91 protein-coding genes and 1 pseudogene (2 of these 92 only partly in view) are annotated in these 115343 nt (G+C 42.0%); 55 read left to right on the top strand and 37 right to left on the bottom strand.

The annotated features are described in order from the left end of the window. The 10 genes from BANH1_RS02200 to BANH1_RS02250 all read right to left on the bottom strand — a co-directional run. Nucleotides 1-962, bottom strand: the 5' end (the start) of a protein-coding gene (locus BANH1_RS02200; protein WP_015397804.1) for a DUF1561 family protein. 994 nt of this gene lie to the left of the window's left edge; only the first 962 of its 1956 coding nucleotides appear in the window; its start codon is at nucleotides 960-962; its stop codon lies off the left edge, out of view. 472 nt (nucleotides 963-1434) lie between these two features. Further along, nucleotides 1435-3399: a DUF1561 family protein gene (locus BANH1_RS02205; protein ID WP_015397805.1), complete on the bottom strand. Its 1965-nt coding sequence runs from the start codon at nucleotides 3397-3399 to the stop codon at nucleotides 1435-1437. A gap of 90 nt (nucleotides 3400-3489) precedes the next feature. Then, nucleotides 3490-5463 carry a DUF1561 family protein gene (locus BANH1_RS02210; RefSeq protein WP_015397806.1) on the bottom strand — a complete coding sequence of 658 codons (1974 nt, stop codon included), beginning with the start codon at nucleotides 5461-5463 and terminating at the stop codon, nucleotides 3490-3492. 504 nt (nucleotides 5464-5967) lie between these two features. Continuing rightward, nucleotides 5968-7929: a DUF1561 family protein gene (locus tag BANH1_RS02220; RefSeq protein ID WP_041582937.1), complete on the bottom strand. Its 1962-nt coding sequence runs from the start codon at nucleotides 7927-7929 to the stop codon at nucleotides 5968-5970. Between the two features lie 656 nt (nucleotides 7930-8585). Continuing rightward, nucleotides 8586-10517, bottom strand: coding sequence for a DUF1561 family protein (locus BANH1_RS02225; protein ID WP_015397808.1), 1932 nt, complete (start codon nucleotides 10515-10517; stop codon nucleotides 8586-8588). Between the two features lie 174 nt (nucleotides 10518-10691). Beyond that, entirely contained in the window at nucleotides 10692-11522 is an 831-nt protein-coding gene (locus BANH1_RS02230; RefSeq protein WP_015397809.1) for a heme ABC transporter ATP-binding protein, read from the bottom strand. After that, nucleotides 11519-12586 carry a FecCD family ABC transporter permease gene (locus BANH1_RS02235; RefSeq protein ID WP_015397810.1) on the bottom strand — a complete coding sequence of 356 codons (1068 nt, stop codon included), beginning with the start codon at nucleotides 12584-12586 and terminating at the stop codon, nucleotides 11519-11521. Before BANH1_RS02235 ends, BANH1_RS02230 begins: the two co-directional genes overlap by 4 nt. 7 nt (nucleotides 12587-12593) lie before the next feature. Continuing rightward, on the bottom strand, nucleotides 12594-13487 hold the full coding sequence (locus BANH1_RS02240) for a heme/hemin ABC transporter substrate-binding protein (protein WP_015397811.1): 894 nt from the start codon (nucleotides 13485-13487) through the stop codon (nucleotides 12594-12596). A 27-nt stretch (nucleotides 13488-13514) separates the two neighbouring features. Further along, nucleotides 13515-14546, bottom strand: coding sequence for a hemin-degrading factor (locus BANH1_RS02245; RefSeq protein ID WP_015397812.1), 1032 nt, complete (start codon nucleotides 14544-14546; stop codon nucleotides 13515-13517). 256 nt (nucleotides 14547-14802) lie between these two features. Further along, on the bottom strand, nucleotides 14803-17040 hold the full coding sequence (locus BANH1_RS02250) for a TonB-dependent hemoglobin/transferrin/lactoferrin family receptor (RefSeq protein ID WP_015397813.1): 2238 nt from the start codon (nucleotides 17038-17040) through the stop codon (nucleotides 14803-14805). 232 nt (nucleotides 17041-17272) lie between these two features. Between BANH1_RS02250 and BANH1_RS02255 the strand changes: the two genes are divergently transcribed. Continuing rightward, on the top strand, nucleotides 17273-18049 hold the full coding sequence (locus tag BANH1_RS02255) for an energy transducer TonB family protein (protein ID WP_015397814.1): 777 nt from the start codon (nucleotides 17273-17275) through the stop codon (nucleotides 18047-18049). A gap of 230 nt (nucleotides 18050-18279) precedes the next feature. Here the strand turns inward: BANH1_RS02255 and BANH1_RS02260 are convergent, their stop codons facing one another. Beyond that, nucleotides 18280-20385 carry a lytic transglycosylase domain-containing protein gene (locus BANH1_RS02260; protein WP_015397815.1) on the bottom strand — a complete coding sequence of 702 codons (2106 nt, stop codon included), beginning with the start codon at nucleotides 20383-20385 and terminating at the stop codon, nucleotides 18280-18282. A 247-nt stretch (nucleotides 20386-20632) separates the two neighbouring features. Between BANH1_RS02260 and dapA the strand changes: the two genes are divergently transcribed. Together dapA and smpB are read left to right on the top strand one after the other, a co-directional pair. Beyond that, nucleotides 20633-21517 carry a 4-hydroxy-tetrahydrodipicolinate synthase gene (gene dapA, locus BANH1_RS02265; RefSeq protein ID WP_015397816.1) on the top strand — a complete coding sequence of 295 codons (885 nt, stop codon included), beginning with the start codon at nucleotides 20633-20635 and terminating at the stop codon, nucleotides 21515-21517. Nucleotides 21518-21535: 18 nt separating this feature from the next. After that, nucleotides 21536-22012 (top strand): SsrA-binding protein SmpB, encoded by a 477-nt coding sequence (gene smpB / locus BANH1_RS02270; RefSeq protein WP_015397817.1) that lies wholly within the window; start codon nucleotides 21536-21538, stop codon nucleotides 22010-22012. A gap of 47 nt (nucleotides 22013-22059) precedes the next feature. On the opposite strand, the gene BANH1_RS02275 is transcribed toward smpB, so the two are convergent. Continuing rightward, entirely contained in the window at nucleotides 22060-22728 is a 669-nt protein-coding gene (locus BANH1_RS02275) for a uracil-DNA glycosylase (protein WP_015397818.1), read from the bottom strand. A 576-nt stretch (nucleotides 22729-23304) separates the two neighbouring features. On the opposite strand from BANH1_RS02275, the gene rpoZ reads away from it, so the two are divergent. From rpoZ to panB, 11 genes are all read left to right on the top strand, one after another. After that, complete coding sequence (gene rpoZ / locus BANH1_RS02280) at nucleotides 23305-23703, top strand: DNA-directed RNA polymerase subunit omega (RefSeq protein ID WP_015397819.1); 399 nt, start codon at nucleotides 23305-23307, stop codon at nucleotides 23701-23703. Nucleotides 23704-23804: 101 nt separating this feature from the next. Beyond that, nucleotides 23805-26033, top strand: a complete 2229-nt coding sequence (locus BANH1_RS02285) for a RelA/SpoT family protein (protein WP_015397820.1) — start codon at nucleotides 23805-23807, stop codon at nucleotides 26031-26033. 16 nt (nucleotides 26034-26049) lie between these two features. Next, nucleotides 26050-26628, top strand: coding sequence for an orotate phosphoribosyltransferase (pyrE, locus tag BANH1_RS02290; protein ID WP_015397821.1), 579 nt, complete (start codon nucleotides 26050-26052; stop codon nucleotides 26626-26628). 98 nt (nucleotides 26629-26726) lie between these two features. After that, a complete protein-coding gene (locus BANH1_RS02295; protein WP_015397822.1) occupies nucleotides 26727-27317 on the top strand; it encodes a DUF2062 domain-containing protein in 591 nt (196 codons plus the stop codon). Beyond that, on the top strand, nucleotides 27314-27724 hold the full coding sequence (gene acpS / locus BANH1_RS02300) for a holo-ACP synthase (protein ID WP_015397823.1): 411 nt from the start codon (nucleotides 27314-27316) through the stop codon (nucleotides 27722-27724). The genes BANH1_RS02295 and acpS overlap by 4 nt, the downstream gene beginning before the upstream one ends. Before the next feature lie 73 nt (nucleotides 27725-27797). Then, a complete protein-coding gene (lepB, locus tag BANH1_RS02305; RefSeq protein ID WP_041582939.1) occupies nucleotides 27798-28577 on the top strand; it encodes a signal peptidase I in 780 nt (259 codons plus the stop codon). 16 nt (nucleotides 28578-28593) lie between these two features. Next, on the top strand, nucleotides 28594-29301 hold the full coding sequence (gene rnc / locus BANH1_RS02310) for a ribonuclease III (RefSeq protein ID WP_015397825.1): 708 nt from the start codon (nucleotides 28594-28596) through the stop codon (nucleotides 29299-29301). Beyond that, nucleotides 29294-30196, top strand: a complete 903-nt coding sequence (gene era / locus BANH1_RS02315) for a GTPase Era (protein WP_015397826.1) — start codon at nucleotides 29294-29296, stop codon at nucleotides 30194-30196. The genes rnc and era overlap by 8 nt, the downstream gene beginning before the upstream one ends. 5 nt (nucleotides 30197-30201) lie before the next feature. Continuing rightward, nucleotides 30202-30948 carry a DNA repair protein RecO gene (recO, locus tag BANH1_RS02320; protein WP_015397827.1) on the top strand — a complete coding sequence of 249 codons (747 nt, stop codon included), beginning with the start codon at nucleotides 30202-30204 and terminating at the stop codon, nucleotides 30946-30948. A 26-nt stretch (nucleotides 30949-30974) separates the two neighbouring features. Beyond that, a complete protein-coding gene (panC, locus tag BANH1_RS02325; protein ID WP_041582940.1) occupies nucleotides 30975-31820 on the top strand; it encodes a pantoate--beta-alanine ligase in 846 nt (281 codons plus the stop codon). A 14-nt stretch (nucleotides 31821-31834) separates the two neighbouring features. Further along, nucleotides 31835-32650 (top strand): 3-methyl-2-oxobutanoate hydroxymethyltransferase, encoded by an 816-nt coding sequence (gene panB, locus BANH1_RS02330; protein WP_015397829.1) that lies wholly within the window; start codon nucleotides 31835-31837, stop codon nucleotides 32648-32650. A 1041-nt stretch (nucleotides 32651-33691) separates the two neighbouring features. Here panB and ygfZ read toward each other — a convergent pair. Then, nucleotides 33692-34564, bottom strand: a complete 873-nt coding sequence (gene ygfZ, locus BANH1_RS02340) for a CAF17-like 4Fe-4S cluster assembly/insertion protein YgfZ (RefSeq protein WP_015397830.1) — start codon at nucleotides 34562-34564, stop codon at nucleotides 33692-33694. A gap of 64 nt (nucleotides 34565-34628) precedes the next feature. Here ygfZ and BANH1_RS02345 point away from each other — a divergent pair, with 64 nt between their 5' ends. After that, nucleotides 34629-35960 carry a dihydroorotase gene (locus tag BANH1_RS02345; protein WP_015397831.1) on the top strand — a complete coding sequence of 444 codons (1332 nt, stop codon included), beginning with the start codon at nucleotides 34629-34631 and terminating at the stop codon, nucleotides 35958-35960. A 21-nt stretch (nucleotides 35961-35981) separates the two neighbouring features. On the opposite strand, the gene BANH1_RS02350 is transcribed toward BANH1_RS02345, so the two are convergent. Beyond that, nucleotides 35982-36239 (bottom strand): hypothetical protein, encoded by a 258-nt coding sequence (locus tag BANH1_RS02350; RefSeq protein WP_015397832.1) that lies wholly within the window; start codon nucleotides 36237-36239, stop codon nucleotides 35982-35984. A 76-nt stretch (nucleotides 36240-36315) separates the two neighbouring features. Further along, nucleotides 36316-36687, bottom strand: coding sequence for a TIGR02301 family protein (locus tag BANH1_RS02355; protein WP_015397833.1), 372 nt, complete (start codon nucleotides 36685-36687; stop codon nucleotides 36316-36318). 557 nt (nucleotides 36688-37244) lie between these two features. Between BANH1_RS02355 and cysS the strand changes: the two genes are divergently transcribed. The 5 genes from cysS (at nucleotide 37245) to pssA (ending at nucleotide 43135) form a co-directional block, all read left to right on the top strand. Continuing rightward, nucleotides 37245-38753 carry a cysteine--tRNA ligase gene (gene cysS / locus BANH1_RS02360; protein WP_015397834.1) on the top strand — a complete coding sequence of 503 codons (1509 nt, stop codon included), beginning with the start codon at nucleotides 37245-37247 and terminating at the stop codon, nucleotides 38751-38753. A 42-nt stretch (nucleotides 38754-38795) separates the two neighbouring features. Next, on the top strand, nucleotides 38796-39467 hold the full coding sequence (locus BANH1_RS02365; protein WP_015397835.1) for a DUF421 domain-containing protein: 672 nt from the start codon (nucleotides 38796-38798) through the stop codon (nucleotides 39465-39467). Nucleotides 39468-39589: 122 nt separating this feature from the next. Further along, on the top strand, nucleotides 39590-41473 hold the full coding sequence (locus BANH1_RS02370; RefSeq protein WP_041583192.1) for an ABCB family ABC transporter ATP-binding protein/permease: 1884 nt from the start codon (nucleotides 39590-39592) through the stop codon (nucleotides 41471-41473). A gap of 115 nt (nucleotides 41474-41588) precedes the next feature. Then, nucleotides 41589-42287 (top strand): phosphatidylserine decarboxylase, encoded by a 699-nt coding sequence (locus BANH1_RS02375; RefSeq protein WP_015397837.1) that lies wholly within the window; start codon nucleotides 41589-41591, stop codon nucleotides 42285-42287. Nucleotides 42288-42295: 8 nt separating this feature from the next. Beyond that, the gene (gene pssA / locus BANH1_RS02380; RefSeq protein WP_015397838.1) at nucleotides 42296-43135 is read left to right on the top strand and encodes a CDP-diacylglycerol--serine O-phosphatidyltransferase; all 840 of its coding nucleotides are present in this window, start codon (nucleotides 42296-42298) and stop codon (nucleotides 43133-43135) included. 78 nt (nucleotides 43136-43213) lie between these two features. On the opposite strand, the gene BANH1_RS02385 is transcribed toward pssA, so the two are convergent. The 9 genes from BANH1_RS02385 to rpsF form a co-directional block, all read right to left on the bottom strand. Beyond that, entirely contained in the window at nucleotides 43214-43963 is a 750-nt protein-coding gene (locus BANH1_RS02385) for an SDR family NAD(P)-dependent oxidoreductase (RefSeq protein WP_041583194.1), read from the bottom strand. 8 nt (nucleotides 43964-43971) lie between these two features. Next, nucleotides 43972-45462 (bottom strand): amidophosphoribosyltransferase, encoded by a 1491-nt coding sequence (gene purF, locus BANH1_RS02390; protein ID WP_015397840.1) that lies wholly within the window; start codon nucleotides 45460-45462, stop codon nucleotides 43972-43974. 79 nt (nucleotides 45463-45541) lie between these two features. Further along, nucleotides 45542-46123, bottom strand: coding sequence for a CvpA family protein (locus BANH1_RS02395; RefSeq protein WP_015397841.1), 582 nt, complete (start codon nucleotides 46121-46123; stop codon nucleotides 45542-45544). Nucleotides 46124-46247: 124 nt separating this feature from the next. Further along, a complete protein-coding gene (gene radA / locus BANH1_RS02400) occupies nucleotides 46248-47642 on the bottom strand; it encodes a DNA repair protein RadA (RefSeq protein ID WP_015397842.1) in 1395 nt (464 codons plus the stop codon). Between the two features lie 6 nt (nucleotides 47643-47648). Next, nucleotides 47649-49151 (bottom strand): replicative DNA helicase, encoded by a 1503-nt coding sequence (locus tag BANH1_RS02405; RefSeq protein ID WP_015397843.1) that lies wholly within the window; start codon nucleotides 49149-49151, stop codon nucleotides 47649-47651. 404 nt (nucleotides 49152-49555) lie between these two features. Further along, entirely contained in the window at nucleotides 49556-50137 is a 582-nt protein-coding gene (rplI, locus tag BANH1_RS02410; protein ID WP_015397844.1) for a 50S ribosomal protein L9, read from the bottom strand. A 26-nt stretch (nucleotides 50138-50163) separates the two neighbouring features. Continuing rightward, a complete protein-coding gene (locus tag BANH1_RS02415; RefSeq protein ID WP_015397845.1) occupies nucleotides 50164-51144 on the bottom strand; it encodes a hypothetical protein in 981 nt (326 codons plus the stop codon). A 141-nt stretch (nucleotides 51145-51285) separates the two neighbouring features. After that, entirely contained in the window at nucleotides 51286-51534 is a 249-nt protein-coding gene (rpsR, locus tag BANH1_RS02420) for a 30S ribosomal protein S18 (protein WP_015397846.1), read from the bottom strand. Then, a complete protein-coding gene (gene rpsF, locus BANH1_RS02425; protein ID WP_015397847.1) occupies nucleotides 51534-51947 on the bottom strand; it encodes a 30S ribosomal protein S6 in 414 nt (137 codons plus the stop codon). Before rpsF ends, rpsR begins: the two co-directional genes overlap by 1 nt. Nucleotides 51948-52300: 353 nt before the next feature. On the opposite strand from rpsF, the gene BANH1_RS02430 reads away from it, so the two are divergent. From BANH1_RS02430 to gmk, 7 genes are all read left to right on the top strand, one after another. Beyond that, nucleotides 52301-52888, top strand: coding sequence for an undecaprenyl-diphosphatase (locus BANH1_RS02430; protein ID WP_015397848.1), 588 nt, complete (start codon nucleotides 52301-52303; stop codon nucleotides 52886-52888). 64 nt (nucleotides 52889-52952) lie between these two features. After that, nucleotides 52953-53897 carry an ACP S-malonyltransferase gene (gene fabD / locus BANH1_RS02435; protein WP_015397849.1) on the top strand — a complete coding sequence of 315 codons (945 nt, stop codon included), beginning with the start codon at nucleotides 52953-52955 and terminating at the stop codon, nucleotides 53895-53897. Nucleotides 53898-53914: 17 nt separating this feature from the next. Next, entirely contained in the window at nucleotides 53915-54652 is a 738-nt protein-coding gene (fabG, locus tag BANH1_RS02440) for a 3-oxoacyl-[acyl-carrier-protein] reductase (RefSeq protein WP_015397850.1), read from the top strand. A 290-nt stretch (nucleotides 54653-54942) separates the two neighbouring features. Then, nucleotides 54943-55179, top strand: a complete 237-nt coding sequence (locus BANH1_RS02445) for an acyl carrier protein (RefSeq protein ID WP_015397851.1) — start codon at nucleotides 54943-54945, stop codon at nucleotides 55177-55179. A gap of 105 nt (nucleotides 55180-55284) precedes the next feature. Next, nucleotides 55285-56547 (top strand): beta-ketoacyl-ACP synthase II, encoded by a 1263-nt coding sequence (gene fabF, locus BANH1_RS02450; protein WP_015397852.1) that lies wholly within the window; start codon nucleotides 55285-55287, stop codon nucleotides 56545-56547. A 105-nt stretch (nucleotides 56548-56652) separates the two neighbouring features. After that, nucleotides 56653-57762, top strand: coding sequence for an endolytic transglycosylase MltG (mltG, locus tag BANH1_RS02455; protein WP_015397853.1), 1110 nt, complete (start codon nucleotides 56653-56655; stop codon nucleotides 57760-57762). 40 nt (nucleotides 57763-57802) lie between these two features. Further along, nucleotides 57803-58474 carry a guanylate kinase gene (gene gmk / locus BANH1_RS02460; RefSeq protein WP_015397854.1) on the top strand — a complete coding sequence of 224 codons (672 nt, stop codon included), beginning with the start codon at nucleotides 57803-57805 and terminating at the stop codon, nucleotides 58472-58474. A gap of 5 nt (nucleotides 58475-58479) precedes the next feature. Here the strand turns inward: gmk and rsmA are convergent, their stop codons facing one another. From rsmA to lptF, 6 genes are all read right to left on the bottom strand, one after another. Then, nucleotides 58480-59313 (bottom strand): 16S rRNA (adenine(1518)-N(6)/adenine(1519)-N(6))-dimethyltransferase RsmA, encoded by an 834-nt coding sequence (gene rsmA, locus BANH1_RS02465; RefSeq protein WP_015397855.1) that lies wholly within the window; start codon nucleotides 59311-59313, stop codon nucleotides 58480-58482. After that, on the bottom strand, nucleotides 59304-60317 hold the full coding sequence (pdxA, locus tag BANH1_RS02470) for a 4-hydroxythreonine-4-phosphate dehydrogenase PdxA (RefSeq protein WP_015397856.1): 1014 nt from the start codon (nucleotides 60315-60317) through the stop codon (nucleotides 59304-59306). Before pdxA ends, rsmA begins: the two co-directional genes overlap by 10 nt. Beyond that, nucleotides 60317-61273 carry a SurA N-terminal domain-containing protein gene (locus tag BANH1_RS02475; RefSeq protein WP_015397857.1) on the bottom strand — a complete coding sequence of 319 codons (957 nt, stop codon included), beginning with the start codon at nucleotides 61271-61273 and terminating at the stop codon, nucleotides 60317-60319. Before BANH1_RS02475 ends, pdxA begins: the two co-directional genes overlap by 1 nt. Before the next feature lie 103 nt (nucleotides 61274-61376). After that, on the bottom strand, nucleotides 61377-63731 hold the full coding sequence (locus BANH1_RS02480; RefSeq protein WP_041583196.1) for an LPS-assembly protein LptD: 2355 nt from the start codon (nucleotides 63729-63731) through the stop codon (nucleotides 61377-61379). Nucleotides 63732-63743: 12 nt separating this feature from the next. Beyond that, the gene (gene lptG, locus BANH1_RS02485; protein WP_015397859.1) at nucleotides 63744-64835 is read right to left on the bottom strand and encodes an LPS export ABC transporter permease LptG; all 1092 of its coding nucleotides are present in this window, start codon (nucleotides 64833-64835) and stop codon (nucleotides 63744-63746) included. Further along, nucleotides 64832-66022 (bottom strand): LPS export ABC transporter permease LptF, encoded by a 1191-nt coding sequence (gene lptF, locus BANH1_RS02490; RefSeq protein WP_015397860.1) that lies wholly within the window; start codon nucleotides 66020-66022, stop codon nucleotides 64832-64834. The genes lptG and lptF overlap by 4 nt, the downstream gene beginning before the upstream one ends. A gap of 394 nt (nucleotides 66023-66416) precedes the next feature. Here lptF and BANH1_RS02495 point away from each other — a divergent pair, with 394 nt between their 5' ends. After that, entirely contained in the window at nucleotides 66417-66863 is a 447-nt protein-coding gene (locus BANH1_RS02495) for a DNA polymerase III subunit chi (RefSeq protein WP_015397861.1), read from the top strand. A 167-nt stretch (nucleotides 66864-67030) separates the two neighbouring features. Then, the gene (locus BANH1_RS02500) at nucleotides 67031-67294 is read left to right on the top strand and encodes a hypothetical protein (protein ID WP_015397862.1); all 264 of its coding nucleotides are present in this window, start codon (nucleotides 67031-67033) and stop codon (nucleotides 67292-67294) included. On the opposite strand, the gene BANH1_RS02505 is transcribed toward BANH1_RS02500, so the two are convergent. Then, entirely contained in the window at nucleotides 67291-68580 is a 1290-nt protein-coding gene (locus BANH1_RS02505) for an MFS transporter (RefSeq protein ID WP_015397863.1), read from the bottom strand. The two genes, BANH1_RS02500 and BANH1_RS02505, sit on opposite strands and share 4 nt — an antisense overlap. 941 nt (nucleotides 68581-69521) lie before the next feature. Here BANH1_RS02505 and bafA point away from each other — a divergent pair. The 4 genes and pseudogenes from bafA (at nucleotide 69522) to BANH1_RS07045 (ending at nucleotide 82253) form a co-directional block, all read left to right on the top strand. Next, nucleotides 69522-72056: a BafA family autotransporter gene (gene bafA, locus BANH1_RS02510; protein WP_015397864.1), complete on the top strand. Its 2535-nt coding sequence runs from the start codon at nucleotides 69522-69524 to the stop codon at nucleotides 72054-72056. Between the two features lie 358 nt (nucleotides 72057-72414). Then, complete coding sequence (locus BANH1_RS02515; RefSeq protein ID WP_015397865.1) at nucleotides 72415-75765, top strand: pertactin-like passenger domain-containing protein; 3351 nt, start codon at nucleotides 72415-72417, stop codon at nucleotides 75763-75765. 215 nt (nucleotides 75766-75980) lie between these two features. Continuing rightward, nucleotides 75981-76906: pseudogene (locus BANH1_RS02520) on the top strand (autotransporter outer membrane beta-barrel domain-containing protein); the annotation flags it as partial. A gap of 364 nt (nucleotides 76907-77270) precedes the next feature. Next, nucleotides 77271-82253, top strand: a complete 4983-nt coding sequence (locus BANH1_RS07045) for an autotransporter outer membrane beta-barrel domain-containing protein (RefSeq protein ID WP_015397866.1) — start codon at nucleotides 77271-77273, stop codon at nucleotides 82251-82253. A 313-nt stretch (nucleotides 82254-82566) separates the two neighbouring features. Here the strand turns inward: BANH1_RS07045 and BANH1_RS02530 are convergent, their stop codons facing one another. Continuing rightward, the gene (locus tag BANH1_RS02530; protein ID WP_015397867.1) at nucleotides 82567-84444 is read right to left on the bottom strand and encodes an ABC-F family ATP-binding cassette domain-containing protein; all 1878 of its coding nucleotides are present in this window, start codon (nucleotides 84442-84444) and stop codon (nucleotides 82567-82569) included. Nucleotides 84445-84684: 240 nt separating this feature from the next. Between BANH1_RS02530 and ndk the strand changes: the two genes are divergently transcribed. Beyond that, nucleotides 84685-85107: a nucleoside-diphosphate kinase gene (gene ndk / locus BANH1_RS02535; RefSeq protein WP_015397868.1), complete on the top strand. Its 423-nt coding sequence runs from the start codon at nucleotides 84685-84687 to the stop codon at nucleotides 85105-85107. A 314-nt stretch (nucleotides 85108-85421) separates the two neighbouring features. On the opposite strand, the gene pgsA is transcribed toward ndk, so the two are convergent. The 3 genes from pgsA to BANH1_RS02550 all read right to left on the bottom strand — a co-directional run bounded on the left by pgsA (nucleotide 85422) and on the right by BANH1_RS02550 (nucleotide 89308). Then, nucleotides 85422-86003 carry a CDP-diacylglycerol--glycerol-3-phosphate 3-phosphatidyltransferase gene (gene pgsA, locus BANH1_RS02540; RefSeq protein WP_015397869.1) on the bottom strand — a complete coding sequence of 194 codons (582 nt, stop codon included), beginning with the start codon at nucleotides 86001-86003 and terminating at the stop codon, nucleotides 85422-85424. A gap of 74 nt (nucleotides 86004-86077) precedes the next feature. Then, on the bottom strand, nucleotides 86078-88060 hold the full coding sequence (uvrC, locus tag BANH1_RS02545; RefSeq protein ID WP_015397870.1) for an excinuclease ABC subunit UvrC: 1983 nt from the start codon (nucleotides 88058-88060) through the stop codon (nucleotides 86078-86080). Between the two features lie 378 nt (nucleotides 88061-88438). Further along, on the bottom strand, nucleotides 88439-89308 hold the full coding sequence (locus tag BANH1_RS02550) for a 23S rRNA (adenine(2030)-N(6))-methyltransferase RlmJ (protein WP_015397871.1): 870 nt from the start codon (nucleotides 89306-89308) through the stop codon (nucleotides 88439-88441). A gap of 918 nt (nucleotides 89309-90226) precedes the next feature. Between BANH1_RS02550 and serS the strand changes: the two genes are divergently transcribed. The 6 genes from serS (at nucleotide 90227) to BANH1_RS02580 (ending at nucleotide 96518) form a co-directional block, all read left to right on the top strand. Continuing rightward, the gene (serS, locus tag BANH1_RS02555; protein WP_015397872.1) at nucleotides 90227-91504 is read left to right on the top strand and encodes a serine--tRNA ligase; all 1278 of its coding nucleotides are present in this window, start codon (nucleotides 90227-90229) and stop codon (nucleotides 91502-91504) included. Nucleotides 91505-91638: 134 nt separating this feature from the next. Then, nucleotides 91639-92298, top strand: a complete 660-nt coding sequence (locus BANH1_RS02560; RefSeq protein ID WP_015397873.1) for a protein-L-isoaspartate(D-aspartate) O-methyltransferase — start codon at nucleotides 91639-91641, stop codon at nucleotides 92296-92298. 196 nt (nucleotides 92299-92494) lie between these two features. Then, nucleotides 92495-93658 (top strand): M23 family metallopeptidase, encoded by a 1164-nt coding sequence (locus BANH1_RS02565; protein WP_015397874.1) that lies wholly within the window; start codon nucleotides 92495-92497, stop codon nucleotides 93656-93658. A gap of 697 nt (nucleotides 93659-94355) precedes the next feature. Continuing rightward, a complete protein-coding gene (yajC, locus tag BANH1_RS02570) occupies nucleotides 94356-94811 on the top strand; it encodes a preprotein translocase subunit YajC (protein ID WP_015397875.1) in 456 nt (151 codons plus the stop codon). 475 nt (nucleotides 94812-95286) lie between these two features. Beyond that, the gene (locus BANH1_RS02575; protein WP_015397876.1) at nucleotides 95287-95673 is read left to right on the top strand and encodes an Mth938-like domain-containing protein; all 387 of its coding nucleotides are present in this window, start codon (nucleotides 95287-95289) and stop codon (nucleotides 95671-95673) included. Beyond that, entirely contained in the window at nucleotides 95670-96518 is an 849-nt protein-coding gene (locus tag BANH1_RS02580) for a phytoene/squalene synthase family protein (protein ID WP_015397877.1), read from the top strand. Before BANH1_RS02575 ends, BANH1_RS02580 begins: the two co-directional genes overlap by 4 nt. A gap of 329 nt (nucleotides 96519-96847) precedes the next feature. Here BANH1_RS02580 and BANH1_RS02585 read toward each other — a convergent pair whose 3' ends face one another. Then, nucleotides 96848-98737, bottom strand: coding sequence for a peptidyl-prolyl cis-trans isomerase (locus BANH1_RS02585; protein WP_015397878.1), 1890 nt, complete (start codon nucleotides 98735-98737; stop codon nucleotides 96848-96850). Between the two features lie 161 nt (nucleotides 98738-98898). Between BANH1_RS02585 and tpiA the strand changes: the two genes are divergently transcribed. From tpiA to BANH1_RS02660, 15 genes are all read left to right on the top strand, one after another. Further along, complete coding sequence (gene tpiA / locus BANH1_RS02590; protein ID WP_015397879.1) at nucleotides 98899-99675, top strand: triose-phosphate isomerase; 777 nt, start codon at nucleotides 98899-98901, stop codon at nucleotides 99673-99675. 64 nt (nucleotides 99676-99739) lie between these two features. Next, on the top strand, nucleotides 99740-100195 hold the full coding sequence (gene secG / locus BANH1_RS02595) for a preprotein translocase subunit SecG (protein ID WP_015397880.1): 456 nt from the start codon (nucleotides 99740-99742) through the stop codon (nucleotides 100193-100195). Nucleotides 100196-100321: 126 nt separating this feature from the next. After that, nucleotides 100322-101953, top strand: a complete 1632-nt coding sequence (locus BANH1_RS02600; protein WP_015397881.1) for a CTP synthase — start codon at nucleotides 100322-100324, stop codon at nucleotides 101951-101953. A gap of 28 nt (nucleotides 101954-101981) precedes the next feature. Next, the gene (kdsA, locus tag BANH1_RS02605) at nucleotides 101982-102830 is read left to right on the top strand and encodes a 3-deoxy-8-phosphooctulonate synthase (RefSeq protein ID WP_015397882.1); all 849 of its coding nucleotides are present in this window, start codon (nucleotides 101982-101984) and stop codon (nucleotides 102828-102830) included. A gap of 70 nt (nucleotides 102831-102900) precedes the next feature. Further along, nucleotides 102901-104172, top strand: coding sequence for a phosphopyruvate hydratase (gene eno, locus BANH1_RS02610; RefSeq protein WP_015397883.1), 1272 nt, complete (start codon nucleotides 102901-102903; stop codon nucleotides 104170-104172). A gap of 95 nt (nucleotides 104173-104267) precedes the next feature. Continuing rightward, a complete protein-coding gene (locus BANH1_RS02615; RefSeq protein ID WP_015397884.1) occupies nucleotides 104268-104669 on the top strand; it encodes a TM2 domain-containing protein in 402 nt (133 codons plus the stop codon). A 328-nt stretch (nucleotides 104670-104997) separates the two neighbouring features. Further along, nucleotides 104998-105399, top strand: coding sequence for a TM2 domain-containing protein (locus BANH1_RS02620; protein WP_015397885.1), 402 nt, complete (start codon nucleotides 104998-105000; stop codon nucleotides 105397-105399). 547 nt (nucleotides 105400-105946) lie between these two features. Next, the gene (locus BANH1_RS02625) at nucleotides 105947-106180 is read left to right on the top strand and encodes a hypothetical protein (RefSeq protein WP_041582947.1); all 234 of its coding nucleotides are present in this window, start codon (nucleotides 105947-105949) and stop codon (nucleotides 106178-106180) included. Nucleotides 106181-106292: 112 nt separating this feature from the next. Further along, on the top strand, nucleotides 106293-106622 hold the full coding sequence (locus tag BANH1_RS02630; RefSeq protein WP_015397886.1) for an FtsB family cell division protein: 330 nt from the start codon (nucleotides 106293-106295) through the stop codon (nucleotides 106620-106622). A 127-nt stretch (nucleotides 106623-106749) separates the two neighbouring features. Beyond that, nucleotides 106750-107790 carry a pyruvate dehydrogenase (acetyl-transferring) E1 component subunit alpha gene (gene pdhA, locus BANH1_RS02635; protein ID WP_015397887.1) on the top strand — a complete coding sequence of 347 codons (1041 nt, stop codon included), beginning with the start codon at nucleotides 106750-106752 and terminating at the stop codon, nucleotides 107788-107790. 16 nt (nucleotides 107791-107806) lie between these two features. Next, entirely contained in the window at nucleotides 107807-109177 is a 1371-nt protein-coding gene (locus BANH1_RS02640) for a pyruvate dehydrogenase complex E1 component subunit beta (protein ID WP_015397888.1), read from the top strand. A 14-nt stretch (nucleotides 109178-109191) separates the two neighbouring features. Next, entirely contained in the window at nucleotides 109192-110523 is a 1332-nt protein-coding gene (locus tag BANH1_RS02645) for a pyruvate dehydrogenase complex dihydrolipoamide acetyltransferase (RefSeq protein WP_015397889.1), read from the top strand. 213 nt (nucleotides 110524-110736) lie between these two features. Continuing rightward, nucleotides 110737-112197: a dihydrolipoyl dehydrogenase gene (gene lpdA, locus BANH1_RS02650; protein WP_015397890.1), complete on the top strand. Its 1461-nt coding sequence runs from the start codon at nucleotides 110737-110739 to the stop codon at nucleotides 112195-112197. Between the two features lie 67 nt (nucleotides 112198-112264). Further along, nucleotides 112265-113218: a lipoyl synthase gene (gene lipA, locus BANH1_RS02655; RefSeq protein WP_015397891.1), complete on the top strand. Its 954-nt coding sequence runs from the start codon at nucleotides 112265-112267 to the stop codon at nucleotides 113216-113218. A gap of 11 nt (nucleotides 113219-113229) precedes the next feature. Further along, nucleotides 113230-113691, top strand: a complete 462-nt coding sequence (locus tag BANH1_RS02660; RefSeq protein ID WP_015397892.1) for a type II toxin-antitoxin system RatA family toxin — start codon at nucleotides 113230-113232, stop codon at nucleotides 113689-113691. Between the two features lie 507 nt (nucleotides 113692-114198). On the opposite strand, the gene BANH1_RS02665 is transcribed toward BANH1_RS02660, so the two are convergent. After that, nucleotides 114199-115343, bottom strand: the 3' portion of a protein-coding gene (locus tag BANH1_RS02665; RefSeq protein ID WP_083878113.1) for a bifunctional 2-C-methyl-D-erythritol 4-phosphate cytidylyltransferase/2-C-methyl-D-erythritol 2,4-cyclodiphosphate synthase. Its footprint extends 49 nt past the window's final position; 1145 of the gene's 1194 nt are visible here — the last part of the coding sequence; the start codon falls outside the window, past its right edge — the gene reads right to left on this strand; it ends in the stop codon at nucleotides 114199-114201.

Raw genomic sequence — 115343 nt, forward strand, 5'->3', positions numbered from 1 at the left:
TTTACTGTATAAGGTCTCCCCCAATTAGAACCGTATTGAGTGACCCTTAAAAAATTATCGTCACGGTTTAAAACTGGTCCCTCACGTCCAGCTAAAAGGGAAACATCCCAATAACCATTATCTTTTGTAGTGGGGACATTATCATTGCAAAATAGCCACTTTACCCAGTTCCAATCTTCGGAAGGAGATTGCTGAGAAGCTATGCAAGAAAGCAAGCCGGAAGAAGGAAAATATCTGGCAATATGGCCGTTTTCGGGGTTATAATAAAGATCGAAAACCTCAGCTTTAGATCCATCGTCCGAAATATAATACATATCGAAGCTAGAGCCACTCTTAAACTTCCAGCTTAGGGAGGTTTTGAGGCTCATATTACCAGGAGTTGCGATAGTATTTACCCATTTATCCATCGTTGAGCTTAAAATATGGTTGTAGTAATCTTCTTCGTTTTTAGAGATATAAGCGTACCACTTATGATCTTTAACGCGAAACTCTCCATCAGCTGTATAGAAGGCGTTATTTTTAATAACCCAGCGCTGATTAGCATCGTTGATGACGCAAGGCCTGAGCTTGATATAATCCCAGTTCGCTGTTGCTTTTTCACCAACGCCTGTAACTGAACCAGGAGCTGTCATACACAACCAGACATCTTTAACCTTCCACGCCACCCTCTGAAAGACGTCATATCGAGCGGATTGAACGCTGGAAGAAGAGCAATTATTGATGTAAACATAACTTTCACCATCCACAAAAGCTGGAGCGTAACAATATTCCCATCCGTTATGAATTTTAACGCGAATAGCTTTATCAATAGGTTCATCGGCGAGCTTCTGAGAAATCTTGGGAATAGGAGCAGCAAAAAGAGAATCGAAAGATAATAGAAAGACACAAAAGAGCGATAAGAACTTCAAGTCACTTTTTTTAAAGCTGTAATTACCTATAAGCAAAGCCTCATCGTACCTCATAATACATCACCTAATGCTCAATGATCTAAATATATTAAGCAAAATTTAAGGAAAAAAGGCAAACTAAAGCAGCCAACTTATTCAAAAAAGTGAAAAAATTACGGCAAAGCTCTCTCAAACTAAGAAGAAATATACCAAAAATTTCATGAATTTGAAGCATGATTTTTAGTCGTTTAATCTAAAGATTTAAAAATTCAACAATGACTCTTGAAAGCCACATTAAGTCATCAAAATTTAAAAAATATCAAAATGTCCCATCGAAAAACCGTTAATTACACAGAAAAGCGTCCTCCGGAAGGAGGTGTCAGTTTTTATCTTAAAAACGGACCGCGTCTTGCGTTACCAAGCTAACCACGAAAATGGTTTACCTAATTTTTCACCCGAAAACGAGGAACCAGTAACTCAGTTTCAGAAATAGCTTGAAAATGAGAGGTAGGCACCAAGTCCCGCATCGTAGGTCTGCGTATTTTCTTTAAAGAGGGCATCTTCCGCTCGCACATTGATTAACCAAAGAACTTCTCGGTAATTGCCCACTTCCTCTCCTGCCTTCTCCTTCTCCAGTACAGTTATTTTGAGAAATTGTAACACTCAGTGGACGGTCTGCCGGTCCAGTTAACCGCAACGTTGCAAAATCATTAACGGTCGAACCTAACCCAAGGTGCCATAAAATAACATTGGGGTGGGCAGCCTCTGTAAGCAGGCGGACAAAATTGGTAAAGCCACCCGTGGTAGCCGGAAAATTTGTAGGAATTATTATAAATCCATTACGAGAACGCAAAATTGGAACTGCGTGTCTGGCTGCTCTACCACCCGCAGGAGTTAGCCTAAGTAAAGCGACCCAAATTGTCCCGGGAGGTTCAGCTGAAAGTCTCCGAACGGAATCTAAAATGGCATCCTGACCTATGGCTATGGGCGACAGTTGCCAATCGTAATTCGGCAAAGCAACTTGTACCGCCGCGGCTACGGACCTTACATTAGCCTCGACTATGCTTCTTCCCGGAACTATAGAAACACCCTGAAGGGTATTAGCAAGCTCTAGAGCTCGGTAGAGAAAAGGGAATCTTCGTTCTAACTCACGCACTGGATCCCTATAAGGGGCAGGATCAAAAAAATAACCTCTTGTACGGGGGGGACCCGGGTAACTTTCCGCGAGCTCTGCGATCATTTGCATAGTATGTAAAATGCAGGCACCGCATAGTCCCGTTACAGTACGAGAACCTGTGGTGGTAGTCCCTATCGCGTAAAGCCGCCTTTGCCACGTCTCATCGAGTTGAAAATCAGGGGGCAAAGTCCGCTTCACTCTTTGTTTAGACGCAGGGATATTTTGCTTTTTTCCGGGAGCTGGGCAATAAGAAAGGGCATCATAAGCATTTGCCGCGACATAACGATTCCATCGCTCAATATCATAATCTAAAACAAATTCAGATGTCGGAGAGTTATCTTTGTCTTTTTTAAGATAACTAGGCTTTGCAGTATAAGGAACTCCCCAATTAGAACCGTACTGAGTAATTCTTAACAAATTACCCTTAGGATCTAGAATTGGCCCCTCACGTCCGACTAAAAAGGAAATATCCCAGTAGCCGCTATCCTTCGTGGCGGAGATATTATCATTACAAAATAGCCACTTTACCCAATCCCATTCCTCCGAAGAAGATTGCTGGGAAGCCATGCAAGAAAGCAATCCGGAGGACGGAAAATATCTGGCGATATGGCCATTTTCGGGGTTATAGTAGAGGTCAAAAACCTCGGCTTTAGACCCATTATCCGAAATATAATACATAGAGAAGCTAGGACCGCTTGCATACTTCCAGCCTAGTGAAGTTTTAAAGCTCATATTACCAGGTATTGCGATGGTTTTTACCCACTTGTCCATTGTGGGCATTATCAAAGTATGGTCGTAGTAATCTTTTGCATTTTTCGAGATATAAGTGTACCACTTGTAATCTTTAACGCGAAACTTTTCATCGGCTGTATAGAAGGCGTTATCTTTAACGACCCAACGTTGATTGGCGTCATTGATAACACAAGGTCTGAGCTTGATATAATCCCAATCTGCTGTTGCGCTTCCACCAATAGCTGTGACAGAGCTCGGAGCTGTCATACACAACCAGACGTCTTTAATCTTCCAAGCTATCCTTTGAAAAACATCATATCGAGCGAATGGAACTCTTTGAGAAGAGCAGTTGTCAAGGTAAACGTAGCCCTCGCCATCTACAAATGCCAAGGCGTAACAATATTCCCCCCCGTTATGAGCTTTAACGCGGATAGCTCTATCAACAGGTTCATCAGCAGGTTTCTGAATAACTTGGGGGACGGGAGCAGAGAGAGAAGGGAGAGAATTGAGAGATAATAAAAAGACAAAAAAGAACGGAAGAAATTTCACGTTACTTTTTTTAAAGCTGTAATTACCTACAAGCACGGCCTCATCGTATCTCATAATACATCACCCTGACGTTCAATGACTCAGAAACAGTTTGTAAATCAGGGGCGGGCGCTAGGTTTTGCATCGTCGGTCTTTGTCTTTTCTTTAAAGAGGACATCTTCCGCTCGCACACTGATTGACTAAAGCGCTTCTCGGCAATCCTCCGCTTCCTCTCCTGCCTTCTCCTTCTCCGGTACAGTTATTTTGGGAAATTGTAACACTCAGCGGACGGTCTGCCGGTCCAGTTAGCCGCAATGTTGTAAAATTATTAACGGGCAAGCCTGATCCAATCTGCCACAAAATAACCTCTGGATGGCTAGCCTCTGCAAGCGTACGGGAAAAATCGGCGAAACCGCCTGTGGTAGCCAGAAAATTTGTTTGGATTATTATAAGTCCATTACGAGAACGCAAAATTGGAAGTACATGCCTTGTTGCTCTACGGCTTGCAGTAGTCTGACCGAGTAAAGCGAGCCAAATTGTCCCGGGAGGTTGAGCTAAAAGTCCCCGGATAGAGGCCAAAATATCATCTCGGCCGATAGCTATGGACGACCGCTCCCAACTAAACATCGGCAGAGCAACTTGCACTACCGCAGTTGCTGCCATTACATTAGTCTCGACCATACTTCTTCCCGGAACTATAGAAACATCGTAAAGGGTATTAGCAAGCTCCAGAGCCCGGTGGAGAAAAGGGAATCTTCGTTCTAACTCGCGCACTGGATCCCTATAAGGGGCAGGATCAAAAAAATAGCCTCTTTGGCGAGGGGGACCAGGAAAATTTTCTTGAAGTTCTGCGACCATTTGCATAGCCTGCAAAAAGCAGGCACCGCATAGCCCCGCTACAGTACGAGCACCAGTTGTAGTGGTCGCTGTTGCATAAAGCCGCCTTTGCCACGTCTCATCGAGTTGAAAATCAGGAGGCAAAGTCCGCTTCACTCTTTGTTTAGACGCAGGAATATTTTGCTCTTTTCCAGGGGCTGGACAATAAGGAAGGGCGTCCTCAGCATTTGCCGCAACATAACGATTCCACCGCTCAATATCATAATCTAAAACAAATTCAGACGTCGGAGAATTTTGAGTATCTTTTCTAAGATAATCAGGTTTTGCAGTATAAGGAACCCCCCAATTAGAACCGTACTGAGTAACTCTTAACAAATTACCCCTAGAATCTAAGATTGGCCCCTCACGTCCGACTAAAAAGGAAATATCCCAGTAGCCGCTATCCTTTGTAGCGGAGATATTATCATTACAAAATAACCACTTGACCCAATTCCATTCCTCCGAAGAAGATTGCTGGGGAGCCATGCAGGAAAGCAATCCGGAGGATGGAAAATATCTGGCGATATGGCCATTTTCGGGGTTATAGTAGAGATCAAAAACCTCAGCTTTAGATCCATTATCCGAAATATAATACATAAAGAAGCTAGGACCGCTTGCATACTTCCAGCCTAGTGAAGTTTTAAAGCTCATATTACCAGGCATTGCGATAGTTTTCACCCACTTGTCCATTGTGGGCATCATCAAAGTATGGTCGTAGTAATCTTTTGCATTTTTCGAGATATAAGTGTACCACTTGTAATCTTTAACACGGAACTTTTCATCGGCTGTGTAGAAGGCGTTATCTTTAACGACCCAACGTTGATTGGCGTCATTGATAACACAAGGTCTGAGCTTGATATAATCCCAATCTGCTGTTGCGCCCCCGCCAATAGCTGTGACAGAACTCGGAGCTGTCATACACAACCAGATGTCTTTAATCTTCCAAGCTATTCTTTGAAAAACATCATACCGAGCGAATGGAACTCTCTGAGAAGAGCAGTTGTCAAGGTAAACGTAGCCCTCGCCATCCACAAATGCCAAGGCGTAACAATATTCCCCCCCGTTATGAGCTTTAATGCGGATAGCTCTATCACCAGGTTCGTCAGCAGGCTTCTGAATAACTTGGGGGACGGGAGCAGAGAAAGAAGGGAGAGAATTGAGAGATAATAAAAAGACAAAAAATAACGAAAGAAATTTCACGCCACTTTCTTTCTGCCAGCTACAGCCGCTTAAATTAAAGAACAGGGCCCCATTGTATCTCATTACACCAATCCTAATACTTAACACTCCAAGTTATTTAGCCTGAATTTAAGAAAAAAAGACACAGCGGCCGCGTTAATTTATTCAAAAAAGTGAAGAAATTATGACAGATATATCTCCAATTAACAGGAAATAGCTTCTCGAAAAGAGGTAACCAATTTTTTGAATTAGACTATACTAAAAAACGTAACTGGTCCGATCAATCTTTTCAAAAGTTCCTTAAATGCGCGGCAAATGAAGTGTCAGCGACCCCCCTTTTTGTACCAAAGCTTTAACTCATTACTTGCTTGCGGTTTTTGAAATTCACCTAAATATTGATTACTCTGTATAGTATTCCTCTGAAAAATCATTGATAACAGATTGCATCTTGCATTATCAAACTCATCATCAAAATGATTTTTCTCATTTTTCTGTTTAGCGCAGAGAGTCCCTAACTCAGTTTCAGAAATAGCTTGACAAATAAGGGTTAAGCGTGATGAGGGGACGGTGTAAGTCTTTGTATTTTCTTCAAAGAGGGCATCTCCCACTTGCACATTGATTAACTGAAGCGCTTGTTGGTAATTGTTTATTTCCTCTTCTATCTTCTCCTTCTCCGGTACAGTTATTTTGAGAAATTGTGACGCTCAGAGGCTGGCTTGCTTCCCCAGCTAGCCGCAATGTTGCAAAAGCGGTAACGACCGGATTTCTCTGCTGGGTGAGCCGAAATAAAATAATATTAGGATTGGGAGCGATAATCTCTTCAAGTGCGTATGCAAAATTAGAGAAGGTTGCTGAAGAAGCTGGAAGATTCGTCGGAATTATTATAAGTCCCCTAGGAGAACGCAAAATTGGAACTGCGTGTCTGGCTGTGCTACCATCCGGAAGAGTAAACACAGATAAACCGACCCAAATTGTTCCAACAGGTGCGTTGAAAAGCTCTTGAATAGAAGCCAAAATAGCAGCTTGATTGTCAGCTATGGATGACGATATCCAATTGAAGGTCGGCAAAGTAATCTGCGCTGCTGCGGCTGCTGCCCTTACACTCATAGTGGTGATGTCCTCTGGAGTTATAGGAATACCATAAAGGACGGTAGCAAGTTCTAGAGCTCGATAAAGCAAAGGGAATCTCTGCTCTAACGAAATCATCGGATCGGTATTCGGAGCAGTATCAAAAAAATAACCTCTTGTACGTGGGGGGCCAGGAAAACTTTCTTGAAGTTCTGCGATCATTTGAAAGGTCTGTAAAAGGCAGACACCGCATACTCCTGCTCCAGTTGGAACACTGGATGTGGAGACCGCTATCGCGTAAAGCCGTTTTTGCCATTCTTCGTCGAGTTGAAAATCGGGAGACAAAGTCCGTTTCACTTTTCGCTTAGAGCCAGGAATATTTTGCTTTTTTCCAGGAGCCGGACAGTAAGGAAGCGCTTCTTCTATGTTTGCCATAACATAGCGATTCCACCGCTCAATATCATAGGACAAAATAAATGCAGATGTCGGAGAGTTATTTTTGTCTTTTTTAAGATAACTAGGCTTTGCTGTATAAGGTGTTCCCCAATTGGAACCGTACTGAGTGACTCTTAAAAAATTACCCTTTCGGTCCAAAAGCGGCCCCTCACGTCCAGCTAAAAGAGAAACGCCCCAGTAGCCGCTATCCTTTGTAGTGGAGATATTATCATTGCAATATTTCCATTTTACCCAGTTCCAATCTTCCGACGAAGATTGCTCAGAAGCCATGCAAGAAAGAAGCCCAGAGGAAGGGAAATATCTAGCGATATGGCCGTTTTCGGGATTATAGTAAAGATCAAAAACTTCAGATTTAGACCCATTATCCGAAATATAATACATAGAGAAGCCAGAACTCCTCTTAAACTTCCAGTTCAGAGAAGTTTTGAGGCTCATATTACCAGGAGTTGCAACAGTTTTCATCCATTGGCTCATCGTCTGGCTTAAGGTATGGTTATAGTGGTCTCCTTGATTTTTCGAGACGTAAGTATACCATTTATAATCTTTAACGCGAAACTTTTCATCAGCTGTATAAAAGGCGCTATCTTTAACGATCCAACGCTGATTAGCATCGTTGATAACACAGGGCCTGAGCGTTATATAACCCCAGTTCGCTGTTGCTTTTTCACCAATACCTGTAACTGAACCAGGAGCTGTCATACACAACCAGACATTTTTAATCTTCCAAGCCACCCTCTGAAAGACATCATATCGAGCGGATTGAACGCTGGAAGAAGAGCAATTATCGATGTAAATATAACTTTCGCCATCCACAAAAGCTGGAGCATAACAATATTCCCCCCCATTATGAACCTTAATGCGGATAGATTTATCGATAGGCTTATCGGCGAGTTTTTGAGAAATTTGAGGAATAGAGGCAGCAAAAAGAGAATTAAACGAGAACAAAAAGACAAAAAAAAACATACCACTTTTTTTCTTTAAACAGCAACTACCTAAATCAAGGAACAGAGCTCTATTGCGTCTCATAGTACACCAGCCGGAATACTCGAGGGCCTAAGTTATTTAGGCCAAAATTTAAGGGAAAATGCGAGGCAGGGGGCCAGTTTATTCAAAAAAGAGAAAAAATTATGACAAAGATATCTAAAATTAAGGAGCGATATGCCAAAAATTTGCGTGAATTCCGGCTTAAGTTTGAGTCATTTAACCCAGACTAAAACTTTAATAAAGGTCCTTGGAGGCCGTACTTTTAAGTTACCGAAAAAATATCACAAGACTCTGTTAAAAATTACCAGTTATGCGGGAAATAGCTTTCTGAAGAGAGGCGATCAGTTTTACATTATAATATTATGCATGCGGGCCTGATTAGTCTCTTCAAAAATATCTTAACTGCATGGCAAATAAAGCACTGAGACGGTTCCTTCTTTATACTGGAAGCTTTATTTGTGGTCTGCTTATGGTTTCTGAAATCCACCTAAATATTGACTACGCTATGCAATAGTGATAATCCCATGAAAAATCGCTAATAACAGACTGCATCTCGCGTTATCAAGCCGACCACCAAAGTGATTTTTCACATTTTTCTATATTTCTATATAAGGTAGAGAGTCCATAACTTAGTTTTAGAAATAACTTAATAAACAAGAATTAAGCGTGAGGGTATGGTGCGGGTTTTTGTATTTTCTTTAAAAAGAACATCTCCCACTTTCGCATTGACTAACCGAAGCGCTCGTTGGTAATTGCCCGCTTCCTCTTCTACCTGCTCCTTCTCCGGTACAGTTATTTTGAGAGACCGTGACGCTCAGAGGTGGGGCTGCCACTTCAGTTAGCCGTAATGTCGCAAAAGCATTAAGCCTAAAATGCCCTGGGTAAACGAGCCGAAACAAAACAAGATTAGGATCGTTAGTCTCTGCAATTTCATGGCTATAATCGAGGAAATTTAGTGTAGTATTTGTCAGAATTATCTTAAGCCCATTAGGGGAACGCAAAATTGGAAGCGCGTGTCCGGTCACGTTGCCATCGGGGCGAGTAAAGGCAATTAAACCGATCCAAATTGTCCCAGGAGGCGCAGCTAAAAGCGCTCGGACAGAATCTAGCATGGCAGATCGATCAGTAGCTATGGTTGATGGTATCCAATCGTAATTCGGCAAAGCAACCTGCGCTGCTGCGTGTGCCGCCCTTACATTAGTCTGGATGTTTCTATCCGCTGGAGTTAAAGGAACGCCGTAAAGGACAGTAGCAAGTTCTAGGGCACGACGAAGCAAAGGATATCTGCGACCTAACGAAGTTGCCGGGTCTGTATTGGGGCCTGTATCAAAGAAATAACCTCCGCTTGTACGCGGAAGACCAGGATAAGTTTCCTGGAGTTCTGCGATCATTTGAAAAGTATGTAAAAGACAGACACCGCATACCCCCGCCCCAGTTGTAACATCAGCTGTAGTAGTCGCTATATCGTAAAGTCGCCTCCGCCATTCTTCAGTAAGCTCAAAATCAGGAGGCAAATTCCGCTTCACTCTTTGTTTAGATCCGGGAACATCCTGCTTTTTTCCGGGAGCCGGGCAGTATGGAAGGGCATCTTCTGCGTTTGCCATAGCATAGCGATTCCACCGTTCAACATCATAAGACAAAACAAATTCAGATTTTGGGGCGTTTTCCGTGTCCTGTTTAAGATAACTAGGTTTTACCGTATAAGGTCGTCCCCAATTGGCACCATACTGAGTAACCCTTAAAAAATTACCCTTTCGGTCCAAAAGCGGCCCCTCACGTCCGGCCAAAAGAGAGACGTTCCAGTAGCCACTATCCTTTTTACTGGGAATATTATCATTGCAATATAACCATTTTACCCAGTTCCAATTCTCCGAAAAAGATTGTTGAGAAGCCATGCAAGAAAGAAGACCAGCAGAAGGGAAATATCGGGCAATATGGCCATTTTCGGGGTTATAATAAAGATCAGAGATTGCAGGTTTAGATCCATCATCCGAAATATAATACATATAGAAGCCGGAAGTGCCTGTAAATTTCCAGCCTAGGGAAGTTTTGAGGCTCATATTACCAGGAGTTGCGATAGTGTCTATCCATTCATCCATCAAGGGGCTTAAGGTATGATCGTAGTAATCTCCTTCATTTTTGGAGATATAAGCGTACCATTTGTGATCTTTAACACGAAATTTCTTATCAGCCGTGTACAAAACTCTGCCTGTAATAATCCAACGCTGATTAGGATCGTTGATGACACAGGGCCTAAGCTTGATATAATCCCAATCTGCCGTTGCTTTTCGCCCAACACCTGTGACTGAATTAGGAGCTGTCATACACAACCAGATATTTCTGACTTTCCAAGCCACCCTCTGAAAAACATCATAGCGAGCAGGTTGAACACTGGAAGAAGAGCAGTCATTAATGTAAATATAACTTTCACCGTCCACAAATGCCGGAGCGTAACAATATTCCCATCCGTTATGAACCTTAACGCGAATAGCTTTATCAATAGGCTTATCGGTTGGCTTTTGGTGAACAGGAGCAGCAAAAGGAGAATTGAGAGAAAACAAAAAGACGTAAAAAAATAAAAATAGCTTAAAAATACTTAAGCTAATAAGCGGGAATTTGTTGCGTCTCATTATATATTAGGCCCTCATATTTAAAATCTATGCTGCGTTGAAACCCGAATTTGAGGCAAAAGGTAAATTAAATTGACCGAGCTCTCTAAAAAAGCGAGCAAATGCGGCTTATAATAAGGATGCATTAATGATAAAACTGCATTAAATAAGAAGAAATACGCCAAAAGTTTGAAGTTATTGCTGGAAGATTAGTGCTCCTGGGGGAGCGGTTTCATGGGCGGAGGCTGTCTGTGGTAAAATAAACGGGACGCCCGCTTTGGGCAATTCGGAGACCGCTAAGGAACAATGGTAAACGTCGCGCAGATTTTGCGTCGTTAAGACGGCGGAGGCGCTGCCTTTGCAATGGATTTTCCCCTGCTTGAATAATATCATTTCATCTGCGTAGTGGGCCGCGAGGTTGAGATCATGTAAAACGGCGAGAACGCCACCGCCACAACGGGTAAAATTTTGCGCGATATTCATGACAATAAGCTGATGTTGGATGTCAAGATTAGCGATAGGCTCATCTAATATTAGCCAACGAGGGATTCCCTTATGAATGGGTTTCAAGATTTGGCAAAGTACGCGGGCAAGATGCACTCTAGCTTGCTCGCCGCCCGATAATTGATGATAATATCGGTTACCATAGTCAGCTAGGCCGACATATTCCAAAGCTTGTTGGGGTAGGGTACGTAACTGGGTTTTTGTAACGTTGAGTCGATTAATAGAAAGACCAAGTTTTACAACTTCGTGAACTAAAAATGGAAACGCCAACGTTATTGATTGCGGCAAAACAGCGCGCATCGTTGCCATTTCGCAAGCTTTTGTCTGCATAATCTCATGATTATTCAATGTTATTTTTCCACTATAAGGAATATCACCGCTCAGCGCTTTGATAAAAGTGCTTTTTCCAGATCCGTTAGGACCTATTATGATAGTAAAGGCACCACTTTTAGCTTTGAGGTTAATATGGTGAAGAATTTGTGTTTTGCCGTATTGGACGCCGACATTTTTTGCTTCAATCATGGAAAATTTACTCCCCGTTGATATACGAGAATCCAAAGGAAAAATGGCGCACCAAAGAGTGCTGTGACAATCCCAATTGGCAATTCTGCGGGGGCGATAATTAAGCGCGCGAGCGTGTCAGCGGAAATCAATATTGTTGCCCCTAAAAGGGCTGAACAGGGAACGAGGTAGCGGTGGTCGGGGCCAATGAGCTGGCGCAAAATATGTGGAACCACAATACCGACAAAACCGATACCGCCACTGACAGCAACTGCTGTACCACACATGAGTGCGACAATTAAAATAGCGATATTTTTAGTCCGCTGAATATGAAAGCCGATATGGCCGGCGGCGGCTTCACCGAGAGAGAGAGCGTTAAGCGCTCGTGATAAAAAGGGGGAAAAAAAAATACCAACCAAAATAAAAGGCAAGCTGAACCAAACTTTCAGCCATGTTGCACCTGCGAGAGAGCCAAGGTTCCAAAAGGTGATATCACGCAATTGTTGGTCATTCGCTATAAAAATCAAAATTCCAACGACGGAACCGCTTAAAGCATTGAGAGCAATCCCTGCAAGGAGCATCGTTGCGACAGAGGTATAACTGTGATGTGTTGCTATTGCGTAGAGAATAATTGTTGACAAAAGTCCGCCAAGAAAGGCTCCTACGATAATTTCGTAAGATTCCAAAAAAGGTATAAATGAAAGAGGAAAAATAATACCGACAACAATCGCCAATACTGCGCCAAGGCTCGCCCCCGCCGATACGCCTACAATCCCAGGATCAGCGAGGGGGTTACGGAAAAGCCCTTGCATGAGAACGCCTGAAACAGCTAAAGCCGCTCCAACTAATATTCCTAAAATAACACGAGGCATCCTTATATCGACCAATATAAGGTAATCGCGTGTTTTACTACTCACCGAGAAATCTTGCGTAAAAAATGCGTGAATGAGGTTGACAATGGAAGCATCCGACGTACCATTTGATAACCCTCCGAAAATGCTGAAGACGAAGAACACTATTAAGCTAAATAAAGCAATTTTTTTTCGGTTTACGTGCTTTTCTTTCATTTTAAATGTACAAGCCATGAAAATGCTATTTCCCATCTTTACCGTAAAGTATATGAATAAGTTCTTTTGACGCTTCTGCGGTACGCGGGCCGAAACTTAAAAAATACACGGCGTCCATTTGTTTTATAGCGTTATTTTGTGCTGCAGGTGTTGCTTGAATTGCTGGTACAGCCAAAATTTTATCCAGAGTAACAGAATTTCCAGTGTGGTTCATGAGTAAAATAACATCGGGGTTTGATTTTAATAAGGCTTCACTATTCAGAAGTTTGTATCCTTTGTAATCAGAGATAACATTTATACCACCTGAGAGTTTTATCATGCCATCGGCAGCTGTATTCGTCCCGGCTGCCATGACGCGTCCGTTTTTTATTGATAGAACGAAAAGGACGCGCTTCAGCTTGGTTACTTTTTCTAAAAGAATGTCATTATCCATAAAGGTGCGGTTCACTTTTTCAATCAACATTGTTGCTTGTGTTTCTCGGTGGAGAACTTTTCCGACGAGGCGGATTTTTTCTGTTACATTTTCACGAGAAAAGTTTTCTGGCACAACCACTATAGGTATTGACGTTTTTTTGAGAATGTCGATCGTCGAGGGAGGACCGCTTCCTTCAATCAATAATATACCTTCTGGAGCGAGCGATAAAACACTTTCTGGCGAAAGAGCACGCATATATCCAAGCTCAGGAAGTTTGAGTGCTTCTTGCGGGTAGATGCTCGTACTATCGCGGGCAATGAGTTGATCCTGTGCTCCTAATGCATAGATAATTTCTGTAAGCGCTCCGCCTATGGAGATAATTCGTGCATTTTCGGGAAAATTGGTTATTGGTTCAGCGATTGCTTGTCCAGAAAAATAAGCAAAAGGCGGCACTACGCAAACAAGGAGCAAGTTTAATAGTCTACGCGAAAGAGATGTGAGCATGTTTGATCTTATCCTTTTAAGCCGCTACTATTTTCGGGTTAGAGGTAAACTATTCAATAAAAAACGCCAATCTTCACGTTCTTTTTGGCCTTTTTTTCGCAGGCCGAAAAATTGGGTAATCATTTCACCATTTTTGTCGAAAACTTCAAGTGAATTGACGTAACCATCCCGGGTAGGTTTGCTAACACGCCATACTTCATCAATTCCAGAGACCAGTAAATGCAAATGAAACTTTGGATCAAGAACATTGAGCCAAGGTCCCATTTCCTTGATTTCTTTTATTTGTCCGCTGAAGATTTGGATACAGCCTTTATTGCCGACGAAACACATAATCGGTATTTCTTGTTGTGCCGCTTTTTTCAGCATGGTTTCAACAGATTCCCTTTTTAATCTGTCGGTAAATTCACTACCGGCGTATTTTACGGCATCATGTCGGCTTATTTCAAATTCAGAGATAATTTCGTAAAGTTGATGCACATCGGTCATTTGTCTCCAACGATCTCGAAATTCTCCGACAGCCAGTTCCGTTTTACCAGATTGAGTAGGGGTTGGAGCGGGCAGAACGTCAAGGATATGCGACTGTGTTTTGCTGAGCAGTTTTTCAACAAGTGCGTTCCATTCTTCCATATTTGTCGTATTCTGAGAATAAACTTTGAGAATCGCGACACCATGCTGATCAAAAAATTGCAGACTTTTTGCGGGTTTTCCGAGGATAGCTGTCTCATATTCAAAACCAAATTTCCATTGCTTTGGAAAAATACGCAAATCGATTTCTCCGAGTGTTAAGGGGACATGTTGGCTTTGCACAACCTTTTCAAAACAGCCAGTTCTTTCATGAACAGCATGTTCGTTACGCGTTAACGCCATAACGGTCCCAATTTTAGGAATATTTTCTAGAAGAACGGCCACATCAACCTGTAATCTTTTTGCTTTTCCGATCGTGCAATAAGCAGCGATAAGCTCTGCCTCAGATATGCTAATTGAAGCAGCAAAATCACGGTTGTGCATCTTTTTGTTTTCTTTATGCTGATTAATAATCATTTTAGCTGCGTAAGACATAAACCTTCCTTATTATGACTGGCTTTTTTAATTTTGCAGGCTTAAGCAGTAAACAGAATCATCGTAGATGATGATTCTGCTCGCCATTAAATACGTCTCTGCTGTCAGTGATAAAACGGCCAAAAACTAACCAATTAGGGACAGCTAAAATTTCTGCACTGATTATTTTATTTAAGGAAAAGCGAAAATTGAAACGCAACAACCCGTCCTTTCGTAGGTATAATTTAAAAGCCAGTTAAAGATTCAACAGAGATACTCAAAATTTCTGCACGAATGATATCTTAAAATTACGGCCCGGTTGGCTGAAATAATCTTTGGGCGGTGGTGCTACTCCACTAGGAGACTCAGAAGGAAGATCAGTCGCATTCCAATATTTTTTGTTCAAAAGATTGTAAATGCCAGCCCTTATAATAGGGCCTTTTTCGCCGAAAGGTTTCCACCACCCCAGCACATCAATCAGGTTGTAGTTGGGGATTTCCCCGTAGCTCGATTTATTTTCTACCTTATTGAATTTGGTTACTGAGGTGAAAATCACATCTGCACCCCAAGCTTCTCGGCTATATCCTAGTCCAATGACCGTTTTTAAAGGTGGGACTGAGCTAAGATATTCGTTTTTATCAAGATCTTTTCCTTGTGCGTAGACGAGGGAAAAATTACTATGGAAGCCGTTACCAAAAGTCCAAAATGCTTTTGCCTCAATACCGGAAATACGTACACTCGTGCGGTTTGCATAATGCCTGCGTGCGTACTTAAATTCTTGTGAAGGTCCCAGGTCTATAATGTCAATAAAGTTTTTATATTGATTATTAAAAGCGCTGACAGAACCACCAAAATTTGCATTTTTATATTTCACACCGATGTCGTACCCATTGCTGGTTTCTGGTTTAAGATTTGCATCGCCTGCCATATAGTAAAAGCTGGGATTGATATAGGTAAGATAGAGTTCCGAGACGCTCGGTGCCCGGAAAGCTTGCGCCCATTGAGCGTAAAGCACTGTTTGGTCATTGACATCCCATTCTATACGTAATTTCGGAGAAAAATGTGTGCCGCTATTTACTGGGGGATGTTCCCCGGTACTCACTATTTTTTTGTAAGAAGGCGTCTTTTTGGGGTCGTGCTTATACCAGTCATAGCGGATTCCAGGCGTTACGCGGAAAGGTTTACCGGGAAAACTAATTTCGTCTTCGAAAGCTAGGCCAAAATTACGGCTATTCGTATCCGGCGCATCCGACTGGTTGGTGTGTAAAAAGGCGCATCCACGCGCATTTTCTTTTAAATGACAGTTATCTTTACCGTATGAATATTGGTGGAATTTAGATTCTAAAACATTTACAGCGAATTTAAATGCGTGATTTACGTTGCCGGTATCCACATGTTTAAGGCCTTCAGCACTAAGGCCGTAATTTATATCACGTACGAGATTATCTCTTTTATAATCCCCTTCTGGCTGCCTAACACGATACCCTTCTAAGATTTGATTATTGCGCCACTTTTGCCAATGAAGTTGCCCGTGAAATCTATCAAAAATAGCATCTCCACCGCCATTATAATCATAGGAAAGCGAAAAACGTTCGCGGTGTTTATTTTTTTCATTATAAACAGAGCCTGGCAAGTATGTTGCGGATGAAGCATTTAGTGAATGAATATCTTTATTATAGGCAAAACGTTCTACTGTAAAACCAAACCGGTGGTCGCTACCGAAATATTGATGAGCTTTAAAAAGAAAATTATCTTGGCTGAAGTCAGCGGGGTTTTCGCGTGTACGCTCATTACCATAACCGTCTATGGTTCCCATATTTTTACGCTGGTGCCCCCCTGCACGGGATCCTTGAAAAAGCAGAAGTGTTTGACCAGCACTCATTGCAAAAACTTGGTCTATATGCCAACTGTCATCGACTGTATGATAACCACCTTTTACGAGGCTATTTTGTCTTTTTCCCTCTGTAAGAAGATCTTCAGGATTAAGAGTGCGTAAAGCGATAACCGCGCCTAATGCACCAGATCCATAAAGACTGGAATCGGATCCTCGAATAACGTCAAGCGTGGAAAGTGCGTTAAAGTCAAACATCAAATTACCGCCTTTAACACCACGCGCTCCGTCATTAAACCACGGAAGAATGACGCCGTCTATCGTCGTTAGAATACGGTTGGCATCCAAACCGCGAATTACGAGACTATCATTATCCGAATTGTAAGTTATAGACGAATTAAGGCGGCTAATATCGTGGACATCATCGACTTGCTTTTGGGCAAAATTTTTAGCAGTTTCGCGATCAGTTAAGATTGCCGCCGCATCTGAAGCACCTGCTGTTTCGCTTCTTTCGATCACGATCGGCTTAAGCTCAGTAATAACATTTTTATCATCGCTTTGTGCAAAAATATCAACGCTGATGCGCTCACTGTTGTTTTGCGCAAAAACGAGTGAAGGTGTACAGATGAGTAATGTACTTAAAGCTACGCAGCTTTTACAGATATTTTTTCTTCTTATTTGCATAATGCGTCATGACCTCTTCTTAAACGCCCCCCCGGTAAAACTTCATACATAAAGGCGCCTAACTTATTGAGCATAAAAGCCGCACAGCTAAGCAGTAATAATCTGATTTCAATACAGAAACACGAGGAGGCATATTAAACATGATAAAAACAGTCAAGAAAAAAGTTGTAATTCGCAAATAGCCTATTTAATAAAATACTAAGTGCTAATATCAGACTCAAAAGAACAGTGGATGAAAACTACGAATTTTGCGCATACTGAGTTACTACCAACTCTTTGGGTGGGAGCGTTTGTTAGTGCTCTTTCTTTGCATATTGCCTTGGGGATAAAATTTTATTTTCAAAGCGTCGACATAAGTGATGATGTGCATCCACCGGCAATTATGCTGACTTTTGCCCACGAAGTCGTACATTCCGCCATTGATGCGGCGTTACCCGATGTCGATATAGATTCAGAGGTACCACCGTTCAGCTTTTTAAAGCCGGAATTTTCAAGGTCTGTGCTAAATGAGGTACAAGGAGAAAAATCCCAATCCATTGAGGAAAAAAGCGATTTCATAGCGCCGACACCTTTAAAGAAATTTTTTTCCTCTAAAACAGAGCGCGGAGCCTTTGTTAAACAACCGTCCCCGACATTAAAAACTACGGCAAAAAATGAAAATACAAAAAGGGGACGCTTATCTGCTACTTTTGCCACTGATAATGGAAACGGTACCGCTGTGTTTGCTGGTTCATCTCCAATGCAATGGTTAGCAAAGGTACAGGCGCAGTTAGAAAGACAAAAGGGTTACCTTGCGAGGCAACGTATCGGTCTTGCAAAAGGGGTGGTGCAGCTAGAATTTAAGGTGCATGAACAGGGGGATATTTTTTCTAGCCGCGTTGCGGTTTCTTCCGGTGATCACGAACTTGATCAGTTGGCTATAACAGCGCTCCAGCGTGTTGGTATTTTTCCTCCTCCCCCTGTTTCAAAGGCAAACAAAATTATTAGAGTATCTCTAATATTCAATTGAATTTCACACAGTTCTCATTATTGTGAGGGAAAAATTTCTTAAAAAAATAGTCTGTTTTTGCAGAGGATATTTAGCTAAAATTGGCCGGTATTTACCCGAAGTAAATTGATTTCGTTTTATGTAGGAGATGGCTTTGAAGAGCGATTAGGGGTCGCTCACTTTATTATAATTTTCACGATATTGCGGTTTGTGATATAGGAGACGGAGAAGAGCCTCTAAGCGGAGGGGTTTTAATGACCAGAAATAAGATCAATTTTGATATCTATTTCTCCGGTGAGTCGTGCTTTGTAAATTTCATAATTTTCCATAACACGCATGACGTAGTTACGTGTCTCTGCGTAGGGGATGCGCTCAATCCAATCAATAACTTTATTGAGGGGTTGGCCTCTAGGGTCGCCATAACGGCTTATCCATTCATCAACGCGACGGGGGCCCGCGTTATAACTGACGATAGCTAATATATAAGATCCGTTAAAACGTTCTAATTGCTCGCTTAAAAAACGAGAGCCTAATGTAGTATTATAACTAATATCACTGGTGAATTTTTTAGGTGACCATGCAATGGAATACTTATTTGCGAGCGCTTGCGCTGTTGTAGGTAGTAATTGTAATATGCCTCTGGCACCAGCTTTTGATACGGCTTTTTGGTTAAATTCGCTCTCTTGGCGCGCAATAGCATAGATGAGTGCTTTTTCCGCTGCAAGGATATTGGCGGACGCTGGAATAGCTCCGATAGGGTGGGAAAGTGCACCAACATTTTTCCCCTGAAAAACAGCGATTTTACCGATTATGAGGCTAGTATTATAATCACCTTTTTTTTCTGCCATAACAGCTAGAAGGGCTAATTCGCCCGGACTCTCTATTTTTTTGCTGAGCTCCCTATAAAGAATCTTAGAAAAATTAACATAGCCGGCGGCTTCAAGCCATTGAATAGCTTGGACAGCTTTTCGTGCGCTAAAATGCTCCCGGTCGATAGTTGTTGGTTTGGGGAAGGAGATCTTAAGTTTTTTTTGGTTAAGTCGCGAAGCTGCTAATTGGCCATAATAAGTTTTGCTGAAGTGAGAGGCATGGTAAAAATAACGCGAAGCTTTTTCATGTTCGCCTAAAATTTCTGCTGTTCTTCCTGCCCAATAATAGCCGCGAGATATTGAAAGAGGGGTCGAGGACAATTGGAGAATGCGCATAAAATGATGCATCGCTAAGTTAGCATTATGAAGGAACTGTAGCGCGTACCATCCCGCGTGGAATTCAGCATCTACCATCGATTCAGGCGTTGAGTCGCCGCGGGCTGCAACGATTTGGTATGCGATTTGAGGTTTATTTAAATCAATCATTTCTCTAGAAAGAGCACGTCGTTCCACCCACCATGCATCAGAGCATATGAGGCACGCTGAATTTTGATGTGCTTTCAGCATAAGCGTTGCTGCAGCATTGTATTGCTTGTTTCGTCTAAGGTAGCGAATTTGAGCAAATTGTAAAAGAGGATCTTTTTTCCATGATCTGTTAACGGCCTGTAATTTTTGTGCAGCTCGGGGATTATTTGTTTCAACTGCAATAAAAGCGTCAAAAAGAGATTGGGCGCGGGCTAATTTTGCAACTCGTTTGGCTGAATTAAAACGGCGTGCATAAAGCATAACCCGCATGCGTTTTAGGTGATCAATGGGTTTTAATACAGCACCCGCTTTTTTAAGGATAAGCTCTTCTTCTTGCGCGCTGAGTTTCGCTTTATACCACAATGGTACAATGATTTTTCGTGCGTGGGCAGTTTGTCCGGTTGCGATGAGTGCTTGAGCAAACGCCGCCGTGCCTTGTGTAGTTAAGGGAAGATGGCGGGCAAATTTTTGAATAATTGCCTGTGCAGAACTTGTTTCGTTAACAAAAGCACGCTCAGCATTGCGCCGTATGATAGATAAGCCAGGCCACTCTTTCAATTCCTTAAGGGCACTAAGTAGCTCAGAACTGGGTATGTCCGGCTGACCTGATGTACCGATTGCCCACATTAAAATTTGGCGCTCAAGGCTATCTTTGGCCATTGTGTTGCGAATAGCTATTACTTTCGTGATATTGTTATTTTTAAGAGCGTCTAGACCGATTTTAAGCTGGTTGGCTGCAGTAGGGCTACTAATAGTTGGAGTTTTATCGAGTATATCACGGGCCGGTTTAAGCGGATTTTTATGTTTTTTTGTCGTTGCAAGGGGGTAAGGGTGAGACAGAGGGACTGGTATTTTTTCGGGTAAAAAAACCGTTTGCGCATATGCACTCGGAAACAAAATTCCTGCGGCCAACATTAACAAAATCAAAATTAGTACAAAAAATTGTATGAAGAATGCACGCATCGAGAAAAGGCCTTGAAATCCTGCTTTTTAGCATTTTTTAGTGAGTTTTAAAGCAGAAGCATGAAAGACGTGTTAACGTATCATTGGTGCTTTTAGGGGATACTCAGAGCTAAAAAGCGTACGCTTGCGTTGCGAGGGGAGGTGTAAAATTTGTGTTGTTTCAATTATCCAGAAAGATTACGCTCTATAATCGGTAATTTGGAAGGCTATCTTAGAATGAAGTTCAACATTACAAAAGGAGTTTATCATGCTCAAGGGAGTGGTGACTGCGCTTATCACGCCATTTGATGAAAATGGCGCCGTCGATGAAAAAACGTTTTGTAATTTCGTCGAATGGCAAGTTAAGGAGGGCGTGGACGGTGTGAGTCCCGTTGGCACAACAGGCGAGTCGCCGACTTTAAGCCATGAAGAGCATAAGCGAGTTGTAGAATTATGTGTCGAGCAGGTTGCTAAACGCGTTCCCGTCGTCGCGGGGGCTGGGTCAAATAGTACAGACGAAGCCATTGATCTCGCACAACATGCCGAAAAAGCGGGCGTCGATGCGGTTTTGGTGGTAACTCCTTATTATAATAAACCTAATCAGCGGGGATTGTATGCTCATTTTGCTGCTATCGCGAAAGCTATTTCTATCCCAATTATAATTTATAACATTCCTGGTCGTTCTGTTATCGAGATGACTGTAGAAACTATGAAAAATCTCCGCCAAGACTTTAAAAATATCATCGGTGTTAAAGATGCAACAAGTAAAATTGGACGGGTGAGCGAGCAAAGGAAAAAATGCGGGGAAGACTTTATACAGCTCTCTGGTGACGATAGTACGGCATTAGGCTTTAATGCCCACGGGGGAGCAGGATGTATTTCAGTTTCATCTAACGTTGCCCCAAAACTTTGTGTAGAGCTTTATGCTGCTTGCCGCCGTGGTGATTATAAAGCAGCGTTAGCGCTGAATGATCGCCTGATGCCTTTAAATCGCGGGGTATTCATCGAGCCGAGTCCGGCAGGTATTAAATACGCTGCTGCAAAATTGGGGCTTTGCCGTGATAGCGTCCGTTTACCGATGCTTCCATTAGAAGATAGTACAAAAAAAATTATTGATGCGGCTCTGCAACATGCTGGTCTCATTAAAAAATAAAATGGTGTTAAAGTGGTCGTGAATAAAAAAAAAGCCGTGTCAGTGCGAAAAGTGATAGCAGACAATCGCAGGGCTCGTTTCAATTTTGAAATTCTTGATAATCTTGAGGCTGGCCTCGTATTATGCGGAACAGAAGTTAAATCTTTGCGTTCTAATCATGCTAATATTGCGGAAAGTTACGCTAGTTTTGAAGATGGAGAGCTGTGGTTGATTAACAGCTATATTCCAGAATATACGCAGGCTAATCGTTTTAATCATGAACCGCGTCGCTTGCGTAAATTATTAATTTCGAAGCGTGAAATGGCGCGTTTTTCGAAAGCAATTTCTCGTGAAGGAATGACTATCGTCCCGCTCAAGCTTTATTTTAATGAACGAGGATGTGTTAAATTGGAGATCGCTTTAGCGCGTGGTAAAAAGCTTCATGATAAGCGCGAAACAGAAAAGAAGCGCGATTGGGGACGTGAAAAAGCAAGAATCTTAAAAAAATGTGGATGATGAGGTTGGTTTGTACACTTTATATTTTTAGTGTGTTCTACAAGATTTCAGCATTGATCCAAATATGTTTTTGCTGCTTGAAAAATCTGATGAAACATAGCGTCTGTTAGACGGCCGGTATTGGTGTTGTAGCGCGAACAGTGATAACTTGAAAAAATGCGTAGTTTGCCGATGTCACTTGTTTCTCCGTGACCGAAAGGGTGTGCTAAAATTTTTGCATTTAAAGCGCGTATAGTTGAATGGTGGGCAATGGTACCGAGGGTTATAACGGCTCTAAGTTGAGGAAGGTTTGTTAGAAGAGGTGAAAAGAAATATCGGCAAGTGCTGATTTCAGCGCCGGTCGGTTTATTTTCTGGAGGAACACAACGTACGGAGTTTACAATTGCGGCGTCGATCAATTCGAGATCATCATCTGGTTTTGCTTCAAAAGTGCCTCGTGCAAAACCAAATTTCTTCAAAGTTGAATAAAGTAATTGGCCGGCATAATCACCTGTGAAAGGGCGCCCAGTTCTGTTTGCTCCGCGTAATCCTGGCGCGAGCCCCACGATAAGCAGGCGTGTTGTTGTCGCACCTTTATAGGGAAAAAATGGCTTTACGGGCGCATTGTGCCAACGAGGCTCTTTTATGCGCCAGTTAGCGATGAAACTGTGCAAGCGAGGACATAAGTTACAATTTTCTGGCGGCTCAGGGCAAAGAGACATCGATTCACTATTCATAACGGCAGGTATCAACTATTTTTCTAAAAACTCTTTTCGGGTTGTCTTTATAATATATCGCGGACTTTATTTACAAACAATTCCGCAATTAATACAATGACTTGTTCCGCAACGTGACTTAACATAAAACATTGCCGGTTATATTATAATAGATAAAAATCTAGCTTGGTAATAAACTGTTAATCATGCAGTACTGAAAAAGCGTAAGGCTCTTAGTTTTACTAACATATTTTCTGGGTACAATATTAAAGGCTACTGGATCGTCGTTATTAAGAAATTATCAAGTCGGCACAAAATCTGCAAGCTTGGGAGGCCTTCATAAGCTATAAACAGCTATTAATATTTAAATGGCCCATTTTTTGTCTTGCATTAACGTTGTTTTATTCAGAGTGAAATCTACGATAAGAAGTCTCACCCACTTTAAATTATACAAAGAGTTCAAAAATTATTTTATAAACAAGCTCCTTGAGCAAAAAAATGCTGAAGCGTGAGTTGTTTTTCTTGTGTTTCGTTTTGATTATTGTATATACTTCGCGCCGGTCGTGGAATTTTTGGACTTTTGGGAAAGATGCATAAATGGCTCGCGTGACAGTAGAAGATTGTATCGATAAAGTAGATAACCGTTTTGAGTTGGTACTTTTAGCTGGGCATCGGGCGCGTCAGATTTCGCAGGGCGCGCAGATTACAGTTGATCGCGATAATGATAAGAATCCCGTCGTCGCTTTGCGTGAGATAGCCGATGAAACATTATCGCCTGCGGATTTAAAAGAGGACCTCATTCATTCATTGCAAAAATACGTGGAAGTGGATGAGCCGGAAGCGGCGACTGAATTTATTTCTCATTCAGGTGGAGCTGAGGGTGTTTTTGACACGCAATTAGAAGGAGAGAGCTGTTCCTTTAATCATATGTCAGAAGAGGATCTTTTGGCGGGTATTGAGGGTTTAGTTATGCCGGAAAAAAGTGACGATTATTAATTTTCAAGTGATATGCGTCACCATCGGGGCCATTTTTTTGTCTTTTATCGGTGGAATACTCGAGAGTGATTGGGTAATAAAATTTTGAAGGACACGCCTGTATGATGCGTCAGTGCGAGCTTGTTGAGCGTGTACGGCGTTATAAGCCCGATGTAAACGAGGCTTTGCTGAATAAAGCTTATGCCTACGCAATGAGAAAGCACGCTCATCAAAAACGTGCGTCGGGTGATTTGTATTTTTCTCACCCTTTGGAAGTTGCCGCTATTTTAACGGATATGCGTTTAGACGAGGCGACGATCGCTGTTGCCCTTTTGCATGATACCATTGAAGATACAAGCGCTACACGGGCCGAAATTGATCAGTTTTTTGGCTCCGAAATTGGCAAATTAGTTGAAGGACTTACAAAGCTCAATAAGCTCGATCTTGTTTCCAAAAAGGCGGTGCAAGCGGAAAATTTGCGCAAACTTCTCATTGCTATTTCTGATGATGTTCGTGTTCTATTAGTCAAACTTGCAGATCGCCTTCATAATATGCGTACTCTCGCTATTATGCGTGATGATAAGCGTTTGCGAATTGCTGAGGAGACAATGGAGATTTATGCGCCGCTCGCTGGTCGCATGGGCATGCAGGATATGCGCGAAGAGCTAGAGGACCTTTCTTTTTTGTATTTAAATCCGGAAGGTTATCGTGTTATTACTGACCGACTCTCTGAATTATCGAAGCGTAACCGTGATTTACTGTCGACAATCGAAAACGAATTGATGAAGCTTTTTTCTGAGTGCGGTATTAAAGCGGATGTTAAAAGTCGCCAGAAAAAATCTTATTCAATTTTTCGCAAAATGGAGAATAAGGCGTTATCTTTTGAGCAATTGTCTGATATTTTTGGATTTCGCGTGATCGTTGAGACTGTGGATGATTGTTATCGCGCTCTCGGCATTATCCACACGACGTGGCCGATGGTTCCTGGCCGCTTTAAGGACTATATTTCAATACCCAAACAAAATGATTATCGTTCAATCCACACAACGATTGTCGGTCCTTCAGGGCAACGTGTGGAGTTACAGATTAGAACCGAAGCTATGGATGAAATTGCCGAATATGGCGTTGCAGCGCATTCTATTTATAAGGACCGTGGTTCTAATTATTCTACTTCAAAGTTATCGAATGAAACCAACGCTTACGCGTGGTTACGTCAGACGATTCAATTTTTATCGGATGGTGATAATCCAGAAGAATTTTTAGAGCATACAAAGCTTGAACTTTTTCAAGATCAAGTTTTTTGTTTTACGCCGAAAGGGCAGCTGATTGCTTTCCCGAAAGGCGCTACGCCTATTGATTTTGCTTACGCAGTTCACACTGATATCGGTGATTCTTGCGTAGGAGTAAAAATTAATGGCCGTATTATGCCTTTAATGACTAAATTAAAAAATGGTGATGAGGTTGAAATTATACGTTCGCAGGCTCAAGTTCCGCCGGCTGCATGGGAAGCTTTTGTAGCAACGGGGAAAGCGCGTTCAGCGATTCGTCGAGCAACACGCGCAGCGGTACATAAGCAGTATTCTGGTTTAGGTTATCGTATCCTTGAGCGTTCATTTGAATGTGCGGGAAAACAATTTTCGAAAGAGATACTTCAACAAGTTTTGCCGCGCTTGGCGCGCAAAGATGTAGAAGATGTATTAGCTGCCGTTGGACGTGGCGAATTAGCTTCTCTCGATGTCCTGAAAGCGGTTTACCCAGATTATCAAGGTCACAGCGTAGTACAAAAAACGCCTTTGAAACATAAAAAAGAAAGCTGGTTTGATATTGCGAATGCCCGAGGCATGATTTTTAAGGTACTCAGAAATGAAAAAAACACTCCTTCGGGGGAAGAGAAGCAATATAAGGCGTTACCTATTCGGGGAACTCATGAAGATATCCCGGTGCGATTTTCTCCTGAGGGTGCTGTGCCAGGGGACCGAATTGTCGGCATTATGCAGCCAGGTGCAGGCATCATTATTTACCCAATTCAGTCTTCGACTTTGATGGCTTATGATGATCAACCAGAACGGTGGATTGATGTACGTTGGGATATTGATCCTGAAATAAGTGAGCGTTTTCTCACGCGAATCGGTATTTTGGCTGCTAATAGTCCTGGTTCTTTGGCCGAAGTAACCCAGGTCATTTTTGTGAATGATGCTAATATCCAGAATTTATCTTTAGTTCGTACAGAGCTAGATTTCACAGAAATTATGATTGATCTAAAAGTTAGGGATTTAAAACACTTAAAGTGTATTCTTTCTCAGTTAAAAAAATTAAGTTCAGTTAGTACTGTACGTAGGGTTCACGGATAAGATAAGAGATTTTACAATGAATACACAAGATGTAATTGATATTTTCAAAGAGGCAAATGCTGTCCTGGAAGGGCATTTTATTTTAACATCAGGCCGCCATAGCGCTATTTATATGCAGAAAGCGAAAGTGTTTATGCGCGCTGATTTAACTGAAAAGCTGTGTTATGGCTTAGCTCAAAAAATTAAGAAGTATGTTCCAGGAAAAATTGATTATTTAGTCGGACCTGCAATTGGTGGTCTTATTCCTTCTTACGAAACTTCGCGCCATCTCGGTGTTCCTTCTATTTGGGTCGAGCGCGAAAATGGTATATTTCAGTTGCGCCGTTTCGAAATTGAAAAAGGCGCGAAAGTTGTAGTTGTTGAAGATATCGTGACGACCGGTCTTTCCATCCGTGAGACGGTTAAGGCGCTGCTTACAGCAGGAGCAGATGTCGTGGCAAGTGCGTGTATCCTTGATCGTTCCGGCGGTAAGGTTGATGTCGGAGTTCCATTAATTGCACTTGCTGAATACGAAATAGCATCTTATGCTAGTGACGCGCTACCCGTTGAACTTTCTGCGCTTCCAGCAGTTAAGCTAGGAAGCCGGGGTATTTAGTTATCTTGATGTTGCTTTATTTTTGTGGCAGGGGCCCGGCGGAGTCGGTTTGAGTAACAAAGGTCGTTTTGTTTGCATGGGGTATGTGTAAGAATAATATGCTTTCTCGTCATAGAAAATCAGTAAATTTTAGCGAGTGCATCCGACTTTTGTTGCGGCCGTTTCGTTCGTTTTTCTATATGCGTGAACGTATTTTGCGTATATCGGCGGCGCCTCATGAAGTGGCGCTAGGGTTTTCCATCGGGATTTTTTTAGCCTTTTCGCCTTTTTTTGGACTACATATTGTTTTCGCAGTATTTTTTTCTTGGATTTTGCGCGGAAATTTCGCTGCGGCGATCATCGGAACCGTTTTTTCCAACCCACTGACATTTCTACCTATTATTATGGCAGATTATAAGATAGGTTACCTTTTTTTATCATTTTTTCGCGATATTAATGAAATTTCTCTTTCTCAAGTTCGTACTATGCTCGGAAGTTTAACGTTCTCAGAAGTGTGGCTGGTTTTTGGGAATACATGGGATTTGATTATGATGCCGGTGATTCTAGGCAGCGTTCTTTTGGGTTTTATTTTTAGTGGCTTGTCCTATATGGGCATTTACAGAACGACGGCCCGTTTCCAACAAAAGCGGTACCAAAAGATGATGAAAAAAATGCATTTGCAGCAAGACGGTTCAGGCGATGCATTATGATTATCGGGATCGGGAACGATGTAATCGATATAAGGCGGATCGAAAAGATTCTGATTCGTCACGGGGACCGCTTTATCCAACGCGTTTTTACAGATATTGAACAGGACAGGTCAAAAAATCTCCGAAAAAGCTCTTGTTCTTACGCTAAAAGATTTGCCGCTAAAGAAGCGTGTGCTAAAGCTTTGGGAACGGGAATCGCCTGCGGTGTTAGTTGGAAAGATATAGGGGTGATTAATTTGTTATCCGGGAAGCCGGTTATGGAGTTGACGAACTGCGCGCAAACGCGGTTACAAAAATTGCTGCCCCCCGGTCACGATGCGGTCATTCATCTTAGCATAACGGATGATTTTCCTTGGGCGCAAGCGTTTGTTATTATAGAAGCGCTTCCGCGTGGGAGGGTCTCGTGAGAGATTGTGCTTTTATTATTTGAGCATTATGATTAGAAAGTGAATTTTGTCCATAACGAGAAGGCAGTATATGATGAGCCAAGAAGAAAAAGCCATAAACAAGAAGAAAAAAGGCGAGATCTTTGAATTTATTTCCGTCCTGATTCAGGCTCTATTTTTAGCTGCAGTTATCCGTACGCTCTTTTTTCAGCCTTTTAGTATTCCCTCTGGTTCGATGCGTCCGACTTTATTGGTAGGGGATTATCTTTTTGTTTCCAAATATGCCTATGGGTATTCTCGTTTTTCAATACCTTTTTCTCCTCCTATTTTTTCTGGGCGTATCTGGGTATCTCAGCCTAAGCGTGGGGATGTTGTGGTTTTTCGTTTACCAAGCAATCCAGACATCGATTATATTAAACGCGTCGTTGGATTACCCGGTGATCGTATTCAAATTCGTGGAAGTGTGCTTTATATCAATGGTGAAGCTGTCCCACGTCAATTTATGGGGCAGGTTAATGATTCTGACGTAACAGAAGTAAGCCGCCCCGTTGATGTTTATCGCGAGACACTGTCTAATGGCGTGAGTTATGATACACTTGATCTAGGTTTTTCTTCGCAATTTGATGAAACAAAAGTTTTTGAGGTTCCTCCGGGGCATTATTTTATGATGGGTGATAATCGTGATAATTCAGATGATAGTCGCTTGGACGTTGGTTATGTGCCAGAAGAAAATCTCATTGGTCGGGCTAACCTGATTTTCTTCTCCATTAGCAACGGTTCGAGTGCCTGGCAATTTTGGCGTTGGCCGTTTGATGTGCGCTGGAACCGCTTGTTTTCTTTCGTTGCTACTGTCCGTTATCTCCCCTTTGATTAAGTAGGGGCTGTCTATAATGAAGCATTCAGTCATTGACCGGCTTAAAAAATTGACGGGGCATAGCTTCAAAGATGAAGATGAACTAAAAAGGGCGTTAACGCATTCTAGTGTACAAGAGCTAGGGCGGGGCAATTATGAGCGGTTGGAGTTCTTAGGTGATCGGGTCCTCGGACTTTTAATTGCGGAGATGCTGTATCAGTTTTTTCCGCAGGCTAGCGAAGGTGAATTATCGGTACGCTTAAACGGTTTGGTGAACGCGCAAACATGCGCTGATATTGCGTTAGAAATGGGATTACCCGATATGATTCATGTCGGTTTCGAAATGAAAAATTTAGAAGGTCGCCGGCTTGCTAATATGCACGCTGATGTCGTCGAGGCTTTAATTGCTGTCATGTATCTTGATGGCGGATTAGAGAGCGTTCGGCCTTTTATTCAAAGATATTGGCGAGATCGTGCAAAAAAAATGGATGCGGGCCGACGTGATGCTAAAACAGAGCTGCAGGAGTGGGCTCATACGCAAGATAGTGCGCAGCCGCATTATCGGGTCGTAAAGCGTTGTGGTCCGGATCATGATCCTGTTTTTGTAGTAGAGTTAAGTATCTCCGGTTTTGCGCCCGAAATTGGGCGAGGTAATTCTAAGCGGCATGCAGAGAGAGTAGCTGCTGAAAAAGTTTTGCGGCGTGAAGGTGTATGGGAAGAATCAGGGAAAAATAGTCGTGAGTGATATTGCTAAAACACGCTCCGGCTTTATCGCGCTAATCGGGGCGCCTAACGCCGGTAAGTCGACTTTGGTTAATCAGTTGGTCGGAACGAAGGTTTCAATCGTGACTCATAAAGTACAGACAACGCGAACTTTGGTGCGCGGTATTGTTATTCATAATAATGCACAGATTGTGTTGATCGATACACCGGGTGTTTTTCGTCCCCAAAAGCGATTAGAATGTGCCATGGTGTCTACTGCTTGGGGCGGCGCGAGGAATGCTGATCTCCTTTTGGTTTTAGTTGATGTTAAGGGTGGTCTTTCGCATGAAGTTGATGCGATCTTGGATATTTTGAAAAGTGTCGAACAGGATAAAATTCTCGTCCTTAATAAGATCGATACAGTAACTAAATCGTCTCTTTTGGCGCTAACCGCCGAAATTAATAAGCGGGTAGAATTTTTGCGGACATTTATGATTTCGGCTTTAAAGGGTTCGGGGTGCAGGGATTTGCTTGATTATGTGAGTTCGATAATGCAGGAAGGGCCGTGGTATTATCCAGAAGACCAAGTTTCAGATATGCCGATGCGTCAGCTTGCTGCAGAAATTACGCGCGAAAAACTTTTTCTTCGCCTTCATGAAGAACTTCCTTATTCCTCCACAGTCGAAACAGAAAATTGGGAGGAGCATAAGGACGGCTCAGTTAAAATAAGCCAAGTCATTTACGTAGAGCGTGATAACCAGAAAAAAATTGTTTTAGGAGCAAAGGGTAACACGATTAAAGAAATTGGCCAGGCAGCACGCAGAGAATTAATGGAAATTATGCAGCAGAAGGTCCATCTTTTTCTATTTGTGAAAGTGCGTGGCAATTGGACTTCTGATCCAGAACGCTACCGTGAAATGAGGTTAGATTTTTCTTAAATAAAATGAAATGGAAAGAGCAAGCTATTATCCTCGGCGCGCGCCAGTACGGCGAAACGAGTGTTATTCTTGAAATTATAACGCGTCAACGTGGCCGTTACACAGGAGTGGTAAAAGGAGGGCGTTCCCGTCGTATGGCCGCTCTTCTTCAGTCTGGGAATTTCGTAGAGGCTGAATGGTGGGCGCGCTTGGATGAACATTTAGGGTTATTTAGGCTTGAAGCACTTAATTTACGCGCTTCACAGTTGATGCTTTTTCCGGAGGCGCTTTATGCTTTGCAATTGATGGCTTTTTATTTTCGGCTTCTCCCTGAGCGTGATCCTCACCCTGTTTTATACGATATTTTGCATCTTTTTATGCAAAATTTCAGTGAGCCGTTTGTGAATGCCGAATTGCTTATACGTTTTGAGATGCGGCTTCTTGAAGAACTTGGCTTTGGCCTCGATTTATCTTGTTGTGTTGTAACTGGTCGTCGTGAAGGACTTTGTTACGTATCGCCGAAATCGGGGCGTGCTGTGTGCGGAGAAGCAGGGCACCCTTGGAAAGATAAACTTTTACCTTTACCGCAGTTCCTTGCACAAAGAACTCGTCGCCCTGCTGATTTTAATGATATAAGAAATGGGTTCGCTCTAACAGATTTTTTTTTAATGCGCTACGTTTTGGAACCGCGAGGTGTAAAACGTCCGGTAGTTCGTGTTAATTTAATAGAATTATTTAGGCGACGATTTCATACGCAAGCAATAATTTGCTGATTTAATGGAAATGGATGAAGATAAATATGCAACTTTTGACAACAATTGCTGAAACGCGCCGGTATATAGAAGGAGAACGGCGTTTAGGACTGTCTATTGGTCTTGTGCCGACCATGGGGGCATTGCATGATGGGCATATTGCATTAGTGCAGCAGGCAAAGGCAATGTGTGATCGAGTATTAGTCTCTATTTTCGTTAATCCGAAGCAATTTGATCTTCGTGCAGATTTTGATAAATATCCAAGAGATTTAACAGGTGACTGTATTTTGTTAAAAAAAACGGGTATCGAGTACGTTTTTGCGCCTTCTACGGAAGAGATGTGGCCGCCGGGAAATGATACAATCGTGGAGGTAAAAAAACTATCGCGTATTTCGATGGGAAAGTTGCGCCCAGGGCATTTTTGCGGTGTTGCCAGCGTTGTTGCTAAACTTTTTAACATTGTTCAGCCAGATAAGGCTTTTTTTGGGGAAAAGGATTTTCAACAAATTTTGATTATTCGTCGCATGGTTGAAGATTTAGCTTTTCCTGTCGAAATTATCGGTATGCCTATTTTGCGCGATGCGGATGGTGTAGCTAGTTCTTCGCGCAATCAGCTATTAGCATTAGAAGACCGTAAAGCTGCAAAAATTATTCCTGAGAGCGGCAAAGCCGCTGAGAGGCTCTACCGTCAAGGTGAACGGTCAGTTAATAAATTGCGTAAAATTGTTCGCTCTGTTTTACAGCGGGAACCGCGCGCTGTCATTGAAGCGATAGATGTACGAGATATGGAGACTTTACACGCAGTTAAAGGGAAATTAAGCGCGCCTGCGGTGTTATTGTTAACCATCCGCTTTGGAGGAGTCAGGCTCCTTGACCAATATACACTGCGATAAGAAGGGCTGTAGAAATGAGTTCGCATAAAACTATAAAGCGTGTTACCGCTTTTGACATACAATCAAGGAAGGGGCAAGAGCCGATTGTCTCTCTGACCGCTTATCAGGCTTATAGTGCGCGAATTGCCGATCCATATTGCGATTTTCTCTTAGTCGGTGATAGTGTTGGTATGGTTGTGTACGGGTTTGAAACAACTTTGTCTGTTACTGTAGATATGATGATTTTACATGGACAAGCGGTTATGCGCGGGTCTAAGCGGGCGCTTGTGGTCATTGATATGCCTTTTGGTTCTTATGAAAAAAGTCCAGAACAGGCTTTTTTGAATGCGTCACGTATTATTGCAGAGACAGGGTGCGGTGCTGTCAAGCTTGAAGGTGGAATTTATATAGCGAAAACAATTGAGTTTTTGCATAAACGCGGTATTCCAGTTATGGGCCACATTGGTCTTACTCCGCAGGCAGTTAATCGTTTTGGTGGTTTTAAGACACAAGGATACGACAAAAGCGATTGGCTAAAGATTAAGTCTGATGCAATAGCAATTGAAGAAGCAGGCGCTTTTGCCGTTGTTGTGGAGGGGGTAGTGGAACCATTAGCAGTGGAGCTTACGAAGAATCTTTCTGTCCCTACTATCGGCATTGGTGCATCCAATCAGTGCGATGGACAGATCTTAGTGATGGAAGATATGCTAGGTTACGGCGCTTGGGTGCCTAAGTTCGTGCGACGCTACGGTGTTTTGGAACAAGCGGCGGAAGCGGCAATTAGAAATTACGCAGAAGATGTTAAATCGCGTGCTTTTCCAACTGATGCAGAAATTTATAAACTCAAATAAACTTAGGTTAAGAAAAAATCTTGCAGGAGTGGTTGATTGCCGTTAGAGCTTAATATCCTAATATAAAAAATATTGGTTCAAGTGCGCCTTTTTTATATTTCGTCAAAGCTATTTTTGTATTTTACAAAATAGTTAAATGTATTATTCATTGTATAATGAAATCTGCGCCTTTAGTTGATGTAATTCATACATATTTTTAAGGCTTATCTAGGTTTTAGAGTGTTAACTTTTCATATGATCAGACTACAGGGCAATGCTTAAATAAGCAATTACAGAGTTTGCGATATCTACGATATAACAGTTTAAAAGAGATAAAAATTATTCTATTCATTGACCGGTCTCAAGTGGAGCGTGGGCACGATAAAGAGTGGGGTAGTAAGCAGCTTTTTCGAATATATGTCATTGAAAACAGGAATGAAATGATGTTTTGCTAAAATCGCGGGTAATTGGCATAATTTTTTACTTCGTCGAAGAGGTAAAGATATAGGGCGAGGTGCTTTGCAGAGTCTTTTTATCTATGACGGAAGATAGATGATCAGGAATAATCCTCGAAATATTAATGTCGTTAAAAGTGGATTAAAGAGGCATATTTAATTTATTGCGTGGGGCACAATTGCAAATTGAGTTCAATTAAGCAAATATTATTTTGAGAGTCAAAATAGAGGCAAGCTTCTTCCGCATTACAGCCAAAAAGGCAGCGGCTTTATAAAAAGCGGCGACGCGAATAGCTTTAAAAGGCAAAATATATCTTCCGTGGTGTATTTTGATGCATCGTGGAGAAGAGAAAAGAGATATTCGTCATGAAGGGATTGTACAAAAATTTCTGAAATTTTTATCCTATCAAGAGCGAATGTTGTACAGAAAGGTGAGCGCATCTGTCTTGTCTCTAACCACTCTGACTCCCGACACGGACGAAGCTGCGGATAGCGATGTCTTCTATTTCAGTATCGAAAGAGCAATAGAAGTCAGTAAACCAAACAGTCAGTTCGGAAGCATGCTCCGCTCAATGTGTGTTGCTCCGACTTCTGTGATGATTCAGCTTTAGCCATCAGCGGTCTCTGCAGTGCTCTCAGGGAAAGTAAAATTCACATTTTCTGGGATGTTTATTGTTACAGGAAGATTATCTACAGTGATTTGAATATTTTCGTTCATTGCGTCTTTCACATGGTCAATGCGCATTAAAGCTAGAGCTTCATTTGTAGCACATGTTCCCAATTGTCCTAGCTTTTTTGCTCCTGCTGTAACAGTGGAGCCTGGCGTTAAGTTATATCGGCTTTTGACGATTAAAAGACGACGACGAATTATTTTACGATGGTGCATCCGCGAAATAACCTCTTGCCCGATATAACAACCTTTGTTCAATGCTAGTCCATTGATTTGGTCATAGTTAATATCGTGGGGAAAAACTTTTCCTATTTCATAATCATGGCCGCTTTCTGCGATCGCGTAACGAATACGCATTCGGTCCCAGTTGTCGTTGCGTTTTGGAGCAGATAGGGATGTTTTTCCGTAATATCTTAAGACTTTTTCTTTTATTGGAAATCGCTTATCAGAAAAACTTAAAACAGAATCTGATATACTTATTTTATTTTCCCAACAAATTGTTATATCTTTTTGTAATGGTTGTGTAATTTCTATTTCTTTACGTAATTTATAAAGCATAAGACGTTTCTGAAAGGAGTCAGCTAAGAGCGCATCAATATCGATCATGTAGCCCTTGTTTATTTTGCTAATAAGAAAATCAGCAACGACTTTTCCTTGTGGGGATAGAAGAGCACCTGGGAGGAGTTCTTGTGGCCTCATTTTTTTTATATCTGTGGTGATAAGAACCTGCAAGAAATGCGTAGCTTCTTCGCCGGTCACTTTAATAATTTTACGGTTTTTTAGGCTAAGAGCGTTTTGTTTTTCGACCATGATACTTGCCTTTCTGCCCAGAGTTGCATAATCGATAAGAAGGCGGCATGTAGGGAGCACGGTTATGTTTAAAACATTTGATACAATTTTTAAAGGCGCAACGCTTGTTAATCACGATGGAAGCGGTAAGCGTGATATTGGTGTGGTGAATGGTCAAATTGCTGAAATTGGTGATCTTACACGTGCATCTGCTTGTGAGGTAATTGACTGTACAGGCCTGCATATTTTACCCGGTATCATTGATAGCCAAGTTCATTTTCGTGAGCCGGGTAATGAACATAAAGAAGATCTAGAAAGTGGTTCTCGTTCTGCGGTTTTGGGGGGAGTCACAGCAGTTTTCGAAATGCCTAATACCAGTCCACTTACGGTCTCAGAAGAGACTTTGGCTGATAAGGTGAGACGTGCATTTCACCGGATGCATTGCGACTTCGCGTTTTGGGTTGGAGGAACGCGTGAGAATATACATGAATTAGCTGAATTAGAGAGATTGCCTGGTGCCGCTGGTATTAAGGTATTTATGGGATCTTCTACGGGTGATCTTTTGGTAGATGATGATGAAAGTGTGCGCCTTATTTTAAAGAATACACGTCGTCGTACAGCCTTTCATTCTGAAGATGAAGAACGACTCAATGAACGTAAACTACTGCGTGTTGAGGGGGATGTGTTATCGCATCCGGTTTGGCGCGATGAGATTGCTGCATTAAAGTGCACACAGCGTTTGGTTAAAATTGCGCATGAAACAGGGGCGCGTATTCATGTGCTGCATCTTTCCACAGCAGAAGAAATTGATTTTTTAAAAAATCACAAGGATGTCGCGACAGCTGAAATAACTCATCATCATTTGACGCTGGCCGCTGATGATTATCAGCGGTTTGGTACATTGATCCAGATGAATCCGCCTATTCGTGAAAGCCGCCATAGAGAAGTTCTTTGGTACGGAGTTCAGCAGGGCGTCATTGATATTTTAGGTTCTGATCATGCTCCTCACACACTCGAGGAAAAACAGAAAATTTACCCTTTTTCGCCTTCGGGTATAACAGGTGTACAAACAACGGTTGCAATTATGCTCACCCACGTGAATACAGGAAAAATCTCTCTTGAACGTTTTGTTGATCTTACGTCGCATGGACCTAATCGCGTTTTTGGTATAAGCCGTAAAGGGCGCATTGCCGTTGGATATGATGCTGACCTGACCATTATTGATCTGAAACGAGAAGAGATCATTACTAATGCGCTAATTGGTTCACGTGCAAATTGGACGCCTTATGACGGAAAAAAAGTTAAAGGCTGGCCAGTTGGCACAATCATCCGTGGTATGCGGGTTATGTGGGAAGGTGAAATTGTCACACCTTCACAGGGGCGGCCTGTTAAATTTACAGAAGCACCGGCGCAATAATATACGAAAGTTAAATACGCGCTATTGAACAATTTTGTGGGGACAAAAAATACCCATAATAACTTTGTCGCGTGTATGCGAGAGCAGCTTTAAGACTTGCTGTTCTGATCGTATCTGAAGAAGGTACTGCAACGCTGTGTCAAAAGCGGCTACCGCGAGAATTTCTGGTTCGATGCCATTTAAAATTCCATCGGTCCACACTTCAGTTTGATATTTGACGGCAAGAAGCTTTTGTTCTTCAGCTATTAAATCGGTTGTATTCATATCAGATTGGCTCATGGACTAACTCATTTTTAGAAAAATCACCCATGTGTAGCACAAATTTGAGGTTTGTCAGTTATATTTAAAAAAAAGATTAATCATTAAAAGGTGCGAGTAGGCTTTCGGATAAGGCTCTACCTTCTTCGATATATCTCCGGTCCGCTTCGATTGCCGATTGCGTACAACGATGATAATTTTCCGAAAAAGCGCGATAAGCTCCGTTGAACGATTCATAAAAGTAAGCGCGCCTTTGTGGTGCTGGTTTTTCTGCTTCAATTAACGCGGCCATATAATCATACCACTGGTTTGTGGGAGTAGTACAGAGATTGCGCAGATAATGCAGAGAACCCAAAATTTCTGCCAATCGTAGCAATTTTGTATCATATGATAACAATTGTTGCGCAAAGGTTTGTGCTGAACTTAGAAAAAATACTGAAATAATAATATTTATCAAAATGTTACGCATTATTTTTCTCATAATAAATTTTTGTGGGATCGAAATTATAAACAGGGCAACCTCACTGTCGGGGGCATCTTGGAGTGTTTATGCCCATAAAGAGATAGCCAGAAAATGTTATATATTATCGCCAGTGGCGAACATATTGTAGAAATCTAGGGCGCGAAAGGCAGTAAGAAAATGATTGCGAGGATATTAAAAGTTTTTTCTAAAATGTTTTAAAGATATTTCGAATTTTTTATTTAATTTCGTTACTTGCAATAAATTTAGGCTAACCGCTTGTTTAGAGTTTTTCTCTGAGTTCATTTCTATCAGGAAAAGCAAATTGGCCTTTGTTAATGCTTAGTTAATAAAATTGGTTTGTTTTAACAGACAACAAAGAACCCCTCCTAAACGAGGTGCGGTGGAATGGCTCTAGCTTTCACATAAGATATGCCAAATTTTGGTTCGAAGTTGTAGGTTTTTTGCAGATTATATCGGGAACGGATAATATGTCTAGTAATTTGATAGTATAAACGGAGTTTATCAGGAACGCCGGAAAGTAATGCCGCTCACGGAGTATGCTTATGAGCAATTTGCGATTTTATAATACGCTTACACGTAAAAAAGAAGATTTCACACCGATTAATCCCGCTAACGTACGTCTTTATGTTTGTGGTCCGACGGTTTACGATTATGCCCATATCGGCAATGCACGTCCTGTTATCGTTTTTGATATTTTGTTTCGTTTATTACGTCACGTTTATGGTGAGGCTCACGTCAAGTATGCTCGTAATATCACAGATGTGGATGATAAGATTAACGCACGTGCAGCTCGTGAATATCCGAAGCTCGCACTTAATGATGCTATTCGTTTACTAACTGAGCGCACATATCATCAATTTCAGCAGGATACAATGGCGCTCAGCTGTTTAATGCCGACTAGCCAACCGCGCGCAACTGACTATTTGGAAGAAGTGCGGTTTTTGATTGAAAGACTTCTTGAAAAAGGCCACGCTTATATCGCAGAAAATCATATATTGTTTTCCGTAAACAGCATGAGAGACTGCCCCCATTATGGTGCGCTGGCAAGACGATCACTTGACGAAATGAGAGCGGGGGCAAGAGTAGATGTTGCTGCTTACAAAAAGGAGGAAATGGATTTTGTTTTATGGAAACCTTCTACAGAGGAGGAACCAGGGTGGACATCGCCGGCGGGAATCACCGTTTTAGGCCGTCCGGGTTGGCATATCGAGTGTTCGGCAATGTCGATGGCAGATCTGTTAGTTCCTTACGGTGGAGGTTTAGCTTGTAATGATCCGGCAGCGAATATGTTCGACATTCATGGTGGCGGTATTGATTTGATTTTTCCTCATCACGAAAATGAGATCGCGCAAAGCTGTTCAGCTTTGGGAACTGAACGAATGGCCAACTTCTGGATGCATAACGGTTTTGTGCAAGTTGAAGGTAAAAAGATGTCTAAGAGTCTTGGCAATTTTATCACTATTCGTTCTATATTAGAGAGCAATTTTTTTCAATTTAACAATGTCTTGACAGATGAAATTAAACAAAAATGGGCAGGTTTATCTGCGCGTTTTTCGATGTTGCAAACTCATTATCGTGAACCATTGAATTGGACGACTTTACGTTTAGCTCAATCCAGTAGCGAGCTGTATCGGTGGTATGAATTTCTTCGCCGCGAAAGATGTTGTTTGGATGACGACGAATCTGTAGAAGGATCTTTGATAGCTGCATTAAGCGATGACCTTAACACCCCGAATGCACTCACTATTTTGCGAAAATTTTATAAAGAGGGAAATGCCGTGGCTCTCGCAAAGGGTATGGACTTATTTGGATTACTGCAACGAGAATGGGTTACAAGGCCAGAATGTCCACTTTTTGCTACCGGGGTGGCCCTTGATGCACAATTAATTGACCAGCGTATCGCTGAGAGGTTATTACTTATTCATAATAAAAAGTGGGCGGCTGCAGATGCAATTCGTGATGAGCTCGCGGCGGAGGGGATTTTGCTAAAAGATGAAAAAGACCCCCAGACTGGTGAGCGTATTACTACGTGGGAAACGAAGCGATCATGATTATTAGTATTCTGGTAATTTTCTCAAAAAAGGGAGAAGGCGGTGAATTTTTTGTATGATTATGGGTATACAGCGCTTAAATTAGTTTTGGGTCTTGCCGCCTTTTTATTTATCTTAAGAACAACAGGTCGTGGCAGCCTCAGTCAAATGACGCCGATTGATCTGGTGAGCAATTTTGTGATGGGTGGTATTATTGGGGGAAGTATTTATAATCACGATATAAGCGGCACCCAGGTGCTGGTTGTTCTGCTTATTTGGCAAACCTTGATCACGTCCCTTAATTTTTTAGCGCGATATTCAGTTTTTTTTCATCGGCTTATTGTTGGGCAAAGTGTTGCATTAGTTTTAGATGGTGTGTTTCAAATAGATGAGATTAAGCGCCTGGGTATCAGCGTGAATGAATTAATTACAACGTTGCGTATTAAAGGCTGTAGTTTGCGCGAAGCAGCTTTTGTTCGTTTAGAAGCGAATGGTGATTTTTCCGTTGTTCCAAAAAAAGATGGAAAAAATTCTATCATTCTTGTGCAAAATGGTGAAATTCTTAAAGAAGGTCTCGAAGAAATTGATAAATCGGAGGCGTGGCTCAAATCGGAGTTAAGAAAAAGGCGCTTAAAAGTCGAGGATTTATTTGCAGTGGAATGGTACGAGAAAACAGACAAAAATAATCAATCTTGCAGCGAATTGTTTCTTGTTCCTTTTCAAAAAACAGTCTAACTTCAGACACTTTGAAAGCGCACAGCACACAAGAGGCGAACGAAGAGCGTAACATAATCAACAAAGCGCGGGTGAAGGGTCGCTTTTGCGCGTATTAAGTGGGTGATGAAGAAATAGGGCTTATGAGACAGGATGAAATGCCGAAAACCGTGTCGGCGGCTTCGGGGCGGACTTTACGTACACTCTGTAATTTATGGCCCTATATGTGGCCATCCGCCCGACCTGATTTAAAGATGCGCGTTATATGGGCGGTATTTTACCTCATTTTAGCAAAATTAGTCCTTTTATCTGTGCCGTATTTTTTTAAATACGCTACAAACGCGCTCGATGCACACTTTGAGCCATCTGTGCAGTCTTCGTCTATCTTACTCGTTCCTGTTATGCTGGTTTTAGCGTACAATGCCGCGCGTATTGTGCAGGCTGGATTGAATCAGTTACGTGATTCTCTTTTCGCGATCGTTGGTCAATATGCCATCCGCCAATTAGCATATAAGACTTTTATCCATCTTCACAAATTGTCTTTGCGCTTTCATTTAGAGCGGCGAACTGGTGGGCTTTCCCGTGTGATTGACCGTGGTACAAAGGGCATTGAGGCTATTGTGAGGTTTTCAATCCTTAATACGGCACCAACCATTTTAGAATTTGTCCTGACAGCGCTCGTATTTTATATAAATTACGGGGTGTATTATGTTTTTGTAGTTGTGGTGACGGTCGGTTTATATAGTTGGTTCACAATTAAGGCAAGTAACTGGCGCATTAAAATTCGAGAAGAAATGAATACCGCGGACACCGAGGCAAACACGCACGCAGTTGATTCCCTTTTAAACTTCGAAACGGTTAAATATTTTGGCAATGAAGCTTTAGAAGCAAATCGATTTGATTCTTCTATGGCGGGTTATGAAGAGGCCGCGACGAAAACTTGGGTATCATTAAGTTGGCTGAATTTTGGCCAGGCCTTTATCTTTGGTGTCGGGATGACTGTCCTTATGTTGATATCGGCGTATGAAGTTTTCCGTGGGTCTCAGACTTTAGGTGATTTTGTTTTCATTAATGCACTTCTGATACAGCTTTCAATTCCACTGAATTTTATTGGTTCGATTTATCGCGAAGTTCGCCAGGGCTTAACCGATATCGAATCTATGTTTGATCTTTTAGATGTTCAGCAGGAAATTGTCGATAAATCGGACGCTAAGCCATTGGTGGTGAGTGACGGCACCATCCGGTTCCATAAGGTGCAATTTTCATACGATGCAGCTCGCCCGATTCTCAGAGATATTAATTTTGAAATACCTGGGGGTAAGACAACAGCAATTGTTGGCCCATCAGGCGCTGGTAAATCAACTATTTCTCGGTTACTTTTCCGATTTTATGATGTTGAATCGGGTTCGATAACAGTTGATGGGCAGGATATCCGTGATGTGACCCAAGGAAGTTTACGTGAAGCGATTGGTATAGTGCCACAAGATACGGTTTTGTTTAATGATACAATTGCTTATAATATCCGCTATGGGCGTCCAAATGCCACAAATGAAGAAATGCATAAAGCTGCCGAAATGGCTCAGATGTCGAAATTTATCGAGATGCTTCCAGAAGGCTTTCAGTCCGTAGTAGGGGAGCGTGGTCTCAAATTGTCAGGTGGTGAAAAACAACGTGTGGCTATTGCACGAACACTTTTAAAAGCACCCCCACTTCTCATCTTAGATGAAGCGACTGCAGCTCTTGATACAGCTACGGAACGAGAAATTCAACAAGCATTGGATATTATAAGCCGCGGGCGCACAACGTTAATTATTGCACATCGTCTTTCCACTGTTATTGGAGCAGATGAAATTTTAGTGTTAAAGGGTGGTCGTGTCATCGAAAAGGGGACACACACTGACCTTTTGCGCAAGAAAGGTTTATATGCTTCGATGTGGGCTAAACAGCTTGAAGCTTCACAGGCTGAAGAAAAATTGCGTAAAATACGTGAAGAAGATGAGCTAGGTGTTGTTAAGCGTAAAACGTAATGTGCATAAAATGAACTCTAGCTTTATGCGAAATAATTGATTAAATATTACGGAGAGAGGGGGATAACAAGGAGATTTATTGGTTTTTTAAAATCATATATGAATAGGAAATGATATGAGTGTTATGCAGTCTATCCGTAATGGCTTTGTTCCGATTCACAAAGAAGGCTACCCTTTTATCGTAGCGTTTTTTGTTATTTCACTCATCCTTAGTTGGATATGGAGCCCTTTATTTTGGTGTGGCCTCGTTCTGACGGTATGGTGTATATATTTTTTCCGCGACCCAGAGCGCGTGACGCCTATGAATGAAAATTGGGTTATATCCCCTGCTGATGGGCGTATTTCATTTGTTGGGTTGTGTGTTCCACCAGAGGAATTTGGGTTGGGTAGCGACGAAATGATGCGCGTTTCTGTATTTATGAATATTTTTTCGTGCCATGTTAATCGTTTTCCTATTAGTGGCACAGTGGAGTCCATTGTTTACCGTCCGGGTAAGTTCTCTAACACCGAGTTTGATAAGGCTAGCCGATTTAATGAATGTAATGGACTGGTGGTTGACAGTAAACATGGAAAATTTGCTGTAGTACAGATAGCAGGGTTAATTGCTCGTCGGATTATTTGTTGGTCAAAAGAGAAAGACTCGGTTGTTACTGGGCAGCGCTTCGGGCTGATTCGTTTTGGTTCTCGTCTTGATGTTTATATGCCGGCCGAGGTGAAATTGCGTGTTGCCGTCGGTCAGATAGCGGTCGCCGGAGAGACAGTTTTTGGCTCTTTCGACGATGATAGTGCCACGACTGATTTTAGAATTGATTAGGGTGAATAATGGGAGATTCCTCGTTATTTTCTTCGTTTGATCCCGAAGGACAACATGGCGTTATTGCGCACCGGCGGCGTTCGCTTATGCCAATACGGTATGTTGTCCCTAATATTATCACTATTTTGGCAATTTGTGCGGGGATGAGCGGTATTCGTTTGGCTTTTGAGCGATGCTATGAATCTGCTATGTTAATGGTGCTTTTAGCGGCAATTTTAGATGGGGCTGATGGTCGCGTTGCGCGTTTAGTGGACGGTTGTTCGTCTTTTGGGGCTCAGATGGATTCTCTTGCTGATGTTATCAATTTTGGCGTTGCTCCTGCGCTTGTTGTTTATTCCTTTATTTTATCGCAGGTTCATCAAGTAGGCTGGGTTGCGGCCCTCGTTTATTGTGTAGCCTGTTGCTTGCGGTTAGCCCGTTTTAATGTGACGCTGGATAGTACTGATACACCAAGATGGAAATGGGATTATTTTGTTGGTGTTCCTGCGCCTGCGGGCGCGTTATTGCTTTTATTACCTGTTTATCTGGGCGCTCTCGGCCTTACACCTAGTTGGGGCTGGGCTTTATTCTTTAGCATTTATACTGTTGTTGTTGCTTTTCTTTTAGTTAGTCGTCTACCAGTATGGAACGCGAAGAGGATTGGCCGAAAATTAAGGCGTGACGTTGTTGTACCGTGTATGTTGGTTATGGTCATTTATGTAGGTTTTCTCGCGACTTACACATGGTACACTTTATTAATAACAGCGGTTAGCTATATGATTTTTTTGCCTTATAGTGCTTTAATTTACAAAAAACGGGCTGCTTTAGAGGCACGTAAGATGAGCGCTAACACTAGCCAAGACACATAGAGTTTTGTATTTAGCTTTTAGGGAAAAGATAAAATTAAGGAGGATTTTAATTCAGTTGAGTGGCGTGTGTGGCTGATGTCAATCGGGCATACAGTAATTCACAAAACGATTTGTGCGGACATCAAAAAGCTTGCCCGTCTCTTTTAAATTGGGTGACAATAGAGGCGCTATTTTTGCGGCAACTTCTTGCGGGGAAGGTAAAGTTTGCGGGTCTTCGTCAGGCATAGCTTGAGCGCGCATCGCAGTGCGCGTTGCGCCGGGATTGACGCAATTGACTTTGATACGCGTTTGCTTAAGTTCTTCTGCCCAGCAACGGGCGATAATTTCCAAAGCAGCTTTAGAGGCTGCGTAGGGTCCCCAGGAAGCGCGCGCGAGATGAGCAACACTCGATGATAATAGGATGGCTCGTCCAGCATTAGATTTGCGCAATAATGGTTCGAAGGCCTTCATTAAGCGGTACTGGCTGGTGAGATTCACTCGAAAAACTTCTTCAAATATTTCGTTTTCAACATAAGCTATTGGTGAGAGTGTCCCAAGAATCCCGGCATTTGCAACCATAATATCCAGTTTTTTCCAGCGTTCATTAATAGAAACTGCCAAAGTATCGATAGCTTCCATATGACGTAGGTCAAGAGGCACTAACGTTGCAGAAGAGCCTTTTTCTCGAATTTTGTCTTCAAGTACAGCTAGACTATTGATTGTCCGCGCAAGAGCGATAATGTGAGCACCGCGTGCTGCCAACTCTAAAGCTAAATGATAACCAATCCCTTTAGAAGCGCCGGTAACCAGCGCGACACACCCAATAAGGTTAAAATCAGATTGTTTCATAATCATTATCAGTCTTTTGTTTTAAGAACAGATGACTGGTGAATTTGGGGGATATTTTTTTGATCTGTTAAATGTGTAGGGTAATGCCCAGTAAAATAATGATCAGTGAATTGTGGTGCAGAATTATCCCGTTTCTTTCCTATAACAGCGAGATATAGGCCATCAGTTGAAAGAAATTCTAATGAATCGGCCCCTATAAAATTACACATAGATTTTAAATCTGGATATTGATTAGCCAAGAGGTTTTCGATGTTAGGTGTATCAATACCATAAAAATCAGGATAGAAAATCATTGGGCTGGAAACGCGCATGTGGACTTCTTTTGCTCCTGCATCGCGCAGCATCCGCACAATTTTGACAGATGTTGTTCCACGCACAATAGAATCATCTACTAAAATGACGCGTTTTCCTTCAATAATGGGACGATTCGCAGAGTGTTTTAATTTAACGCCAAAGGCACGAATCTGCTGTGTTGGTTCAATAAAGGTGCGACCAACATAGTGATTACGAATGATGCCGAGCTCAAAGGGAATTCCACTTTTTTGCGCATAGCCAATTGCCGCAGGTGTACCTCCATCTGGAACAGGGACCACAACATCACCGTCACATGGTGCTTCTTGTGCCAAATGGATACCCATATTTTTGCGAGCTATGTAAACACTACGTCCCCCGACGGTTGAATCAGGCCGGGCAAAATAGACATATTCAAAAAGGCAAAGCCTCTCTGGTTTTTCTATTTTTGGTTTAACTATTTTCGTGGTGATTTCACCATTTTTCTGTATTTCGCATATAATAATTTCACCGTTTCTGACATCGCGGACATATTTCGCTCCAATGATATCAAGTGCGCATGTCTCTGAACAAAAAATGGGTTTGCCATCAAGCTCGCCCATAACAAGCGGCCGAATACCTATTGGGTCGCGCGCAGCAATGAGCTTCGTGCGCGTCAGCGCTAACATGGCGTACCCACCTTCTACTTGTTGAATAGCATCAACAAATCGATCAGATGACGATTCGTAACGTGAACGAGCGATAAGATGAAGTAAAACCTCTGAATCTGACGTTGACTGGCAGATAGCACCAGAAGCAATCAAACCGCGGCGTAATGTGAGACCATTTGTTAAATTTCCATTATGCGCAATAGCTATACCTCCCACTTTTAATTCAGCAAAAAGGGGCTGTACATTACGTAATGCTATTTCTCCAGTTGTTGAGTAACGAGTATGCCCGATAGCGCGATTTCCTGGCAGACGGGCAAGTGTTGCTGGATTTGTATAGTGATCACCAACAAGACCTAAATGTTTTTCCTGATGAAACATTTTATTATGATAAGACACAATCCCGGCGGCTTCTTGTCCACGGTGCTGAAGCGCGTGTAGTCCAAGAGCTGTTAATGTCGCTGCATCTTCATGTCCGAGGATACCGAATACCCCGCATTCTTCATGAAGGGTATCGTCGTCAAATGAGAATTCTTGGCTGGAAATATTAATCTTTATCATAGCATTTTTTCAGTAATAATATCAAAAATTGTTGATATTGTGTGGTATATATTATTCAAGATTACTAGCCAATGATGGGCTATTCCCTATTATGCGAAAGTACATCTGCGTCAGAGCTTCCGTCATTCGTTCCTGCATCGTCTTTTTTTAAAATACTTTCAGCTTTTTCGAGAGCGTAATCGAGATCTTTAGGCAAAATTTCCAAAATTTTTTGACCTAATGAATCCAACATGGGCTTTGTTTTTGCATTTTTTAGCCAGTCAGCTTGTTGCTCAGGTTTGATGAGTGCGTTAACGAGCAGCATGCTAACAACCATGATTAATAAGCCACGCAGCATCCCAAAAATAAAGCCGATAATTCGGTCAAACATACCAATTCGACTATCAATAACAAAATCAGAAATTTTCATTGTAATGACGGAAGTAATAATAAGAACAATAACAAAAATTGTGATCAATGTCGTGATCAATGCGATCATTTTGTTAGAAAGATATTGTTCAAAAAAGGGCAATACAGGCTTAAATAAGAACAGCGTAGCAGCAGCTGAAACTGCCCAAGAAATCAACGACAGCACTTCGCGTGAAAATCCGCGGAGCATAGCTAAAAAAGCGGAAAACAGAATGATTGCTGCGACAATACCATCAAGAACTGTTATGATCATTTATTTGTTCCTCATATATCAAAGTTATGTTCTATTTTAATTAGCGCAAAAGTGTGTTTTTAGTTATGCCACCTTTCGTTTTTATATCAAGGATCCTCTGAATTTTATAGAGTTTTCTCTGTTATTATGCATGTGATGCGAGTTTCATTTTGTCTGTAGTGATATCGGTAACCAATTCAGAAAGGTCGGAGAGCGTTTTTTGTTGAAAGGTTTGCGATTTTATCGTTTCAGTTGCTGCAGTGGGGTGTACAGCTCCTCGGAAGCCGAGCTTCTTCGCTTCTTTGATACGCTGTGTTGAATGCGCGACGGCGCGAATTGCGCCAGAAAGGCTGATTTCGCCAAAATACACATAATGGGTTGGGAGAGGAATGTTTGCAAGCGAAGATACCAAAGCTGCTGCAACAGCTAAGTCAGCGGCGGGTTCTGATATACGGTAGCCACCCGCAATATTAAGATAAACATCGTGTTGCCCAAAGCGGATACCGCAGTGAGCTTCTAATACCGCTAGAATCATCGAAAGACGATTTCCATCCCATCCCACAACGGCACGTCGTGGTGTACCGAGTGAAGAGGGGGCTACAAGCGCTTGGATCTCTACCAATATGGGGCGTGTTCCTTCTACTCCGGCAAAAACAGCAGTTCCTGGTGCTTTTTCATTACGTTCACCCAAAAATAGCTCAGATGGGTTTTTGACTTCCCGTAACCCTTTATCGGACATTTCAAAAACACCAATTTCATCGGTTGGCCCAAAACGGTTTTTCACAGTTCTCAGAATTCGGTAATGATGGTTACCTTCACCTTCAAAATAAAGAACGCCGTCGACCATGTGCTCGACAACCCTGGGACCAGCAATTTGTCCGTCTTTTGTGACATGGCCGACAAGAACAACAGCCGCACCTGTTTTTTTTGCAAAACGGATTATTGCTTGAGCGCTAACACGTACTTGCGTCACAGTTCCAGGCGCTGAATCAGCCATATCTGACCACAAGGTTTGAATTGAATCAATGACAACCATATCGAGTTTTTTGTGCTCATTTAAAGTTGCGAGGATATCTTCGACATTAGTTTCGGCAGCTAATTTAACTTCTGTATTTGCGGCGCCAAGCCTTTGCGCACGTAAACGAATTTGCGCGACAGCTTCTTCACCTGAAACATAGACGACATTATATCCTTTCCGCGATAAAGCGGCTGCTGTTTGAGTAAGGAGTGTCGATTTGCCGATACCTGGATCGCCGCCAATAAGTAATGCGGATCCGCGAACAAAACCGCCGCCAGTAACCCGATCAAGTTCAGCAATTCCAGAATGGATACGCGAAGCATCTTCAATATCTCCAGAAAGGGATGCGAGCGTGACTATACGCCCTTTACGAATATTTCGCGCGGGGCCACTACCGATGCCAGCGTTCGTACTTTCTTCGACGAGCGAGTTCCATTCTCCGCAGGAAGCACATTTCCCGGCCCAGCGTGAATAAGTTGTGTTACAGTTTTGGCAGATAAATTGGATATGATTGCGCGCCATGGCGGTTTAACCAAATTGTTCTGGGAGATGATCACTTTCTGCCAGATCAGTAAAGCGTGTAAATTCTGATTGAAAAGCAAGCTGAATTGCTCCTGTCGGTCCATGACGTTGTTTCGCTATGATAATATCAGCTCTCCCAAATGCTTTATCCATTGCATCTTGCCATTTTTCATGTTCAAGACTGCCTATTTTAGGCTCTTCATTTTTGAGATAATATTCTTCACGGTATACAAAGAGAACGACGTCGGCATCTTGCTCAATAGAACCAGATTCGCGTAAATCTGATAATTGTGGGCGTTTGTCTGTTCGGTTTTCAACTTGGCGCGAAAGTTGTGAAAGGGCGATAATAGGAACGTTGAGTTCTTTGGCCAACGCTTTCAAGCCTGTAGTAATTTCCGTAATTTCTTGAACTCGATTTTCGGATGAACGTCGCGAATTACTCGTCATTAATTGTATATAGTCTATGATCAAGACGCTTAAACCATGTTGTCGCTTCAGGCGGCGTGCGCGCGCAGCCAATTGAGTAATTGATATACCACCGGTTTGGTCGATGTAGAGCGGCGCTTTCTGTAAGCGGTTCATTGTACGTAATAATTTTACAAATTGCTCTTCTGAAATATTGCCGCGCCGGATTTCAGAAGAAGAGACTTCTGTTTGTTCAGAAATAATACGTGTCGCAAGCTGTTCAGACGACATTTCAAGCGAGAAAAATCCAACAATATTTTCTTCGTTATCCTGTGATAAATCTTTCGTTTTAAGATTACCATTATTGGCATTGGCAATATTAAAAGCGATATTGGTTGCAAGTGAGGTTTTACCCATACCAGGGCGCCCAGCGAGGATAATCAAGTCAGATGGTTGCAGTCCTCCCATTTTCTCATCAAGCGTTTTAATATGGGTGGCTATACCTGATAGTCGCGAAGAACGTTTTTTTGCGGCACCTGCCATGTCAATAGCTTTTTTTACAGCTTCGTCGAAACTTTCAAATCCACCACCATATTTCCCTTTTTCTGCTAGCTCAAACAAATTACGTTCTACATTTTCAATTTGTTGGGTCGGCGTAAGCTCGATAGGGGAATCAAAAGCTGTGTTGACAATTTGTGTTCCGAGGTTAATCAGAGATCGCCGTATAAAAAGATCGTAGATCACCCGTCCATAATCTTCAGCATTAATAATAGTGACTGCTTCTGTGCTTAAACGAACTATATAATTGTATACAGTGATATCTCCGATCTTTTCTTCGGCCGGAATAAAAGGTTTTATTGTGACGGGAGTTGCACTTTTCCCTTTTTTAATAACGTGCGATAGAATATCAAAAATTTTCTGGTGTAATGTTTCAAAAAAATGTTCTGGTTTTAAAAAATCAGAAACGCGATCGAGTGCGTCGTTATTGATAAAAATTGCACCAAGCAACGCTTGCTCAGCTTCAATGTTATACGGCAGTTGTCGAAAAGAAGAATTTTCCTCTTTTTGCAGAGAGCTGAAATTAAGGATACTTGTTTCTTCCATGACAATTTTTTCCACTAAGATTTTGACTGGGTTAGTTTAAACAACAAATTGAGCGCTGTACATTAAAAGGATAAAATTTCAAAGCTTGTTTTAATTTAAAATAACACGTTTATTTTGGGGGGGATACATTATTAGGCACTCACTTAATAATGTGTGTATATGTTCCTTTATAATTTGTGATCTAAAAATTTGAAAAAGACTATTAGCAGGATAATTTTTCTCCTTTTTCATAATTTTGGCTTTTGACGCCATCAATAAGACTCTGAAATTTCGCACTTGATAATTTAGCTTTGAGCTTGTTGTAGCGATAAAAAAAACTACTCAGCCTGCCAGCTGAGTAATTTTAGATTTAGAATTAATAAAAAGATAACGACCAAAATTTAAATAGACAGGGAAAATATAAGTTAAGCTTCTTCATTAATAGTGCTTTCAGCATTGTCACTCGTTTTTTCTTCCAGTTGCTGTCCCTGAATATCAGATATTGTTCCTACTGCTTCGATAAAGGTAGAATCTTCGCCTTTTGCTTGATGCTGTGCTTCACTGGTTGAACGCGCAATGTTAATCGTCACGGAAACTTGGATTTCAGGATGTAAACTAATAGTGATAGTATGGAGGCCGATAGTCTTTATTGGATGATTGAGCACAATTTGATTACGTCCGACAGAAATACCATCGTTTGTTATAATTTCTGAAATATTACGTGTCGATACAGAGCCGTAAAGCTGCCCTGTTTCACTGGCTGAACGGATGACAATGAACGACTTACCGTCGAGTTTCTCAGAAATTTTTTGAGCTTCATTTTTACGTTCAAGATTACGAGATTCAAGCTGCGCGCGCTGCATTTCAAAATGTTTTTTGTTAGCCTCGTTGGCGCGTAAGGCCTTGCCTTGAGGGAGCAAAAAGTTACGTGCATAACCATCTTTGACCGAAACAACATCGCCCATCTGACCGAGGCCGGTAATACGCTCAAGTAAAATAATATCCATAGTTTTTTCCTTTCGAATAAACAAATTTAGCGGAGTCTGTCGCGTTGTCGGCGATTGTATTGAATAGCTGCCCAAATACCCATCAAGAGAATCATGAAAGAAACAGGTGGCGAAAAAACAACAGTTAAAATGGCAACATAAACGAAGGATAATATAATTATCCTACCTTTTATGCCTTTTGTGATATCGTGGAGATACGCTAATCCGCTGATTGATATAATCACAGTATACGCAGCGGTGAAAACATGTGCGCTTAAACTAAGGGTAGAATTGAGATCAATCATTGATGCTATACAAGCGACCGCGAAGATAATGAGCCCGGAAATTGGGATGCGGAAAGTTTGTCTCCAATCATCACGGGGTCTTACTAGCCAGTTCATACGCTGTGCTATCATCATTGAAAAATAAAGATTACCAACGAAAAAAATTAAGCTATAAACGGTTAGTGCGACGGCTGCTAAAGTTGCTGCATGTGTTGTTAAAAGTTCGCTAAAGGCAATGATATCAGTTTCTTTTATAGATTGTGATTGTCGCATAGCCCGTTGTATGTTTTCAGTAATTTCTTTCACAACAATAGGAGTGATTGGGTGAGTCTGAATATAAATTCCAATAAGGATTGATACGAGCGCGATAAAATTGGTTAAAAGGAAGATAACCGATGATAACGGGTACCATATCAAAGAATTTTCTTCTCGTGCTGGTCGCGCAAGCCCAAGAAGCCAAGAAGCGTAGACAGCAGGAAGAAAAAATAACAACATAAAGCCAAAACCAACATAAATATCATTGGTTATAACAAGAAAAATGGTAGAACTTATTAAGGCAACAAGACTGGACAAAGTTCCCCAGCCAAACGCGGAAACGAAGATTGGGAGAGAAATAAAGCAACCTAAAAGGATAGAAAAGTGAGGTGCAATACCCGCGATGCTGGTAACTATCATTCCTACAACAACAACAAACAGTCCAGCTACAATGCCGGCTGCTATTTCATAAAAATGAAAATTTTTCATTTATCGCTGTCCTGCTTTTTGCAGTTAGGGGCGTTATAACACCTCAACTTTGGGCATATTACGCATTTTATGCACGTATACCAACCGAAATATAAAAAAGCAGCCAGAAAGATACCCTAACTGCGTGATATATTTGAAAATTTATTTTACGATATAAGGAAGCAAGCCAAGAAAACGGGCGCGTTTGATAGCATTCGCCAACTCACGTTGCTTTTTTTGGCTGACAGCCGTGATACGTGAAGGGACAATTTTACCGCGTTCTGAGATATAACGCTGTAGTAGTTTAACGTCTTTATAATCAATTTTAGGGGCATTTACACCTGAAAACGGGCACGTTTTGCGACGACGATGAAAAGGGCGACGCACTGAGGCTTGATTCATATCGGTCATTATTCTATTCCTCCTGCTCCTACAGCATTTTTACGCTGGCGACGTGGATGGTGGTGGTATTCTTCATTTTTTCCGAAGGAATCATCGCGGTCAGAGCGCGAAAGCATAGCAGATTGTTCTTTCTCGTGTTTTTCAACGCGGATAGTCATATAACGCAAAATGTCTTCATTAATACGCATTTGCCTCTCGACTTCAGCAATTGCTGCGGCCGGGGCATCAATATTGACTAATACGTAGTAAGCTTTACGGTTTTTACGAATACGATAAGCAAGGGAGCGGAGACCCCAATTTTCTGTGCGCTCGACTTTTCCGCCGTGTGCTTCAATGATGCCACTGTAAATTCCCAGAAGTTCTTCAACTTGCTGCGGCGCAATGTCCTGCCGAGCAAGAAACATATGTTCATAAAGAGCCATTGTTGTGCCTTTCTTCAATTAAACTTCACCGGTTTTGGCGCAAAGCCTCTGCAACTTGTCTTTTTGGGAACCCCAAAGAAGAAAGGACGCGTTTGCAATTCGAGACACTCGAGAGCGAGGATACGGGAGGCCGGAATTATCACATTTCCTACTGATTGTCAGTCAGTCCTCCGTTCAACCCCCGGCCAAAACACCGGCAACGAACGGTTAGTATCTACAGCTTATCTCAAAAAATAGCAAGTTGACGCTTGTAAAAAATGTGAATTGTTGAGTTCTAATATGTTTTTTTATATATTCCACAGCCGTATATGCGGGGACGGCATCATAAATCCGTGAGATAAAAGGAACTGAGAATGGCTTTTTTAGACCAGATTGATGTAGCATTTCTTGAAATGCTTGCTGGTAGTCACCAAACTTGGACCATTTTGGCCATGTTTGGTATTTTTTGCGCAAAATTTTTAATTTATATCGTTCCTGTTCATCTTTGTATATTGTGGTTTTGCGGCGGATATGCGGAGCGGCGCGTAGCATTAAGCATTTGCACGAGCATTTGTTTTTCCCTTTTTTTAGGGTATCTTATCTCTTGCATTTATTTTCACCCACGTCCGTTTGTTGCGGGTTTAGTGCAGCCACTGCTTAAGCATCAGGCGACAGCTTCTTTTCCCAGTAATCACGCGTTGGTTATCTCTTCCTATACGGCCGGCCTTTATTGCTACCGGTGTAAAATTGCTTCTAAGTTTGCATTGATATTTTCGTTCTTGATTTGTTGGGGGCGTGTTTTTACTGGTGTACACTACCCTTTTGATGTCTTAGCTGGTGCAATTTTAGGGAGCCTAGTAAGTTGGAGTGTTATCCGGTTTGCTGCGCCGTATTTTCCCGAATTTGTGTATCAAGTTCCACCCTTGAAATATAACTTCAAGACAGATATTTACTTTAGATGAGTTGTGTTATTTTAAATTAATATCAAGAGCAGGTAACTTGATTGTTCAGTTTAGGAGTCTACTGATGGGGGCGGTGTTTACTTTTCCGGGGCAGGGGAGCCAAGTTGTCGGTATGGGCAAAGCGCTTGCCGAGCAATTTTCTGAAGCACGTATGGTTTTTGAAGAGGTAGATGACGCTTTGGGTGAAAAATTATCACATACTATTTTTGAAGGGCCGTCGGATGTCTTGACGTTAACCGCGAATGCACAGCCGGCCTTAATGGCAGTATCCATAGCGGTCGTCCGTGTAATGGAGAAATTGGGACTTGATATAGAATCAAAAGTACAATTTGTCGCAGGCCATTCTTTAGGGGAATATTCGGCTCTTTGCGCAGTTGGTATGTTCAGCTTAGCCGATACGGCAAAGCTTTTGCGAATTCGTGGAAACGCTATGCAGCAAGCTGTTGCCGTTGGCGAGGGTTCCATGGCAGCGCTCATTGGTCTGGACGAGAGAGAGGTTGAAAAAATTTGTGCAATTGTTTCAGGAAAGGGTGCCTGCCAGATCGCTAACGACAATGGCGGCGGACAGATTGTCATTTCGGGTGAAGCGAAGGCTATTGAGGCAGCGGTAAAAATCGCTTCAGAAAAAGGCGCTAAGCGCGCTCTTATTTTGCCAGTTTCAGCACCTTTCCATTCAACTTTAATGCAGCCTGCTGCTGATGCAATGCAAGATGCATTTTTATCTGTTGATGTAGCATTGCCTATTGTTCCGCTTATTGCGAACGTTTCCGTTGCACCTGAAAGTGATCCGGAACGCATTCTTACGCTTCTTGTTCGCCAAGTAACCGGGCGAGTGCGATGGCGTGAAACGATTGAATGGATTGGAGCCAACGGGATTGATATGCTTTTTGAAGTTGGTTCCGGGAAGGTTTTAACGGGTTTAGCTCGCCGTATTAATAAGAATATCAGCGGGTTAACGATCGGTACAGCTGAAGAAATTGAAGCTGCATTACGGGGGCTTGGTGTTTAATCTTGAGGAGTCTAAAAATGTTTAAATTAACAGGTCGTAAAGCCCTAGTAACAGGTTCATCTGGGGGCATTGGTGAAGCAATTGCCCGTTTTTTGCATGCGCAGGGAGCAGTAATTGGGCTTCACGGGACGCGTGAAGAAAAGCTCAGAGAGGTCGCTGAAGATCTTGGTCAAGGTGTTTTTATTTTTCCCACTAATTTATCTGAGCGTGAAAACATTAAAAAATTGGCTGAAACAGCAGAGAAAGAAATGGATGGTGTCGATATTCTCGTCAATAATGCTGGTATCACTCGAGATGGTCTTTTGGTACGTATGCAGGATCAAGATTGGGATGATGTGTTAGCTGTCAATTTAACAGCTGCTTTTACTTTGACACGAGGATTAGCACATGCCATGATGCGCCGACGCTATGGGCGTATTATTAACGTAACATCCGTTGTTGGCGTTGTCGGTAACCCTGGGCAAACAAATTATTGTGCTGCAAAAGCTGGTCTAATAGGTTTTTCTAAATCATTAGCACAAGAAATTGCATCAAGAAATGTAACTGTTAACTGTATCGCGCCGGGGTTTATTAAGTCTGCAATGACTGATAAACTTAACGAAAAGCAAAAAGAGGCGATTATGGCTACAATTCCGATGAAGCGTATGGGAATAGGGCAAGAAGTAGCTTCTGCTGCTGCTTATTTAGCCAGCGATGAAGCGGCATATATCACCGGCCAGACCATCCATATCAACGGTGGTATGGCAATGATTTAAATATTTGCCTTTATTCTACATTGATTTATAAATTTTATTATTTTAGATGATACTCAGATAATAATTGAATAAAATGGAACGATGTGTTTATTATCTTCGGCGATTTTGGTAACGGTGGGGACCCGGCTTATACCGGGGCGTCGTGTTAGTTCATTTTACAGGGAATATCCACGGAATGTCCTAAATCGCCGCTAAAGTTCCTGAGTAACGCATCTATTGCTTGATTAGATGAGCCTATACCGCTAATCAAGTATGGAAAATGGATATAAAGTAAATTTGAGGATTTCAACATGAGTGATACAGAAGAGCGCGTTAAGAAGATTATCGTAGAGCATCTTGGAGTTGACGCAGCTAAAGTTACAGAAAGTGCAAGCTTTATCGATGATCTAGGAGCAGATAGCCTCGATACAGTTGAGCTCGTTATGGCTTTTGAGGAAGAGTTTGGTGTAGAAATCCCGGATGAGGCTGCTGAAACAATTTTCACGGTTGGTGATGCTGTAAAGTTTATTGATAAAGCTTCTGCATAATTCTTGGAAGGCAAGAGCATTTTACGCTCTCAGCTTTATTTTTTATTTGAAGCTATTTGAAAAATATAGTTCCAAGGGGTGAGTGGTTGATTCAGGGTTGGGAATATGAGGCGTGTTGTTGTTACCGGTGTGGGATTAGTATCTCCTCTAGCCGGTGATGTCGAATATAGTTGGAAGCGGCTCCTTGAGGGGAAGAGCGGTGTTCGGCGTGTTACTGAGTTTGATGTAGCTGATTTACCGTGTAAAATTGCCGCGCGAATCCCTTTGGGGGACGGAACGAGCGGCACGTATAATGCTGATTTATATATGGAGCCCAAGGAGCAGCGTAAAGTTGATGCGTTTATCACTTACGCGATGGCTGCTAGCAGTCAGGCGCTCGCAGATGCCGAGTGGTGCCCTAAAAAGGATGAAGATCAGGTCCGCACGGGCGTGATGATAGGTTCGGGTATCGGTGGTATTGAAGGCATCGTTGAAGCAGGTTATACGCTCCGCGATAAGGGGCCGCGGCGTGTTTCTCCTTTTTTTATCCCGGGACGCTTAATTAACCTTGCTTCTGGCTATGTTTCTATTAAGCACGGTTTACGTGGTCCTAATCATGCAGTTGTCACAGCTTGTTCGACGGGTGCGCATGCGATTGGTGACGCAGCTCGTTTGGTCGCTTTGGGTGATGCTGACGTGATGGTGGCAGGGGGGACTGAGTCGCCGATTAATCGTATATCGCTTGCTGGTTTCGCCGCTTGTAAAGCCCTTTCTACTTGCCGTAATGATGATCCTGAGTGCGCATCGCGCCCTTACGATGCAGATCGTGACGGCTTTGTTATGGGTGAAGGGGCGGCGATTGTAATTTTAGAAGAACTTGAGCACGCAAAAAAACGTGGTGCTCGCATTTACGCCGAGCTTATAGGCTATGGTTTATCCGGAGATGCTTACCACATCACGGCTCCTTCAGAAAATGGCGAGGGCGCGCAGCGCAGTATGATGGCGGCTCTTAAGCGTGCCCAGGTAAATGTGTGTGATATTGATTATATCAATGCTCACGGTACATCGACGATGGCTGATGTTATAGAATTGGCCGCTGTTGAGCGTGTTTTAGGGCACTGCGCAGCGCGAGTATCGATGTCGTCAACAAAATCATCTATCGGACATTTACTCGGTGCGGCTGGTGCAGCCGAGGCTATTTTTTGCATTTTAGCTATACGAGATAATATTGCGCCTGCGACGCTCAACCTTGATAATCCATCAATTGAGACAAAAATTGATCTTGTACCGCATAAACCACGTGAGCGGAAAATTAATATAGTTCTCTCTAATTCATTTGGCTTTGGTGGAACGAACGCATCTCTGGTGATGCGGCGCTTCGGGGAATGATAAATATTTTTGTCTATCATTGCTGTTTCTTAGTCTTTTTCTTTATTATAAAGTTTAAGCGGGAATCTGCGGTGTAGTTCCCAGAAGTTGTCGAGGTTTATGGTTATGTTCGGTACAAAAAATGAGAAACTGCTACAAGATACCGAGAGTGTTTCAGTGAAGCATTCAACGGATGGCGGTGATGCATTAGCGTACGATAAGCGGAAAAAGTCCTATATTGTGCGCAATCCGTTGGTTATCCTCAGCCATTTCTTTCTTATGCTGATTGTGATTGCTATTCTGTCTATAAGTATTCCCCTTTACATTGGAAAAAATATTTTTGAAGGTAAGGGAATTGCTAAAGAAGAAAAAATTGTGCTAATCCGTCCTGGAACAGGGATCCGTGAAATTGCGTCGCTTCTCGAAAAAAACGGCCTCATTCGATCGTCTGACATTTTTGTTTATGGGGTTAGTTACCATCAAAAAGCGGCGCACCTTAAGGCTGGTGAATACTTGATTCCACCTTATGCGTCGATGCAAGATATTATGGAGATTTTGGTAAAAGGAAAATCTCTTGAATACGCGTTTACAGTGCCAGAAGGTCTAACGGTTCAGCAGGTTTTTGATCGATTAGCTGCTAATAAAATTTTAGTCGGTGACCTTCCCGAAATTTTACCCCCAGAGGGTAGTTTAATAACTGATACTGTACGTTTTATCCGCGGTACGACACGCAGAGAGATAGTAAAGAGATTGCGCGAAGAACAAACAAAGTTAGTTAATGCAATATGGGCTGCTCGTTCGCCTAATCTACCGCTTAAGTCTGTTGATGAACTTGTCATATTAGCGTCGATTGTCGAAAAAGAAACAGGGATTGCAGTAGAAAGACCGCAAATTGCTGCGGTGTTTTATAATCGTCTTGCTCAAAATATGCGTCTTCAATCTGATCCAACAGTAATTTACGGTCTTTTTGGTGGAAAAGGTAAGCCTCCAGACCGTGCGATTTATTCTTCAGATCTTGAGAAGGAAACGCCGTATAATACTTATAAAATTTACGGATTGCCGCCAACGGCTATCGCGAATCCGGGTCGTGATTCTTTGAAGGCGGTGGCAAATGCACCGAAGATTGACGCGCTTTATTTTGTGGCTGATGGTTCAGGTGGGCATGTTTTTTCTAAAACTTTGGATGAGCATAACGAGAATGTCAGGAAATGGCGCGCGTTAAAGCAGGCGCGTTAAATTTTTTAGGAAAAGCTTTGACAAAAAGTAGAGTAAGACCATGATATCGCTTGATAGTAAATTAAGTGCTCAAACGATCCCCCGGCGTCGCGGTTTTTTATTTATTCTCTCTTCTCCTTCGGGTGCCGGTAAATCGACTCTTTCCCAGTTAATTTTGAAGGATGAGCAATTAGAGCTATCTATAAGCATAAGTGTGACGACACGGGAAAGGCGTCCTAGTGAGATAGATGGTTTTCACTATCATTTTATTTCAAAAAAAGAATTTGAACGTAGACGTGATGGAAATGAGTTTATTGAATGGGCTGAAGTTCACGGAAATTATTATGGAACTTTACGTGAAAGTGTCGAAAATGCAATGATGTCTGGACAGGATATGTTGTTTGATATTGATTATCAAGGTACCGAGCAACTTCAAAAAAAGATGCCGGGGGACACAGTATCCGTTTTTATCCTCCCTCCGTCAATGAAAGAGTTGGTTTCTCGTTTGTGTCGTCGAGCAGAAGACGACCAAGATATTATTAATTTACGCTTAAATAACGCCCGAACGGAAATGCAACATTGGCGTTCTTACGATTATATTATTATAAACAAGGATTTAAATCAGTCTTTGTTATTTATTAAATCAATTTATCTAGCAGAAACTACCAAACGCAAACGCTGTCGCTTCCTCAAAGCATTCATAAATGAGCTTATTACTGAAAAAATTGATTAAAATACTTATTCACCAATCAAATTAGCTAAAGCTACAAATTCAGAAATTGAAAGTGTTTCGGCTCGGCGTGTCCCATCAATTCCGGCTTTTTCTAAAAGTTTTTCACCCCCGATAATCTTGAGGCTTTGGCGGAGCATTTTTCGTTTTTGTCCAAAAGCAACTTTTGTTACAAGACTTAATTTTTGAACCGAGCAGGCGAGAGGCTGTGAGCGCGGAAGAATATGGACGACAGAAGAAGTTATTTTAGGTGCCGGTATGAAGGCTTGAGAAGGAATATCAAAAGCAATTTTTGCAGTAGCGCGCCAGCCAGTTAATACGCTGAGACGACTGTAGTGAGGAGATTGGGGGTCGGCAGTAATACGTTTGGCCACTTCGCGCTGAAACATCAGAGTCATTGATTCATAAAAAGGAGGCCATGATTCGGTTAAAAGCCAATTTAATAAGAGCTGTGTTCCAATATTATATGGGAGATTCGCGATGATACGTGGTTTTTCTGTATATGTTTTGAAAAGCTCTGAAAAATCCTGCTTTAAAGCATCATTGCAAATAAGTGTAAGTTGTTTTGGGTAGTGTTTTTTTACGTCTAATAATGCTGAAAGGCAGCGCTCGTCGTATTCTATAGCTGTTACAATAGCGCCTCTTACGAGTAAAGCGCGGGTCAGTCCGCCGGGGCCCGGCCCAACTTCAATAACCGGTTTTCCATTTATATTCCCTGCTTGGTGGGCAATTTTAGAAGTTAAATTGAGATCAAAAAGAAAATTTTGACCTAGAGATTTATTAGCTTGCAATCCATATTTATTGATTACTTCGCGCAGGGGAGGCAGATTATCTATTTGCATGTCGTTGAACTATTTTCTGCGAGTTGATCTGCGAGCGTAAGAGCGGCGATAAAGCTTTCGGGAGAAGCAATTCCCTTATTGGCGATATCGAAGGCAGTTCCATGATCTGGCGATGTCCGAATAAAAGGCAGCCCTAAAGTAACATTGGCGGTGGTGTCAAAGTCTAATGTTTTAACAGGAATGAGAGCTTGGTCATGATATGCGCATAAAGCAACATCATATGTTTGTCGTGCACGTTCATGAAACATTGTATCAGAAGGTAAAGGGCCCACGATGTTCAGTCCTTTTTTCTTAAGGTATTCAATAGCGGGGGCGATAATTTCAATATCCTCTTTTCCTATTGCTCCATTTTCTCCAGCGTGAGGATTCAGGCCGGCAACAGCTAAACGGGGTGAAGTTATCGCAAACTGCGTCCTTAAAGCACTTTCAGTGATCAACGCGGTTTGGACGATCAAGCTATGGGTAAGGTATGCAGAAACTTCATTAAATGGGATATGAACAGTAATTGGCACCGTCCTTAACCGGGGTCCAGATAACATCATAACTGGATGATATTGTTTATTAGAGGCTTGACGAGAAAGATAAGAAAGAAATTCGGTGTGACCCGGAAATTTGAAACCCGCATCATAAAGTTTCTTTTTTGCGATAGGACAAGTGATCAGCGCACGCGCGCGACCGCTTTGAATCAGCTGGACACCGCGTTCGATTGCTTCGACTATTCCGGCACTATTGCTTACCAAAGGAAATCCTGGCTGACAGTTTTGGCGGTTTTTCAATGGCATTACAGGAAGAGCGATTTGAAAATTTTTCGCAAGATCGCCTGTAAAAACGTAGTCTACCTCAAGTTTAATTTGCAAAAAACGAGCACGTGAACGGATAATTTCCGGATCAGCTAAAAGAACAAACGGCGGAATGCTACGGATATTACGTTTATTCCACGCTTTTATAGCTATTTCAGGACCAATTCCAGCGGGGTCACCGCCGCTAACAACTAATGGAGGCATCACGATTCTTGAATACGCGCTCTTTGTCGTAATTCTTTTAAATATTTTCCGTTTAACGCTTCAAGTTTCCCACTAATATTTTTTTGATTATCTTGAATAGAAAATATAAGCTGAGCGACGCGATCATCCGAAACCCTTTTTATTTGACAAACAGCGACCGCCTCAATGCCGTTTTGCGTTTCTTGCGGTTTTGTCATTTTTCCGATAGGTGTTGCGCGGATAGCTCCTTCCCAACCGCTAGGAAGCTGGGGTTCTAGCATTTTCCCTAAATCGCGGATAGTAACATCCAATATACCTTTCGCTTGATTTCTCGTATTGTTACATCCTCGAAAATGTGCGCGGAAATTATTTGCCTCATATTGGCGCCTTCCTAAGATTTCCGAACGGCGACGCGCGGGAATAACAAAAATGATCTGCTGCAATGTATATTCATTCGTCGAAGGTTTTACACCGCCATTTTTTAATATTCTGTGTGCCACTTCTTGTTCTGTGAGAAGAACATTTTCAGCTTGATAACGAGCACTAACAAGGCGTCCCCATCCTATCTGACCGCGAATATAAGCTTTAAAATACCCCTCTGTGAGGTCAAATTGAGCTAATATCTCGTTAATTTGGTCAAAAGTCATATGATTTTGCGTAACAAAGGCTTCAAAAGCGCTGTTAACTTCATCGTCACTAACTTCAATATCACGATTCTTCAGTTCGATATTCTTGAGCATTTCGTCAATAAGCTCATTTTTAGCCTGAGCAAGGAGGTTCCCCTGCTTTTGCTGCAATTTAAGAAAAGAAGCGCGTCTTTGAATATCATAATTTGTTATAGCATTCCCATTGACTACAACAGCAATCTCACTTTGAGCAAAGGCTGGGAGAGCAAAAAATGCACTAACAAAGAGGCCGCCTACATTTAGAGCAATGATATAAAATAAGGCGAGAGCGTTATTTTTGAATTTATTCATGTAAGCGAGCCCTTAGTTGTTCATCGGTTCCCTATTCGCCGCTTAAGAATATATATTTTTCTGCGTAAAAACAATGATAAGTTAAAATATCTGCACATTCTCTTTATAAATCTTCCTTTATTTTTTGGCCGATGTCCGCGATTGTGCGCAATGAAAGGGAAAAATTAAAATTTTGTAAAGGTGCGTTTTTTTCTGGATTGATTATCTGTTGGTAGCTGAATGTTACACCGAGACATTCGTCTGTATAGTTTATACTTATCCCGCGTTTTACAAACGTGGCGGACTCTAAGTCGTAGCTAACATTATTATTCATGGACCAATTGTCAGAAAATTTAATACCAGTTTGAAAAGAAATTTCTTGGCGATTTTGCGTATATTCGTAATTTGATTGGCTCGGAATATAGGCGTATTGCACAGCTGCCCAGAGATTTGACCATTTTTTTGACGCTTCTAATTCAGCGCGATGGATTTTACCTGTTTTTTTGTCAAAGCGTCCACGAGATTCTACGTAAAAGCCACTATCATGACTCGCACCGAGCATTGCAACATAGTCTGAGCTTGCTGTTTCAAGGCCAGAATTAACGCCAACAGTAATAAGACCTTTTTCTGCAAAAGAATTTTTTCCTGCAAGATGAAAAGATTGTCCGGCCAGACCATAGAGTGACAAATGATGGCCAAAATTTCCAGAATATCTTAGACCTATATTAGCTCTCACTCCGCCTTCTACGCGGTCGTAACCCGAAAATTTATCACGTTGAAATAAAGTTGTCGCATCGAATATAAAGTTTTGTGCGTCTTCATTTGGTAATTGTTCAGCGTATCGTTCATTATTACGAATAAAGATTTGCGCTGTTGGTTCTAAGATATGCGTGGAGGTTCCAGTGGTGATGAGAAGAGGGTAACGCAATTCCATGCCCGCTGTTGCCGTATTTCGGATAGCTGATGAGGCGATATTAAAATTGGCAGCAGGGTTATTTACTGAGTCAGAAGTATAGTCTCTACGAGTATTTGTTATAATTACATCAGTACGTAAAGCGAGGATGGGAGATAATATCAATCCATTTTGTATATTAAGGCGCCTTTTCCATTCTAGTTCGCCTGTTAAGCGGAAACTGTTTCCAGCTATACCAGAGAGGTTTGTAGTACCGAGAGAAGAGCTCTGCCAATCGGTATGAGGACGGTAAATTGATCGCATATTGCTGTGAAAGCTAAGCTCTCCAGCGTAAATTGGCATAGCTGGTGCAAAAAAATAATCAACGCGGGGTAGGGCCCATACTCGTCGAGAATAATGTTTATTGAGGGGATCTTTAAGAGCTAAATCTTGGGTTATGAAGTGGTAAAAGCGCATATCAAAGTAATTTTTGTCCGCAAGGCCGCTTAAATAAAGTTGGGAAAGCTGTGTAGGATTTGCGTAATTTCCGAGTTTGTACGTGCGATTGAAGTGTTGATCTGATTGTGCGACAATATCCCAGCCGTAGATCCAGCGAGGATTAATACGAAAGTCGCCTTTTGTCGCTACCATATAACGGTTAGTATTTTGAGAATCGACAGTGTCGTCGTCGAATTCATTAGGGTTGATCTGATATATATGGGCGAAGCTGACGTTATAACTGCCTGTTTTAAAACGTTGACGCCATTCACCTTCAGTTAAAATGCCTTGTTTTGTGTAGACGGTAGCAGAAAGTGTAAAATCATAATGAGGTGATAAGCTCCAAAAATAAGAGCTCTTCACGCCTGCCCCGAGATGGCTAGAGTAAAAAAAACGAGGTACGAGTAAGCCGCTGGCACGTTTCACAGTTGGGTCAGGAAGCTCGAAAACCGGTAATCGCACGACTGGTACGCCAAAAAAATCAAGGTGGCTATCTTCGAAGCGAATTTTTTTGATTACGCCATTCCATATGATCTTTTTTGCTTTGATCTGCCATAAAACTTCTCTATCTGGTTTATAATAGCAAGGTTCGCACGCTGTATAGGTGGCGTTGTCGAAGGTTATTATTTTGTCTCTGTGATGTTCAGCGCTTAAAGCAGAAAAATGCGTGTCATTAGCCGCTTCAACGCGCAGGAAGTTTATAAAGCCTTCGCTAAAATCTTTGGTCATGTCTATTCGATTAGAATAGATTTTATTGCCGTCTTTTTGGGTAATTTCGACGTTTCCCCATGCCGTAATTCGCCCCGTTTTTTTATTATAAACGACTTTTTGAGCGATGATTTTATTGCCATCATATTCAATTTGGACATTTCCTTGTACGGAAATAGTGTTTGTGTCGTGATCGTAAATGAGTTCGTCAGCAAAGAATAAAAGGGGGCTTATTGGGATTCGAGTCCCATTGTGAGAAGAACGAGTAAGATTTTGTGCTGTTACAGAACAAGATAAAGATAAACCTAAAAAAAAGCCGATGACACTATTTAAAGCCAGCTTGTTCAACTTTGTCCAAATTATTTTTTTGTTTATTCTCATTAATGGTTTCACTCAGCCATCCTCTTTATGAAGCAGAAAGAAGATGCCTAAAAATAATGCAATAACAACTGGTGCCCAAGCAGCGATAATTGGCGGAATGTACCCGGCGCTACCAAAAGAACGAACGAGAACAGAAACGACGTAAAGCACGAATCCAGCGATAACACCACCAAGAATTAAGATGCCGGATTGTTCAAAGCGTGTAAATTTTAATGATACAGTTGCCGCAATGAGAGTCATTGCCACAAGTAATGCTGGTAGCGCTATCAGCGACTGTAAATACATATTGAACTTATTAGCAGAATAGCCAAATGATCGCGCAGCCGTGATTTTTTTTGGCAACTTGTAAAACGGAATAGTTGCGGGATCAGAAAAATATTCAGTCAAAAATTCGGGCTTTAAGTTTGTTTGTATCAAAAGCTCAGTAAATTTTTGCGGCATACGACCTATTTTATAAATCGTGCCATCAGTTAATAGCCAAGAACCATTTGTTAATGTTGCTTTTTTAGTGTTAATCCAATTTTTGATCGTGGCGTCATCATTATATTGTACAAAGGTTGCGTCAATAAGAGAGAGACCCTGATGGGTAATTGATTTGGCCCCGATCGTCGTCGTTCCCGAAGTTGTATGTTGTGTTAACCACGGAACGCGAGGGGGGCTGATAGATGCTTGAACGTTGCTGCTACGCCATTCAGCTATCATTTTTTCTGCTCGGGTAGAGCTCCATGCAGCAAATGGATTAATAAAAAGAATCGAAAACAATCCAAAGAGGAAAGCCCCAAAACAAGCAGGAGAAAGAAATTGCCACGCAGAAATACCGATTGAGCGAGTAATAACAAGCTCTAGTCTTCGATTAAGAGAGGTTAGCATTGTCATTGCGGAAAATAGTGCGATAAAGGGGAGGAGCTGCTGCACAATAAAAGGGGTACGCAGAGCTGAGATAAGAAGCGCGCCTTTTGCCGTGTAATGAGGAGAAGAGGCTAAACGACTAGAATTTTCCGTAAAATCGATTAAGACGGTAAGAATACAAATACCTATCAAAAAATAACAGGTCGTTCTCAAATAACGCACAAAAAAATATCGTCCAAGTGTCCATCCGATCATGATGCTTTGTCCGGGGGATAACGGGAATTTTTATATTTGAACCTGTTTTTTATCTTTTGGAAAACTATTTTAACTGCGTTGCCAAGTGTCGCGGCAGTCGTAATTTTGTGATCCGTCAATAACCCAAAGAAGAGCACTATACTGATCCCTGCCAGGGTGATGTAAAGCAGTGGAACGTAGAAAAGGTCGTTTTCTATTTTTTCAGCGAGAAAGTATTCTATCCAATAAATCAATAAAGAAAAAGTAACGGCGGAAAAAGTTGCAGATATACGTGCTTGCCGGTGCGAACGTGCATCTCCTGCTGCAGTCACTGCAATTAACGCAAAAACAATAGGATAGAACCACTCTGTAAGCCGACGGTGAAGTTCGGCTTTATATTGAAGTGGTTCCCGCTGGTAATAAGGGTCATTTGGATCAGGACGTAATAAATAAGAGAGGGGTCTATCTTTAGGATAAATAATTGGAGCTTTAGTATTCGGCGTGAATTCGCTTAGGTTGAAGGTGTAAGAGCTGAATTCGATAATTGAAACGCTATCATTTTGGTGATTGACTCTTTCTATTTCGCCGTCATTGAGGAGTAAAAATTTGTCATTTTTATTGCTTATAACAGCCCCTTTTGTTGCATAATAAAACGTACTGATCTGGGGATTGCGCTGGTCGGCAATGAAAAGACGACCGATGGTCCCATTCGGGCGCTGTTCGCCAATTTCTATATAAAGGTTTCTGGTTAATTCTTGAAAACTACCTTCACGAATAAAGAGGCTGATGAGATCGGAATGGGTATTTGCCATCATTTGTCGCATATTAAGGCGTGCTCTAGGGACGACAAAATTAGCAATAGAAAAGGATACAAGCGAAGCGATAATAGCTAAAAGAAGAACTGGTTTTCCAATAGTGCTTTTGGGTAAGCCACAGGCGCTGATGCCGGTTAGTTCTGAGTCTTGATTCATTGTTGAAAGGGTGATTGTAACGGCGATCATTAATGCAAATGGAATAATAGGAGAAATAACGGAAGGAATCAGTAAAGATGAGAAGTGCAAAACCGTTAAGAGAGTTTGCCCATTTATCGTGAGAAAATCGATCCGCGCAAGGATCTGCACAGTCCAACCAACACCGATTGCCGCGGCCGTTACAGCAATAAAGAGAATAAAAACGCGCCTTAGGATGTATAATTCGATAATACGCATAGATTAGATGACATCCTTGATCTTCACTTTTAAAGTAGATACTTTACGATACGCCGAATTAAGACATACAACTGAAATTCAAAGATTATCTTCATATGTATGTATATCCTCCCGGATTAAGAAGCGGCGGGGTGTTATCCAATCCCAGCTTACTCTGCCATATATAGCGTTGTGTTTTCAAGAGCGGTATGCAAAGAAGTTGTAAAAACGAATAGAATGAGCTTTTCCATTTATCTAAAAATTAAATTTTTTCTTTTCCAGCGTTTAACATACATTATGAGCGGAAGATGGTACACGTAGTAGAAAGAAGAGGAGTCCTTATGCCTCAGATTTTTCTTTTCCTCACCGGGGATACAGAATTTTTTTCGATGAGATAAGGGTGAAGGGTGAGATAGTGGATATTCTTTTTTATCATTTAATACACTCAGCGTTAAAAGATACTTTGCCGGTACTTGTAGAACGTGCGCTCGCACGTTTTAAGCGTGTGACGATACAGTGTACGAGCAAAGAACGACGCGATGCCATAGATATGCATTTATGGGTTTATGCTGATGAGGCATTCATTGGGCATGGAACTGAAAGCGATAATTATCCACATTTTCAGCCCGTATTTCTCACTACAGGGCATGAAAACCCAAATAGCTCAAAAGTGCGCTTCCTTATAGAAGGGGCAGTTTGTCCAGATATCGATACTTATCAACGGGTTGTGATTATGTTTGACGGCCATAACGAAGCGCAGTTGGATTTCGCTCGTAAACAGTGGAAAGAATATAAAACGAAAAATTATAATTTAACTTATTGGCAGCAAACTGAAGACCGCTATTGGGAAAAAAAGGCGTGATGCACATGACATCTGTTATTTTAATTTTTATCGGTATCGTGGGGATAATTAACTCTGAGCTTTTTATTGTGGAAAAATTGGGAGGAAATCGTTGGATTTTTGTTGTTATTTTTCTTTTGGGAGCGGTAAAATTACAATTCGAAAGCAAAATATTCGAGCGAAATAAGGTGATAATCGACAGAGTTTTACTTATTTTGTGGGCAGTGATGTTGGCTTTTTTGTGCGTTTCATGGTTAGGAACAACGCATATTTTGTCGAGGATATTTTCTGCCACTTATATTGGAGATATTGCAGATATTTTATTCTTCTTTCTTTGTGCGCTGTTTACAGGGATATTATGGTGGGGTATTCCTCAGCCAATGCCTTTAAAAATGAAATTGGCGGCATCTTTGCCGCCATTGCTGGTTTTGCTGTTTTTTGTCGCGTCTTAGCGGGATATTTCTTCATCTGTAAAGAGAACAAAACAAATAAGCGAAACAAGAGAGCAAAAGAGCAGGTAATAACCAACATAAGCGGCGCTAAAATGTTGTACTAAATACTCTGCTATATAAGGGGCAACGGACGCACCTATGATGCCAGCTAAATTGAAAACTATAGAAGAGCCGGTGTAACGAATTTCAGTTGGGAATGGTGAAGCAAGAACAGCACCAAGAGGGCTATACGTAATTCCCATAAGTGATAAGCCGATAATGGACATCGCAAAAACACCTACAATTCCAGAACTTAAGAAATAAGGAATTGCGAGAGAGTAGGCAGCAGTCATCGCTGTCACCCAGATCATTAGAGTTCTACGTTTAATACGGTCAGCAAGTTTTCCGGTTAGCACGATAAAAAGACCGCAAAAAACAGCGCCCAGCATTTCTATTTCAAGAGCTTCTTTCAATGGCAATTGTAGATGGTTCGTTGCGTAGCGCAGTAAATAAGTGGTAACCAAGTAAAATAATGCAAACATCGTCATACCGGCAAATGTACCAAGGAATAAAATTCGCGGATATTTCGAAAATACGTCTATTATAGGTAATTTTACACGTTCTTCACGGGCGAGGGTTTTTTTAAATTCAGATGTTTCATTAATAGAAATGCGTATCCATAATCCTAGGATCATGAGAAAAATTGATAAAATAAACGGGAGGCGCCATCCCCACGCTAAAAGTTCGTCTTCGTCAAAAAAGAACCACAGTCCAAAAAAAGCTATAATAGACAACAGTAAACCGGCCGGAACCCCTAACTGCGGAAACATAGCGTACCAACCACGTTTTTCCGGTGGAGCGTTTTCTGTCGCGAGTAGAACGGCCCCACCCCATTCACCTCCTAACCCGATTCCCTGGCCAACGCGGCATATAGTTAAAAAGAAGGGTGCCCACCAACCAATTTTGTCATAAGTGGGAAGAATGCCAATAATAACCGTCGAAATACCCATCGTGAGAAGAGCTGCGATAAGTGTCGCTTTTCGGCCAATTTTGTCGCCAAAGTGTCCGAAAATAACAGATCCTAGAGGGCGAGAGAAAAACGCTGCACCGAAAACAAGAAAAGATTGCAGGATAGCAAATTGATCATTTTGAGGTGGAAAAAATAAATGGGGAAATATAAGAGCTGCAGCGGTTCCAAAAACGTAAAAATCGAAATACTCGATCGTCGTGCCGATGAGGCTTGCAAACAAAATCCGACCGGGCGAATTTCCTCCGTTTATGCTCTGTTTTTTTACACTCGTAGGCATGAATGGAGCTTCCTTTCATTATTATGATAAAATTATAATAAATAAGTGACAAAACTGACATTTTAATTATAAAAACTTCCTGGCATCGAACCAGTCTCGTTGCTATTTTTGCGATTGCACCACCGTGATAACGGGGCACCGTTAAGTGTGAGGGATACACCGCTGATATCTAAAATAACCTCTCGTTAAATTCAATATCCGAGCCAAATACGAAAAAAACATCGCTCTTAAAGATGCAAAATGTGGTAACATATTCTGCGCAAACGGCGCAACTTTTTTATATCAGGTTATTGTAATCTTCCTTTAAAAACAGTATTTGTATTTTATTAACGTTTGATCTTTAGCGCTCCGTATCATTAAACTGTTGAAATTTTGCACATGTAATTTGAGTGCACCCCGTTATCGATTATATTTTCGCGTTCAAGCACACACAATATCTAACAGGAAAACATTAACGTTTTGCAGGTTGACCTGTGGCCTTGAGGTTCATGAGGCTAAAGAGCTCCTCCTTCTCCAAGCTATTAGGGCATTTTCTGCGATTTTTGGCGGTGCATCTGCTACCTTATTTCTCTGCGTAATTTGAGGGGATGTTATCATATTTGCATATTTTATAAGGGTTAAAGATAATTACGGGGGGAGGCCATAGCTGCCCTTTATCTTTTTTTTACGAGCGAGTTGTAAGCGCGCACGGCAATTATATGTCAGGCCGTCACGCACCCCGTTTTCCACCCAACAAGTATTCTTGAGGAAGTGCGTATTTTTTCAGTGATATAAGTTTTTCTCAGTGTTGTTGCTTCTTATAATTTGGCGTTGCTTTTGCTATTATAAAGTGTTTCATTAAATTTTACAATCAATAATTGAAATCTGATTTTGCAGAGCTATCTACATCCAACGTTTTGGTCGAAAAATTTGGTCAAGCTTGGATGATGAAGGGTAGAGTTATGCAATATAAGTGGAAATCGGGTTATTGGGCTCTCATGATAGGGAGCTGCCTCGTTCAAGCGGCGAGCGCGAATGTGAAAGCGGGAGGTATAAATGCAAAGGGGGCTGATGGTGGTCTAGGGGCCAAAATGCAGTCTCTTTGTCATTTTTCGGGTATAGACAGGGTAAGTATAGACGCACTTGAGGGTCAGCTGCAACAAGTGGAGCGTAGCGGGCTGTTACAAAGAGAAAATACGGGCGAAGAGGGGTGCGTAAAGGTCCGAAGAATGGATATGGGTACCGAGATTACGGTATCGCCGTATGGTGAATTAGAGCATTTTGGGTTCCTCGCCGGCGCTGACAGAGCGCTCGTTTATATTCGCGATGGGGCGGTTTTGCGAGATTCTTTGATCGGTGCTGGTGATAAAACGTATATCTTAAATGATGGGACCACGGGGAGTCCGGGGGTGTCTTCTAATAATGAGGTCCGAGATGGGGGAGTGCTTTATGTGCAGAAAGGTGGCTTTAGTGAGGGCACGGTAATTAAGAATGGCGGCATTGAGATCATTGAAGCGGGTGACGCCAAACAAGGTTCTTCGCTGGGTGCTATTGTACAGAAGGGCGGGCAGCAAATGGTCAAAGAAGGAGGAAGGTCTGACGGTGCTAAAATTTATGGAGGCATACAGACTGTTTCAGGAAAAGGGAATGTTCAGGGAAAAGAGGTGGAAAGTAGTGCTAATTCCGCTGTAATTTACAGTGACGAAGATGGGACGTTGGGACAGCAGCAGGTATATGGTGGCGGGATAGCTGCGAATACGAAGGTTATGAGCGGGGGGTTGCAGACTGTTAATATGGGCGCGGCAAATCAGGCTGAGGAGAGTTTTGTGATAAATACAGAAATTTTTGGTCAGGGTAGGCAGCATATCGGAAAGGGGGGGGGGGCTCTTAGTGTTGCTTTAAGCGGGGCCGCTGTCCAGGTGATACATGAGGGGGGATACGCAGTTAATGTAACAATCAAGGATAGAGCGCAATCGTGGCTGTATAAAACCGCGGTGTTGGAAGGAGACACGGAAGTCGATAATTTCGGGCGGGTTAGTATTTATGCCGCAGATGAAAAAAATCGCGCTGTAGCAGAGCATATTGCTTTGAATGGGAGGAATTCGACGTTATTCTCTGTCGGCACGGAGAATGATACAAATGGTTCTTTGGTTAAGAAGTTAAGCGGCATAGGGGAGGTTCAGTTTATCTCGAGTGGGAGCGATGAACATTATTCTCAGCTTTATGTTGAGGATCTGTCAGGTAATTTACATTTCGTATTTCGTACGGATATTGCAGGTGATCGTGGCGATTATCTTTTCGTCGATAAAGGTGAAGGTGATCATACAATTAGTGTCAGTGATTCTGGTGCTGAAATCACAGATCCTAGCAAAAAAAGTCGCGATTTAATTACCGATAAAAGCGGGGGAGCTGATTTTACTTTGACGAGTCTTTCCGGCGTCAAAATTAATGCTGTTGACGGGGGGACCTATGTGTACGGTTTGAGGCAAAGAAAAGATCAAGGTGGGAAAATTTGGTATTTATCCACAGATCCTGTATCCGATGATCCTGACCATAAACCGGATCTTCCAGTTCCCGATCTGGTGACGACTCCATCTACTGATGCGGTATTGTCTGTAGCGACGGCTGCAGGGCTCATTTTTCAAAATGAGTTGCAAAGTTTGCGCACCGGCAGAGGGATTTTAGACAAAAATAAGAAAAATACGGCTTTATGGGCCCGCGCAATTAAAAACAGAGAGCGGGTCGCTACAGGTCATACGCATTTTAAGCTTGGTCAGACCGGCGTAATGTTCGGTTTTGATCAGCCGAGGGATTTGGCAAACGGAGATTTTTATGTTGGCGGTTTTACTGGCTATGACCAGGCACGTATTACGCACGAACGAGGTGGCGTCAGCGATATGGACGTTTATAGTCTGGGGGCTTACGCGACTTATTTTGATAATAAAGGTTGGTATTTAGACGGTGTTGTGAAATATAGTTATTACCAAAATGATCTGAGGGCTATTTCAACTAATAATTTGGCTGTGAAAGCGGATTATAGTCAGTGGGCAGTGGGTGGATCGCTTGAAGCAGGTTATCGCTTTCAAGTAGCTAAAAATACTTGGGTGCAGCCTCATGGTAAATTAACGGGGGTGCATGTTGAGGATCAAAAAATAGAACTTTCTAATGGTATGACGGGCGATATAGACTCTTATGCCTCTTTACTCAGCGAAATGGGGGTATCTGTGGGGCGTGAATTAATTTTTGGCGCAGGCTCTTCGTTAACAGCTTATGCGACGGCCTCTTGGTTACATGAGCATGTCGATGATAATCGTACTGTCATTAACAAAAAGAATAAATTTATCACTGACGTGTCTGGGGATGCGGCCAAATTAGGTGTTGGTTTCAATGGTTCTGTTAGTGATAATTTAGTGCTTTACGCAGAAGCTAGTTATCTTAATGGCCGTAAAATTAAACAGTCGCTTCAAGGTATTTTGGGCGTTCGCTATAATTTCTAAAGGTGCGATTATATCTTGTTTTTCGGTTAAGGGGGTGGGGTGCGGCTGCCTTTGAAGTTTAATGCCCCTGTGGTCGGGGTGGTGGTTTTGCTCTTCGCGTAAGCGGGGAGCTTTTTTTATTATCACAGATTTTTTTGAAGTAAAAATACGATTTGTGTTTTTTTATTTATTTTCCTTATATACCGGTAGTTTATAGAAGTTTATTTCGGCGTTGCTGATTAAAAATTGGCGTATTGTAATTGATGTATTGTAATATAAAACACATTATGATATAATCAGAAAACGTTACATTAAATAATGGCACGCTATTTAGCGGGTGTTGGGTGTCTATCTCATTTTTGATGATGGAGTATAGACTGTGCGGTATAAATCAAGTTTTTCGCTATTAATGATGAGTGGTCTTTGGGTGCAAGCTGCGAGTGCTGGCGGTGACATTAGCGAATTTATAAAAGAATTGCAGGCTAATGGGCCGAAGACGTCAAAGGGCTTCGTAGCGTCAGGGCCTGTTGTTAGAAATACCGCAGTTGGGAATGGAGATGTGGAGGTAGTCGAAAAAGAGAAAATATCTGCAGGTGCCAAGGTTGGAGTAGGTGGAAGTCAAGCGGTTATGTGCGGGGGAAAGTCGTTATGGCCTGTGATTATGGGGGGGGAACAGTTTGTTTTTGAGGGAAATGGTCTTACTGATCGTTCTGGGGAGTGCAGTAATTACGGGGATTCTGTGACTAGTGATACTATAATTTATGGTGACGATGAGGCATTGGGGGTGCAGAATATATATAATAATGGGTTTGCTTGGGGCACGCATATTGGGCCACAAGGGGTGCAAAATATTTTTGGTGCATCCATGTATTATAATGGCGGCGTTGCGTCAAAGACCGCGGTTTACAATGAGGGGAGACAAAATATTTGGGGGAAAGGACAGGCCGATGATGTTACCTTAAAAAAGGGGGCTATGCAGGTAATATATCTCGGTGGCTCTGCGAAAAATTTAACGATTGAGGACGGAGGGCATTCGTGGATATACGATGGTGTGAAATTAGAGAGATCAACAAAAGTTGATAATAACGGGCATCTTCATCTGTATAGTGGTATTACAGGAGGCCGTTTTAGAAAAGAAAAAATTTCTTTGCGGGGAGGCGCAAGCGAAGAGGTATTTTTCGTTGATAGTGGGAGTTCTCGATTTGATATTGAGAATTTGAATGGACAGGGAGGTATTATTAGTTTTGGCTCTTTTGGTCCTGATAAGCGCTTTTCTAAGCTTCATGTTATACAACTTTCAGGGGGGCTGCATTTTAATTTCAGAATTAATATTGGCGCAGGGGGCGGCGATTACCTTTTTATTAAAGAAGGCGCGGGTGATCATACGGTCAGCGTTGTTGATACTGGTATTGAAGTTGCAAATCATTTTTCTCAAATAAGCACTGGGGTTTCTGCGTTAGATTTGATTACTGATGAGAGCGGAGGAGCTAAATTTTCTCTAAAGAGTTTTTTCGTTGCTAATGCGCCTGCTATTGATCTAGGGGCTTATATGTATGAGCTCAAGCAGCGAATTAATGGACCAGGTAAGGAAAAAATTTGGTATTTATCTGCGAGTGTCAGCGAGGCAGGCCGTATGACTCATCCTTCACGAAGTACGGTTCCGCAGTCACCTGTTTTAGATGATAGTATTTTTTTATCCGTCCAACCTGGTGGAGAGGCGGATTCTCGAAAACGTACTCCTCGGCATTTGGCTTCAAATTCAGGAAATCCTAGTTTTTCATCTCCTGTGTTTACGGTTGTAAATAAAAATATAGAAGAGAAGTTGAAATCTACGATTTATGATCAGGTGATCGGAGGGGGAGATCTGCTCATTGTGAATTCTTTGAGTAATGGCACTAAGATTAATGATAGCGGAATAGAGTTTGTCGAGAGTGGTGGATACTCAATGGGTGCAGTTGTTAATGTTGGTGGCAAACAGGTCGTTAAGGGCGGTGGATTCACATGGTATACTAATATTAACGGTGGTGCGCAGTTTATTTTTAGTGAAGAGGATTCTTTCGGTGATGTTAGGGGAGGAGGAAGTTCCGGCAAACGCAGTGGAGCTTATAACACTTCGGTTAATGGTAATAATAGAACGCACGGACAGCAAAATATATATGATGGTGGAGTGGTTTGGGGGACGAAAATTGGGGAAGGAGGTGTGCAAAATCTTTATCAAGTGAGCATAAAAAATCCCAGTATTGCATGGAAAACCGTGATTGATAATGGGGGGAGGCAGAATGTTTTTGAAGGAGGGCAAGCCAGAGGAGTTATTGTAGAAAAAGGGGGGATGCAAGTAGTATATTTCGGTGGATTTACAGAGGATGTGACGGTTAAGAAAGCGGGGCATTCATGGGTGTTTTCTGGTGCAAAATTAGGAGGATCAATGGAGGTTCAGGATGGAGGGTATCTTCATTTGTTTGCTGGAGATAATACGCCTCACGTCGCAAGTAAGACAATTATTGTAAAAGAGCAGCCTCCTGAGACAGTATTTTCCGATGGTGGTGGTAAAAATAGTTCTCGATTTGATGTTAAAAAATTAAGTGGTGAGGGGGGGAGAATTATTTTTGATTCTGTTGATTATAATAAGGGCTTTTCTCAGCTTAAGGTTGATGATCTTTCAGGACGTTTGTCTTTTAATTTTAGAGTTGATTTTGCAGGGCATCATAGTGATTATCTTGTTATTAAACGTGGTTCAGGTAATCACGCAATAAAGATCATTGATTCTGGTGATGAAATAAAAAATCCCGTTCCCCGGAAAAACAGTTTGGCCGCCGGGATCAATTTGATTATGGATAAAAGTGGGGGGGCCAATTTTTTTCTGGAGGGTAGTTTCGGTGATGAGATATATAGTGTTGATGCGGGGGCTTATACATATATTTTGCAGTATCAAGATATGTCTCATAAGCCTAATAAAAAGGGTAGAGAAAGTAGGGGAAAAATTTGGTATTTGGCTGTAGCAAGTTCCCGAGAATCTCAATATTCCTCTTTTACTTCGCGGAAAATAGTTAAGAGACCGCAGGGTTCGAGTCTTACAGTTTCTTCGCTCGATAATTCAGGTAGTAGTGCAAAAAGTCAGAAACGCCCTCCTCAGCGCGTCAGCCGGAAATTGGAGAGCGCTAATCCTTCTTCTAGTAAAGATAGCGGTAAAAAGCAGTCTCGAAGACGTCCTCCCCGACATGTGGTTGATGAGGCACAAATTTCTAGCCTTTTGGTCGCTTCGGTCGATGATGCAGATGTAGGCACGTCTGTGCGTCAGGGCCAGCGTCGTTCTCGTCGGCATGTGGTTGAGGATACGCAAATAGCTGATCTTTCAGCTGTTGCAGTTGAAGCAGAGATTATTGATGTGTCAGAAAATCAAGGCCGTTCTCGTCGGCGTGTGATCAGGGAAGAAGAGGTCACTGATCTTTCAGCTGTTTCACCTTCGATTCTAGAACGTCGGGCTAATGGGGCAGATGTTTTTGAGTCCGGTTTAAAAAGGCCGGAAGTTTCTGCTTCTTCGGCGCTCATGTCTGATGATAAAGATGATGCAGTAATGGTCGCGTTCGATTCGAAGCTGATGTCTGATGATGCGACAGTGGTGTTTGGTGATGAAACATTAGATCTGTCTGATGATAAAAATGATGCAGCAATGGTCGCGTCCGATCCGGAGCTGATGTCTGATGATGCGACAGTGGCTAGTGTTCGGTGATGGAACATTAGATCTGTCTGATGAATAAAAATGATGCAGTAATGGTCGTGTCCGATGACGCAAATAGCGGTGAAACGGAGCATCAGGTCCGTTCCGCTCGAAATGTCAATCAGAGATTACGGGTTCCTGCTTCTTCAAGCGTCTCGAGACCAGAACATGAGGCTGTTCAGGTCATTTCACCAGAGGGTTGGAATCCTAGCTTAGGAAAACCAAGAGTCTCTCTTCTTTTAACGGCCCCATCCACTGATGCGGTGTTATCTATGGCGGCGGCTACCGGGCTTATTTTTCATAATGAGGTGCAGAGTTTGCGCTCTGGAAGGGGATTTTGGATAAAAATAAGAAAGGTACAGCTCTGTGGACCTCTATGATTAAAAGTAAAGAACAAATTGCTGCAGGCCACGCGCATTTTAAGCTTGAGCAGACTGGTGTGATATTGGGTTTAGGCCATTTAAGGGAATTTGTGAGTGGGGAGGTTTATATTGGAGGCTTCGGCAGTTATGATCAGGCGCGCATCGTACATGCGCGGGACGGTGTTAGTGATGTGAGCACTTATGGCGTGGGAGCTTATGCGACTTATTTTGATCATAATGGTTGGTATTTAGATAGCGTCGTGAAATATAATTATTACCAAAATGATCTGAAGGCTATTTCAACTAATAAACTTCCGATAAAAGGGGCTTACAATCAGTGGGCGGTAGGTGCGTCATTTGAGACAGGTTACCGTTTATATGCAGGAAAAGATACTTGGATGCAGCCTTATGGACAATTAACTTGGTCGCATGTTGAAGGTCAAACGCTAAAACTTTCCAATGGTATGATAGGTGAGATAGCGCCGTCTGCTTCGTTGCGTAGTGAAGTTGGGTTATCTGTGGGGCATGAATTAACCTTTGGCGTAGACACTTCATTAACGGCTTACGCTACAGTTTCTTGGTTACGTGAATATATCGATAATAATCATACAGTAATTAACAAAGTGCATAAATTTACCACTGACTTATCTAGGGATGTAGGTAAGTTAGGAGTTGGTTTGAGCGGTTTTTTACATGATAAGCTGACATTTTATGCGGAAGCTCATTATATGAAGGGGCATAAAACTGAACAATCTCTGCAAGGTATCCTGGGCATTCGCTATAATTTCTAATAATGTGATCATCTTTTATTTTTCGATTAAGATGCCCGTGTTTTCTTGTTTTTAAGGTGATCCTTATGATAGAGGGGCAGCTTTTAGAGCGCGCGCGCAGGCTGTGGGAGCGGTCTTGCATCTCGCTTATGCGGGGGCTTTTTGTTTATTGTTGCAGTTTTTTAAAATATACGATTTGTGTTTTTGTTTTCCGATAATTATAGGCAATTTGTCAAAATATACCCTGATAATCGCTAATTTAAAATTGATATATTGTAATATAAAACACATTATGATACAAACAACAAATATTACTATGTAAAAACGGCACGCTGCTTAGCGGGCGTGGGGTGTCCGTCTCATTTTTGATGATGGAGTATAGACTGTGCGGTACAAATTGATTTTTTCAGTGTTAATGATGAATAGTTTTTTGGTGCAAACTGCGGGCGCTGGGATGAGTGTGGAGGAGTTTGTGGAAAAATTTCCGGCTAATGCACCTAAAATACCGGCAAACTTCTCATTTGGTGTGAAATTTTTTGGTAAAACTGCGAGTAATGGAGGCGCAGTGGAATTAGTCGAAAACGGGGGTGTATCAGTAGGTTCTGAGATTAAAAAAGGTATGAAGCAAATCGTTACGCATGGGGGAAACTCATTCTGGCCTAGGATTACAGGGGGCGCGCAGTTTGTTTATGAGGAAGATGGTGCCAGCAGCGCGTTTAAGGAAGATAGTTTTCGTAGGAAGAGTGCGTCCAGTAGCGCTATAATTCATGGTAATGGTGGGGTATCAGGACAGCAAAATATATACAATGGTGGGGAGTCTTGGGATACGCGTATCGGTCCAGGAGGGGTGCAAAATGTTTTTGGAACAGGTGAACATTTGGGCGGTACTGCGTCGAATACCGTAGTTTATGAAGGAGGGAGGCAGAATATTTGGGGAGGGGGGCGTGCTAACACAGTTACGCTGGGGAACGGAAGTAAACAGGTTATATATCTCGGCGGGTCCGCGGAAAATTTAACGATTGAGAGTGGAGGAAGTTCGTGGGTGCAGAGTAGCACAAAATTAGGAGGGACAACAAAAATTAACGAAGGAGGGCATCTTTACCTTTTCACAGGTGGTAATGGAGGTCATTTAACAAAAGGAGAGGTCGCTTTGGAGAACGGATGGTCTAATGAGGAGGTGTTTTCTGTTAATGACAGTAGTTCTCGAGTGAATATTGATAATTTAAATGGCGATGGGGGTACTATTAGTTTTAGCTCCGTGGGGCCTGATGGGCGCTTTTCTGAGCTTCATATCGATAACCTTTCAGGTAGCTCTCATTTTAATTTTAGGGTTAACGCCGGAGAAGGTAGAGGGGATTATCTTTTTGTCAAAAAAGGCGCAGGTAATCACACGGTAAGCGTCGTAGATACTGGTATTGAAGCTACAAATTCTTTTTCTCAAGTAAGCGGTTCGCCTTTCGGGATTGATTTAATTACTGATCGGAGTGGGGGGGCTAATTTTACTTTGGAAGGTTCTTCCGCTGGCAGTATACGCGCTGTTGATAGGGGGGCTTATATGTACAACTTATCGCAGCGGAGTGGTGGAAAGGGCAGTGAAAAAATTTGGTATTTATCCGCGGCAGGTAATAGGACGGGGCGTTTGAGAGATTTGTCGCGGATATCAGTTTCGCGGCCGCCTTTCCCTGATGATGTTATGACTCGATTAAGCGGAGGAGGCCGGGAGTCCGGCGGTCACTCGAGTGATATTAGTTTTCTGGTCGTTAGCCCGGGAGGAAGAGATGATAAAAAGAATCGAGGGCGTTCCTCTCGGCATGTGACTCGAGGTTTGGAATCTACCGATTTTTCATCCTCTTCATCTACTCTTTCAAGCAGTCTTATGACTAAAAAATTGTACGACTCTATGACTCTTAATCAGGAAGTATCGAAAGGTCGTTCACTTATCACGACGCTTTTTAGCAGAGGCACTAAGGTCGGTGACGGCGGCGTGGAAGTAGTTGAGCATGGTGGGTATTCAACAAGCGCTACTATTAATACTGGCGGTAAGCAGATTGTTAAAGATGGTGGGTCGGCATCCGGCACTAAGATTGAGGGAGGAGAGCAATTTATTCACGGCGAAAGAGGTTTTTTCAGCAGCTTTGAGGAAGGCAATTTTCGTAAGTATAGCGGGTCTTACGGGGATTTTGTTAGTGGCACAGAAAGCACAAAGGGAAAACAGAATGTCTATGACAGTGGGGTAGCTTGGGGGGCGCATATTGGGCGGGGGGGGGTGCAAAATGTTTTTGGGAGGCATGGACGTCCCGGTGGTGCAGCGTCAAATACTACAGTCTACGATGGGGGACAGCAGAATATTTTTGAAGGGGGGAAGGCTGAAGGAGTTATTGTAAAAGAGGGGGGCAAGCAGGCAGTATATTCCGGTGGATTTACCAAGGAGTTAACTATTGGGAATGGGGGACACTCATGGATATTTTCTGGCGCAAAATTAGGGGGAGGGATAAAGGTTGATACTGGGGGGGGGCTCCACCTTTTTACAGGCGATAATACCCCTTATAGCACAAAAGAGGAGATTCCTTTAAGCGGACGAGTTAATGAGGAGGTATTTTTTAGTGGTGCAAACAATTCTTGGTTTGACATTGAAAAATTAAGCGGCGGGGGGACGGTCAATTTTGAGTCTGTTGGCTATGATGAACGTTTCTCTACACTTTATGTTGGCGATCTTTCAGGAAGTTTGCATTTCAATTTTAGGATCAATTACGGTGGGCACCGCAGTGATTATCTTATTGTTAAAAATGGGTCGGGGAATCACACGATAAACGTCATTGATACTGGTATTGAGGTAGCGGATTCTGTCTCACTGAAGCACAGTTTAGTTTCTGAGCTCAATTTAATTTTTGATAGAAGCGGAGGAGCCAATTTTACCCTAAAAAACCCACTTGGCGGGGAAATTAGCACTATTGATAGTGGGGCTTATATGTATATTTTGCGTAGTAGGACTAAAATTTCGCACAAACGTAAAAGGGATACAGAAAATGAAGGAAAAATTTGGTATTTGGTAGCTGCTACAGGCGCTCAAGGAACACACCAATCAGGTGAAAGCTTTTCGCAACGAAGAGTGAAAAAGGGGCCGCAGGTTTCTGCTTCTTCATCTTCGCTGCCGGGTGGTTCTTCGCTTATTTCGTTTAGTGATGAAGGTCAGAAACAAAGCCGGCGTCGTCCTCCTCGGCATGTGAATGATCAGCCGCGTGTTTCTGTTCCTTCGAGGCATAAGCCTGGTCCACATTTGCCGCCTGGTGGTCTTTCACCTATTTCATTTGATGGTAGAGAAGATAATGGCTGGAAACAAAAGCCAGATCAGCCATCTCGGCGTAAAGATAAACCGCGTGTTTCTGTTCCTTCGAGGCATAAGCCTGGTCCACATTTGCCGCCTGGTGGCCTTTCGCCTATTTCATTTGATGGTAGAGAAGATAATGGCTGGAAACAAAAGCCAGATCAGCCATCTCGGCGTAAAGATAAACCGCGTGTTTCTGTTCCTTCGAGGCATAAGCCTGGTCCACATTTGCCGCCTGGTGGCCTTTCGCCTATTTCATTTGATGGTAGAGAAGATAATGGCTGGAAACAAAAGCCAGATCAGCCATCTCGGCGTAAAGATAAACCGCGTGTTTCTGTTCCTTCGAGGCATAAGCCTGGTCCACATTTGCCGCCTGGTGGCCTTTCGCCTATTTCATTTGATGGTAGAGAAGATAATGGCTGGAAACAAAAGCCAGATCAGCCATCTCGGCGTAAAGATAAACCGCGTGTTTCTGTTCCTTCGAGGCATAAGCCTGGTCCACATTTGCCGCCTGGTGGTCTTTCACCTATTTCATTTGATGGTAAAGAAGATAATGGCTGGAAGCAGGGCCAGCGTCGCTCTCGTCGGCACGTGGTTGAGGATACGCAAATAGCTGATCTTTCAGCTGTTTCGCCTTCGATTCTAGAACGTCGGGCTAATGGGGCAGATGTTTTTGAGTCCGGTTTAAAAAGGCCGGAAGTTTCTGCTTCTTCGGCGCTCATGTCTGATGATAAAGATGATGCAGTAATGGTCGCGTTCGATTCGAAGCTGATGTCTGATGATGCGACAGTGGTGTTTGGTGATGAAACATTAGATCTGTCTGATGATAAAAATGATGCAGCAATGGTCGCGTCCGATCCGGAGCTGATGTCTGATGATGCGACAGTGGCTATGTTCGGTGATGGAACATTAGATCTGTCTGATGATAAAAATGATGCAGTAATGGTCGTGTCCGATGACGCAAATAGCGGTGAAACGGAGCATCAGGTCCGTTCCGCTCGAAATGTCAATCAGAGATTACGGGTTCCTGCTTCTTCAAGCGTCTCGAGACCAGAACATGAGGCTGTTCAGGTCATTTCACCAGAGGGTTGGAATCCTAGCTTAGGAAAACCAAGAGTCTCTCTTCTTTTAACGGCCCCATCCACTGATGCGGTGTTATCTATGGCGGCGGCTACCGGGCTTATTTTTCATAATGAGGTGCAGAGTTTGCGCTCTGGAAGGGGGATTTTGGATAAAAATAAGAAAGGTACAGCTCTGTGGACCTCTATGATTAAAAGTAAAGAACAAATTGCTGCAGGCCACGCGCATTTTAAGCTTGAGCAGACTGGTGTGATATTGGGTTTAGGCCATTTAAGGGAATTTGTGAGTGGGGAGGTTTATATTGGAGGCTTCGGCAGTTATGATCAGGCGCGCATCGTACATGCGCGGGACGGTGTTAGTGATGTGAGCACTTATGGCGTGGGAGCTTATGCGACTTATTTTGATCATAATGGTTGGTATTTAGATAGCGTCGTGAAATATAATTATTACCAAAATGATCTGAAGGCTATTTCAACTAATAAACTTCCGATAAAAGGGGCTTACAATCAGTGGGCGGTAGGTGCGTCATTTGAGACAGGTTACCGTTTATATGCAGGAAAAGATACTTGGATGCAGCCTTATGGACAATTAACTTGGTCGCATGTTGAAGGTCAAACGCTAAAACTTTCCAATGGTATGATAGGTGAGATAGCGCCGTCTGCTTCGTTGCGTAGTGAAGTTGGGTTATCTGTGGGGCATGAATTAACCTTTGGCGTAGACACTTCATTAACGGCTTACGCTACAGTTTCTTGGTTACGTGAATATATCGATAATAATCATACAGTAATTAACAAAGTGCATAAATTTACCACTGACTTATCTAGGGATGTAGGTAAGTTAGGAGTTGGTTTGAGCGGTTTTTTACATGATAAGCTGACATTTTATGCGGAAGCTCATTATATGAAGGGGTATAAAACTGAACAATCTCTGCAAGGTATCCTGGGCATTCGCTATAATTTCTAATAATGTAAAGCGCTTTTCTGTTTCCTGATTAGAGAATAGTTTTTGGGGCTACGCTTCATCGTAGCGGGTTGTGTATATCGTTACATTTTATACTTCGCTCCCCTTGGCGGATGAGTTAAGGGGGGCGTTTTTTTCAAGTGCAGGATATATAAGCGTTTTTGCATTTTTAGTGGAGAAAGGCCTTTAGTTCGGTCCGTTTTGAAATTAATTGGGGGTAATTTGACTCAATTAATTAGTATAAGAGAAAGAACCAGGGATGAAGAAAAGATATACTTTTTTGCACGAGGAAAAATAAGACTTGAATTATGATAGCTCAGTTTTGTACCATCCGCGTTTCATATTGGTCGGATAACGCAAACCAGAGTGCTTCGGCTTCTTCGAGTGCTTTAGTTGTTTTTGCGCGCTCTTTCGCTTTTTCAGGAAGGCGCTCGTTGAAAGAAGCAGAAACTAGCTCTTCGTCGAGCTGTGTGATATGTTTGTGTAAATGCTCTATCAATGCTTCTATTTCGGTAATTTGCTTGCGTAATGGTGCGAGATCGGAGCGCTTTTGAGCGTTAATTTTTCGTTGGGCATTTTTAGAAAGAGAGGGTTGTTTTTTAGAAGAAACTTTCGTTTTTTGGGAAGAAGAAGAGCCAATAACCTCTGAATGGTAGGCGTCCATATCACCTTCATAAGGAAGTACAGTTTCGTTTTTTACACACCATAGGCGGTTCATCGTTGCTTCTATGAGGTGGCGGTCATGAGAAATTAGTATAATCGCCCCGTTAAAATGATTAAGTGCATGTGTTAGTTCCATGCGGCTATCAATGTCGAGATGATTGGTTGGTTCGTCAAAAATGAGAAGATGGGGGCCTTCAAAAACGGTAAGCCCCATAAGCAAGCGTACTTTTTCACCTCCTGAAAGATCTTTAGCTTTTGTCATCATTTTTTCTGTTGATAGCCCCATACGTGCTACTGCAGAGCGTATTTGCACTTCTGTTTTTCCCGGCATTAAATGACGTACGTGGTCTACAGCACCTTCTTCTGGTCTAAGATTATCTAGTTGATGTTGTGCAAAATAAGCAATTTTTAAGTGGGGAGCGAGCGTTATTTCGCCCTGTTCTGATTTAAGACGACCGGCAAGCAATTTCGCGAAGGTTGATTTACCATTTCCGTTTAAACCTAAGAGCGCAATACGGTCGTCATTATCAATTCTTAAATTCAGTTGTTTTAAAATTGGTTTACCTGATTCATAACCAACATTTACATTTGATAATGTGATGATGGGTGAAGCTGCTGGTTTTTCTGCTTCCGGAAAAATAAAAGGCTGAGTCTTTTTTTCTCTCCACATTGTGATTGATTTAAGTTTTTTGAGTGCCTTAAGACGTGATTGTGCCTGTCGGGATTTGCTTGCTTGGGCGCGAAAACGAGCGACAAAGTCTTGTATATGTTTTTGTTGTATTTCTCGTTTTTCAGTTTGTTTTTTCTGTACTTTAACAGCTTCGGATTTTTGTTGCTCAAATTGGTCATAATTACCACGCCAGAGGGTAAGCTTATGATCTTCAAGATGCATAATAAAATCGACTGTGCTATTTAAAAGATTGCGGTCATGGCTAATTATAATGGCTGTGCGGGGGTACAGGCGTATATAGTCGATGAGCCATAGGGTGCCCTCAATATCGAGATAATTTGTTGGTTCGTCGAGAAGCAGAAGGTCGGGTTCGGTAAAAAGTACAGCCGCTAACGCAATTCGCATGCGCCATCCACCAGAAAAAGATGAGCTTGGCCGTTGTTGTGCGTGAGAATCAAATCCTAAACCAGAAAGGATTTTGCTAGCACGTGCTTCTGCGGTATGGGCACCGATATCAGTTAAGCGTGCGTGAATAGCGGCAATACGCGCAGGGTCAGTCTCTGTTTTTGCTTCACGTAGAAGGTCGGAGCGTTCTTTGTGCGCTGTTAAAACAAGGTCGAGCAAAGATTGTTCGACCGCCGGGGCTTCTTGGAGGACTTGACCAATTTGTGTATTTTGCGGCATGGTAATATTGCCGCTGTCGGGGAAAATATCACCTATAATTGCGCGAAAAAGTGTTGATTTTCCGGTGCCATTATGGCCAACAAGCCCAGTTTTTGAGCCGGCAGGAAGTGCGATATTAGCGCGGTCAATTAGGAGACGCCCACTCATTCGTATTGTGATATCGTTGATCATCAACATAGGGAAAAGTTCTCTCCGCGTGATTTTAACTATGCGTAAACGCGCTTAACCTTCGAAAAGGAGGAAGCCATAGCAATCAGATAAGTAAGCTGCCAATATTTTATTTGCTTAAGGTCAGCTATATTAAAAAAAATCATAGAATCTCAAAAATTAAGAAAGATTGTCTGTACTTACTTGGCAAAAGACGCTTTGCAAGTTATAAAGAAACGAGACGATTTTGTAAATGAAATAGGTAATCATATGGCTGTGGAACGTACTTTTTCTATGATTAAACCAGACGCGACGCGTCGTAATTTGACGGGGGCAATTACAAAGATGCTCGAGGATGCGGGTTTACGTGTTGTCGCATCTAAGCGTATATGGATGAGCCAGAATGAAGCTGAGGGATTTTACGCGGTCCATAAAGGGCGTCCGTTTTTTGCAGAGCTAGTAGAATTTATGTCTTCGGGTCCAACTGTTGTGCAGGTTTTGGAAGGTGAAAGTGCTATCACTAAAAACCGTGAGGTGATGGGCGCTACGGATCCTGCTGATGCAAAGGAAGGGACAATTCGTAAAGTACACGCTTTGTCGATTAGCGAAAACTCCGTTCACGGCTCAGATAGCGCTGAGTCCGCAAAAATAGAAATAGCCTACTGGTTTTCCGATATCGAAATTGTTGGTTAATTTTAATGTGTGCGGGAAGTAAAAGATTCCGGGACAGTATTTGGTGGCGATTTTTTCCGTGAGGTAGCAGGCTTTCTTGTTAAAGAACGCGCGCACCCCGGGGGCCTTTTGTGAGATATTTTCTGACCTAACTGCCTATTTGCCCACTTAATAGCAGGAGTGATTTTTTGCTATAGCCGATAAAATCAGCACGACGTTATTTGCACGGCCTCACAATTTTGTCATTAACACTCAGAAACGATTCAAAATCAGCGCTATTATCGGGCGTTTTCAACGACCGATAATAGGAAAAAAGCGCGACCTCATTATGTCCATCATGTAATGACGTGTTTTAAGCCTGCACGGAAATAGTCCCATCCTGTCCACAATGTGAGAAGGGCTGAAATCCACAGCATAATTATACCAAATTCCGTTATGTAAGGGATAATTTTATTACCAGCCGGTCCTGTTAAGAGGAATACAATAGCTACCATTTGCACGGAAGTTTTCCATTTTGCAAGACGAGAGACGGGAACACTTACTTTTAGCTCAGCTAAATATTCACGTAGTCCTGACACAAGAATTTCTCGGCAAAGAATAATTATAGCGGCCCAAAGGGACCATCCGGCGATAGTACTATCTGCGGCGAGCAGCAGCAAGCAGGCGGAGACAAGGAGCTTATCTGCAATTGGGTCCAACATGCGGCCAATGTTGGATGTTTGTTTCCAAATACGGGCAAGGTAGCCATCCAAAAAGTCGGTAACGGACGCGATTATAAAAATAGAAGCGGACATTAAACGCGCAATATCACTTGATTGTAATCGCCCTTCTAAAAAGAAGCACGCTACTACTAAAGGAACAGCAGCAATCCGCGCGTAAGTTAGAATATTAGGGAAGGAAAAAGTATGATTTTTCATAGGGTCATTTTCAATCCTTTGCGGAGCATAGCATATCCCGCGAACGTAACAAGGCGAAGATCATGAAACAAGCCTTATTTTTCGTTAAAATAATTATAGATTTTTTGCGCAATTGCGGTGGAAATACCCGAGACTTTCGCTAAATCTTCGACGGGGGCGCCAGAGATAGCTTTGACGCTTCCGAAATAATTTAATAAAGCGCGTTTTCTTGTTGGTCCTACATTTTTAATCTCGTCAAGTGGATTTTTAAAGGTTTCTTTTTTTCGTTTTATTTTGTGAGTTCCAATTGCAAAACGGTGCGCTTCATCGCGCAGGCGCTGTAAAAAATAAAGAACAGGGTCGCGGGGTGGAAGTGTAAAGGGTGATCTTCCTTTTACAAAAAACCGTTCACGGCCTGCATCACGGTCAGCGCCTTTCGCTATACCAACCGCCGTGATAAGACCCTCTAGCCCTAAGGCAGATAATGTTGCTTGCACAGTGTTTATTTGTCCCGCACCACCGTCAATTAATATAAGATCAGGCCAAATAGGAAGAGAATCTGAGCTTTTAGTTTTTATATCTTTTTTTTTAGGGAGACCGTGCATTTTGATGAGGCGCGAGAATCTTCGTTCAATAACTTCTTGCATCATGCCTAAATCGTTACCAGGCGTAATAGTAGTTGAACGGATATTGAATTTGCGATATTGATTTTTAATGAATCCTGTCTGGCCAGCAACGATCATCGCTCCTACTGCATTTGTGCCCATAATATGTGAATTGTCATAGACTTCGATGCGGCGCGGGGTACGCGACAGCTGGAATGTTTTGGCGACGCTTTGAAGAAGTGTTGCGTAGGTCGATGTCTCCGCAAGCTTACGCGCGAGTGCTTCAAGAGCATTGGTGTAAGCGTAGTATACGAGAGCTTTCCGTTCTCTTTGTTTTGGTAGAGATACGGATATTTTTTGGTTTGTTTTCAGCTTTAATGCTTCCGTTAAAAGTGATTTTTCTTTAATTTCTTCAGACAGAAGGATGAGCTTTGGGACCGGTTTGTCATCGTAGAATTGCGCAATAAAACTTGACAAAATCTCAGCGCTAGGGAAAGACAGATCTGCTTTAGGAAAATAAGCTCGATTTCCCCAGTTTTGCCCCATACGAAAAAAAAATACTTGTATACAGGTCATCCCTCCCTGCTGTGCGATTGCAAATACGTCTGCTTCTTCTACTGTTTGAGGATTAATACCTTGAGAGCTTTGTATATGAGAAAGGGCTGATAAACGGTCGCGGTAAGCTGCTGCTTGTTCAAAATCGAGATTTTTTGCAGCTTCACGCATGGCATGGGCCATATCATTTTTAATGGATTGGCTTTTTCCAGAAAGGAAAGCTTCTGCTTTTTTTACTAGCTCTATATAATCGCTTTCACTTATTTCGTGTGTGCAAGGAGCGGAGCACCGCTTGATTTGATAAAGCAAGCAAGGTCGTGTGCGGTTTTCAAGAACAGAATCGGTGCAGGTCCGTAATAAAAAGGCGCGCTGTAAAACGTTGATTGTTTGTGTAACAGCTTCAGAAGAGGCAAAAGGACCAAAATAACGGGCTTTTCGCGTCCGAGCACCGCGATGTTTGTAAAGCGCGGGCGCGGGGTGATCATCGGTGATAATAATATAAGGGAAGCTTTTATCATCGCGCAATAATATATTAAAGCGTGGATGCAACCTTTTGATTAAATTGGCTTCTAGAAGTAAGGCTTCTGTTTCCGTGTGGGTAACGACGAATTCCATATGATATGTCGAGCGAATCATGCTAGTAATACGGTTATTATGTCCCTGTTCTCGGGTATAGTTCGCGACGCGTTTTTTTAGATTACGTGCCTTGCCAATATAAAGAATATTACCGTTTTCGTCCAACATCCGGTAAACTCCCGGTTTATGAGGGAGATGTTTGACGAATTGTTGTATGAGTACCACGCCTTTGAATTTGTTATCACCGTCTTCTTGGTCGGCATTGTCCCACACGACGTTGGACAAAAAAGATAAGTTGCCTCTTTTATTTACGAGATAGGGCATATTGTCTTTCGGGGTCATTAGTTTATCCCGCAATATTTTGCGTCTTCTACATGAGGTATCATTTTTCACTAAGTATGATAGGTGTATATGTATATATTTTTCTTCTTAAATAATGCATTATGGCGCCGGATTCTATGATTTTTGAGCTATTACTTTTAATTAAAAATCACAAAGACGCTTCTATACGCCAATTTTTAAGCTTTTTAACATTAGTGAGCGACACAGTTTCAGTGGAAATTCTGATGATTAGGCCAAGAGCTGGCTTCATTAGGAAAAAATCAAATTTGTGTTACTGGTTATGATAAGCGTTTCTGACTGATAATTACCTTAAAAAACAGTGAATTTGACGCTTTAGATTTACAATGCAAGGCGTTTTGGTTTTAAAATAGGAAGAAATTAGGGAGAATGCTTCGGTATATCCTCCTGGATCCATTTATGAATGATTTGTGCGTTTTTATTTTTCCCAAGACGTGTAACGAGGAGAGGTGTAAGCTTTTCTATTTCTTCTTCAAGAAGGTAAGGGGGATTTATCACGATCATACCGCTTCCATTCATTGTAGGTGGTATTGAACTTTTTCGGATGTGCATTTCAAGTTGCAAAATTTTGGGGATTTTTGTCTGAATCAGTGTGTAAAGGAAATTATTAATTTCTTTGTCGTGTTTAACAGGATACCATAAAGCGTAAATACCGCCTGGGAAGCGTCGGTATGCTTTTACCACCCACTTAATAAGGCGGGAAAATTCATCAGGTTTTTCGAAAGAAGGATCAATGAGTATAAGACCGCGTTTTTCTTTTGGTGGAAGGTGCGAATTTAAAGATAACCAACCGTCCAGATGTATGACTTTCGTTTGGTAGTCACCAGCGAAGTTGCTTGCTAAAGTTTGATAATCTTCACGGTGTAATTCAATAGCAGTTAGCCGATCTTGTTTGCGTAATAATCGGCGAATAAGGATAGGCGATCCTGGATAAAGCACGACTTCTTTGTTATGCTTATTAATCTCATCGATGACATTGTACCACGGATAAAGAAGTGTTTTCAGGTCTTCTGGGATAGGGGCCGACAAAAACTGCCCGATACCCTCACGCCATTCTCCTGTTTTAAGTGCTTCTGAGGAAGAAAGATCGTAAAATCCGACGCCCGCATGCGTATCTATAACGCGAAAAGCTTTTTCTTTGCGCTTGAGATATTCTACGATGCGGGTGACAATAATGTGTTTAAAAACATCAGCAAAATTGCCAGCATGATAAATATGCCGATAATTCATAGAAAAGCTCTATCATATATATGGTCACCCACCAAGTCTCTTTTTATGTAGGCCAGCGACTCTTATATTAACAAAGCTTTGCTATAAAGGCATCCGCGCTATTTTTAAAAATAGGAAAATACACCATAAATTCCGAAGAAGAAGAAATTGAGGCTGAGGTGGTGCTGTTTTTGGTTTTCATTTAATTAAACTGTATCAGCAAATTATCACTGCTCTAATTATATTTTATCGTGGGGTTTTTGTCTGAGACTGTATTTTGAATTTTCTGATACGGCCTAATATCGATGGGCTATTAAAATATCAGGGGATGAGTTCGCAAATATTTATTTACGGTCAACACAAGTACAGGAAATATTTTCGGTAAATATGAAACTTTCTACCTTTGGTGAGCTGTTTTGCTATTTTTCCACACGGCTTTATAGAAGTGAGTGCTTAGCTTTCTTGCCATTTCTAACTACTCCGCCGATACCGTTTTTTGTCGGGGGAACATTCGTTCACGGTCTACTAGAACTAATGATGCTTTAGTTTAACGTTTTAAAGCAATTTTTACTAGATTTTATTCTAGGATAAAGTTTATAATTTGTAGCTCAGGTTATCTGAGCTTTATAGTATCTTTTAGTTTAATTATTCAATTACCATCCATTATGAATCCTCTAACGAAAGTTGGACCGCCGATGCCTCAACTGTTAATATCCAAGCGAAAATGGGGTGTACTTATTTTTGTCGTAGTTCCAACTATGAGTGGTGCAATCAAATTTTTTACCACTTTTACAGCCTCTCTGCCAACGACGGTATTTTACGAGACAAGGCCTCGGCGTTGATTACCCGCTATCTGGGACAAAAAGAGGGAGCCTTTTAATGGAAGCTCACATTTTGTGCTATAAAGACTAATAAGAATGATGCAAATGAGGAATTTTGATGCTTGATATTAAATGGATCCGCGAAAACCCCGAAAAATTAGATGTGGCGCTAGCGAGCAGGGGTATTGAACCGCAAGCCCAAAAATTGATAACACTTGATCTTGAACGGCGGTCGCATGTCGCTAAAGTGCAATGTGCGCAGGAGCGTCGCAACGTAGCGTCGAAGGAAATAGGGCAGGCTTTAGCCGCATGTGATCAAAAAATGGCCGAGCGCATTAAAACTGAAGTTGAAGAAATTAAAGAATTCCTTTCTTCTGCTGTAGCAGAAGAAAGACAACTAACTGAAAATTTGGAGAGAGCTCTTGCCGCTATCCCGAATATTCCGTTAGATGATGTTCCAGAAGGTAAAGACGAAAGTGATAATGTTGTCATTCGGCATTTTGGGACGCCTACAGTATTTGATTTCGTGCCGAAGGAGCATTTTGATCTAGGCCAGGGCTTAAGACAGATGGACTTTGAACGAGCAAGTCGTTTATCTGGCGCGCGTTTTACGGTGCTTTCGGGGGCATTAGCGCGTCTTGAGCGCGCGTTAGGCCAGTTTATGCTTGATATACATGTTGATGAACATGGTTACGAAGAAGTTTCTGTACCTCTTCTTGTGCGTGATGAAATTGTTTATGGAACAGCGCAATTACCAAAATTTGCTGACGATCTTTTTCGGACCACAGATGGTCGGTGGCTTATTTCTACGGCAGAGGTGCCGTTAACTAATTTGGTTAATAACGAAATTCTTGATGATTCAAATTTACCGCTGCGGTTTTCTTCGCTCACCCCTTGTTTTCGTTCAGAGGCAGGATCTGCTGGCCGTGATACACGTGGTATGTTGCGTCAACACCAATTTTGGAAGGTGGAAATGGTATCAATTACCACCGAAGAGCAGTCTTTAGTTGAATTGGAACGTATGACAGGATGTGCAGAAAATGTGCTGAAGCGACTTGGTTTACCTTTCCGTACTGTAGTTCTTTCTACTGGTGATATGGGATTTGCTGCGCGTAAGACTTACGACATCGAGGTTTGGCTCCCAGGTCAGGGGAGCTATCGTGAAATTTCGAGCTGTTCAGTTTGCGGTGATTTTCAGGGGCGACGCATGAATTCTCGGTATCGTAAAGGAGATGAAAAAGCGCTGCACTTTGTTCACAGCGCGAATGGCTCTGGTACGGCTGTTGGTCGTTGCCTTATTGCGATTCTTGAGAATTATCAGCAGGCCGACGGATCAATTATTATCCCAGATGTTTTGCAGCCTTATATGAAGGGAATGAGCCGTATTACAGCTTAATTTTACAAAAGGAAAACTGATATGCATCCGTCGTTGATTACTGGTGGTGTTTATGTGCGAAGTTTCTCTGTTTTTGAAGAAATAATACATTATATGCGATATAACGACCACTGCATTAAAGGTTGAATAACGTCATGGAGCGGAAGGGCACTTTACAATTTCGTGAGGAATTGGCGAGTCTTGTGCTGAAAATGCGCAGTAAAGGAATCGATGATGTACGCTTTTTTGCGGCATTTGAGAAAATCCCGCGTCAGCATTTTGTTGCCGCTCCTTGGCTTAATAGTGCTTACGAGAATAAAATTATCCCCATTGAATGCGGCGAATATATAGAACGTTTGGAAGAACAGCTTTTAATTCTTTTTGCATTATTATTAAAAAAAAAGCATCGTGTTTTAGAAATTGGCACAGGTTCCGGTTTTTGTACGGCTCTTATGGCGTGTCTCAGTGATCGTGTAACAACAGTGGATCGTTATAAAACGCTCGTCAATTTAGCACAGCAAAAATTTCAGGCTTTAGGGATTGAAAATATTGTTGTACGGCAGATTGACGGTAGTCGAGGTGTTGCAGGTTTTGGGTCATTTGATCGTATTCTCATTTGGCCGTCGCGTTCCGATGATCCAAAAGAATTTTTGGAACTTTTAACTGGGAATGGCATTCTTATTCAAGCTATTGGGCCGGATGAAGGAGTGCAGACGGTTACGCGTTATATAAGAATTGGTAGTCAATTTGAGCGTTCAGAAATGTTTCAAGTGCGCTATCAGCCTTTTACTAAAAACGTTGCAGAAGTGCTTTAATTTTTAAATTAAGATATCGGGTAATACGTTATTTTTCCCTTTAAAATGGGATAAGCATTCTAATGTTACTACAGAGGCGTCGGCGGATAAAATATCTGATTTTAACTCTTAGGTAATATTAACGGGATTTAATAGAATTTGATAAAGTTGACGGGATTTAATAGAGTGAATTGGGCATCGGCTAATGAGCAAAATCATGTATTTAAAAAATTGGGAAGGCATTTCGCGGTGCGATCTCCAGGGAATAGCCTTTTTCATTATGGTGACTATGGTAGCAGGTTGTAGTTCCGGCACACAGCGTTTTGCCGGTGGCTTCTACAATAGTGAAGCTTCTTCTCGGTCGGATATGATTACAAATACCGCTGCTGATAGGCGAGTATTATTGCAAGGCGATGGTATACAAAGTAGTGAGTTGCCGCCTATCGATTCAAGGGGTGATACAGGTAATAATTATAATTCTTCAAGGTCAGGAGAAGTATTTCTTTCTGATGGAAGGGTTATGGGCGCGCCACCGCGAAATCTCGGGACTCTCCCTCGCTCAGAAGCAGATGATCTCAACGCTTTTCGGCGAAATTCTTATATCGTGCAAAGCGGAGATACATTGTTAAGTATCGCTCAGCAAGTGGGAGTCAGTATTAACGCATTGAAGTTAGCAAATGGCATGAGAAACGATGCTGTTTATATTGGTCAGAAGCTCATTATCCCGGAAAGACGTGTAGTAACAACTTCGAATACTCAAAATAGCGCTCAGAGCGTATCGACGACCGCACCTCTAAACCAGCCTAAAGCGACGTCTACCGCTGAATCTAAGAAGAATCTGTCATATGTGCGCGAAGATCCCTTAAAAACTGCGCCTTCTGTAAAGGCTGGTGAGTCAAATATCGGACAGCATTCTTTTGTGCATACTGTGCCAAAAACCACGGCTGATTCATCAAATGCAGCGACTGATCCAGATAGTGCTGTTGCTCCCCAATCAACGGGAATTTCTAAGATGCGCTGGCCTGCACGAGGGCGTTTGTTGAGCCATTATGGTCAAAAAAAAGGGATGACAACTAGCCGGGGGATCGATATCGCTGTGCCTGAAGGTTCATCGGTAAAAGCGGCAGAAAATGGCGTTGTTATCTATGCAAGTGATGGCCTGAAAGAGCTTGGGAATGTTGTTATGATTCGCCACGAAAACAACATCGTTACCATTTATGGACATAATAGCAAACTTGTTGTTAATAGGGGGCAAAGTGTACGGCGGGGCGACGAAATCGCTAAATCCGGTGTTTCTGGCGATGTCACGACGCCGCGTGTTTATTTCGAGGTACGTAAAGATTCTGTCCCTGTTAATCCCGCTGAATATTTAGAAAATTGACCAATAATTACTTTATTTTAATCTACAAGGTTGCCGCGTTTTGTCAATTGTTTCAAATTGGTCCGTGAAAGGGAGAGTGAAGTAACGCCGTCTTGCGGCGCCTTTTGGTAAGCCTAAGTGAGCTTTTTGAGTGCCAAGCGTGTATTGATTAAGCGGATGATATTCTGTCTATAATCTACGAATTCTACAAAAGAGCGCTGCCGGCTGATGACTCTATTTTTGTAGCATCCTCTGTCTATTTCTAATTTGGGTATTTTTACATCACTGAATGTTACGTAAATAAAATTTATAGTGACGTAATCGAAGTAATCAGTAAGTTCGAGATGCAATTTTTTCAATTCAGAACAAGATGCTTAATGCGGCAAAGTTTGTATATTATTTAAGAAAAAAATGTCAGTACAGCTGAGGGAGGAGGGGGGATTATTTGATCTAATTGGAGGGATGAAAAAACTATTTTTTATTTTTTCATTAGTTAAAGAGTCAATATTGGTGATATACAAAAAACAAAATAAATCTGTTTTTTTTAAATTTTTGCCCGTTGCCTTCTAGCGCTTAAGCCTTTATGTCCTTCAGGCAGATCGTGGCTGTGTAATATTATTATTAGTGCGTGCAGTATTAAGGAAGCTTTCTTCTTCTGAATCAAAGGCTTATTTAGTTGAATAAGACATACCTGAATTTTAACCTATAGGAGATAAAAATGGTTACCAACGCTTATGCTCAGGCTGCAGGTGATATTGCTAATGGAACGTCGCTTATTACTTTCGTTCCTTTCATTTTAATTTTTGCAATTATGTATATTTTAATTATTCGCCCGCAGCGCGCTCAACTAAAAAAGCGGCAAGAAATGCTTAGTGCTGTGCGTCGCGGTGATACCGTCGTAACGGGCGGCGGTATCATCGGAAAAATTACGAAAGTTAATGATGAGAGCGGTGAGTTAGAAGTCGAAATTGGTGATGGTGTGCGTATTCGGGTCATCCGTTCGACGTTAGCCGATGTTCGCGTTAAAGGTGAACCGTTTTTAGAAGAAAAAGCAAAATTTGATTCTAAGGTAAAAGAATCCAAAAAGCCTAAAGCTAAGGCGGTAAAGAAGGAAAGCGCAGCTACTGCTAAAAAGGGCAAAGCTACACAGAAAGAAGATAAATCAAAAGCGTAATTCTGGTTTATAGATTTTTCTGAAACTTACTTATGAGAAGATGGGACGGTTTTATGGAGCAATTTCATTTTGTATACGCTCTGAGTTGATAAAGGAAGATTGTCCCTTCGTTTATTTTACGGGGATATTTTCTATTTTAGAAATTGTCCAATTTGCCGAATACAGCGGAGATTTGGGCTGTTACACCGAGCAGTATCGCGGCCGTGTGTATGAGCATGGTGATCCTTTTTATACAAACAGGGTGTAAAAAACTTCTTTTTTAACAGGTGTAACCTGAAGCACACTGTATCTCGAGTTTTTCGTAGCACTACCTGCTTTTTATGTCAGTTGTTTTTATAGGCGATATTAACGTGGAGGGCATTAATATCGCTGTATAATCATTATTAGTATCTATTCAGGGACATTTGTTGTATATTCGATCTGGTTTTCTAGAAGATAAACGCGGTTTGACCACTCGAACTAAAGGGTGCTTATTATGTCTCATGCAATTCAAATCCGTGAAGCACATTTTCCGGGGCGTGCGCCTATTAATGCTTACGGGAATGGAGGCTTTCGTTTTGCTGATATGTCGCATCGAGGTTCTATTATTTGTGTTCCGTCGGGTATTTACGGTATTGATATGATGGATCCTGTACCTACCCGCAATGATATTTCTCGTGTTTTAGAAGAATCTGCTGGGATTGAAGTTTTATTGATAGGTACTGGGGTTGAGTTGTTACGTTTGCCTGAGGAGTTACGGGCGCTTTTATGGGAAAAGCATATTGCAACAGATACAATGAATACAGGAGCAGCAGTGCGCACATTCAATGTTCTTTTGGCTGAAGATCGTGCAGTTGCTGCATTGCTGTTTGCAGTGAAATGACATACTGTCTCGATATTTTACGCGCCGTAGATCGTGATCGATATATGGCAGTTTTGTTTGCACCTGAAAAAAAACGTAGGGCTTTAGCCGCTCTTTATGTTTTTAACGCGGAAATTGCTCGTATTCGCGAAAGCGTGCGCGATCCGCTTATCGGCGAGATGCGGTTACGCTGGTGGTATGATTCTATCGCTAATAGCGAAGCACAAAATAGCGAGAACAATCCGATTTTGAGTGATTTGCTAGCAACAATTACCTTTTTTAATTTACCGAAAATAGCTTTTTTACGCTATTGTGAAGCACGGATTTTTGATCTTTATAATAACCCGATAGCAACCATTAAAGATCTTGAATCCCATTGTGGTCAGACGGCCGGTGCAATTTTACAGCTTTCTTGCCAGATATTGGATTCCGATGCTGCGCAAAATTTTACAGATGCGTGTATACATGGGGGGATCGCTCAGGCGTTAAGCGGTGTGCTGCGTCTTTTGTCATTTATGCAATCACGGTATCGATGCTATTTTTCTTCTGATATGCTAAAGGCCGTTGGTGTGGATAGGGAGGCGTTAGAGGCGGATCGCATCAATAATGAACAAAAGCATCGTGTTATTGAAGCTACTGCGGCTTTATCGCGAGATCACTATTTTAAGCTTTATAAGCGTTCTATCGTTTTGCCTAAAACGCTTAGACCGGCGTTTCTTCCGCTAGCAGTTACGCCAGCATCCCTCCAAAAAGCAGTGAAGCTAGGGGCAAAAGTTTTTCAAGAAAGCGCAGCTTTATCGCCTCTTCATCGTTATTGGCTGATAACAAAAGCGGCAATTAGCGGTAATCTTCCGAAGCTATCGTAGTGCTAGATCTGCCTTATTTGAGTGAAAAATATCCTGTATTTCATTTATTAAGTAATTAATATGATATTGACTTCGCGAATAATAAAGCAATTCTAAAATTTATAGACAAGTAAAAACTAATTTTGGTACTTAAGAAAGCATATATTTCATCATTGTTTCATTGAAGAGGGATATCTAGAAAGATATATTATTGGTTTACGAATTTTAAAATTCTCATCCCACCGCGGCGCACAACTCCAGCAACTTCGTAGGCTGTTCAGTGCATGATAACGATGGCTATATTATCTTAACTTGGCTTAATGAATACTCAAGATTATTTATAAGCTCTCTCACTGAAGAGAGTTTAAAATTCTGTTATAGTTAGATCCGTTAATTTGCAATGGATGCTCTTTGTTCGCAGCATGCAGCATCTGTTGTTTTAAATCTTCTTTGATTATCATGTCCATATTAGCGCGGACATCAGATGAGAAGGTGTGTACAGCGGTATTTGGAGGCGTAATCGATGCCGTTATTTCATAAATGATGCGGTTTGTTTTTACTGCCCCTTTTATTATACCACGATGGCCTGTTGGACCAGAAAACAGCTCTTTAACACCTTCAGATCCGAGAATTTCTGATGAATCTTTACGCCGTAGAGCTCGTGTTTTTTGTTTTGTGGTACCTAATTTATGCGCGAGAGAATCGAGGCTTCCCCCTTCAATAAGTTTTTGGAGGGCATTTTGAGATTTTTCATCGAGGAGACGTTGAACTTTTTCGCTTTTCCATTGAGTGATAGCGTCTTGTTTAACTTCTTCAAGTGCTCTGTCGTGGGAGGGGATGATTGTGTCCACTTGGTACCAGAGATACCCACCTTCTGGAAGGGAGAGTGGATCGAGTTCAGCGCCTTCGTTTGATTGATAGACGCTGTCCAGCAAAACTTCTTTTTGAGGTAAGTTCGTAACTTCTACACCTTCAATGGTTTTGCCTGTTTTATCAATGGTAATTTTGTGAAGGGGTAATTTATACTGATCCGCGAGCTCTTGAAGAGAAGCACCTTCAAAACGGGCATTTTCGATTTTCATGTAATTGTCGCGTATATCGGCTGCAGCGCGGCTTTGGGCTAATGCTTGGCGGATGTCTTTTTCAGCACTCTCGAAGGGGACGGAAGCTGAAGGTGTAATATGGATGACACGAATAATGACAGGACCCTGTATATCGTTGATTACAGGACTCACTTGTCCTTTTTCAAGGTTAAAAACTTCAGACGCTATACGGCTTGGAATTTCGCTTTCTGTTAAAGGGCCTTTTTTAATGCTGTCGAGGGTCTTTTTTTCTTCTTTAACCAGATCATCAAAACTCATGCCATTGGTTATTTTTTTTGCTGCTTCATCTGCAGCTTCGCGTGAGGAGAATCGCAATTCTTCAATTGTGCGTTTTTCAGGTGCAATAAAACGCGAAGGATTTTGAGTGTAGTAGGCTTTAACTTCATCTGCTGAGATATTTTCTGGTTTTATAAATTTAGCTGCTGTCATAGATAGTAAAGAGACAGCGCGATATTCTGGAGCGCGAAATTTATTTTTGTTAATATCGAACCATTTTTGCAACGTTTTTTGATCGGGATCGGCGATTGCTCCCTCTTTTTCTAGACTGATAACGAGATAATCCGCAGTGCGTGCCTCTTCTTCATAATGAGCAAGTGCTTTATAAAAGAGACTTGGCACTTTCATACCGGATAGCGAAGCTGAAATAAGTTGATGGCGTTTTTCCCTTTGAATGTAATAATCGATGAGTCCGTTTTCGCTGACGGGTAATTTTTGAAGATAGTTGAGGAATAAATTTCGACTGAAGGTTCCATTTTCCTGAAAAATATTATCAGAACCAATGATGCGAGCTATTACGTTTTTTGAAAGGTTAATTTTCATTTTGCGTGCTTGTTCATCAAAAAGCACATCCTGTTGTAGCTGATTAAGAACGAAAGCGGGAATTTTGTACCGCTGCATTTCGTCTGGTGTAAACATTCGCCCAAGGTGAGAAGCAAGTGCTAAGCGTAAGCTATAGTCGGCGAGTGCGAGGCGATAAGTATCGACAGTTATCGTGGATTTTCCAGAAGTAACGAGGTCTCTTTCATTGTTCGTATGTAAATGGGGTATATTCCATAAAAGAAGCAGGCATAAAAGTAAAATAGCAAGGAAAGCCTTGGTAACCCAAGAGTTTTGGGTATTTCTTAGGGTGTCAAGCATCATTCGATTCCACGTTATTTGCGCAATTACTGTCAAAGCAGTGATAAACTTTGCAATAAATGCAATAAAGATGCATAAGATGCAAGCTCAAAGACTTGCTTTCATTGTGTAATTTGATACTTAAAGCGGGGGTATGTTTAATAGCCTTGTGAGGTGGAGGTATGGTTGCGAATATTCGGCCTTTGATTGCCGGGAACTGGAAAATGAACGGAACAGGGGAATCTCTCAGAGAGTTACGTGATATTTCTTCTGGTGTCGGCCGTGATTCGGGTTGTTTATTTGAAACGCTTGTTTGTGTTCCCGCGACGCTTTTATCACGCGCATCCAACGTGCTAGGTGGTGGAAAGGTTTTTTTAGGGGGGCAAGATTGCCATTTTAAGGATAGTGGTCCTTATACCGGGGATATTTCAGCTTTTATGCTTAAAGAAGCAGGGGCAAGTTATGTTATTGTTGGGCATTCAGAGCGTCGTGCATTTTATCACGAAAGCGACGCGGTTGTTTGCGCTAAAGCGAAAGCTGCGTGGCAAGCAGGTCTCGTTGCTGTTGTTTGCATTGGTGAAACATTGGAAGAGCGCGAAAGTGACAGAGTATTAAATGTGCTTGCACAGCAGCTTGAGGAGTCTTTACCGGATGAGGCGACAGCGCAGAATACAGTTATTGCTTACGAGCCTGTATGGGCTATAGGTACAGGCAAGACTCCTACTTTGGAGGATATTGAGCGAGCACACAGTTTTATTCGTCATAAAATTAGCTCCCATTTTGGCGACGATGGGAATAAAATGCGCTTGCTTTATGGTGGGTCAGTGAAATCATCCAATGCATTTGAGTTGCTAAAAATTCCCCATGTTAATGGTGCCTTGATTGGCGGAGCGAGTCTAAAAGCGGTTGATTTTTTGGCTATTTGCGATGTTTATCGTAAATTTAAAAAAGAATCATAGTTACCCCTTGGATTATACGTAATTTGTGTGTAAATAGCCTGGGCGGTTATAAAGAGCAGGGTTCATGCAGACAGTATTAATTGTTATACATTTTTTAGTTGTTATTGCGTTGGTTGGTGTTGTATTGATGCAGCCTTCGGAAGGTGGCGGGCTCGGCGCCGGAAGCGGCACAGGCTTTATGAGGGCTCGTGGTTCTAAGAATTTATTGACGCGTTTAACTGCTATCTTGGCGGTCTGCTTTTTCGCGATATCTATTGGGCTCGTTGTAGTTGGGAATATGTTGAATCCTAGCTCTGATATCCTCGATCGTATTCCGGTTGGTCCAGAACAAAAACCAGGGAATGCGATTATTCCAAAGGTTACTTCGTCTTCTGATAATGGGGGGAAACTTTCTGTTCCTGGGAAGCTTGATAGTGCCCCAGCGCCATTTCAGGAGAAAAATGAGTCAGCCGCTCCTTCCGCTGAAAATCCGGTTCCGTTACCGAGTGAAGATCGGATTCTCGATGGTAACGCCGAATAATTATTTAGGATTAATGCGATTTTCAGAAGAGATGCTTTTTCGCCCTTTTATTTTATGAAAGAAAAATTATTTTTTGTGCATTTTTTGCTGGAAAAATCGGCGTAAATTGCTTATCACCATAAGCCTATGGCACGTTATGTTTTTGTTACTGGCGGTGTGGTTTCTTCTCTCGGGAAAGGCATTGCGGCGGCGGCTTTAGCTGCGTTATTACAGGCTCGCGGGTATCGCGTGCGAGTCCGTAAGCTCGATCCTTATTTGAATGTTGATCCTGGTACGATGTCGCCTTACCAGCATGGTGAGGTTTTCGTTACAGATGATGGTGCAGAAACGGATCTTGATCTTGGTCATTATGAGCGTTTTACTGGGCGCTCAGCTAATAGCCGAGATAATATTACGACCGGACGTATTTATCGTAACATTATTGAACGAGAACGGCGTGGTGATTATTTAGGTGCAACAGTTCAGGTTATTCCCCATGTCACGGATGAGATTAAGTCTTTTGTTACCGCAGAAAATGAAGAGTTTGACTTTGTTTTATGCGAAATAGGTGGGACGGTTGGTGATATTGAGGCAATGCCTTTTCTTGAAGCAATTCGCCAGCTTCGTAATGAGCTGCCAAGGCAGAGCACTGTCTGTGTGCATCTTACTTTAATGCCTTATATTTTTTCCGCGGGCGAATTAAAAACAAAGCCGACGCAACATTCTGTGAGAGAACTGCGGTCGGTTGGTATTTCTCCTGACGTTTTATTAGTACGTGCAGATCGTCCTATTCCAGAAACAGAGCGGTGTAAATTATCGCTTTTTTGTAATGTTCGCTCGAAAGCGGTTATTCAGGCATTAGATGTCTCGACAATCTACGATGTTCCCGCGGCATATCATAAAGAGGGTTTAGATTCAGAAGTCCTCTCTGCTTTTGGAATTGATTCAGCGCCTAAGCCAAAGATGGACCGTTGGGAAGATATCGCACACCGGATTCACCACCCTAAAGGAGAAGTTACGATCGCGATCGTAGGAAAATATACGGGCTTGAAAGATGCTTATAAATCTCTCATCGAGGCGGTTGCACATGGTGGGGTGGCGAATAAAGTGAAGGTTAATATTAAGTGGATCGAAGCAGAGCTTTTTGAAAAAGAAGATCCCACATCTCATTTACAGGAAATTCATGGAATTTTGGTCCCTGGTGCTTTTGGTGCACGTGGCGCAGAAGGTAAAATTCGGGCGATTCAGTTCGCGCGAGAGCATAAAGTTCCTTTTTTTGGTATCTGTTTTGGAATGCAATTAGCGTGTATTGAAGCCGCACGCAACATCGCTGGTATTGAAGGTGCTTCTTCAAGTGAATTTTGCGAAACGAAAGATGCTGTCGTGGGTTTAATGACAGAGTGGTTCAAGGGAGATCTTCTTGAGAAACGCGCCGCATTTGGAAATCTTGGTGGAACGATGCGTCTCGGCGCTTTCGATGCTGAGTTAAAAGAGGGTAGCCATATTTCTAAAATTTATGGAACGACGAGGATTTGCGAGCGGCACCGCCATCGTTACGAGGTAAATATCCATTATAAAGATAGGCTGGAACGATGCGGGTTGATTTTTTCTGGTATGTCTCTGGACGGTGTTTTGCCAGAAACGGTGGAATATGCGGATCATCCATGGTTTATTGGTGTCCAATATCACCCGGAATTAAAGTCGCGTCCATTTGACCCACATCCGCTTTTTTCTTCTTTTATTGAAGCCACTATCAAAGCACGTTTGTTTAGTCTATGAATTTGTTTTTTTAGCTGCGAGGAATAAAATGTCTAAACCGAATGCCACCATCAAAGTCGGGAATGTCGTTTTTTCAAATGAAGCGCCTCTATCTTTAATTGCGGGTCCTTGTCAAATGGAGAGCAGCGATCATGCTTTTGAAATGGCGGGTCATATTAAAGCAATTACTGATCAACTTGGTATTGGGTTTGTTTATAAATCCAGTTACGATAAAGCCAATAGAACATCTTTAGACGCAGCACGCGGCATAGGTCTTGAAAAAGCAATAGTTGTTTTTTCTGACCTTAAGAAGGAATTCGGCTTTCCAATATTAACCGACGTGCATACAGAAGAGCAGTGTGCAGCTGCTGCTTCAGTGGCGGATATTTTGCAAATACCAGCCTTTTTATGTCGTCAGACAGACCTTTTGATGACGGCGGCTAAAACAGGGCGCGTAGTAAATATTAAAAAAGGCCAATTTTTGGCCCCTTGGGACATGAAGAATGTTTTAAAAAAGGTGACCCAAAGTGGCAATCCTAATGTTATGCTTTGTGAGCGCGGTACTTCATTCGGTTACAATCATCTTGTCTCCGATATGCGCTCGCTGCCTATTATGCGCTCATTTGGTGCGCCTGTTATTTTTGATGCAACGCATTCTGTTCAGGAGCCAGGCGGTAAGGGTAATTCGTCTGGTGGGCAGCGTCAGTTTGTTGAAACATTAGCGCGTGCAGCTGTCTCGGTTGGTGTTGCGGGTGTTTTTTTGGAAACACATCAAGATCCGGATAACGCGCCGTCCGATGGACCTAATATGATAAAAGTTGATAATTTACGACGATTGCTTGAAACTTTGGTGGATTTTGATTGCTTGTCAAAAAAAATGAATCGAATATCACATTAAAAGATATTTTATTTCTTATTGGATTTGTGAACAAGATCGGTGAATTCCTTTGTTAGATGAGGAAATTTGTATGACTATAATCGTAGATATTGTTGGGCGTGAGGTACTGGATAGCCGCGGTAATCCGACTGTAGAGGTTGACGTGTATCTAGAGGATGGGGCTTTTGGTCGTGCTATGGTCCCTTCCGGGGCGTCGACTGGTGCGCATGAGGCTGTAGAACTTCGTGACGGCTACACACGCTACCAAGGAAAGGGCGTCGAAAAAGTTGTTGCTGCAGTTAATGGGGAAATTTTTGAAGAACTTTGTGGGCGTGACGCAAGAAATCAAATAGCAATTGATCAAGCGATGATCGCTTTAGACGGAACACCCAACAAAGCTCGTCTCGGTGCCAACGCGATTCTTGGTGTTTCACTGGCAGTTGCAAAGGCTGCGGCAGAATCATCTGGTTTGCCCCTGTATCGTTATATTGGTGGTACGCAAGCGCATATTCTTCCTGTACCAATGATGAATATTATTAATGGTGGTGTTCACGCTGATAACCCGATCGATTTTCAAGAATTTATGGTTATTCCGGTAGGAGCGCCTACCCTGAAAGAGGCAGTCCGCTATGGAGCTGAAGTTTTTCATACGCTGAGGAAGAAATTGCGAAATGCGGGGTACGATGTCAATGTTGGTGATGAAGGTGGTTTCGCACCTCATCTTAAAAATGCAGAGCAGGTAATTGATTTTATAATAGAATCTATAATAGCGTGTGGGTATAAACCGGGCGAACAGATTGCGATTGGCTTAGATTGTGCTTCAACAGAGTTTTACAGAGATGGCTCGTATATATACGAAGGTGAAGGCACGAGCCGTGATGTGCAAAAACAAGTAGAGTATTTAGCTCATCTTATTGATGTGTACCCCATTATTACAATTGAGGATGGAATGGCTGAGGACGACTGGGAGGGGTGGAAGCTTCTCACAGATTCGATTGGAAAAAAATGTCAGCTTGTTGGTGACGATTTATTTGTGACAAATTCGTCGCGTTTGCGTGACGGTATTAGAATTGGCGCCGCTAATTCTATCCTTATTAAAGTTAATCAGATCGGTACATTAAGTGAAACACTTGACGCTGTAGAGATAGCTCATAAAGCGGGCTATCGTGCTATTATATCTCACCGTTCTGGCGAGACGGAAGATTCTTTGATTGCAGATCTCGCGGTCGCGACGAACTGTGGACAAATTAAAGCCGGTTCGCTTGCGCGTTCAGATAGATTAGCAAAATACAATCAGCTTATTCGTATTGAAGAAATGTTAGGGGAACAGGCACGTTACGCAGGTTATTTGCGACATTACTAATTGTTGCAAAGGGGGCATCACATTCTGGTATTATCTAAACAGGATTATCGCGTTTAATTATTTTAAAGTAAAGAGTAATTTTAAAGGTGACTAAAATGAGAGGTACAATTATTAGTCAAGACCAGGGGACATATCTTGTGTCTGGTGACGATGGTAAGCGCTATCAATTTGCCACTTGGGATTGGTTGGGAAAAAATACCCCAAAAGTTGGTGATATCATTGATTTTGTATATGAAGGCGGTGTCGTTAATTCTGTTTTTCCGCTGTTAGAACAACAATCACAACAATCAAAAGCGATGCTCGCTCTTATTTGTTGGTTTACAGGTGTGTTTGGTATTCATCGTTTTATGGTTGGTAAAATTTGGACAGGTATTTTGATGCTTATTCTATCTTTATCAGTCGCAGGGTTAGTTATTACTGGGATTTGGGCAATTATTGATTTTATCGTCATTGTGGCAGGGAAATTTACCGACAAACGTGGGAATAAAATCACTTAATAAATTGCTGTAGATTTACAAGCTTTCAAAGCGTGCGTGTTTTTGCTTCAGCGATGAATATCGAAGGGTGGCAGTATGCGGCTTAGGTTCTGTTGTGATAGACCGTAAGCAAATTAAAGTACCTCGTCTGCGTAATCAATATCAGCTCATTCAAATTGAAGAACGGAGGAACGCGCGGCTCGCTATGCGGGCCTTCTGCGATCTTAATAACTATTACAAAGGGAGGGATATCTCAGTGTTATTTTAATAAGGTTGTCCAATTTAACTATTTTATCGGCGATGAAGTAGGAGCTAATTTTAGGACAATAAAGGTTAGGAGCACAATAAGATGAAAGGTATAATTATTGGTCAGGATCAGGATACATATTTTGTGTCTGATAATAATGGTAAGCGCTATCAATTTATGATTCAGGAGTGGGCAGGAAAAAATGCTCCGAAAGTTGGTGATTGCATTGATTTTGCATATGAAGACGGTGTCGTTAATTCTGTTTTTCCAATGTTGAAACAACAATCACAACAATCAAAAACGGTGCTCGCTCTTATTTGTTTTTTTACGGGCCTTTTGGGTATTCATCGTTTTATGGTTGGTAAAATTTGGACAGGTATTTTAATGCTTATTTTATCTTTATCATTCACAGGGTTAATTATTTCTGGGACTTGGGCAATTATTGATTTTATCGTCATTGTGGCGGGGCAATTTACCGATAAATGTGGGAATAAAATTACTTAATAAATTGCTGTATATTTACAGGCTTTCAAAGCGGTGTGTGTTTTTGCTTCAGCGATGAATATCGAATGGTGACGGTATGCGGCTTAGGTTCTTTTGTAATAGGCCGTAAGCAAATTAAAGTACCTTGTCTGCATAATCAATATCAGCTCATTCAAATCGAAGAACGGAGGAGCGCGCGGCTCGTTACGTGAACCTTTTGCAATCTTAATAACTATTGCAGAGGGAGGGATGCTTCAGCGTTATTTAAACGAGCTTATTAAGTTTAAATTTTATCAATACTGAGGTGATAAAAATTTTAAAGCAATGAAGACGAATCGGATCATCAAAATGAGAGGTAAAATTATCGGTCAGCATCAGAGAACTATCTGGCACCTGGTGATGATGATAAACGCTATTAATTTGCGATTTGAGAGTGGATAAGAAAATATGATCCAAAAATTGGGGGCACCGTTGCTTTTGCGCGTGAAAATGGTGTTATTAGTTTTTTTACTACCCAATGCAGCCGTTAAACTTCTCGAAAATAGTGCATGCATTTACTTCAAGGCTAGTGCTTGCACTTGCTCGTTTTTTCTTTTATGGGCTTGGTATTCACCGTTTTATGACCGGTAAAATGGGGCTGGCGTCGCAATGTTTTTTCTATATTTTCTGTAGCCCTGTTCCCTCCACTGCCGCTGATGCGGAATATTGTGCAATACAGGTTATGCCTTATAAGCCTTTTAGATATATAACTGAGATTGGGGGGGTAGATATTTATCTGGAAGAAATTAGTTTTTTGTTGTAGCGGTGAATATTTAAAAGCGGTGATGTGCTGTCTATAGGTGGTTATTTAGGTAATGAGGTATTAATGAGATCCGTGTATAATGGGGCCACGTATTATAAAAGGCTATGCTATTATGTGGACAAAGCAAAAACGTAGATCCGTCAGAGCACGCTTTATATTACCACTTATAACAGTTGGAGTTTTGAGCTATTTTGGCTATCATATTTGCCACGGTGAATATGGGCTTTATTCGCACAGCAGGATTAATCGACATATTGCCGAATTGAAAGAGGAGCTTCATAAGATAGAAGTTGAGCGGGCGCTTATCGAAAAACGAGTTTCTCTTTTACGTGATGGGCATATTGAGAAGGATATGTTAGATGAGTATGTGCGGAAAAACTTAAATTTTTCTAAGCCAAATGAGTTGACAATTTTGACTTCTCCCGACGATCTTAGAGGTTGATTGGGGTAAATTAGTCTAAAAAAATATTTGAAAACAGTTACCTATGATGCGATTTAGACTAATTTATAATGCTTGTAACTTTTGTCCGTAGAGGTTATTTCTAAATAATCATCGAAGGGAGTTTGATATGGCGAAACGGGCTGAAAAAAATCCTGAGGCGGCGGTGTGCGCCACGTTATCGGATACTATTAAGGTGGCACAAATTGCTGATTTTACAAAAGAAGAAGAAATCGATGCTTACCGTAGCATGCTTTTGATTCGCCGCTTTGAGGAAAAAGCGGGCCAACTTTATGGTATGGGACTTATCGGCGGGTTTTGCCATCTTTATATTGGGCAGGAAGCTGTCATTACCGGTACATTAAAGGCAGCAAAAGAAGGCGATCAGATTATCACATCTTACCGCGATCACGGTCATATGTTGGCAGCTGGCATGAATCCACGTGGTGTGATGGCGGAATTAATGGGGCGTCAAAGTGGTTTTTCCAAGGGAAAAGGTGGCTCTATGCATATGTTTTCTAAGGAGAAGAATTTTTATGGGGGCCACGGCATTGTTGGTGCGCAGGTTCCAATTGGCTCAGGTTTAGCGTTTTCAAATCAGTATCTTGGTAAGGATAATGTGACGTTAGTTTATTTCGGCGATGGTGCGGCTAATCAAGGGCAGGTTTACGAAAGTTTTAATATGGCTTCGCTTTGGAATCTTCCTGTCGTTTATATTATTGAGAATAATCAGTATGCTATGGGGACGTCGGTTTCGCGTGCATCTGCAGAGATTGATTTTTCCCGTCGAGGTCTTTCTTTCGGAATTCCCGGTATTGTTGTTGATGGCATGGATATTCGTGCCGTAAAAGGAGCTTCTGATGAAGCGATTGCTTGGGCACGCTCGGGTAAAGGGCCGATTATTCTCGACATGCAGACTTACCGTTATCGCGGTCACTCTATGTCTGATCCAGCACAATATCGGTTAAAGGAAGAAGTTCAGAAAGTCAAAGAAGAGCACGATCCAATTGACCAAGTAAAAAATCGAATTATCGGACAGGATTTGGTAAGTGAAGGCGATTTGAAGTCCATCGACAAAGAAGTGCGCGCGATCGTTGCTGATGCAGCGGATTTTGCGCAAAACGACCAAGAGCCGGACGACTCTGAGCTCTACACTGATATTTTAGTTTAAAGTAGGGGAAGAAAGTATGTCCATTAATATTTTAATGCCAGCGCTTTCACCGACAATGGAAGAGGGTAAATTATTAAAATGGCTTGTGAAAAAAGGCGACAAAGTCAGCTCCGGTGATGTGATTGCTGAAATTGAAACTGATAAAGCGACGATGGAAGTAGAGGCCGCCGACGAAGGCATAATTGGTAAAATTTTGGTGCATGAGGGTACCGAAAGTGTTAAGGTTAATACTATTATCGCTGTGTTATTGGAGGAAGGTGAAACTGTGGAGGATATTTCACAAAATGCAAATTCTCCGGATTTTCACGCAAAGCCACAAGGGACTCCTTCATCGGTATCGGGGGTATCGGCTCCTCCTGTTTTTGATACTGCAGCTGACTTTAACATTCCAGTGGGTACTAAAATGGTTACAATGACTGTACGTGAAGCACTTAATCAAGCTATGGCTGAGGAAATGCGACGTGACGAGACTGTTTTCTTAATGGGGGAAGAAGTAGCGCAGTATCAGGGTGCTTACAAAGTTAGTCAAGGGTTATTAGAAGAATTTGGTGCGCGCAGAGTTATTGATACGCCAATTACAGAGCACGGTTTTTCAGGGTTAGGTGTTGGTGCTGCATTCGGGGGATTACGCCCCATTGTTGAGTTCATGACATTTAATTTCGCTATGCAAGCGATAGATCAAATTATAAATTCGGCAGCGAAAACCCGTTATATGTCTGGTGGGCAGATGTCTACACCCATAGTTTTTCGTGGCCCTAATGGTGCTGCTGCGCGTGTTGGTGCTCAGCATTCGCAGTGTTATGCTGCATGGTATGGTCATGTGCCTGGTCTCAAGGTTGTTATGCCTTATAATGCTGCGGACGCAAAAGGTCTTTTGAAGGCTGCTATTCGTGATGATAATCCTGTTATTTTTCTTGAAAACGAGATTCTTTACGGTCATCAATTTGAAGTTCCGGAAATGGATGATTTTGTGCTGCCTATCGGTAAAGCACGTATTCATAAATCTGGTCAGGATTTAACAATTGTTGCATGCGGCATCGGAATGCATTACGCGGTTCAAGCGTTACCAGAGATTGAAAAACTTGGTATTGATGTTGAATTAATTGATCTACGTACTATTCGCCCTATGGATTTGCCAACGATTTTCACCTCAGTTAAAAAAACTGGGCGCTTGATAACAATTGAAGAGGGGTATCCTCAGTCATCTGTCGGTACTGAAATAGCGACGCGTGTTATGCAGCAGGTTTTTGATTATCTTGACGCGCCAGTCGCTACGATTGCCGGTAAAGACGTTCCCATGCCTTACGCTGCTAATCTTGAAAAATTAGCTTTGCCGAATATTTCCGAAATTGTAGAAGCTGCTAAGGCGATAACTTATAAAATATAGTGGAGGAAAGCGATATGCCTATTAAGATTACGATGCCTGCGCTTTCTCCCACAATGGAAGAAGGAAATTTGTCAAAATGGAATATTAAGGAAGGTGACAAAGTTTCATCAGGTGATGTTATTGCTGAGATTGAAACAGATAAAGCGACGATGGAGGTGGAAGCTATCGATGAAGGGATAGTTGCTAAAATCGTTGTGCCTGCTGGAACGCAGGGAGTGAAGGTTAATAGTTTAATTGCAGTCTTAGCAGAAGAAGATGAAGATTTAGCTGAAGCTGCAAAAACTGTGGCAGGAGAAAGCGCTTCTCCACTTATGGTCGAAATACCAGCAATTGAAAAGCAGAAAGAGTCAGAAAATATACCAGTTTCCCTCGCATCGCCGGACCGAAAATTAGCGCAGATAGATAAAGAGAATAGATGTTTTTTTTCATCTCCTTTAGCAAGACGATTAGCAGCTCAAGCAGGTCTCGATTTATCTCTTATTTCTGGAACGGGCCCTCATGGACGTATTATTAAACGTGATGTAGAAAAAGCTGTGAGTAGCGGTGTTCTCAGAGAGCTTCGTGCGCCGCAAATTAATCAGTTAGGAGCCGTAGATTCTTCCGATGAACGGATTATGAAATTATTTAAAGAGGCGGAATACGAATTCTCGCCTCACGATAATACGCGAAAAACAATCGCTAAGCGTTTGCTTGAATCAAAACAAACGGTGCCGCATTTTTATGTGACTGTGGATTGTGAGTTAGACAGCTTATTGGAGTTGCGCGCACAGCTTAATGCCACTGCAGCGGTGATGAAGACGCAGGAAAATATCAATCCCCCTCATAAATTGTCGGTCAACGATATGATTATCAAGGCTGTAGCGTTATCCTTAAAGGCTGTACCTAATGCCAATGTATCATGGCTTGAAAATGGGATGCTTTATCACAAACATTGCGATGTTGGTGTTGCTGTTTCCGTCCCGAGTGGGTTAATTACACCAATTATTCGCCACGCAGAGGAAAAATCTTTATTGGTCATTTCTAATGAGATGAAAGATCTAGTAAAGCGCGCACGCGAACGTAAATTAAGAATGGAAGAATATCAGGGGGGCACGACGGCGGTATCTAATATGGGTATGTATGGCGTGAAAAATTTTTCTGCCATTATTAATCCGCCGCAGGCAACAATTTTTGCAATCGGCGCAGGTGAACGACGTGCTATTGTTAAGAATGATGCATTAACAATTGCGACGGTTATGTCTGTCACACTTTCGGTTGATCATCGCGCTGTTGATGGCGCTTTAGCGGCGGAGCTTGCTCGAGTTTTTAAGCAGTTAATTGAAAATCCTCTGGCAATGTTGATGTAAGCCATTTTTAAGTGTTGTATATAACCGCGTGCAGCGGTGATGAAGGCTATTTTAAGAAAAACTAAAGTGGATAGCTGTTTTGTTTTTGATCTTATAGGGCATTCAGCCTGTGTACTCGGAACGGGATAAATGAGAAAAGATTATCGTGTTTATTTTTAGTTTTATGCTTGGGCGGTACATGCCCATTTTGTATGTGTCCATGGAGGGATTACTGTGACGGATCTTTATGATGTAATTGTAATTGGCTCAGGGCCAGGTGGGTATATAACTGCGATTCGTGCAGCACAATGTGGTTTTAAGACTGCCATTGTTGAGCGTGAGCATTTGGGTGGCATTTGTTTAAATTGGGGTTGTATTCCAACCAAGGCGCTTTTGCGTTCAGCAGAAATGAAGCATTTTGCCGAACATGCAAAAGATTATGGCCTAAAATTTAATGGTTCAATTGAGGTAAACATCGAAGATGTCGTGATGCGTTCACGCGGAGTTTCATCGCGTTTAAACGCTGGTGTTGGTTTTTTAATGAAAAAGAACAAAATTGATATTATTTGGGGTGAAGCAAGGCTAATGAAAGGGGGAAACGGTAGCCAGTTAGCGGAAATTATGGTTTCTCCATCGTCAAAGGAGATTAAGCAACCACAAAATCCAATACCTAAAGAGACATTAGGTAAAGGGACCTATCGGGCAAAATATATAATCATTGCAACTGGCGCACGCCCACGAGCTCTTCCTAATATCGAACCAGATGGGAAGCTTATTTGGACTTATTTCGAAGCTATGATTCCAAACGCATTGCCTAAATCTCTTTTAGTGATGGGGTCTGGGGCAATTGGTATCGAGTTTGCTTCTTTTTATCACGATATGGGTTCTGAGGTAACTGTTGTTGAAATGATGCCTCGGATTATGCCAGTCGAGGACGCTGAAATTTCTGCGTTTGCGCGCAAGCAGTTAGAGAAAAAAGGTATGCGTATCCTCACTGAAACAAAAGTGACAAAGGTTGACAAAGCCGCCGATTTCATTACAGCGCATGTTGATGTTAAGGGGAGGAAAGAAACAATAAGAGCTGATCGGTTAATTTCAGCTGTTGGTGTTCAAGGCAATATTGAAAATCTTGGATTAGAAGCGTTAGGTATCAAGACTGATCGCGGGTGTATTGTAACTGATGAATGGAGTTGGACAGGTGTGGAAGGCATTTATGCTATTGGTGATGTTGCTGGTCCCCCTATGTTAGCGCATAAGGCAGAAGAAGAAGGTGTAATATGTGTTGAACATATTGCGGGTTTGAAGAGCTCTCATTCACTCGATAAGAAAAAAATCCCAGGATGTACGTACTGTACACCACAAGTTGCTTCTGTAGGGCTTTCAGAAGCGGCGGCAAAAGAAGCAGGTTATGATATACGTGTTGGTCGTTATTCCTTTTCAGCTAATGGAAAGGCGATTGCTTTAGGCGAAGACCAAGGATTGGTTAAAACCATTTTTGATAAAAAAACAGGGCAGCTTCTCGGTGCGCATATGGTGGGAGCGGAGGTGACGGAACTTATTCATGGTTTTGTTATCGCCATGAATCTTGAAACAACCGAAGAGGAATTGATGCACACAGTTTTCCCGCATCCAACATTGTCAGAAATGATTAAGGAGAGTGTATTGGATGCTTATGGTCAGGTTTTAAATGCTTGATAGCCAGATTATATGAAAAATTTTGTGATTTTTCATCAATATTTTATTCTAAAAAGCAGAGGCTTAAATGGTTACGGTGGTTGATAGAGTTGCGAATAGGCGCGTACGTCATCCTGAGAAGATGCACCGTCCAGACACGAGCATTCAGAAAAAACCAGATTGGATTCGCGTAAAAGCGCCGACATCACAGATATATAAAGAAACGTATGGTATTGTGCGCGCTCATAAATTGGTTACCGTATGCGAAGAGGCAGGTTGTCCAAATGTTGGTGAATGTTGGAGCCAGCGGCATGCCAGCTTTATGATTTTAGGTGAAATATGTACGAGGGCCTGCGCTTTTTGTAACGTTGCAACGGGCATTCCACTTGCAGTTGACGATAATGAACCAGAACGTGTAGCAGACGCCGTCGCGCAAATGGAGCTGAAGCACGTTGTAATTACATCTGTTGACCGGGATGACCTTATTGACGGCGGCGCGCGCCATTTTGCAAAGGTTATTCACGCTATTCGCCAGAAATCTCCTACGACGACAATTGAAGTTCTTACACCCGATTTCCGCCATAAGGATGGCGCTTTAGAAATTGTGGTTGCTGCTAAACCTGACGTTTTCAACCATAACTTAGAAACGGTTCCGTCAAAATATCTAAAAGTACGCCCAGGGGCGCGCTATTTTCATTCAATTCGATTGTTACAACGCGTTAAAGAAATTGACCCAACAATATTTACAAAATCGGGGATTATGGTTGGTCTCGGAGAAGAGCGAAATGAAATTCTTCAATTGATGGACGATTTGCGTTCTGCCGATGTCGATTTTATGACAATTGGGCAATATCTGCAGCCTACGCGAAAACATCATCCTGTCATCCGTTTTGTGCATCCCGATGAATTTGAATCTTTTGCTAAGATTGGTAAAGCGAAGGGTTTTTTGCATATGGCTTCTAATCCTCTGACGCGTTCATCTCATCATGCAGGAGATGATTTTGAGATTTTGCAAAAAGCGCGTGCCGAAAAATTTTCCTGACAGGGATAGTAATGCCGGCTTTTACAACACATCGGCACATTGCCCACAATGCTCGCGAAATGTTTGATCTCGTCTCAGACGTTGAACGTTACCCTGAGTTTGTGCCAATGTGTGAGTCTTTGGTAGTACGCTCCCGGGAAGAATTCGAAGAAAAGACATTACTCCTTGCTGATATGACAGTTGGCTATAAAATGTTTCGAGAAATTTTCACAACTCAAGTTTTCCTTCAGCCAAGGGAAAATCTTATCGAGGTTAAATACATTAATGGTCCATTCAAATATCTCGAAAATCGTTGGATATTTCATCCTACTCAAGATATAAATACATGTAACATAGAGTTTTCTATCGACTATGAGTTTAAAAGCAAAATGCTTGGACTGGTAATGGGCTCAGTGTTCGATATTGCTTTTCGTAAATTTACTGACGCTTTTGAAAAGCGTGCTCATCAAATTTACGGTTCTCCGGCGGTATAATTTTCAGTCGGCTTTATTGCACGGTAAGTGCGATATTCTGTGGTTTGTGTTATGATAGGGTCAAAAGTAAAAAATTGGATGTAGGAGGTAAGGGGCATCTTTGAGGTGCTTTCAGTGTTTGCATGATGGGTGACGTCATACTTAGAGATGTTGGAGCGTGTTTTTGTGCGTGAGATTTTGCGATAAAACAAGCGGATGTACCCAATTGTGAATTTATTATTTATTGAAATGAAGCCAAATTTTTATCAGCGTAATGCAGTTTTAAGAGGAATTGCCACACAGCGGCCGAAAATAGACCAAATTAGCCTGCAAGCGGCGAACGCGACTTTTATAATAAGGGGGCCGCACGACTGTAGGGACTGCGCTTGAATAACTCTCTGTAATATATGTGTTTCATAGTTTACATAAAAATCGCAAAATCTCACGCACAAAAAATTGTCGGTAAGGCGTGCAGTAAGATTCTTTCAATTATTAGCAACAAGTCTTGAGAATTACATAAGCTCATTTTTATGCCGGAATTTCTCCTGGATAAACGATGGTAGCAGTTGCGAGAGCGGCGATACCCTCTCCACGACCAATAAACCCCAATTGTTCGTTCGTCGTTGCTTTAATGGAAATACGATCTGCTGAAATTGTGAGTAGATTCATGAGGTTTTCGGTCATTATATTGCGATAGGGGACGATTTTAGGTTTTTCGGCAATCAGTGTGATATCGATATTAGCAATACGACCACCTGCTTGCTTAATAATTCCAAGGGCGTGGCGAAGAAAAATTTTTGATGATGCATTTTTCCATTGAGGATCAGAGGGGGGGAAATAAGTGCCGATATCGCCCGCACCTTGAGTAGCGAGAATAGCGTCCGTTAATGCGTGGAGAGCGACATCAGCGTCTGAATGTCCTTTTAATTTTTTGTGAAAAGGAATTTTGATACCGCACAATATTACGTGATCGCCATCTTCGAAAGAATGAACATCGTAACCATTTCCAGTACGGATATCGGGGAATATTTGTGTTTTTTTCTGGAGATACGAATGTGCGGTTTCAAAATCTTCCGGCCGTGTAATTTTTATATTATCAGAGGTTCCATGAATAATACGCATAGGAATACCAAACCACTCGGCAATCGCCGAATCATCGGTAAAATCTTGCTTGTGAGATTGTGCCGCTTTTTCATGGGCAGCCAAAATTAGCTCAAACGGAAAGCACTGTGGGGTTTGCGCACTATAAAGATCAGTACGTGGGATCGTTTTTAGAACACGGTGTGTATTGTTCACGTATTTAAGAGTATCGGAGACGGCTAAAGCAGGAAGAATGCCTTCTTTATGGTTGAGAGCTATATGAATTTGCTCAAGGAGTTTATTTTCGATAAAAGGGCGTGCACCATCATGAATGTGAACGTAATCTGGTTTAATATTTTTGAGCGCGCGAAGCCCATATAAGGTGGACATCTGACGTGTAGCACCTCCCTCAACAATGATGAGACGCTCTTTAAAATTGGCAACAGCATTTTCACATATCTGGCGGTCATCCGGATGAATAACCAAGAGGACAGTTGTAATAGCCGGATTTTGCAAAAAACAGCGCACACTGTAACAGATAACCGGCTCTCTCCCTAAAAGTCGGTATTGTTTTGGGCCATTTTGTGAAAACC

The organism is Bartonella australis AUST/NH1, from assembly GCF_000341355.1.
Taxonomy (GTDB): Bacteria; Pseudomonadota; Alphaproteobacteria; order Rhizobiales; family Rhizobiaceae; genus Bartonella; species Bartonella australis.

What these genes read in the sequence shown, in the direction of transcription:
- BANH1_RS02205 (WP_015397805.1), bottom strand. Translation starts at nt 3,399, where the DNA reads ATGAGATACGATGAGGCCGTGCTTGTAGGTAATTACAGCTTTAAAAAA.
- BANH1_RS02210 (WP_015397806.1), bottom strand. Translation starts at nt 5,463, where the DNA reads ATGAGATACAATGGGGCCCTGTTCTTTAATTTAAGCGGCTGTAGCTGG.
- BANH1_RS02220 (WP_041582937.1), bottom strand. Translation starts at nt 7,929, where the DNA reads ATGAGACGCAATAGAGCTCTGTTCCTTGATTTAGGTAGTTGCTGTTTA.
- BANH1_RS02225 (WP_015397808.1), bottom strand. Translation starts at nt 10,517, where the DNA reads ATGAGACGCAACAAATTCCCGCTTATTAGCTTAAGTATTTTTAAGCTA.
- BANH1_RS02230 (WP_015397809.1), bottom strand. Translation starts at nt 11,522, where the DNA reads ATGATTGAAGCAAAAAATGTCGGCGTCCAATACGGCAAAACACAAATT.
- BANH1_RS02235 (WP_015397810.1), bottom strand. Translation starts at nt 12,586, where the DNA reads ATGGCTTGTACATTTAAAATGAAAGAAAAGCACGTAAACCGAAAAAAA.
- BANH1_RS02240 (WP_015397811.1), bottom strand. Translation starts at nt 13,487, where the DNA reads ATGCTCACATCTCTTTCGCGTAGACTATTAAACTTGCTCCTTGTTTGC.
- BANH1_RS02245 (WP_015397812.1), bottom strand. Translation starts at nt 14,546, where the DNA reads ATGTCTTACGCAGCTAAAATGATTATTAATCAGCATAAAGAAAACAAA.
- BANH1_RS02250 (WP_015397813.1), bottom strand. Translation starts at nt 17,040, where the DNA reads ATGCAAATAAGAAGAAAAAATATCTGTAAAAGCTGCGTAGCTTTAAGT.
- BANH1_RS02255 (WP_015397814.1), top strand. Translation starts at nt 17,273, where the DNA reads ATGAAAACTACGAATTTTGCGCATACTGAGTTACTACCAACTCTTTGG.
- BANH1_RS02260 (WP_015397815.1), bottom strand. Translation starts at nt 20,385, where the DNA reads ATGCGTGCATTCTTCATACAATTTTTTGTACTAATTTTGATTTTGTTA.
- dapA (WP_015397816.1), top strand. Translation starts at nt 20,633, where the DNA reads ATGCTCAAGGGAGTGGTGACTGCGCTTATCACGCCATTTGATGAAAAT.
- BANH1_RS02275 (WP_015397818.1), bottom strand. Translation starts at nt 22,728, where the DNA reads ATGAATAGTGAATCGATGTCTCTTTGCCCTGAGCCGCCAGAAAATTGT.
- rpoZ (WP_015397819.1), top strand. Translation starts at nt 23,305, where the DNA reads ATGGCTCGCGTGACAGTAGAAGATTGTATCGATAAAGTAGATAACCGT.
- BANH1_RS02285 (WP_015397820.1), top strand. Translation starts at nt 23,805, where the DNA reads ATGATGCGTCAGTGCGAGCTTGTTGAGCGTGTACGGCGTTATAAGCCC.
- pyrE (WP_015397821.1), top strand. Translation starts at nt 26,050, where the DNA reads ATGAATACACAAGATGTAATTGATATTTTCAAAGAGGCAAATGCTGTC.
- BANH1_RS02295 (WP_015397822.1), top strand. Translation starts at nt 26,727, where the DNA reads ATGCTTTCTCGTCATAGAAAATCAGTAAATTTTAGCGAGTGCATCCGA.
- acpS (WP_015397823.1), top strand. Translation starts at nt 27,314, where the DNA reads ATGATTATCGGGATCGGGAACGATGTAATCGATATAAGGCGGATCGAA.
- lepB (WP_041582939.1), top strand. Translation starts at nt 27,798, where the DNA reads ATGAGCCAAGAAGAAAAAGCCATAAACAAGAAGAAAAAAGGCGAGATC.
- rnc (WP_015397825.1), top strand. Translation starts at nt 28,594, where the DNA reads ATGAAGCATTCAGTCATTGACCGGCTTAAAAAATTGACGGGGCATAGC.
- recO (WP_015397827.1), top strand. Translation starts at nt 30,202, where the DNA reads ATGAAATGGAAAGAGCAAGCTATTATCCTCGGCGCGCGCCAGTACGGC.
- panC (WP_041582940.1), top strand. Translation starts at nt 30,975, where the DNA reads ATGCAACTTTTGACAACAATTGCTGAAACGCGCCGGTATATAGAAGGA.
- panB (WP_015397829.1), top strand. Translation starts at nt 31,835, where the DNA reads ATGAGTTCGCATAAAACTATAAAGCGTGTTACCGCTTTTGACATACAA.
- ygfZ (WP_015397830.1), bottom strand. Translation starts at nt 34,564, where the DNA reads ATGGTCGAAAAACAAAACGCTCTTAGCCTAAAAAACCGTAAAATTATT.
- BANH1_RS02345 (WP_015397831.1), top strand. Translation starts at nt 34,629, where the DNA reads ATGTTTAAAACATTTGATACAATTTTTAAAGGCGCAACGCTTGTTAAT.
- BANH1_RS02350 (WP_015397832.1), bottom strand. Translation starts at nt 36,239, where the DNA reads ATGAGCCAATCTGATATGAATACAACCGATTTAATAGCTGAAGAACAA.
- BANH1_RS02355 (WP_015397833.1), bottom strand. Translation starts at nt 36,687, where the DNA reads ATGCGTAACATTTTGATAAATATTATTATTTCAGTATTTTTTCTAAGT.
- cysS (WP_015397834.1), top strand. Translation starts at nt 37,245, where the DNA reads ATGAGCAATTTGCGATTTTATAATACGCTTACACGTAAAAAAGAAGAT.
- BANH1_RS02370 (WP_041583192.1), top strand. Translation starts at nt 39,590, where the DNA reads ATGAGACAGGATGAAATGCCGAAAACCGTGTCGGCGGCTTCGGGGCGG.
- BANH1_RS02375 (WP_015397837.1), top strand. Translation starts at nt 41,589, where the DNA reads ATGAGTGTTATGCAGTCTATCCGTAATGGCTTTGTTCCGATTCACAAA.
- pssA (WP_015397838.1), top strand. Translation starts at nt 42,296, where the DNA reads ATGGGAGATTCCTCGTTATTTTCTTCGTTTGATCCCGAAGGACAACAT.
- BANH1_RS02385 (WP_041583194.1), bottom strand. Translation starts at nt 43,963, where the DNA reads ATGAAACAATCTGATTTTAACCTTATTGGGTGTGTCGCGCTGGTTACC.
- purF (WP_015397840.1), bottom strand. Translation starts at nt 45,462, where the DNA reads ATGATAAAGATTAATATTTCCAGCCAAGAATTCTCATTTGACGACGAT.
- BANH1_RS02395 (WP_015397841.1), bottom strand. Translation starts at nt 46,123, where the DNA reads ATGATCATAACAGTTCTTGATGGTATTGTCGCAGCAATCATTCTGTTT.
- radA (WP_015397842.1), bottom strand. Translation starts at nt 47,642, where the DNA reads ATGGCGCGCAATCATATCCAATTTATCTGCCAAAACTGTAACACAACT.
- BANH1_RS02405 (WP_015397843.1), bottom strand. Translation starts at nt 49,151, where the DNA reads ATGGAAGAAACAAGTATCCTTAATTTCAGCTCTCTGCAAAAAGAGGAA.
- rplI (WP_015397844.1), bottom strand. Translation starts at nt 50,137, where the DNA reads ATGGATATTATTTTACTTGAGCGTATTACCGGCCTCGGTCAGATGGGC.
- BANH1_RS02415 (WP_015397845.1), bottom strand. Translation starts at nt 51,144, where the DNA reads ATGAAAAATTTTCATTTTTATGAAATAGCAGCCGGCATTGTAGCTGGA.
- rpsR (WP_015397846.1), bottom strand. Translation starts at nt 51,534, where the DNA reads ATGACCGATATGAATCAAGCCTCAGTGCGTCGCCCTTTTCATCGTCGT.
- rpsF (WP_015397847.1), bottom strand. Translation starts at nt 51,947, where the DNA reads ATGGCTCTTTATGAACATATGTTTCTTGCTCGGCAGGACATTGCGCCG.
- BANH1_RS02430 (WP_015397848.1), top strand. Translation starts at nt 52,301, where the DNA reads ATGGCTTTTTTAGACCAGATTGATGTAGCATTTCTTGAAATGCTTGCT.
- fabD (WP_015397849.1), top strand. Translation starts at nt 52,953, where the DNA reads ATGGGGGCGGTGTTTACTTTTCCGGGGCAGGGGAGCCAAGTTGTCGGT.
- fabG (WP_015397850.1), top strand. Translation starts at nt 53,915, where the DNA reads ATGTTTAAATTAACAGGTCGTAAAGCCCTAGTAACAGGTTCATCTGGG.
- BANH1_RS02445 (WP_015397851.1), top strand. Translation starts at nt 54,943, where the DNA reads ATGAGTGATACAGAAGAGCGCGTTAAGAAGATTATCGTAGAGCATCTT.
- fabF (WP_015397852.1), top strand. Translation starts at nt 55,285, where the DNA reads ATGAGGCGTGTTGTTGTTACCGGTGTGGGATTAGTATCTCCTCTAGCC.
- mltG (WP_015397853.1), top strand. Translation starts at nt 56,653, where the DNA reads ATGTTCGGTACAAAAAATGAGAAACTGCTACAAGATACCGAGAGTGTT.
- gmk (WP_015397854.1), top strand. Translation starts at nt 57,803, where the DNA reads ATGATATCGCTTGATAGTAAATTAAGTGCTCAAACGATCCCCCGGCGT.
- rsmA (WP_015397855.1), bottom strand. Translation starts at nt 59,313, where the DNA reads ATGCAAATAGATAATCTGCCTCCCCTGCGCGAAGTAATCAATAAATAT.
- pdxA (WP_015397856.1), bottom strand. Translation starts at nt 60,317, where the DNA reads ATGCCTCCATTAGTTGTTAGCGGCGGTGACCCCGCTGGAATTGGTCCT.
- BANH1_RS02475 (WP_015397857.1), bottom strand. Translation starts at nt 61,273, where the DNA reads ATGAATAAATTCAAAAATAACGCTCTCGCCTTATTTTATATCATTGCT.
- BANH1_RS02480 (WP_041583196.1), bottom strand. Translation starts at nt 63,731, where the DNA reads ATGAGAATAAACAAAAAAATAATTTGGACAAAGTTGAACAAGCTGGCT.
- lptG (WP_015397859.1), bottom strand. Translation starts at nt 64,835, where the DNA reads ATGATCGGATGGACACTTGGACGATATTTTTTTGTGCGTTATTTGAGA.
- lptF (WP_015397860.1), bottom strand. Translation starts at nt 66,022, where the DNA reads ATGCGTATTATCGAATTATACATCCTAAGGCGCGTTTTTATTCTCTTT.
- BANH1_RS02505 (WP_015397863.1), bottom strand. Translation starts at nt 68,580, where the DNA reads ATGCCTACGAGTGTAAAAAAACAGAGCATAAACGGAGGAAATTCGCCC.
- bafA (WP_015397864.1), top strand. Translation starts at nt 69,522, where the DNA reads ATGCAATATAAGTGGAAATCGGGTTATTGGGCTCTCATGATAGGGAGC.
- BANH1_RS02530 (WP_015397867.1), bottom strand. Translation starts at nt 84,444, where the DNA reads ATGTTGATGATCAACGATATCACAATACGAATGAGTGGGCGTCTCCTA.
- ndk (WP_015397868.1), top strand. Translation starts at nt 84,685, where the DNA reads ATGGCTGTGGAACGTACTTTTTCTATGATTAAACCAGACGCGACGCGT.
- pgsA (WP_015397869.1), bottom strand. Translation starts at nt 86,003, where the DNA reads ATGAAAAATCATACTTTTTCCTTCCCTAATATTCTAACTTACGCGCGG.
- uvrC (WP_015397870.1), bottom strand. Translation starts at nt 88,060, where the DNA reads ATGACCCCGAAAGACAATATGCCCTATCTCGTAAATAAAAGAGGCAAC.
- BANH1_RS02550 (WP_015397871.1), bottom strand. Translation starts at nt 89,308, where the DNA reads ATGAATTATCGGCATATTTATCATGCTGGCAATTTTGCTGATGTTTTT.
- serS (WP_015397872.1), top strand. Translation starts at nt 90,227, where the DNA reads ATGCTTGATATTAAATGGATCCGCGAAAACCCCGAAAAATTAGATGTG.
- BANH1_RS02560 (WP_015397873.1), top strand. Translation starts at nt 91,639, where the DNA reads ATGGAGCGGAAGGGCACTTTACAATTTCGTGAGGAATTGGCGAGTCTT.
- BANH1_RS02565 (WP_015397874.1), top strand. Translation starts at nt 92,495, where the DNA reads ATGTATTTAAAAAATTGGGAAGGCATTTCGCGGTGCGATCTCCAGGGA.
- yajC (WP_015397875.1), top strand. Translation starts at nt 94,356, where the DNA reads ATGGTTACCAACGCTTATGCTCAGGCTGCAGGTGATATTGCTAATGGA.
- BANH1_RS02575 (WP_015397876.1), top strand. Translation starts at nt 95,287, where the DNA reads ATGTCTCATGCAATTCAAATCCGTGAAGCACATTTTCCGGGGCGTGCG.
- BANH1_RS02580 (WP_015397877.1), top strand. Translation starts at nt 95,670, where the DNA reads ATGACATACTGTCTCGATATTTTACGCGCCGTAGATCGTGATCGATAT.
- BANH1_RS02585 (WP_015397878.1), bottom strand. Translation starts at nt 98,737, where the DNA reads ATGCTTGACACCCTAAGAAATACCCAAAACTCTTGGGTTACCAAGGCT.
- tpiA (WP_015397879.1), top strand. Translation starts at nt 98,899, where the DNA reads ATGGTTGCGAATATTCGGCCTTTGATTGCCGGGAACTGGAAAATGAAC.
- secG (WP_015397880.1), top strand. Translation starts at nt 99,740, where the DNA reads ATGCAGACAGTATTAATTGTTATACATTTTTTAGTTGTTATTGCGTTG.
- BANH1_RS02600 (WP_015397881.1), top strand. Translation starts at nt 100,322, where the DNA reads ATGGCACGTTATGTTTTTGTTACTGGCGGTGTGGTTTCTTCTCTCGGG.
- kdsA (WP_015397882.1), top strand. Translation starts at nt 101,982, where the DNA reads ATGTCTAAACCGAATGCCACCATCAAAGTCGGGAATGTCGTTTTTTCA.
- eno (WP_015397883.1), top strand. Translation starts at nt 102,901, where the DNA reads ATGACTATAATCGTAGATATTGTTGGGCGTGAGGTACTGGATAGCCGC.
- BANH1_RS02615 (WP_015397884.1), top strand. Translation starts at nt 104,268, where the DNA reads ATGAGAGGTACAATTATTAGTCAAGACCAGGGGACATATCTTGTGTCT.
- BANH1_RS02620 (WP_015397885.1), top strand. Translation starts at nt 104,998, where the DNA reads ATGAAAGGTATAATTATTGGTCAGGATCAGGATACATATTTTGTGTCT.
- BANH1_RS02630 (WP_015397886.1), top strand. Translation starts at nt 106,293, where the DNA reads ATGTGGACAAAGCAAAAACGTAGATCCGTCAGAGCACGCTTTATATTA.
- pdhA (WP_015397887.1), top strand. Translation starts at nt 106,750, where the DNA reads ATGGCGAAACGGGCTGAAAAAAATCCTGAGGCGGCGGTGTGCGCCACG.
- BANH1_RS02640 (WP_015397888.1), top strand. Translation starts at nt 107,807, where the DNA reads ATGTCCATTAATATTTTAATGCCAGCGCTTTCACCGACAATGGAAGAG.
- BANH1_RS02645 (WP_015397889.1), top strand. Translation starts at nt 109,192, where the DNA reads ATGCCTATTAAGATTACGATGCCTGCGCTTTCTCCCACAATGGAAGAA.
- lipA (WP_015397891.1), top strand. Translation starts at nt 112,265, where the DNA reads ATGGTTACGGTGGTTGATAGAGTTGCGAATAGGCGCGTACGTCATCCT.
- BANH1_RS02660 (WP_015397892.1), top strand. Translation starts at nt 113,230, where the DNA reads ATGCCGGCTTTTACAACACATCGGCACATTGCCCACAATGCTCGCGAA.